The organism is Paenibacillus sp. yr247 (genome assembly GCF_900103825.1).
In the GTDB taxonomy this organism is placed as follows: Bacteria; Bacillota; Bacilli; order Paenibacillales; family NBRC-103111; genus Paenibacillus_E.
This window is the reverse complement of record NZ_FNIF01000019.1, coordinates 1-96937: the sequence shown is the minus strand read 5'-3', so window position 1 is coordinate 96937 and position 96937 is coordinate 1. Positions and strand designations below refer to the sequence as shown.

100 protein-coding genes, 1 rRNA gene, 2 pseudogenes and 1 riboswitch are annotated in these 96937 nt (G+C 46.5%); of the genes and pseudogenes, 68 read left to right on the top strand and 35 right to left on the bottom strand.

The window, feature by feature from the left end:
• The 3 genes from BLT91_RS23005 to BLT91_RS22995 all read right to left on the bottom strand — a co-directional run.
• A partial coding sequence (locus BLT91_RS23005) for an HTH domain-containing protein (RefSeq protein WP_368086795.1) occupies window positions 1–261 on the bottom strand: 261 nt, incomplete at its 3' end.
• A gap of 137 nt (window positions 262–398) precedes the next feature.
• Window positions 399–1679 carry a hypothetical protein gene (locus BLT91_RS23000; RefSeq protein ID WP_090825305.1) on the bottom strand — a complete coding sequence of 427 codons (1281 nt, stop codon included), beginning with the start codon at window positions 1677–1679 and terminating at the stop codon, window positions 399–401.
• Window positions 1666–2232, bottom strand: a complete 567-nt coding sequence (locus BLT91_RS22995; protein WP_090825303.1) for an RNA polymerase sigma factor — start codon at window positions 2230–2232, stop codon at window positions 1666–1668. The genes BLT91_RS23000 and BLT91_RS22995 overlap by 14 nt, the downstream gene beginning before the upstream one ends.
• Before the next feature lie 418 nt (window positions 2233–2650).
• On the opposite strand from BLT91_RS22995, the gene BLT91_RS22990 reads away from it, so the two are divergent.
• The 4 genes from BLT91_RS22990 to BLT91_RS22975 all read left to right on the top strand — a co-directional run bounded on the left by BLT91_RS22990 (window position 2651) and on the right by BLT91_RS22975 (window position 6112).
• Window positions 2651–3100: a hypothetical protein gene (locus BLT91_RS22990; protein ID WP_090825301.1), complete on the top strand. Its 450-nt coding sequence runs from the start codon at window positions 2651–2653 to the stop codon at window positions 3098–3100.
• Between the two features lie 238 nt (window positions 3101–3338).
• Window positions 3339–4568, top strand: coding sequence for an S-layer homology domain-containing protein (locus BLT91_RS22985; RefSeq protein ID WP_175532474.1), 1230 nt, complete (start codon window positions 3339–3341; stop codon window positions 4566–4568).
• A 149-nt stretch (window positions 4569–4717) separates the two neighbouring features.
• Window positions 4718–5407, top strand: a complete 690-nt coding sequence (gene araD, locus BLT91_RS22980) for an L-ribulose-5-phosphate 4-epimerase (protein ID WP_090825297.1) — start codon at window positions 4718–4720, stop codon at window positions 5405–5407.
• A gap of 213 nt (window positions 5408–5620) precedes the next feature.
• Complete coding sequence (locus BLT91_RS22975) at window positions 5621–6112, top strand: GAF domain-containing protein (protein WP_090825294.1); 492 nt, start codon at window positions 5621–5623, stop codon at window positions 6110–6112.
• On the opposite strand, the gene BLT91_RS22970 is transcribed toward BLT91_RS22975, so the two are convergent.
• The 5 genes from BLT91_RS22970 to BLT91_RS22950 form a co-directional block, all read right to left on the bottom strand.
• Window positions 6105–6554 carry a PilZ domain-containing protein gene (locus tag BLT91_RS22970; RefSeq protein ID WP_090825292.1) on the bottom strand — a complete coding sequence of 150 codons (450 nt, stop codon included), beginning with the start codon at window positions 6552–6554 and terminating at the stop codon, window positions 6105–6107. The two genes, BLT91_RS22975 and BLT91_RS22970, sit on opposite strands and share 8 nt — an antisense overlap.
• Window positions 6555–6655: 101 nt before the next feature.
• Entirely contained in the window at window positions 6656–7549 is an 894-nt protein-coding gene (locus tag BLT91_RS22965; protein ID WP_254777083.1) for a polysaccharide deacetylase family protein, read from the bottom strand.
• A 303-nt stretch (window positions 7550–7852) separates the two neighbouring features.
• Complete coding sequence (locus BLT91_RS22960; RefSeq protein ID WP_090825290.1) at window positions 7853–8125, bottom strand: response regulator transcription factor; 273 nt, start codon at window positions 8123–8125, stop codon at window positions 7853–7855.
• 111 nt (window positions 8126–8236) lie between these two features.
• Window positions 8237–8878, bottom strand: coding sequence for a thiamine diphosphokinase (locus tag BLT91_RS22955; RefSeq protein ID WP_090825287.1), 642 nt, complete (start codon window positions 8876–8878; stop codon window positions 8237–8239).
• 89 nt (window positions 8879–8967) lie between these two features.
• A complete protein-coding gene (locus BLT91_RS22950) occupies window positions 8968–9201 on the bottom strand; it encodes a hypothetical protein (protein ID WP_090825285.1) in 234 nt (77 codons plus the stop codon).
• 122 nt (window positions 9202–9323) lie between these two features.
• Between BLT91_RS22950 and BLT91_RS22945 the strand changes: the two genes are divergently transcribed.
• Window positions 9324–10058 (top strand): DUF554 domain-containing protein, encoded by a 735-nt coding sequence (locus tag BLT91_RS22945; protein WP_090825325.1) that lies wholly within the window; start codon window positions 9324–9326, stop codon window positions 10056–10058.
• Here BLT91_RS22945 and BLT91_RS22940 read toward each other — a convergent pair.
• Entirely contained in the window at window positions 10055–10756 is a 702-nt protein-coding gene (locus tag BLT91_RS22940; protein ID WP_090825283.1) for a response regulator transcription factor, read from the bottom strand. The two genes, BLT91_RS22945 and BLT91_RS22940, sit on opposite strands and share 4 nt — an antisense overlap.
• Before the next feature lie 323 nt (window positions 10757–11079).
• On the opposite strand from BLT91_RS22940, the gene BLT91_RS22935 reads away from it, so the two are divergent.
• Together BLT91_RS22935 and BLT91_RS22930 are read left to right on the top strand one after the other, a co-directional pair.
• On the top strand, window positions 11080–12009 hold the full coding sequence (locus BLT91_RS22935) for a sensor domain-containing diguanylate cyclase (RefSeq protein ID WP_175532473.1): 930 nt from the start codon (window positions 11080–11082) through the stop codon (window positions 12007–12009).
• Window positions 12010–12153: 144 nt separating this feature from the next.
• A complete protein-coding gene (locus BLT91_RS22930; RefSeq protein WP_090825280.1) occupies window positions 12154–13785 on the top strand; it encodes an S-layer homology domain-containing protein in 1632 nt (543 codons plus the stop codon).
• A gap of 144 nt (window positions 13786–13929) precedes the next feature.
• Here the strand turns inward: BLT91_RS22930 and BLT91_RS22925 are convergent, their stop codons facing one another.
• The 5 genes from BLT91_RS22925 to BLT91_RS22905 form a co-directional block, all read right to left on the bottom strand.
• The gene (locus BLT91_RS22925; RefSeq protein WP_090825278.1) at window positions 13930–14355 is read right to left on the bottom strand and encodes a spore germination protein GerPE; all 426 of its coding nucleotides are present in this window, start codon (window positions 14353–14355) and stop codon (window positions 13930–13932) included.
• Between the two features lie 3 nt (window positions 14356–14358).
• The gene (locus BLT91_RS22920) at window positions 14359–14538 is read right to left on the bottom strand and encodes a spore gernimation protein GerPD (protein WP_090825323.1); all 180 of its coding nucleotides are present in this window, start codon (window positions 14536–14538) and stop codon (window positions 14359–14361) included.
• A gap of 5 nt (window positions 14539–14543) precedes the next feature.
• Window positions 14544–15233: a spore germination protein GerPC gene (gerPC, locus tag BLT91_RS22915; protein ID WP_090825276.1), complete on the bottom strand. Its 690-nt coding sequence runs from the start codon at window positions 15231–15233 to the stop codon at window positions 14544–14546.
• 91 nt (window positions 15234–15324) lie between these two features.
• The gene (locus BLT91_RS22910; RefSeq protein ID WP_090825274.1) at window positions 15325–15534 is read right to left on the bottom strand and encodes a spore germination protein GerPB; all 210 of its coding nucleotides are present in this window, start codon (window positions 15532–15534) and stop codon (window positions 15325–15327) included.
• A 35-nt stretch (window positions 15535–15569) separates the two neighbouring features.
• The gene (locus BLT91_RS22905) at window positions 15570–15797 is read right to left on the bottom strand and encodes a spore germination protein (protein ID WP_090825272.1); all 228 of its coding nucleotides are present in this window, start codon (window positions 15795–15797) and stop codon (window positions 15570–15572) included.
• A 135-nt stretch (window positions 15798–15932) separates the two neighbouring features.
• On the opposite strand from BLT91_RS22905, the gene BLT91_RS22900 reads away from it, so the two are divergent.
• A complete protein-coding gene (locus tag BLT91_RS22900; protein WP_090825270.1) occupies window positions 15933–16391 on the top strand; it encodes an Hsp20/alpha crystallin family protein in 459 nt (152 codons plus the stop codon).
• A gap of 39 nt (window positions 16392–16430) precedes the next feature.
• Here BLT91_RS22900 and BLT91_RS22895 read toward each other — a convergent pair whose 3' ends face one another.
• The 3 genes from BLT91_RS22895 to BLT91_RS22885 all read right to left on the bottom strand — a co-directional run bounded on the left by BLT91_RS22895 (window position 16431) and on the right by BLT91_RS22885 (window position 18798).
• The gene (locus BLT91_RS22895) at window positions 16431–16574 is read right to left on the bottom strand and encodes an NlpC/P60 family protein (RefSeq protein ID WP_368086845.1); all 144 of its coding nucleotides are present in this window, start codon (window positions 16572–16574) and stop codon (window positions 16431–16433) included.
• A gap of 95 nt (window positions 16575–16669) precedes the next feature.
• On the bottom strand, window positions 16670–18037 hold the full coding sequence (locus tag BLT91_RS22890) for a sensor histidine kinase (RefSeq protein ID WP_090825268.1): 1368 nt from the start codon (window positions 18035–18037) through the stop codon (window positions 16670–16672).
• The gene (locus tag BLT91_RS22885) at window positions 18034–18798 is read right to left on the bottom strand and encodes a response regulator transcription factor (protein WP_090825267.1); all 765 of its coding nucleotides are present in this window, start codon (window positions 18796–18798) and stop codon (window positions 18034–18036) included. Before BLT91_RS22885 ends, BLT91_RS22890 begins: the two co-directional genes overlap by 4 nt.
• 290 nt (window positions 18799–19088) lie before the next feature.
• On the opposite strand from BLT91_RS22885, the gene BLT91_RS22880 reads away from it, so the two are divergent.
• Window positions 19089–19412, top strand: a complete 324-nt coding sequence (locus tag BLT91_RS22880; RefSeq protein WP_090825264.1) for a hypothetical protein — start codon at window positions 19089–19091, stop codon at window positions 19410–19412.
• A gap of 84 nt (window positions 19413–19496) precedes the next feature.
• Here the strand turns inward: BLT91_RS22880 and BLT91_RS22875 are convergent, their stop codons facing one another.
• Window positions 19497–20462, bottom strand: coding sequence for an aldolase catalytic domain-containing protein (locus BLT91_RS22875; RefSeq protein WP_090825262.1), 966 nt, complete (start codon window positions 20460–20462; stop codon window positions 19497–19499).
• A gap of 169 nt (window positions 20463–20631) precedes the next feature.
• Between BLT91_RS22875 and BLT91_RS22870 the strand changes: the two genes are divergently transcribed.
• The 3 genes and pseudogenes from BLT91_RS22870 to BLT91_RS22860 form a co-directional block, all read left to right on the top strand.
• Entirely contained in the window at window positions 20632–21456 is an 825-nt protein-coding gene (locus BLT91_RS22870) for an inositol monophosphatase family protein (RefSeq protein WP_090825260.1), read from the top strand.
• A 66-nt stretch (window positions 21457–21522) separates the two neighbouring features.
• The gene (locus BLT91_RS22865) at window positions 21523–21939 is read left to right on the top strand and encodes a hypothetical protein (protein WP_090825258.1); all 417 of its coding nucleotides are present in this window, start codon (window positions 21523–21525) and stop codon (window positions 21937–21939) included.
• A 140-nt stretch (window positions 21940–22079) separates the two neighbouring features.
• Window positions 22080–22864, top strand: a pseudogene (locus BLT91_RS22860) (dicarboxylate/amino acid:cation symporter); the annotation flags it as partial.
• 60 nt (window positions 22865–22924) lie between these two features.
• Here BLT91_RS22860 and BLT91_RS22855 read toward each other — a convergent pair.
• The gene (locus tag BLT91_RS22855) at window positions 22925–24184 is read right to left on the bottom strand and encodes a BaiN/RdsA family NAD(P)/FAD-dependent oxidoreductase (protein WP_090825256.1); all 1260 of its coding nucleotides are present in this window, start codon (window positions 24182–24184) and stop codon (window positions 22925–22927) included.
• A gap of 363 nt (window positions 24185–24547) precedes the next feature.
• Between BLT91_RS22855 and BLT91_RS22850 the strand changes: the two genes are divergently transcribed.
• The 4 genes from BLT91_RS22850 to BLT91_RS33630 all read left to right on the top strand — a co-directional run bounded on the left by BLT91_RS22850 (window position 24548) and on the right by BLT91_RS33630 (window position 28445).
• Window positions 24548–25231 carry a response regulator transcription factor gene (locus BLT91_RS22850; protein ID WP_090825319.1) on the top strand — a complete coding sequence of 228 codons (684 nt, stop codon included), beginning with the start codon at window positions 24548–24550 and terminating at the stop codon, window positions 25229–25231.
• A complete protein-coding gene (locus tag BLT91_RS22845; protein ID WP_090825254.1) occupies window positions 25228–26736 on the top strand; it encodes a sensor histidine kinase in 1509 nt (502 codons plus the stop codon). Before BLT91_RS22850 ends, BLT91_RS22845 begins: the two co-directional genes overlap by 4 nt.
• A gap of 433 nt (window positions 26737–27169) precedes the next feature.
• On the top strand, window positions 27170–28255 hold the full coding sequence (locus BLT91_RS22840; RefSeq protein ID WP_090825252.1) for a hypothetical protein: 1086 nt from the start codon (window positions 27170–27172) through the stop codon (window positions 28253–28255).
• 55 nt (window positions 28256–28310) lie between these two features.
• Complete coding sequence (locus BLT91_RS33630; RefSeq protein ID WP_302847536.1) at window positions 28311–28445, top strand: hypothetical protein; 135 nt, start codon at window positions 28311–28313, stop codon at window positions 28443–28445.
• On the opposite strand, the gene BLT91_RS22835 is transcribed toward BLT91_RS33630, so the two are convergent.
• Window positions 28430–29467 carry a metallophosphoesterase family protein gene (locus tag BLT91_RS22835; protein WP_090825250.1) on the bottom strand — a complete coding sequence of 346 codons (1038 nt, stop codon included), beginning with the start codon at window positions 29465–29467 and terminating at the stop codon, window positions 28430–28432. The two genes, BLT91_RS33630 and BLT91_RS22835, sit on opposite strands and share 16 nt — an antisense overlap.
• 450 nt (window positions 29468–29917) lie before the next feature.
• Window positions 29918–29989 (bottom strand): annotated as a pseudogene (locus tag BLT91_RS33070) (hypothetical protein); the annotation flags it as partial.
• 432 nt (window positions 29990–30421) lie between these two features.
• On the opposite strand from BLT91_RS33070, the gene BLT91_RS22825 reads away from it, so the two are divergent.
• The 9 genes from BLT91_RS22825 (at window position 30422) to nadE (ending at window position 36530) form a co-directional block, all read left to right on the top strand.
• A complete protein-coding gene (locus tag BLT91_RS22825) occupies window positions 30422–30718 on the top strand; it encodes a LiaF transmembrane domain-containing protein (protein WP_090825248.1) in 297 nt (98 codons plus the stop codon).
• Window positions 30719–30759: 41 nt separating this feature from the next.
• Window positions 30760–31455: a PspA/IM30 family protein gene (locus tag BLT91_RS22820; RefSeq protein WP_090825246.1), complete on the top strand. Its 696-nt coding sequence runs from the start codon at window positions 30760–30762 to the stop codon at window positions 31453–31455.
• Entirely contained in the window at window positions 31424–31879 is a 456-nt protein-coding gene (locus BLT91_RS22815; RefSeq protein WP_090825244.1) for a PspC domain-containing protein, read from the top strand. Before BLT91_RS22820 ends, BLT91_RS22815 begins: the two co-directional genes overlap by 32 nt.
• A gap of 3 nt (window positions 31880–31882) precedes the next feature.
• Window positions 31883–32569: a PspA/IM30 family protein gene (locus BLT91_RS22810; protein ID WP_090825242.1), complete on the top strand. Its 687-nt coding sequence runs from the start codon at window positions 31883–31885 to the stop codon at window positions 32567–32569.
• Window positions 32570–32771: 202 nt separating this feature from the next.
• Complete coding sequence (locus BLT91_RS22805) at window positions 32772–33638, top strand: polysaccharide deacetylase family protein (RefSeq protein ID WP_090825241.1); 867 nt, start codon at window positions 32772–32774, stop codon at window positions 33636–33638.
• A 67-nt stretch (window positions 33639–33705) separates the two neighbouring features.
• Window positions 33706–34593, top strand: a complete 888-nt coding sequence (locus tag BLT91_RS22800; RefSeq protein ID WP_090825239.1) for a prolipoprotein diacylglyceryl transferase family protein — start codon at window positions 33706–33708, stop codon at window positions 34591–34593.
• On the top strand, window positions 34590–34982 hold the full coding sequence (locus BLT91_RS22795; RefSeq protein WP_090825237.1) for a DUF3905 domain-containing protein: 393 nt from the start codon (window positions 34590–34592) through the stop codon (window positions 34980–34982). The genes BLT91_RS22800 and BLT91_RS22795 overlap by 4 nt, the downstream gene beginning before the upstream one ends.
• A gap of 127 nt (window positions 34983–35109) precedes the next feature.
• Entirely contained in the window at window positions 35110–35547 is a 438-nt protein-coding gene (locus tag BLT91_RS22790; RefSeq protein ID WP_090825235.1) for a BrxA/BrxB family bacilliredoxin, read from the top strand.
• A 173-nt stretch (window positions 35548–35720) separates the two neighbouring features.
• Window positions 35721–36530, top strand: a complete 810-nt coding sequence (nadE, locus tag BLT91_RS22785; protein ID WP_090825233.1) for an ammonia-dependent NAD(+) synthetase — start codon at window positions 35721–35723, stop codon at window positions 36528–36530.
• Between the two features lie 110 nt (window positions 36531–36640).
• On the opposite strand, the gene BLT91_RS22780 is transcribed toward nadE, so the two are convergent.
• Window positions 36641–37618: an aldo/keto reductase gene (locus tag BLT91_RS22780; protein ID WP_090825231.1), complete on the bottom strand. Its 978-nt coding sequence runs from the start codon at window positions 37616–37618 to the stop codon at window positions 36641–36643.
• A 207-nt stretch (window positions 37619–37825) separates the two neighbouring features.
• On the opposite strand from BLT91_RS22780, the gene acpS reads away from it, so the two are divergent.
• Window positions 37826–38212, top strand: a complete 387-nt coding sequence (acpS, locus tag BLT91_RS22775) for a holo-ACP synthase (RefSeq protein WP_090825229.1) — start codon at window positions 37826–37828, stop codon at window positions 38210–38212.
• 7 nt (window positions 38213–38219) lie between these two features.
• On the opposite strand, the gene BLT91_RS33065 is transcribed toward acpS, so the two are convergent.
• From BLT91_RS33065 to BLT91_RS22760, 3 genes are all read right to left on the bottom strand, one after another.
• Complete coding sequence (locus BLT91_RS33065; protein WP_254777082.1) at window positions 38220–38756, bottom strand: c-type cytochrome; 537 nt, start codon at window positions 38754–38756, stop codon at window positions 38220–38222.
• Window positions 38757–38911: 155 nt separating this feature from the next.
• The gene (locus BLT91_RS22765; protein WP_090825228.1) at window positions 38912–39184 is read right to left on the bottom strand and encodes a hypothetical protein; all 273 of its coding nucleotides are present in this window, start codon (window positions 39182–39184) and stop codon (window positions 38912–38914) included.
• Between the two features lie 19 nt (window positions 39185–39203).
• A complete protein-coding gene (locus BLT91_RS22760; protein WP_175532472.1) occupies window positions 39204–39752 on the bottom strand; it encodes a hypothetical protein in 549 nt (182 codons plus the stop codon).
• Window positions 39753–39875: 123 nt separating this feature from the next.
• Between BLT91_RS22760 and mutY the strand changes: the two genes are divergently transcribed.
• Complete coding sequence (gene mutY, locus BLT91_RS22755) at window positions 39876–41000, top strand: A/G-specific adenine glycosylase (protein WP_090825223.1); 1125 nt, start codon at window positions 39876–39878, stop codon at window positions 40998–41000.
• 13 nt (window positions 41001–41013) lie between these two features.
• On the opposite strand, the gene BLT91_RS22750 is transcribed toward mutY, so the two are convergent.
• The 3 genes from BLT91_RS22750 to BLT91_RS22740 all read right to left on the bottom strand — a co-directional run bounded on the left by BLT91_RS22750 (window position 41014) and on the right by BLT91_RS22740 (window position 42756).
• Window positions 41014–41697 (bottom strand): Crp/Fnr family transcriptional regulator, encoded by a 684-nt coding sequence (locus tag BLT91_RS22750; protein WP_090825221.1) that lies wholly within the window; start codon window positions 41695–41697, stop codon window positions 41014–41016.
• A gap of 156 nt (window positions 41698–41853) precedes the next feature.
• Entirely contained in the window at window positions 41854–42465 is a 612-nt protein-coding gene (locus tag BLT91_RS22745; RefSeq protein ID WP_090825219.1) for a superoxide dismutase, read from the bottom strand.
• An 84-nt stretch (window positions 42466–42549) separates the two neighbouring features.
• Window positions 42550–42756: a hypothetical protein gene (locus tag BLT91_RS22740; RefSeq protein WP_090825315.1), complete on the bottom strand. Its 207-nt coding sequence runs from the start codon at window positions 42754–42756 to the stop codon at window positions 42550–42552.
• A gap of 533 nt (window positions 42757–43289) precedes the next feature.
• Between BLT91_RS22740 and BLT91_RS22735 the strand changes: the two genes are divergently transcribed.
• The 10 genes from BLT91_RS22735 to dgt all read left to right on the top strand — a co-directional run bounded on the left by BLT91_RS22735 (window position 43290) and on the right by dgt (window position 51052).
• The gene (locus tag BLT91_RS22735; protein WP_090825217.1) at window positions 43290–43721 is read left to right on the top strand and encodes a GNAT family N-acetyltransferase; all 432 of its coding nucleotides are present in this window, start codon (window positions 43290–43292) and stop codon (window positions 43719–43721) included.
• 143 nt (window positions 43722–43864) lie between these two features.
• Entirely contained in the window at window positions 43865–44419 is a 555-nt protein-coding gene (locus BLT91_RS22730) for a DUF402 domain-containing protein (RefSeq protein ID WP_090825214.1), read from the top strand.
• On the top strand, window positions 44420–45019 hold the full coding sequence (lepB, locus tag BLT91_RS22725; RefSeq protein ID WP_090825213.1) for a signal peptidase I: 600 nt from the start codon (window positions 44420–44422) through the stop codon (window positions 45017–45019). It begins immediately after the preceding gene.
• 33 nt (window positions 45020–45052) lie between these two features.
• Window positions 45053–46249: a tRNA epoxyqueuosine(34) reductase QueG gene (queG, locus tag BLT91_RS22720; RefSeq protein ID WP_090825211.1), complete on the top strand. Its 1197-nt coding sequence runs from the start codon at window positions 45053–45055 to the stop codon at window positions 46247–46249.
• The gene (locus tag BLT91_RS22715; protein WP_090825209.1) at window positions 46246–46797 is read left to right on the top strand and encodes a methylated-DNA--[protein]-cysteine S-methyltransferase; all 552 of its coding nucleotides are present in this window, start codon (window positions 46246–46248) and stop codon (window positions 46795–46797) included. Before queG ends, BLT91_RS22715 begins: the two co-directional genes overlap by 4 nt.
• 18 nt (window positions 46798–46815) lie before the next feature.
• Window positions 46816–47847 (top strand): HD-GYP domain-containing protein, encoded by a 1032-nt coding sequence (locus BLT91_RS22710; protein ID WP_090825207.1) that lies wholly within the window; start codon window positions 46816–46818, stop codon window positions 47845–47847.
• A 90-nt stretch (window positions 47848–47937) separates the two neighbouring features.
• Entirely contained in the window at window positions 47938–48147 is a 210-nt protein-coding gene (locus tag BLT91_RS22705) for a YneF family protein (RefSeq protein WP_090825206.1), read from the top strand.
• A 136-nt stretch (window positions 48148–48283) separates the two neighbouring features.
• Window positions 48284–48862 carry a TetR/AcrR family transcriptional regulator gene (locus tag BLT91_RS22700; RefSeq protein ID WP_090825204.1) on the top strand — a complete coding sequence of 193 codons (579 nt, stop codon included), beginning with the start codon at window positions 48284–48286 and terminating at the stop codon, window positions 48860–48862.
• A gap of 28 nt (window positions 48863–48890) precedes the next feature.
• The gene (gene folE, locus BLT91_RS22695; RefSeq protein ID WP_090825202.1) at window positions 48891–49478 is read left to right on the top strand and encodes a GTP cyclohydrolase I FolE; all 588 of its coding nucleotides are present in this window, start codon (window positions 48891–48893) and stop codon (window positions 49476–49478) included.
• A 254-nt stretch (window positions 49479–49732) separates the two neighbouring features.
• Window positions 49733–51052 (top strand): deoxyguanosinetriphosphate triphosphohydrolase family protein, encoded by a 1320-nt coding sequence (gene dgt / locus BLT91_RS22690; protein WP_090825200.1) that lies wholly within the window; start codon window positions 49733–49735, stop codon window positions 51050–51052.
• A 388-nt stretch (window positions 51053–51440) separates the two neighbouring features.
• Here dgt and BLT91_RS22685 read toward each other — a convergent pair whose 3' ends face one another.
• Window positions 51441–52427 (bottom strand): alpha/beta hydrolase, encoded by a 987-nt coding sequence (locus tag BLT91_RS22685; protein WP_090825198.1) that lies wholly within the window; start codon window positions 52425–52427, stop codon window positions 51441–51443.
• Between the two features lie 331 nt (window positions 52428–52758).
• On the opposite strand from BLT91_RS22685, the gene BLT91_RS22680 reads away from it, so the two are divergent.
• Window positions 52759–53502, top strand: a complete 744-nt coding sequence (locus tag BLT91_RS22680; RefSeq protein ID WP_090825196.1) for an IclR family transcriptional regulator — start codon at window positions 52759–52761, stop codon at window positions 53500–53502.
• 127 nt (window positions 53503–53629) lie between these two features.
• The gene (locus tag BLT91_RS22675; protein WP_090825313.1) at window positions 53630–54520 is read left to right on the top strand and encodes a cation diffusion facilitator family transporter; all 891 of its coding nucleotides are present in this window, start codon (window positions 53630–53632) and stop codon (window positions 54518–54520) included.
• A gap of 65 nt (window positions 54521–54585) precedes the next feature.
• Here the strand turns inward: BLT91_RS22675 and sleB are convergent, their stop codons facing one another.
• Window positions 54586–55245, bottom strand: coding sequence for a spore cortex-lytic enzyme (gene sleB, locus BLT91_RS22670; RefSeq protein WP_090825195.1), 660 nt, complete (start codon window positions 55243–55245; stop codon window positions 54586–54588).
• Window positions 55246–55460: 215 nt separating this feature from the next.
• Window positions 55461–58175: an aconitate hydratase AcnA gene (gene acnA / locus BLT91_RS22665; RefSeq protein WP_090825193.1), complete on the bottom strand. Its 2715-nt coding sequence runs from the start codon at window positions 58173–58175 to the stop codon at window positions 55461–55463.
• A gap of 223 nt (window positions 58176–58398) precedes the next feature.
• Between acnA and BLT91_RS22660 the strand changes: the two genes are divergently transcribed.
• From BLT91_RS22660 to BLT91_RS33060, 11 genes are all read left to right on the top strand, one after another.
• Window positions 58399–59418, top strand: coding sequence for an amidase domain-containing protein (locus BLT91_RS22660; RefSeq protein WP_090825191.1), 1020 nt, complete (start codon window positions 58399–58401; stop codon window positions 59416–59418).
• A gap of 35 nt (window positions 59419–59453) precedes the next feature.
• The gene (locus BLT91_RS22655; protein ID WP_090825189.1) at window positions 59454–60599 is read left to right on the top strand and encodes a D-alanine--D-alanine ligase; all 1146 of its coding nucleotides are present in this window, start codon (window positions 59454–59456) and stop codon (window positions 60597–60599) included.
• 6 nt (window positions 60600–60605) lie between these two features.
• Window positions 60606–60923, top strand: a complete 318-nt coding sequence (locus tag BLT91_RS22650) for a hypothetical protein (RefSeq protein ID WP_090825187.1) — start codon at window positions 60606–60608, stop codon at window positions 60921–60923.
• Window positions 60924–61116: 193 nt separating this feature from the next.
• Window positions 61117–61434 carry a hypothetical protein gene (locus BLT91_RS22645; protein ID WP_090825185.1) on the top strand — a complete coding sequence of 106 codons (318 nt, stop codon included), beginning with the start codon at window positions 61117–61119 and terminating at the stop codon, window positions 61432–61434.
• An 88-nt stretch (window positions 61435–61522) separates the two neighbouring features.
• Window positions 61523–62512, top strand: coding sequence for a UV DNA damage repair endonuclease UvsE (gene uvsE / locus BLT91_RS22640; protein ID WP_090825184.1), 990 nt, complete (start codon window positions 61523–61525; stop codon window positions 62510–62512).
• Between the two features lie 99 nt (window positions 62513–62611).
• Window positions 62612–63382, top strand: a complete 771-nt coding sequence (gene fabI / locus BLT91_RS22635) for an enoyl-ACP reductase FabI (RefSeq protein WP_090825183.1) — start codon at window positions 62612–62614, stop codon at window positions 63380–63382.
• Window positions 63383–63595: 213 nt separating this feature from the next.
• Complete coding sequence (locus tag BLT91_RS22630; RefSeq protein WP_090825182.1) at window positions 63596–64456, top strand: inositol monophosphatase family protein; 861 nt, start codon at window positions 63596–63598, stop codon at window positions 64454–64456.
• A gap of 425 nt (window positions 64457–64881) precedes the next feature.
• Window positions 64882–65859, top strand: a complete 978-nt coding sequence (locus tag BLT91_RS22625) for a sugar kinase (RefSeq protein ID WP_090825181.1) — start codon at window positions 64882–64884, stop codon at window positions 65857–65859.
• Window positions 65860–65886: 27 nt separating this feature from the next.
• Window positions 65887–66549, top strand: a complete 663-nt coding sequence (locus tag BLT91_RS22620) for a bifunctional 2-keto-4-hydroxyglutarate aldolase/2-keto-3-deoxy-6-phosphogluconate aldolase (RefSeq protein WP_090825180.1) — start codon at window positions 65887–65889, stop codon at window positions 66547–66549.
• Window positions 66550–66616: 67 nt separating this feature from the next.
• On the top strand, window positions 66617–67516 hold the full coding sequence (locus BLT91_RS22615) for a DinB family protein (RefSeq protein WP_217635268.1): 900 nt from the start codon (window positions 66617–66619) through the stop codon (window positions 67514–67516).
• A 457-nt stretch (window positions 67517–67973) separates the two neighbouring features.
• Window positions 67974–68195 carry an ATP-binding domain-containing protein gene (locus BLT91_RS33060; RefSeq protein ID WP_090825177.1) on the top strand — a complete coding sequence of 74 codons (222 nt, stop codon included), beginning with the start codon at window positions 67974–67976 and terminating at the stop codon, window positions 68193–68195.
• Window positions 68196–68319: 124 nt separating this feature from the next.
• Here BLT91_RS33060 and BLT91_RS33055 read toward each other — a convergent pair whose 3' ends face one another.
• From BLT91_RS33055 to BLT91_RS22590, 4 genes are all read right to left on the bottom strand, one after another.
• Entirely contained in the window at window positions 68320–68445 is a 126-nt protein-coding gene (locus BLT91_RS33055; protein WP_254777080.1) for a DUF6254 family protein, read from the bottom strand.
• Window positions 68446–68595: 150 nt separating this feature from the next.
• Entirely contained in the window at window positions 68596–73146 is a 4551-nt protein-coding gene (locus tag BLT91_RS22600) for a glutamate synthase-related protein (RefSeq protein WP_254777079.1), read from the bottom strand.
• 939 nt (window positions 73147–74085) lie between these two features.
• The gene (locus BLT91_RS22595; protein WP_090825309.1) at window positions 74086–75432 is read right to left on the bottom strand and encodes a glutamate-1-semialdehyde 2,1-aminomutase; all 1347 of its coding nucleotides are present in this window, start codon (window positions 75430–75432) and stop codon (window positions 74086–74088) included.
• 127 nt (window positions 75433–75559) lie between these two features.
• The gene (locus tag BLT91_RS22590) at window positions 75560–76549 is read right to left on the bottom strand and encodes an LCP family protein (RefSeq protein ID WP_090825307.1); all 990 of its coding nucleotides are present in this window, start codon (window positions 76547–76549) and stop codon (window positions 75560–75562) included.
• 242 nt (window positions 76550–76791) lie between these two features.
• Here BLT91_RS22590 and BLT91_RS22585 point away from each other — a divergent pair, with 242 nt between their 5' ends.
• From BLT91_RS22585 to BLT91_RS22500, 18 genes are all read left to right on the top strand, one after another.
• The gene (locus BLT91_RS22585; protein ID WP_090825175.1) at window positions 76792–77847 is read left to right on the top strand and encodes an ABC transporter ATP-binding protein; all 1056 of its coding nucleotides are present in this window, start codon (window positions 76792–76794) and stop codon (window positions 77845–77847) included.
• Window positions 77840–78634, top strand: a complete 795-nt coding sequence (locus BLT91_RS22580) for an ABC transporter permease (RefSeq protein ID WP_090825173.1) — start codon at window positions 77840–77842, stop codon at window positions 78632–78634. Before BLT91_RS22585 ends, BLT91_RS22580 begins: the two co-directional genes overlap by 8 nt.
• Before the next feature lie 6 nt (window positions 78635–78640).
• Window positions 78641–79426 (top strand): ABC transporter permease, encoded by a 786-nt coding sequence (locus tag BLT91_RS22575; protein ID WP_090825170.1) that lies wholly within the window; start codon window positions 78641–78643, stop codon window positions 79424–79426.
• A 605-nt stretch (window positions 79427–80031) separates the two neighbouring features.
• Window positions 80032–80847 carry a hypothetical protein gene (locus BLT91_RS22570; protein WP_090825167.1) on the top strand — a complete coding sequence of 272 codons (816 nt, stop codon included), beginning with the start codon at window positions 80032–80034 and terminating at the stop codon, window positions 80845–80847.
• A 25-nt stretch (window positions 80848–80872) separates the two neighbouring features.
• Window positions 80873–81445, top strand: coding sequence for a signal peptidase I SipW (sipW, locus tag BLT91_RS22565; RefSeq protein WP_090825166.1), 573 nt, complete (start codon window positions 80873–80875; stop codon window positions 81443–81445).
• Between the two features lie 74 nt (window positions 81446–81519).
• Complete coding sequence (locus BLT91_RS22560) at window positions 81520–82044, top strand: TasA family protein (protein ID WP_090825164.1); 525 nt, start codon at window positions 81520–81522, stop codon at window positions 82042–82044.
• Between the two features lie 240 nt (window positions 82045–82284).
• Complete coding sequence (locus BLT91_RS22555; RefSeq protein ID WP_090825162.1) at window positions 82285–82785, top strand: hypothetical protein; 501 nt, start codon at window positions 82285–82287, stop codon at window positions 82783–82785.
• Window positions 82786–82837: 52 nt separating this feature from the next.
• Window positions 82838–83695 carry a TasA family protein gene (locus BLT91_RS22550; RefSeq protein ID WP_090825159.1) on the top strand — a complete coding sequence of 286 codons (858 nt, stop codon included), beginning with the start codon at window positions 82838–82840 and terminating at the stop codon, window positions 83693–83695.
• A 76-nt stretch (window positions 83696–83771) separates the two neighbouring features.
• The gene (locus BLT91_RS22545) at window positions 83772–85217 is read left to right on the top strand and encodes an Ig-like domain-containing protein (protein WP_090825157.1); all 1446 of its coding nucleotides are present in this window, start codon (window positions 83772–83774) and stop codon (window positions 85215–85217) included.
• Window positions 85218–85521: 304 nt separating this feature from the next.
• Window positions 85522–86001 (top strand): thioredoxin-dependent thiol peroxidase, encoded by a 480-nt coding sequence (bcp, locus tag BLT91_RS22540; protein ID WP_090825155.1) that lies wholly within the window; start codon window positions 85522–85524, stop codon window positions 85999–86001.
• 152 nt (window positions 86002–86153) lie between these two features.
• Entirely contained in the window at window positions 86154–86870 is a 717-nt protein-coding gene (locus tag BLT91_RS22535) for an MFS transporter (protein ID WP_090825153.1), read from the top strand.
• 154 nt (window positions 86871–87024) lie between these two features.
• On the top strand, window positions 87025–88464 hold the full coding sequence (locus tag BLT91_RS22530) for a polysaccharide deacetylase family protein (protein WP_090825150.1): 1440 nt from the start codon (window positions 87025–87027) through the stop codon (window positions 88462–88464).
• Window positions 88465–88528: 64 nt separating this feature from the next.
• Window positions 88529–89506 carry an AAA family ATPase gene (locus BLT91_RS22525; RefSeq protein WP_090825148.1) on the top strand — a complete coding sequence of 326 codons (978 nt, stop codon included), beginning with the start codon at window positions 88529–88531 and terminating at the stop codon, window positions 89504–89506.
• 11 nt (window positions 89507–89517) lie between these two features.
• Window positions 89518–90732, top strand: a complete 1215-nt coding sequence (locus tag BLT91_RS22520) for a DUF58 domain-containing protein (RefSeq protein WP_090825146.1) — start codon at window positions 89518–89520, stop codon at window positions 90730–90732.
• Window positions 90719–93079 (top strand): transglutaminase TgpA family protein, encoded by a 2361-nt coding sequence (locus tag BLT91_RS22515; RefSeq protein ID WP_090825144.1) that lies wholly within the window; start codon window positions 90719–90721, stop codon window positions 93077–93079. Before BLT91_RS22520 ends, BLT91_RS22515 begins: the two co-directional genes overlap by 14 nt.
• Window positions 93080–93192: 113 nt before the next feature.
• On the top strand, window positions 93193–94731 hold the full coding sequence (gene guaA / locus BLT91_RS22510) for a glutamine-hydrolyzing GMP synthase (RefSeq protein ID WP_090825142.1): 1539 nt from the start codon (window positions 93193–93195) through the stop codon (window positions 94729–94731).
• A gap of 90 nt (window positions 94732–94821) precedes the next feature.
• Window positions 94822–94922, top strand: a riboswitch (purine riboswitch).
• A gap of 136 nt (window positions 94923–95058) precedes the next feature.
• A complete protein-coding gene (locus BLT91_RS22505; RefSeq protein WP_090825140.1) occupies window positions 95059–96462 on the top strand; it encodes an NCS2 family permease in 1404 nt (467 codons plus the stop codon).
• Between the two features lie 348 nt (window positions 96463–96810).
• Window positions 96811–96937: ribosomal RNA gene (locus BLT91_RS22500) — 16S ribosomal RNA — on the top strand; the annotation flags it as partial.

Sequence of the window (96937 nt, the reverse complement as noted above, 5' to 3'; positions counted from 1 at the left end):
GGCTAGTCCAGTAATTCCATCTTCTCCGTATGCTTTCTTCCAACGCTTGGCGCATGCTTTTACACGTTGCTTTCCAATTATGTTTACATCAAAACCGTTTGATTCAAAGATTTCCCAAGGGGTTTTCCCCTCCATGTATTGATCGATGAACAACTGTTTAAATTCATCAGCATAGGTTATTGCTTTCTCACTTATCTTGACAACATATTTATTGGTTGATAATTTCATTCGGTCTTTTTCGTTAAAGATTTTTTTAGACATGATGTAATCCCCTCCGGTGCTTACTCTAGTATACAAAAAAAGGTACCCACAGTCTGAACACTTTTTCAAAGTGTCCAGACTATGGGTACCAGTGTACTTAGAGGTTTTTTGTATGGGGGTCCAGATCATTCATTCACTCATGGGTGCTCGTTCATCTTATTGACCGATAAATAACGGCCAACCTTATCGATCCACTCCTGAACGTAGTGATCTGTCGCCCACTGCGCCATAACAAGCTGCTCGCCGGGCTGCAGATCCAGAACTAGCTGCGGAGTATTTCCGGGCGCCTGACCGTAAGGATAGAACTTGAGCTTGCCGTCCTCAAAGATAACAATCATATCGTTCATCGGCGATGTTAACGTATCGGTCGCTTGCGGCCATGAGGACTGAATGCCGCTCCAAGAACAGCAGAGATCGTCGTGATTGACGACTTTGTCCGGAAGCTCAAGCGGGAAGTCGTGTAGTACATAGCTATCGGGGGTCTTAGCGCCAACTCGCGGCGTCTCTGCGACCTTGCCGACCCAGCGCCCTGGTTCACGTTGGACGGTCCAGCTTTGGCCCGTAATCTCACCTAGCATAGCTGTGGGACCGTTCGATACACGTGTAAGTACACTGCTGATGTTAGTGCCGTATAGATCGTTGATCGATACATGGTTCTTGTCCAACGGTTTGTTATAGAACTGCACCGTGTGCCCTTCCTTTAATTGCGGGAGGGTACGAACCCAAATGCGATCAGCTTGGTAAGGGGCATTGCCACGCCAAGCTTGCTCTGATTCGGCAATGGATACATATTGATTTCCTGCAAACAACAGTGTTTCCACATGATTTAATTGTACATCTGCCTGATCGGGGAATTTTTCAGGTTTCACGGGCTGATCTGCTAAATGAGCAGATAAATAGTGGAATTCATCTGTTTTCGTTTTATGGACAAGGGAATCGATTTTCCAAAAATTTTGCTTATAAGGCATGAGAATTCCCGTGCCCTCAGATGTCTTTTGCAATTGCCCTCGAACAGGCGCAATAAGCATCGTTCGATATGTGCTGTAGCGCATTGGTTTCAGAGTGCTCCCAACCTCACTGCTGTTGGGGTCATGTTCGGTCCTAAGGCCAATAAGAAGTGCGGTGCTTATCGGTGCTGGGGACAAGCTTATGGACGCTCCTGCAGTCATAACAGAAGCATCCATAGCAGGAGCTGCAGCACTTTGGGTATGGATCGTACTCCATGGGAAGAGCAGTACCGCTGCAGCGATCGCACCAACTCCAGCGAAGCAGAGTACGGGCTTTACCTTCGGCTTCGCTCGTTCCTTTCGCTCTATCGCTTCCTCGATGTCGCGTTGAAGCTTGGAAGTAAAGCCGGGTTGCTCAAGCGGTCCTGATTCCAACTTTTTGTGTAAGTCATCTGGATCAGGATTGTTCAAGCGCTTCACGCTCCTTCAGACTGATCACCTTGAGTCTGGCGTGGTGAAGCCGGGATTTAACGGTTCCCTCCGAGATGTTGAGAATGGCTGCCATTTCTTTCGTTGAGAGCTGGTAGTGGGCATGCAAAATCAAAATTTCCCTATACTTAGGAGGAAGAGAAATCACTTTTTTCCATATATCACTTGCATATAATTTTTCCATTGCTTCCGTTTCTGCCGAGTTTGATGTACCTGCAGATTGAATGAAGCCAACAAGGGTTACTTTACGCCAGAATGCTTTTCGTAGGTAATCATAAGTGGTATTACGTGTAATAGTGAGCAGCCAGGTCTTGACCGAAGCTTCGCCGCGGAATGAGGTAAGATTGCGATATACTTTTAAAAAAGCATCCTGCGTAATGTCATCGGCTAAATCCATATTGCGGCAAATGCTAAACGCATAATTCCATACGTCATTCCCATAAGCCTCCATTAAATTGCGTAGGATTGCTTTTTCATCCGTTGTTTCAGAAACGTACTTTAAGTAATCAAATACATGGACACCGGTCGTCTCCATTCTCTCACCTCTCTGAATTAGACGTTACAAGTTTAAAAAAGTTCGTAGTTCACAAAAAAATAAATGGATAAAATTAAGGATTTAAGGTCATTAATCGAACGAATATATAGGGGATAAGCCCTTGATGTTCTTGGAAATGAGGAAGCCAATTTGAATGGCCAAATGGATATTGAAATCATCCCTTATATAATTCGAGAGTGGACTAGCATATAAGTCGGACGCCTTTGTGAAATTTGGAAATGACTATAGGTCGAAATCTAGATGAGTTTTATTAAGAACATTAATCATTGGTTGTTTTTATGCGGTAATGTGCAGGGAGTTCGTAATAGGGTATGTCTTGACAATAGAAGGCCTTAACACGCAATATGAAGGTTGGACACTGTATGTATATCAGGTCCTTCGGGAGAGGAAGAACACCATGAATTTCGTTGAAAATGTAGCGGATCACCTAAGATCCGGACTAATTAACAATTATCCGCAGCCGATTGCATTGAATTTGGGCTTAGCCTACACAGTTAAACTCGAAGATAAAAAGACTAATTTAATTTGGCTGCCTTTCGAATATACGGGACTTGCTTACATTGATTTGGGTCAACAAGTGAATGTACATCCATACTATCGAGGCGTCATTATTGAGGAAATTGAACTTTCCCGCGGAACGGATCTGTATAAGCCGCAAACGGAGGAAGCTTTCATCAAAGCCATATTTCTGAAAAGCTGGGAGATGCATCAACTGCTGCAGCAAGAAAAATATGCGAGTCTGCATGGGAATGCTCCTGACTTCCTGATAAAAATGTTGTACATAACTGATTGGCTGCGCTATTATAATTCAGCTGTAACCGTCGTGACTAGGAAGAAAATCGGCTAGCTGAGCTGCTTTTATTGGATAGTAAGGACCGTACTTTCTACTTGTGTAGAAGGTGTGGTCCTTTTTTTAGAATTTCGTTTTCAACTCGCCTTGTGGCTATAGACCCAAGTTTGGTAGTTCTTGGATCACCCTTGTTTCTAGACTTTAAGCCTGTTCTCAAAGCACAGTAGAAAGCTTATCCTAGAGAATGGTACATAAGGGTGCCGAAAAAACTCATGGAGAAGCGGAGAATCAAAGGATGCGGCAACTGAATAAATGGATAACAATAGCAACAGTATGTTGTGTAATGACATTAGGAGTCGTACAGGGGAAGAGTGAAGCGGCAAGTATGACGGACGTTCGAGGCCATTGGGCGGAGCAGACGATCGGTCAAATGGTACAGCAGGGGTTACTGGACGGCTTTCCGGATGGGACCTTTCGACCAGATGATTCGGTCACTGCCGACCAATTCGTGAAAATCGTACTGCTAGCTTATACAGATAAGTATCCGAATGGCGAACGAAAATGGAAATCTAGCTTTTTGCAAACGCTAAGCGCGAGTAATCAAAGTATTTTACAGCAGGATTATCGGGATTTCACATTCAAACCGAACACAGTCGGATACTGGGCTAAGCCTTATTTGGATTTGGCCAGTGACCTTCATTTTATAAGCAAGGGTCAGTTTAACGATTATAAAGCAAAGTTGAAACGCGAAGATGTGGCGGAAATCCTGTACTATTTGCTCAAGGAAACCGAGTATTTGGAAGATGAAGTGTACAGTCTTAAAGCCGCTTCACAATTCGGTGATCTTCAAAGTGCGACATCTAGACAGCAGAAATTTATCGGCGAAGCGATGACGAAGGGAATCATGGAAGGATACCCGAACGGCTATTTCGGAGTTGGGCGAGGTGTTACCCGTGCGGAAGCACTGCAAATTATTACTCGTTTGCAGACGAAGTCGAAGCGTATTAGTGTGAAAAGCGGAAATGACGCTTTCATCAAAGTCGTACCAACGAAGGATGGCAGCTATAAGAAGCTGGTATTCCCAGACCAGCGTATGCTGCAAGCCTACGATGTGATGGAGGATGCTGGCAAGCTGCGAGGCACGAATTATGACCTAGAAGAAACCACGCTGCGTTTATTCCGAAATGCGGAGGCCAAGGAGCTAGCGAAGAGCGGTGCAACAATCGAGGCGCGCAATAGCAATGAAGCGTCCTTATGGTTAGATCCGCAGTTTTTGACCTATGGGGTGACTGTGCGCCTTGAGGACGGGACACTTGCACGCAATATGGAGAGCATCCGGAAGTTTACGGATTTCCTTTTCGGCTATGATGCAGACATCTTCTATCGCCAATTCACAGACGCTTGTGAGCGCGCTGCAGCCAAAGGTGTTCTCGAAACGACAACCAAACATATAGGCAGCTACTCGGTTGAAATACGTTTAGAGCCGGATGGTAAAACGATTATTTATTCTATTATACATTCTTAACCACATCATTAATTAATGTCCTTAAGGATAAAGGTGTACATACAAGTTGTCCGCATTTAACTTTTATCTGGCCACTATCTAGATAACATGTACGTACAAATGTATAATGAGAATTATACGTACATTTTCTCGGAAGGTGTTGAGATCAGGTGCTGGAGAACTTGAAGCAGGCTGTATTGGAAGCGAATTTGGATTTGCCGAAATATCGGCTCGTCACATTCACTTGGGGCAATGTTAGCGGGATTGATCGGGAGCAGGGGCTTGTTGTTATTAAGCCAAGTGGCGTACCTTACGAAGACTTGAAGGCTGAACATCTCGTTGTCGTCGATCTGGAGGGTATTATCGTTGAAGGAAAGCTAAAGCCTTCCTCGGATACACCAACGCATTTAGCGTTGTACCGCGCTTTCGAGGCGATTGGCGGTATCGTGCATACGCATTCAGCTTGGGCGACAAGCTGGGCGCAGGCTGGCAGAGGCATTCCGGCGCTTGGTACCACACATGCGGATTATTTCTACGGCGCAGTTCCTTGCACACGTCTAATGACAGAGGCTGAGATTAAGGGCGCCTACGAGCTGGAAACGGGAAATGTCATTATCGAGACGTTCAAGGATTTGGATCCGGTGATGATCCCAAGCGTGCTGGTCAACTGCCATGCACCCTTCAGTTGGGGCAAGGACCCGCACAATGCGGTTCATAACGCGGTAGTGCTGGAAGAAGTCGCGAAGATTGCCTACTGCACATTCAACTTAAACGCATCGGCCCAGCCAATGGACCAGACGCTGTTGGATCGACACTTCCTGAGAAAGCACGGAACGAGCGCTTATTACGGGCAAAAATAACCAAGGATAAACGACTCTGTCGTCCTTCAGAGACGAGCGCGTTTGTCTAGGTTGATGCGAAGTAACAGTATAAAACTTATACTTTCTTTATCAACTAAAAAAGGGCAGTTGGCGCAGGATGCCAATTGCCCATTAACTTGTATTTTGGCTAGAAGGTAATCTTTTGGTATGATAAGTAGGTAGAAACGATTTGGGGAAGAAGGATGATGAGCGATGTTTACAAAATCAAATTATGAAGGAACAAGAGAAAATAACTATACCTTGCTGATTCAGCAAGTTGAAGCTTTGATACATGACGAACCGAATCGCATTGCGAATCTGTCTAATGCTGCTGCGCTGCTCGGACAGTTTCTGACAGATGTGAATTGGGTGGGCTTCTATTTGCTGGACGAGAGACCTGAGAAGAAAGAACTCGTTCTGGGGCCTTTCCAAGGACTGCCGGCTTGTGTACGGATTCCACTGGGAAAAGGTGTTTGCGGTACGTCTGCGGAACGCCGAGAAACGGTGCTTGTTCCGGATGTTCACGCATTTCCCGGTCACATCGCCTGTGACGCTGCCTCACAATCGGAGATCGTAGTACCGATCCTCTTAGGAAATGAGCTCATCGGGGTACTGGATATTGATAGTCCCATTAAGAGTCGATTTGATGAAATCGATCAGCGCTACTTGGAACTGTTTGTACAGAAACTTGCTTCTGCTATGTAATATCATATGTGGTGGCAAAAATATCTGCTATATCTTCATCGGAACAGAAGCTGCAGCTGGCAAGTACGCTCGCATGCTTTAAACGTGCTCCCAGTAGAATCAGATGGCTTGTAAGCTGCTGCTCCATAATTGGATCTACGATGCTGAATTCGATCCCATATTCATAGAGGGATGGCTTCAGCATCGTTTTTCGCTTGATGACACCCAGTACTTTTATTTCTTGATGAAACAGATGAAAAGTGAATTCTAGCAGCAAGCTCATATCGATAGGAAGATTTAATGGTGTATGGATTCGAATACCGCCTGAGCTAATATCCTTTATCATAATCTTGGATTGTTTGGTGTCAGTTGCTTTGTTTTTGATACCAATAATTTTGAACAAAGCTGATAAAGGGATTTGGAGATTTAGTCTGAAGCTGGAGCGCTTATTTGATTGTGACATGCTCAATACCCCTCATAGTTGATGGGTATAGTATACTATATTTGCAGTTTGTCTGAACTATATTCATATGGTGAATGTGGAAAGAAAGCTCCCTAATCGTGTTAATCGTGTTTAGGGAGCTTTTTAATGAATGAATGTAAGTCTTCTTCTCCATTAATAAAAATTCTTTTGAGCTGGTAGGGGGGCTGCTGGTCGGTTGCATACCCTTGTTGAGTCGTAAAAGCATACCGAAAACCGTGATCCATAAGAATCTTCAGCGTTATTTTGTTAAACTCGCCGTAAGGATAGCAGAATACGTCTGCTTTGACTCCGAGCTGCTCCTCGATTTGCTTTCTAGCTTCTAAAATTTCATAGGCTTGTTGATTCGCTGAAAGTTTGGGGAGGTGAGGGTGAGTCATGCCATGAGGTTGAATGTCCCATCCGGCTTCGTGCAGCTTCTTGATCTGCTCCCAATTCAGATAGCCAACCTGATCGACCATTCCTGGTGAAATAAAGAGGGTAGCTGGGAAGGCATATTTGGCCAGAATGGGGAGCGCCTGCTCATAATTATCAATGTATCCGTCATCAAACGTAAGCAGCACCGGTTTCTCTGGGGCTGCTGCGGAACCGTTTCCTTCTATAAGGCTAATAAAGGTTGCGAGTGAGACCGGGGTGTAACCATGATCGTGAAGATACGTCATCTGCTCTTCCAGCTTGGCTGGGGAAATAACGACGATATTCCCCGGATCTATCGTGACACTGTGGTAGTTGAGTACGGGAATGCTGACTTTTGGCGCAGAAGGTGTCGGTTTTATCGTTGGTTGATCTGCCCCCTTGGCTGCCGGCGTCGCCGCTGCAACGGGGGCGGAAACGTAAGTAACCAGGGTAACGGACGATTTCATAGTCAGATCGGTGTTTTCTATGAGGGGATGGTCTGGTGTTATTTCTAAGCTTGGAGTGGGCTTGTCCTTCGTAGAAACAAGGACCTCCGACTGTCCTTCGGACGGTGATCCCATGGGAGTCGCGGACTGAACTTCTATTATAGCCGGAATTGGTGAGAAATCCCCAATCCCATAATTAAAGGAGCTGAGGCAGCTGGCTAAGAGTAGGAAAAGTAGGGTGAACAGCCCTGCTAGTAATGAATAAAATAGGATTCTCTTACTTGGGAAGTTCATTGGCACACCAACCATTTCTAGAGGAATAATCTATTACTCTATTTGTAAGCAAAGGTTGGAAGAAATATACCTAGCCAATCGATGGCATAAAAAAACTGACATCCAAACTGTTGCAGTTCGAATGTCAGTTTTAAGTTAGAGGCTCTAAACAGCGTTGCTGATGATGGTCGCTAGTAGCTTACGCATCGATCGAGTTCCGACTTTATCCATAATTTTATCAATATGTACTTTAACCGTTTTCTCACTGATGTTGCAGTGATCGGCTATTTCTTTGTTGCTATAGCCGTGCAGCGCAATAAGACCAATAATTTCGGCTTCTCGGTTCGTAAGTAAATGAATAGCTGCGAATTGGGTAATGACCGAGTGTACATCCTTATGATGTAGGATTCGGATCGAATTCTCTTGTACATGCGGCATGCTTGAACAACCTCATTATCTTTATGAATGAATGTATGGCGTACAATTCATTGTAGCAGAGTTATTAACAGTTCTATTCACATAAGATTTGTCTAATTTCAAAATTTTTGCTTAATCTTTACTTTGAATCACGAGTAATAAGCCTGATTTGAGCTCGATGAGACCCTCCGTATTCACAAGCACATTACTGATCCCGAGGGACTGCCCGATCTGAAGTGTCGCTTGATGAAGCGGATATTGGAAACCGTGCAGCGTGATGCCTGTTACTTCCAAACTAAGCGGCAGCAGGGAGATATGTGTGTAGCTCCCCCGCTCAATGCGAGTGGAGTGATCAATGACGATGATTTGATTATTGGCATCGACAATGGAACAAGAGATACCTTGCTCCGTACCTTTGCGAAGCAAATGTACATTGGCTAACGAATGATCAAAGCGCGTACCTAATGCACCAAGCAAGACGATATGTTCAGGCTGCTGATCCATCGCCCAGTTGAAAGCCATTTCCGTGTCGGTTAAATCCTTAAAGACAGGGTCACAATCGATGAAAGTAAGGCTTGAAGAACGAATAAGAGTCAACTCTTCGGCTGTTACAGAATCGAAATCACCGAGTGAGATATGCGGCTTATAGCCATGTTGAATCAAATATAAGGCACCCCGATCCGATCCAACCAGCACGTCATTCTCTTGAATGTCCCCAAGGGCCCAGTCTCCCAGTGTGCCTCCAGTTACAATGATAATCCGTTTTCCGTTCATGCTTATCCTCCAGCGCTTGATTTCATCCCCTTAGTATACCATAGACATGCAAAAAACCGAGCTGCATCCATCGCAGCTCGGTTCTAGGATTAGGTTCGCGGGAGCACACGCTTGCGTAAGGGTTGATTCTCAGTTTGATTGTGATCAATCTCGGCTTCATTCGCGAAGCCCTGCAATTCCCAAGTCGTTCGGCCTAAAATGAGATCGGCTGGAAATTCATCGCCACGCTTAAGTGTAACCTCTTGTCCTGTCTCATTGGCATAAATACCATCCGTTTCCACTGTATCTCCAGTCATGGGATTCATCGTTTTGTCATCAGACATGCCGTATTCCTCCTTTCCTATTGCTTATTCATACCATTTCCAATGATGGAGGAAATTATGAGTAGAATCATGTAGAATGATAAGGTCATCACAGACTGAAGGGCAGAAAGGGAATGAGCAGCATGGCTTTATGGGGGACGATTGTGAATGCAATCGCCATTATCGTTGGGGGATTACTAGGCATGATGCTGCCGCGCATCTCGGAAGGCATAAAAAGCACAGTCATGCAGGGCCTTGGGCTCGCAATTACTGTGCTCGGTATTACAATGGCACTAAAGTCGAATCAGATCGTACTCGTCATTATGAGTGTGGTCGTTGGAGGTATCATTGGAGAGCTTCTGCGCATTGAATACAGGCTTGGGCAGCTCGGTGACTGGTTGCAGGCTAATCTACGCAAAGGTTCTTTTGATCAAACAAGCAGCATCTCGGAAGGCTTCGTAACATGTACCTTGGTTTATTGCATTGGTGCTATGGCAATTCTGGGTCCACTGGATGGCGGCCTCAGGCATAATCATGATATTTTGTATACCAAATCCTTATTGGATGGATTCTTATCCATTATATTCGCATCTACCCTAGGGTTAGGCGTTATCTTCTCCGCGGTGTCCGTGTTCGTGATGCAGGGAGTTATCGCACTTGCAGCTACGGTTATCGCCATGGCATTTAGCCAAGCTTCACTAGATGCCATGATCGTGCAAATTACAGCTGTAGGTGGCGTCCTGGTTATTGGAGTAGGCATCAACATTCTCCAAATTAAAAAAATAAATGTCGCCAATATGCTTCCAGCTCTTGTTATTGCGGCCGTTGCGGTTCCACTGCAGCATCACTTCACCGAATGGTGGAGCCGTTTGTTCTAAACCGCGGAACCGTTAAATTTGTACCCAACACCGCGAACAGTAATAATGTAACGGGGCTCCGCTGGGTTCGATTCTATTTTCTTACGCAGATTGCTAATATGTACGATTAAAGTTCGCGGGTCGCCCATACTATCTAGGCTCCATATGAGTTCAAACAGGTGTTCAATTTTGTATACCCGATTAGGGGTCTTGGCCATTAAGGAAAGCAAATCGAATTCTTTGGCCGATAGCGAGATGGTCTGTCCATTCACGCGGACGATGTGGCTGACCAGATCGATTTCGAGGCCTGGGAACTTCACCAATTGAGGATCATCCTGATGCTGTTCTCGAATGGAATTTCGTCGTAAATGGGCTTTGACTCTTGCGACGAGCTGACTAGGACTGAACGGCTTCGTCATATAATCATCGCCTCCCATGCTTAATCCAAGAATAATATCAATATCCTCGCTCTTACAGGAGATGAACAGGATCGGCGTATTGCTCGTTTTGCGGAGCTGCCGGCAAACTTCTATACCATCAAGTCCTGGCAACAGAATGTCCAGAATAATGAGATCAGGTTTATGTTCCTTGACGATTTCAAATACATCTTGTCCGTTATTGGCGCTGATCACTTTGTAGCCTTCCCGCGCTAGGTAGAGTTGGATCAATTGGACAATTTCTTGCTCATCATCAACTACTAAAATAGTTTCTCCTGCCATACTAAAATCCTCCTCAGTAACGGAACGGCTAAATAGAAGGAACGGTGTGGTGTTCCCATTCTCAAATATTACCTTTATTATAGACCGATTCTCCTAGATAATTCTATCCTTTTATTGTCAAATAGCGAGATTTGATGCTGAATTCGCTTAAAAGTAGGTATTTAGAACTATTTATATTGCAATGAATGGCGAATCTTGCGGAAAATAGGTATATACCGACTTCTATTGACGCAATATTTAGCTGATCTTTATAGAATCTTTATGTTCCCATGCTAAGCTACCTTAGTCTCTATGTAAAAGCACGAGAGGGGGCGACGAAAGTAATGAGTCATAAGACTAATTTGGAACTTGCCACACATCCATGGTTTGAGAAGAATACATTCGTACGCCAATTCATCGAGCAGGCTTGGGATCTCTTTTGCATGTTCGATGTTCATGGGAATCTAACCTACGCGTCCAAGAGCTTTAACCAGGTGATAGGGTTCATACCTAAAGATTTTCAGCAAGTGGTGGAATTTATCGATTCCGAATATCGTATGGATTTACACAAAATGTTCATCAAAACCTTGCAAACTTGCAGCAGCAGTAAGCTAGAGTTTCGAATGAGAAGTGCGAGTGAGAGTTTCATCTGGTTAGAGTGCACCGCGATTCCGATTCGTAATGAGGAGGGTGTACTAGCTGAGATTTCTTTCGTACTTAGTGATATTACACTGCGCAAAAATCAAGAGGCCCGTCTCGTTGCAATGGCTTTTCATGATCCGCTGACAGGTTTGCCTAATCGGCGCCTGTTCAAGGAGCAGCTGCAGCAAATGCTTTTACAAGCTAGACGAACGAATAGACCGTTTGCACTTTTATATTTAGATATAGATGATTTTAAAGTGATTAATGACACGATGGGTCACGATGTGGGAGATGCCTTCTTGCAGGATTTTGCCCTCAGGATCCAAGGCTGTCTCCGTGAGGTTGATATGTTTGCCCGCATGGGGGGCGACGAGTTCACGATTTTATTGCCAGCGGTGGATTGTGAGGAACATGTGGACAGCGTCGCGCAGCGGATCATTCAATGTGTTGAACAGCCATGGGAAGTGCAGGGGCAGCATTTTCGGGCCACAGTCAGTATGGGGATTACGATGTACCACTCCGACAAAACCGATGCGGCGAATATGATGAAAGAAGTAGACATTGCGCTGTATAAAGTTAAGGGGAAGGGCCGTAATCACTATCAGTTTTATCAAACAGCTACGGTTCATTAAGAGAATCCCTAGAAACCGTTATTTGGAGCTTATGGCTCTGTAGTGACGGTTTTTTTGCTCCATAATTTACTCATAGCACATTCTTTGTCTTTCTAGCATGATAGAAGAAGCAGCTAGATGATAGAAAAGGAATGATGAGTGTTGATGCATAACAAGAGACGATGGCGTGATTTCGTGGTTTCCCTAGCAGCAGCGGGACTATTGACGATATTAACATGTTCACCGAATGATGTTCAGGCCCAGGGAAATTCTGCTCAGGGTAAATATAATATGTCCTATCTCTACATTGGGAGTCCGGATTCGTATATCTCGCAAGTGGATAAAAGCGGACAGACACTCGATGTTGTTTCGCCTAGCTATTTTCATATAAACACAGATGGCAGTTTGCAAGTAGACACGATACAAACTGCTTTCATTACCGAAATGCATAGAAGAGGAAAAAAGGTTGTCCCTTTCCTTAGCAACGATTTCGATAAGGCCATAGGTGAGAAGGCGGTTGATAATCGCGAAGCTCTTGTAAATCAAATTAACCAGGCTATCCAGGCCAATCAATTGGACGGTATTCAATTGGATATCGAAAATGTGGATGCATCCTATCGTGACAAATTTACAGATTTGGTCAAGATGCTGCGTGAAAAACTCCCAAGCCGGATGGAAGTATCGGTGGCTGTGGCAGCGAATCCAACAGGTATGACGAAGAGCTGGATTGCTGCGTATGATTACAAAGCATTAAGTGCCATCAGTGATTACTTAATGGTCATGGCCTACGATGAAAGCTATCCAGGAGATCCGACTCCGGGGCCAGTGGCTAGTTTACCCTTTGTCGAGAAATCCATTCAGTATGCTTTAACGCAGGCGCCAGCCGATAAAATTGTACTCGGCATTTCGTTTTACGGAAGGTATTGGAATCAAAATGCTGCCGCGAATGGCTCGGCAGTATCCGCTCAGACGGTCATGAAGCTATTGGATACGTATCGGGGGACCGTACGGTACGATGCGGCTAGCCAGTCACCGGTAGCCACCTTCACGATCCGTCCATCCGATGCAGAGTCTAGCATAAATAACAACAAGCTAGACGCAGGCGACTACACGGTGTGGTTCGAGAACGAGCAGTCATTGAAGGAAAAGTTGAAATTGGTAGGTAAGTACAACTTAAAGGGCACTGGCAGCTGGAGTCTGAATCAGGAAACACCTGATACATGGGAGTATTACGGGCTGTGGTCGGATGGGTTTTACTTCGCCGACATGCAAAAACATTGGGCTCAAGCGGACGTACTCGCCGCGGCGAACAGAGGCTGGATGCTTGGCCCAGCCTCAGACCGGTTCGCGCCGGACGCGGCGCTCACGAGAGCAGAAGCCGCGACGATTATCGTGCGCGTGCTGGGCTTGACAGGCGAGGCGGCGGGCAGCACCTCGTTCAGTGATGTACCCGCCACCCACTGGGCGTGGCAGGCTATCCGGCTCGCGAAACAGAGCGGGCTGATCCAAGGGATCAGCAGCGATCGCTTCGCCCCGGATCAGATCATGACGCGGGAGCAGATGAGTGTGCTGCTCTCCCGCGCTTTGCACTTGACTTCGCAGACTGGCGGCTCCGCTGCTGCGAAGGGCTTTTCTGACGTGCCGGCAGGCAGCTGGTCGGCGGAGGCCATTGCTGTGATGAGCAGCAATGGCCTAGTCGACGGCTTCGCGGACGGCACGTTCCGCCCGCGCGCGTCGCTGACGCGCGGAGAGATGGCGGCGCTGCTCAGCCGCGCCCAGCCGCTGCTCACGAAGTAAGCCGGCTCTAGCAAGAGAACCGCATCCTACTCAGCCTTGCCGAGTGGGATGCGGTTCTTTGTTATGCCAGGATAGGTAGGGCTCGTTTGACCGAAAACGAGAATGCTGATCGGGGCGCATGGCGGCTTGATAGCGGGTTGGAAGTCAACCAATGACGTCAGCGGTGCTCATTTTGACGAAGGTCGTTTGTTCTTTGGGGCCAGGTTTGTCCGTGACGAATTGGCGGGTATCTTTGATCCGGGATTCGCCGCTTGTGATGCGATTGCTGCCAATCTGCAGCACAGAGGTTGCGGTTATGGATATAATGCGGATTCCCCGAACTCGTATAAAAGAGCCTAAGTTATCCACACACATTGTGAACGGTTCCGGAGGCTGAGGGATGGGAATGGGTCTTCGAAAAAAGGGATAAGCTTCAAAGCTGCCCTCATTCCCATAATAGATAGGAACTTCGCGCTGCACAGCGAAGACCCTTGTTTGTAGTGCAGTGTTGACGTTATCACCGACTTGCATGATGCTGCTCGAGGTTATGGAATTAACATCCACGCAGCCGACGATGGATAATCGAACCAAATGTCATCCCTCCGATGGAAGAGGTACAAATGGGGAAATAATGACTGATTCTGCGGGCGTGTCAAACATGGAGGACAATGAAATCACTTCCGTATCGCCAATGAGAAAAACAGAAGAACTGGCTACCCCTACGATTCGTACGTCGCCCACGAAAATTTGTTTATTTTCCACATGCAAGTTCAGCATAGTTACCCTTCTTTCCTTGGTAAACTTGATATGTAGCTCTCAATTGCGCTAATTATGTCTTGTTTTGTTCTTTCCATGATGCTGGTCGTTACGGCTTCCATGGGTCCTTTGAACCCAACCCCGCGGTATTGATTGACATAATGCTGGATGCGGGTATCTAGCTGTTTACGGATATCATCGATAATAAGGTCTCTGAAATCCTCGTCCAGATGATGTTGATATTTATTCTCCAGATTCTCCATATCAGCCTGAACACCATATTGCAGGTACTGTTCAATCGCACTGGATACCTCTTGCTGAATGCCAAAACCAGGCGTGCTTTCTTGCCCCTGATTATGCTTGTTCTCTTGTCTTTGCCTTTGTCCCTGCCCTTGACCTTGCTGAAAAAAAACATTCTCGTCCGACCCCGCATCTTTGCCCACCGGGGCACCATTGACGGTGAAATCTTCGATATTGTCCAGCGAGCTTGGGCTGATGCCGATGGTTAATGTCCCATCGAGCTTTTCGACTTTGAGTTGGTCGAAATTATATTCAATTTTATCGATGTGGAATCGTTTTTGGTCCTTCAGGGTACTGAGTTCCGTTTGCAGCTTGGTCACGATTTGTTCGAGCTTATCAATACGTTGTTTTTGCATTTCAATATAGGCGGAGAGCTGCTGAGCCCATTGCTGCCATGTGATAGAGTTATGCATCTAGAATAGGCACCTCCTTCCGGTTTCTATCAGGAAATCCTGAGTGGCAAGTATGCGGTTTAATTCCTTACATCTACAGCAATAGCCGATGTCAGGTTGGCGGCGGCAAACGAACGAGGGAGAGTGGGTTTATCTCACTCGTACCAAGCGCTGGAGTGGGTTCAACGAAGCCGCCAGTATTATATAGATTGGACAACGAACGGATAGATCCAGCGGTACCAATTTGCAGAACCGAGGAGTTGGCAACTGAGTTCACTTTTAAATTCTGAATCATGATGGTCTGATGAATGATCAGGTTCATTTGAAGGAACACCTCGCTATGATTGTAATTTTATCCTAGACGATGAATCCACTGGTGGCGTTCGTTTCGATGAGGTCGGAATCGTTGGTTACAGTGGTACTGTACGCATTATAGACACGAGGGAAATCCCCGGTATTGAATGAGCCTGCCCCTGCAAAAGTTTTGGAGGAACTGGTAGGTGCAATGATGAAGGAATCGCCGAAGTGGACGACAGAACTAGAGCCCACGCTGATTATTTTGACATTCCCTACGATAGATGGCATAGTCGATCTCCCTTGCTCCAGGCTAATCTCAACTTCAGTATATGAGGGTATCCGCCTAGAGGTGCCCTGTTTTTGCGGTGGGTATCACATCAGGGTGTAGGCACATATACTGCTAGAGAAAATGAGGTGATGGGCTTGAGCGGGTTTAATCGCCATCCTTGGCTAAAGTGGGAGCAGGTTGAAAAGTTCCTTGGGCAAAAGCTGCCTTTCGGTGAAAAAGGGCAGACCTTTCTAGATAATATGACGTGGGTTGAGGGATATGTACAGGACATGCTGAAAAAAGCCATGCCGGGTATGAATGCCAACCTTTCTTCTAATGAATCCGCTGGCGCGGAAATCTTTGAGACGCATGAACACGTCATTATCAAGGTGAAGATTGCCAAAGACGAAGATCCAAGAGCGCTGCAGGTGTTTGTCAAATCCAATCAAATTAAGCTGACCGGCTTTGTCAGCGGCAAGAACCGAATCTTAAAGCTACCAACCCTAGTGCTGCCAAGAACGGCTAGAGTGAGCTACAAGCAGCGTCTGCTGCAGATCAAGGTGCGCAAGCGAGGCTTGAAGGAGAATTATCTTGAAGCGTTCATCCGTTATTAGAATCCAAAACGAAAAACCCTCAAGCCTATGGCTGAGGGTCTACTCCTGTTTCCTATAGTACGCGGTTTTCGAGTTCCGCGGCAGGTTAACGCCAATCCGATTGAACACATATTGCGTAAAGGATGAACAGTCAAATGTCCGTGTTTGGCCCTTTTTTGCGCCGAATTGATAAACAGTCGAAATCCCGACTATAATTTACCTTGCACCCTATTATCCCATGGGATCACAGGTGTTTCGCTTAATTCTGAGAAAATGATGAGAATTCAATTATAAAGTTTCTATTGACACGTTTTTGGCAGCTTAACAATAGCGGTAGTCCCTTGTCCTAAGTGGCTTTGGAGCTCAATTGTCCCTTCATGCTTCTGAACGATATGAAGGGCAATAGCCAGTCCAAGTCCAACTCCTCCTTGCTTGCGATTTCTTGCTTTATCGGTCCGATAGAAGCGGTCAAAGAGGTGTGGTAAGTCGCTTTCCGCTACCCCAATACCTTGATCAATGACCTTAATTGTGACCCATTTGTTCTCCGATATGCCGACGTTCAACACGACCCTTTCTTGGCTGTATTTGAGTGCGTTATCCAGCAGAATAATGAGAAGCTGTCTGATCTTATAAGGATCTCCGGGCATATTAAGCTCATTCATATCAGAATTTATCTGCACATCAATCTCTCTGCCAGAAGTGACTCGAAGCGAGGCCGCGGTTTGCTTTACGATAGGAAGAAAATCGAAGGAGATTCCTTGTTCACAGTTTTCCCGTACTGTATCGGTGAGGGACAGCAGGTTTTGCGTAAGCATCTTCAGCTGCGCAGATTCGGAGATGATGGCTTCGAGCGCTTCTTCACGCAATTTATCATCACGGAAAGCCCATCTGCTCAGTAAGCTGGCATAGCTCTCAATGATGGTGAGCGGTGTACGCAGCTCGTGTGAGGCATCCGCAAGAAATTGCTCCTGCTTTTGAAACATCTCCTGCAGTCTATCAATCATCCTATTAAATGTATTTCCAAACATTGTCAATTCATCATTACTCAACTTGGCAGGCATGTCGATATGACGGAATGAGCCGCTTTCCTCAATGTTTTGCATCGTGGTTATGAATTTCTGAATCGGACGGAAGAGTATATTCGTGTAAAAATAACCCCCAACAAGAGTCAAAATCAGCGCACCCGTGGAAGTTAATAAAAGAATAGATATGAGCATATGCGAGTATTCGCCCAACATTCGTAGGCTTCGTCCAATTTCTAGAGTAGCGATCTGATGACCTTCTACGAATACAGGCATTCTCACAAAGACAAATATACCGTCCGATGCGGTTTCTAAAGCAACCGATTCTTTGTTGACATAACTGGGAGGATAGCGAAGCAGCTGCAAGTCGGAATAGATTTGGTAAATGACTTTCGAATCCGGAGCAATATACCTCAGCATTTCTTGCGGGATGAGGAGCTCCTCTAACTGCGAGTTGTTCTGCCAATACTCTGGATGACTAGGCAAATCCTTCAGCAGCAGAACTCGGGCCTTTTCTTTCAACAGCTCCACTTCGCCTTTGGTTGTAACTCGGATGAACATGTAGTAGACAAACGTAAAGCTAATAAAGAGAATCAACATAAGTCCTGCGGTAACCCATAGCGTGATTTTCAGCTTAAGACTCATAAGGGTTTCTGATCATCTTTGGGGACAGCTTCACCCGTTTTATCTTCTATGTCTTTGTCCGTAGAGGAGGACCCACTCCTCAACAAATAGCCGACGCCGCGTATGGTCTGAATGAGCTTGGAGGAGAAGGGCTTGTCTACCTTTTGCCGCAAATAACGAATATAGACATCAACGACGTTCGTATCTCCTACGAAATCATATCCCCAAACCTCTGAGATGATTTGCTCCCGCGACATCACCTCGTCTTGATGCTGAATAAGGAAGCGCAGCAAATCAAACTCCGTTGGCGTTAGCTCGATGGGTACCCCTTCGCGGGCAACCGCTCTACTCTTCAAATCCATGGTCAAATCGTCAACTTTAAACAAATGAGGCTGCTCTGACGTCTGGTCCTGCAAGCTTCTCTGACGGAGTAAGCTGCGAATGCGAGCGAGCAGCTCAATAGTTGCAAAAGGCTTCGTCACATAGTCGTTAGCGCCCTGGTCGAGTCCGCTGACCCGGTCTGAGACAGCATCGCGTGCGGTCAGCAGGATAATGGGAAGGGTGGCATTTACCTGCCGTATGCGGCGAAGCACCTCTAGACCGCTTAACTCCGGCAGCATGACGTCCAGCAGGACTAGCTCCCAGTCGGACTCATTCAAGGCAGCATTCAGTCCTGAACGTCCGTCTGATCTCGTATGTACCTCATAGCCCTCATGCTCCAGCTCTAGCTGAAGCACGCGGGCGATGCGTTCTTCGTCCTCAATTAGCAAAATGCGGCTCATGGCGGATAGATTTCACTCCTAGCGGCCCGCTAATGTAAGCGGTGTTCGATTCGTTCTCTTAGTGTCTCTATTCGACACATTTACATACATGTGTGATCAGGACCTTCGCGTAGGATTCTTCCGGCTTCATAGATGAAGGCAAGTATAAAGCAGAAATATCCTTACTTTCCTGAAATATCCGAAAGCCCAGTCTTTCATGGAAATGTTTTGTTAGCGTTCATTTGCCTAGTCCGCGTTCATCCTTTATGACATAAACTAGCACCAAGAAGACTAACAAAGGAGTAGGACAGATGAGTATATCTCCGAATAAGAAGGTGCGCATCAAAAACATACAGAAAGTGGCGATTATATTACAAGATCAAGATGCTACCGGAAGAGTCTACGTTGAGATTCAAGGGGAGCTGAAGTCGCGGGAGGTTATGGTCGAAGCGCTCAAACGCTTAGAAGATGGATTGATTTACGCGGACGAAGATTGTACAGAGCTTATCGAGAGTGAGTATATTGAAGTGTTCCGTAGAAAGAACTCTTCTCGCCGAGAAGAGGAGGATTTCATCTTCCTCATTGAGCGGGCGTGCGCAGAGGATTACGTTGTATCAGCCAAAATTATTAAATAAAGCATATGAAAAACCCCTTGTCGATAGATCAGAAGGCCAAAGCCTCGAGATCTATCAATAAGGGGTCTTTTTAAGGTGAAAATATTAGCCTTTATTTATTACAGGCGCAGTCTCTACCGATGTCAATCGGTCATAGAAGTCAACAAAATTATTTCTTTCCTGAGAGCTTAGTTGAGCCATAGCTGTACGTGGATGCTCATCCAGTGCACCTACGATCATGTAAGGAATGAGGTAGCCCCAATCCCATTTCTGACGCATGGTAATCATGTGTTTTTCAATGATTTCGAGCACCGGGCGAATGTCGTAGCGTGCTCCTTTTAAATAGCTAAGAAGCAGTTCCGTTGTGCAGTTCCCTGCTGCGCGGCCCATTCCATATACGGAAGAATCCAGGAAAGTCACGCCTTTGGAAGCACCGGCAATCGTGTTAGCGAAAGCGAGCTGCAGGTTGTTATGCATATGTAATCCGAGTTCTTTCTCAGGTAACAGGCGTTGAAACTTCGCTACGAGATAGTCAATATCCTTATGATCCATGCTGCCGTAGGAGTCAACGATGTAGACTACGTCAACCGGGCTTTTGTTAATTTCTTCGAAAGCTTCGACGAGCTCATTTTCCATCACGTGGGAAAGCGCCATAATGTTGAGTGACGTTTCGTAGCCCATGTCATTGAATTTTTGAACAAGCTCGAGGCCTTTATCAACATCTTTGATGTAACAAGCGACGCGAATAAGGTCAAGTAAGCTGTCTTCACGAGGCAAAATGTCCTTCTCATCTACACGGCCGATATCTACGAGTGCAGATAGCTTCGTACCGGTCTTTTGGGTAATAACATCACGAAGGAACGCTTCATTCAAAAATCTCCACGGACCGGAAGCTCCGCCTTTTAACAGCTTTTCTGAGTTTTTGTAACCAATTTCCATATATTCTACACCGGCTTCGCTTAAGCCGTGATACATGTCTTGGACAAACTCCACGCTAAAATCCCAATCGTTCACCAAACCGCCGTCACGAATTGTACAATCCAATATCTTGTGTTGATGATGCTTTACCATGCTCGTATTGCCCCTTTCGACTGCTCATATCGCTTGAGATTTTGCTATATTATCACTTATGAAGAGGTTGCTTGTCAATGCAACAGTCTACGCTTGGGGCAACTTTAGCAGGTAACATATGGTAATATGATAGATGAAAGTACTAGATTACTTGAAGGGGCCTAAGCGAATGAATCGTAACGAGTGGTCATTAGCAAGAGAGGTTGCTGTGAAAGCGGCAATGAAAGCAGGAGAACTAGCCAGAGTGCGTTTCGGCGGTAAGCTGACTATTGAGCACAAGGACGATCGCGGCGATTTGGTTACCGAAGTGGATGTTCAGGCGGATCGTTTAATCGTGGATGACATCATGGAGGTGTTTCCGAGCCATCGTATATATAGTGAAGAAGCGGGTGCAGGAGGGTCAGCCAGCGATTGGGTATGGCATGTCGATCCGCTGGATGGAACGAATAATTTCGCCTTGGGTATACCGCTTTATGGGGTTTCCATCTCTTTGAGCTATCAAGGGCAAATTGTACTGGGGGTAATCCATGATTCGGCTATGGGGCTTGATTATGTTGCTGTTAAGGACGAAGGCGCTTGGCAGGAGGACGTTAAGCTTGAGGCGAAGCCGAGAGGTGCATTAGCCAAATCCACCATATCATGGATCCAAGGTCATGCAGTTGGCAAGGATGATCAGAAAGCGTTAGGGCTGAGACATCATCTCGAGCATTCGGTTAAAAGAGTGCTGCGCATGTGGGCGCCGTCCTTGACCTGGGCGATGCTCGCCAGAGGCGACCTGCATGGTGTTGTGCTGTACAACTCCGAAGGCGAGGATTTGTATGCGGGCTTGCTGCTAGCGCATGAGGCAGGTGTTAAGGTAACGGATTTCGCAGGTAATCCGGTTGCGCTGCTTGGAGGCTCAGGAGCAAAGAGGGCGATTTACTTGGTGGCTGCTGTGCCGGAATATCATGAGGAGCTGCTCAAATTCGTGCAGGAGGCTATCAAAGTAGAATAGTGCAGGGATATTTTGCAGAAGATAATGGCAGACTTTTCATTTGGAGGAAGAAAGGATGCTATGAGAATGAAGAACTTTGTTCCTATCTTTTTTGAATTTGACAAGGAGAGGGATGCGCTCCTTGCGCTTGATACGCTGGAAGAGCTTGGATACAAGCCGGAATTATTGGGTGAAGAGCGGGCGACGCTGCACATCCATCTCGATGACCAGGAGATTACGTCTGCGCTCGAAATCGCGCAATCGCACGGCGGGCGCTTAGTCGAGCGGGAGTATGCACAGCCGGAGCCGGCGACGTTCGCCATGGCGTACGATTTGGAGGGATCCATCCGCATTCCGGCTCACACCGTGAATGAGGATTGGTCCGACAGCTACGCTCAAGCCCAAGCATCGCAGGATACCGACACGGTGCCGAGCGAGGAAGAGGCGGTCTTCGACCCATCCTCTGACGACTACGACCATTTCAGCGCCGGCATCCGGATATGAAATGGGGTTGGTTGGAGCGCGCGGTCGGTGCTGGGCCGTGAAGGTTGAGAGTTGGCGCTGAAAAGAAGCTTACTGCAGCTCTTTGGACTAATACCAGCCCAACGCACGATGTAGGATTTCTTTCGCGATTTCCCCATAAAAGCCCAATTAACGACATGGCGACTGGGAAAGTTGTACCGGTTCTGATCTTCGCGATTTTTGTTGCCGTAGCGATTGTACATGTTGGCTCCAAAAAACCGGAAAGTGTAGCAGAGTTAAAGCGTTTATTACATCAGCTACAGCTGTCATTCACCAAGTAGTTAAGTATGTTATTCGCCTGACACCTTATGGGGTGTACGCGCTAATCGCGGCTATGGCAGCTAAATATGGTTTGGATACACTTGCTCCTCTGGCTAAAATCATCTTAACTTCCTATGTCGCGTTGATCATTCACTTCGTGTTGATCTTTGGTGGTTAGGTTCTTTTCGTGGCCAAAGTAAACCCAATCAAATTCTTCAAAAAGGCTTATCCCACAATTGCTGTCGCATTCACAACACGAAGCAGCTATGCAACGCTGCCTGTGAATTTGGAAGTGATCACGAAGCGTCTTCGTGTATCACCTCGGATTGCCAGTTTTGTGGCACCACTTGGCGCAACGATGAATTTTAATGGCTGCGGCGGGGTTTGGCCGGCGGTTGTGGCGATTTTCGTAGTTCCAGGTCCTGCTGCGATTTCGACGACAGTTGTGCTTACGGCTTTAGGCTTGCCTTTGGAAGGTATGGGTCTTGTTCTAGGCGTTGAGGCTCTGATCGACATGGGCCGTACAGCAGTTAATGCTACAGGAACAACAGTTACGGCATTGCTCGTGGCAGAATCCGAGGGTGAACTCGATCGCGAAGCGTTTAATCGTGACGAGGAAGATGACCTCGAATTGGCTACAGCGTAAGTCTTTGGTAAAAAGGAAGAAGGACCTGCATCTTTGATCTTTGATGCGGGTCCTTCTTTTTTATGCCTGCTGAGCAGCGCTTTTGCCAGCCATATAGCCAGTAGAAAATGCCGCTGTGATGTTATAGCCACCTGTATAGCCATGAATATCGAGGACCTCGCCGCAGAAATAAAGCCCGTTCACAAGCTTCGATTGCATCGTGCTCGGATCGATTTCTTTAAGCTGAACACCGCCGCCTGTGACGAAAGCTTCCTCGATTGAGAGCGTTCCTTTGATGAGCACGGGGAAGGCTTTCATCAGCTTGCACAGCTCGAGCCATTTCTGCTTTGGAATGTTGTCGTACGTAAGCTGCTCGTCTAGGCCTGATTTTTCCAGCATAATCGGGATTAGACGATCGGACAAGAGAGTTTTGAGCACGTTTTTGATCGCTTTCTTGGCGTCAGCTTTAGCGAGAGCCATGCTTTGGTTGTACACGTCGTCCGTGCTTTGATCAGGGAAGAGATCTACAGTCAGGAGTACTTCCTTGCGCTCTGACTTAGCGAGCTCTTTCACGACGAATTGACTGCAGCGCAAGGCAATCGGACCAGACAAGCCGAAATGGGTAAATAACATATCGCCTCTATGGGAAATGATCGCTTTCCCTTTGCCATTCCAGACGGAGAGTGTTACGTCCCGCAAAGAAAGTCCTTGCAGCTCACGGCTGCGGATAAAAGCTTCTTTCGAGGTTAACGGAACCTCGGTCGGAAAGAGCTGTGTGATGGTGTGCCCACCAGCTTCGGCCCAAGCATAACCGTCTCCTGTCGAGCCGGTATGAGGTACAGAGCATCCGCCGGAGGCAATGATGACAGCTTTGCTGTTCACCGTTTCGCCGGACTGCAGTTGAACGCCTTGGACGCCGCCGCCCTGGTACAACACCTTTTTGACCGGACTATTCGTCCGAATCTCAACGCCTTGCCTGCGAACTTGTCCTATCAACGCGTCTACGACGGTTTTGGCCTTGTCGCTGATGGGAAACATCCGACCGTTGTCTTCTTCCTTCAGGCGGATGCCGAGATTTTCAAAGAAATCAATAATGTCCTTGTTGCTGAAATGGGTGAAAGCACTATATAGGAAGCGCCCGTTGCCAGGGATATGCTTGATAAGTTCATCCATGTCCTTGTTATTCGTTACATTGCATCTGCCGCCGCCTGAAATACCAAGCTTTCGACCCAATTTATCCCCTTTATCCAAGAGAAGTACTTTGGCTCCATGCTTGCTAGCAGCAATACTCGCCATTAATCCTGCAGATCCTCCACCTATTACGGTTACATCATAAATCATAAAATACCCCTAGTTCATTTTTGAAAATTGTATCACTAATTGAGTCTAAACCCAAATAGCTGTTAGCAAATGAATGAATAAAATAAAGACATACACAACCTGTTGATAACATGTTGATAAAACACAATAATTTGTGGGTAAATAGTAGAGGTGTTGTGGATAATGTTGGCGTGAATGTGGATAAAGTGTTGAATCTGCAAGGGCGGCAGGGACACAAGAGTCGGGTCCGCTCAGGGTTCGGCATATTCGTTTGGATTACGAACATTCAGCAACCTTTCAGCAACCGCTCAGACTGCTTTTAGGGAGGATATGGGATACTGATTGCAGAAAACGTGTACAATGAACTTCGGGGGGACGAAAAACATGCGCCAATTAAAAGGTATCAAAATTCTGCTCGTTGATGACGAGCCTCATATTCTAGAATTTCTGGAGCTAGGTTTGACGAATGAAGGGTTTGAGGTCATGACGGCTCAAGATGGGATTAGTGCGATCACAGCTTGCAATAAGTTCCAACCGCATATCGCCATTCTTGATGTGATGATGCCGGGTATGGACGGGTTCGAAGTATGTCGGATGATTAAGAAGACAGAAAATGTTGCTGTCATCATGTTGACGGCCAAGGATGAAATCGATGATCGGGTGAAGGGCCTTACCCTAGGGGCTGACGATTATGTGATCAAGCCGTTCAGCTTTGAAGAGCTGCTAGCCCGCATCTACGCTCGGATTCGTAACCATTTCCCGAACTTGTTCGGTGAAGTGATCATCGGACCGCTTCGCATAGATGATAGGCGTAAGGAAATTAGCTTGTATGACAAGGTTCTGGAGCTATCTCCTACGGAATATGAGCTGCTAAAATTTATGTCCATTAACCATGGACTTGTGCTGAGCAAATCGATGATTCTCGATAAAGTATGGGGTTATGATTTCGGTGGTGAAGAGAACATCGTCGAAGTGTACATACGATCTTTGCGCGATAAGCTAGGCGATAAAGAACATAAGCTGATCCGTACGATTCGCGGAGCAGGTTATCGGATGGATGTAACATGAAAAGGCGGGGCCGGTTTGCCGAGCATTTTGTTACCGGTTCGCTGAAATTCCAGTTACTATCGCGGTCTTTGTTGGTGATGTCTGCGTTACTGCTGCTAATTGGTGTATTTCAATATATTTTCATGCAGCAATTTCTCTATAAGAACAAGGCGGAAACCATTCACAACCAGCTTGCGACGTTACCTCCCAATATGTGGCAGCGAACTGGGGGATCTCCGGATCGAGGGCTGAATCCTATTGTCCCAAAACGAGAAACAAGTGGGGATAACCGTTCGGACAATACGGGAGGAGAGTTTCCACGAATTTTCGCTCCCGAATTATCCATTGCTTTGATCGATAGCGAGGGTAATTACAAGCTGTTGTCTTCAGAAAATGGACCGCCACCTTTTCAGCTTACGATGGAGGAATATCAGGAATTATTGAAATCGAAAGTGAAGCCCGACTACCGAATCGTGAAGGATAAAGATGGCAATAACCAGTTGATTGTCTTTCATCAAATTCGAGGGAGATCCCAAGGCGTTCAAGGACTTATTCAAGCGAGTACGAGCACAGGACCGATTGAAGATTTGCTGCTCCGTCAGTTGTTCACCTTTCTACTATTATCCATGACAGCACTGATTATAGGGCTGCTAGGATTTCTGCCTGTGTTGAGGCGGACGTTGGTGCCGCTTTCTAATATGGTGGATACGGTAAAACAAATCGATTCAGGTAATCTGGGCGAGAGGTTTCCTGCGCATCAGGGGCAGGTGGAGATTGACCGACTATCAACATCTTTCAATAGTATGTTGGAGAGACTGGAGTTTTCTTTTGAGGCGGAAAAAGAAGCAAAGGAACAAATGCGCCGCTTCGCTGCGGATGCCTCGCACGAGCTTCGTACACCGCTGACCTCGATTCATGGCTTTCTGGAAGTTCTTCTTCGCGGAGCGTATCAGCAACCGGAGCAATTGCTGAAAGCGCTGAAGAGTATGCACGGCGAATCCGTGCGTATTAATAAGCTAGTTGAAGACCTACTGCTGCTTGCCCGATTGGATCGTACACCTTCTTTTCAAAAGTCGGAAGGGCTGCTGGATGAGATGCTGCATGAGATGGAGCCTCAGCTTCGTCTACTGGCAGGAGACAGAACAGTTACGTTTAAGTTGGAGCCGCAAACCCGCTGTCTGTATGATCCCGATAAAATTAAGCAGGTTGTTCTCAATTTGTTTCACAACGCCGTTCAGCACACGCATCCGGTTACTGGTCAGCTAGGACTTTCGTTAACAAGAACGGATCAGGGTGTTGAAGTCGCGGTTCTAGATAATGGGCCTGGTATTGCACCTGAGCATCTCCCTCATTTGTTTGACAGGTTCTACAGAATCGATTCCTCTCGTGCGAGGCGAAGTGGCGGTGCCGGATTGGGATTATCCATCACTCGTTCCATTGTGGAGCTGCATGGAGGGACGATAGAGGTTCATAGTGCGGTGGGAGAAGGCAGCATTTTTAAGGTGCTGCTGCCATCGAGTAAATAAGATGAGTCTTATCTCGGCGTAAAGTCGGGGTAAGGCTTTTTTTCTGTTGATAAGAAAGTATGGAGTCCGACCCCCCAAAAATTGCGGAGAAGCTACGTCATACAAAACAGCTGGAGTTCGTTTTTGCATAATTAATGAGTGTTTAACGAGAGTGGGCTCGATGTGGGCATTTTAAGTGGGCAAAGTAGGACTGCAGCCGCTAACTTCCTGCACCGCACCAATATAAATGTGTGAAAACGGCCTACAGCAGCAATCTGCACAATAAGTGCGGTTTGCGAGTCGGATCGCCCGAAGGGTCGATTCCCTCTTTCAGCAAACCTTCAGAAACCTCTCAACGAACATTCAGTTTAAATTAAGATGAGATTCAGGTTAGGCGCCTATACTTGGTTTTGTAAGGAACAAACAAATAAAAAGAAAAAGGTGGAAACAAATTATGAAAAACATCGGTAGAAAAATTCTCACAGGTTCATTGGTAGCTTCTTTTGTACTCGGAGTTGGTTTCGTTGGAGCGTTACATAATCAAGCATTTGCTGATACGGTGACGGGCACCTCAACGAGCACTTCGACTCAACAAGCAGGATCGGGATTCAAAGGTCATGGAGATTTCGGAGATCGCGGTGGCTTCAAGGGTGCAAACTTGGTAAAAGAAACAGCGACAATCCTCGGCGTTGACGAAAGCGCAGTGCAAGATGCATTGAAAGCTGACAAAACATTGGCTGCATTTGCAGAGGAAAAAGGAATGACAAAAGCTGACTTTTTGCAAAAACTAGTCGATGCAGAGACGGCTGCTATTACAGCTGATGTAACAGCAGGCAAAATGACACAAGTGCAAGCAGATAAGGTCATTAAAGGTCTATATGATCAATTGACGAAGCGTATTGAAGGTAAAGGGTTCAAAGGCGGCTTCCTGGGTGGCGATCGCGCTGGCAAGGGCAGAGGTCACGGAAGCAATCTTGTAGAGCAAACAGCAACAATCCTTAGCGTGGATCAAAGTGTCGTGAAGGATGCTTTGAAGGCAGGCAAAACATTAGCAGCTCTTGCAGTGGAGAAAGGATTAACGGAAGCGGACTATGTAGCTAAGCTAGTTGCAGCAGAAACCACTTCCATCAACGCTGAAGTTACAGCAGGCAAACTTACGCAAACACAAGCAGACAAAATGGTGACTGGCTTATCCGACCGATTGACGAAACAAGTGGAAAGCACGCGTCCTGAGGGCGGCTCGGAAGGAAGAGAAGACCGTCATGGCGGCCCTGGTGGTCATTTCGGGAACCCTGAGGTGTTGACACAAATTCTGGGCATCACGCAAGACGAGCTTAAAACGGAATTAAAAGCGGGTAAATCGATTGTTGATATTGCAACAGCGAAAGGTATCAGTGAAGATGATCTTGTTAGCAAAATCAAAGACGGAATGACGGATTCCATTAAGAAGCAAGTTGAGCAAAAAGGCTTTGACCATAAACGCCCTGAAGGTAGGTCATCTGCGACTACAGCAGCGCCAGCCCCGGCTGCAGCGAACTAATAGCGGAAGTTAATAGCGGAAGGCTGCTCGCTGATGCGAGCAGCTTTTTTGCGTTGTGCAGGAAACCCTCAGCGTGGCTAAGCGAGAAGAAGAGCGTGAATGTGCTGCCTGGGCAGGACCAGAGTCTTGTCGGGCAGTCTTTTTGGGTAGGGCGGCTGCGGAGAAGGCGGATGCCTATTTGACGTCGTAACCTTTGGCGATAGAGGGCTCAATCCATCGCTTTTTGATGTGTTCGCGGCGCATGATCACCACGCGGTCCTTGTAGACGTCCACGACAAGACTTTGGCTGATGTCCTGCGTCTCGGGCACATTCTGGGCGTTCCATACCTGCCGGATGGAAGCGCTGGAAGCGGCAAGAAACTTCAGCTGCCTCACTTGTCTGGTCGTTTCTAAATTCCAGTGAGTATGGCCGCTGAAGAAGATTACGTTCGGGTGCGCATCGAGCAGCGCCCGCAGCTCCTGGTGCTGAACGACGCCCAGCTCCATATCCGTGCCATCCAGCGTCTGCGGCAGCGGCTGGTGGAGGAACACGAACACGGGCTTGCCGGCATCCGCCGAGCCCGAGGCCGCAAGCCGGTCGCGCAGCCAGGCAAGCTGCTCGGCCGAGAGGAACGCATCCTCGCCTATGGATGCGTTCACGTCCCTATACGCTTCCCCGCTAAGGAACAGGAAGCGATAGCCCTCCACGACAAGCTCGTGGTACGGCTTGTCATACCCCCACATGCGGTCGAATAACGCGACCGCTTGCTTGCTCGACCATGATGGATTCATCTTCGATGTATCCATCCCACCTTCCGGCGTGCGCCACACGCCGTAGTAATCGTGGTTGCCCATGGTCGCATGCACAGGGGCATGGGGCTGGCGGCTGAGCAGCCCCAGCAAGCTGCGATAGTCGCCCTCACTTCCATCCGTGAGGTCGCCGTTCAAGACGAGCAGCTTGCTGTCCGGGCGCAGCGCGTGATGATCGGCCAGCGCATTGCGCAGCCGCAGCTGAGCTTCGTGGTCTGATGAAGTGATGTGAGCATCGCTTAGCACAGAGAACGAAAACAGAGGAGCTGCCGGTGGCGGCTCAACCTCACTATCCTTTGCACTTGCTTCTGCACTGTACTTCGCGCTGTTAGCTGCATTGTCCTCTTCGCTGTACCCCGCATAAGTGGGAGCTAGGAGGAGCAGCAAGCTAACGAAAGCTAGACGCATTTTAAATGAAAACATATTGGTTTTACCTTTCCTTGAATGTGATGTTTTTAGTAGGTCCTGAAGGACAATAAGGCGTTTATCCTAGTGGTATTCCCAGTTGGGAGGAAATTTATCAGTAGCCGGAAAGCCCAAAATGCTCTTTTCCTCTATTTTCATTTACACTTTTGCAGCAGGTACGATCACCATCAAAGATACGTATGTCTGTTTTTAAGCAGCAACAAATGGATGGGGCGTTCGACTGCACCATTTCAAATTAGCATCGCACTTTCGGCTGCGGGGTGGTATCTTGGAGTGGCTTGTCCATCATTATATGAAGCTATTCTGGTGGATGGTACTTTTGGTTGTCGTCTACTTGACAGCAACGTATGGATTGCTGCGCAGGGCGGCTGTTTAGTCTTTCGATATTCTAAAGCCCGGGCGCCAAACCTTCCCGGGCTACTACAGTTCGCAAACAGGAAATAATAATTACACAACATTATTCTCAGTGGTATCAATGAGATCTGGATCGATGGTATTCGTGTTGCCGATTATATTCTGAAGACTTCCGAAGCTATCCCCGGGGGAGAACGAGTTGGCTCCCGCATAGAATTGGCATTGCTTGAAAGTGTAATAATGGCGGTATCTCCGATCTGGACATTCGAACCCGTATTCACACTATTGATTTTATACCTCCGTAAACCACTGAAGGCATTCGTCCGACACCCCTTCCCGATCATTAGCTATTTTATGTATCAGCAGCTAACTGACACTTTATTGATTTTTTGTATAAAAGACTGCCATATGGCAGTCTTTTTGCTATACGCTGCCGTTTGTCGTATTAACACTAGAGCTTCCCACAGGTCTGAGTTGCGCCCCGACTAAGGTCTAGGAACAAATACCGTCGCTAGTCCGTTTTGGAAAGCTTCATTATTACCTAGAATAAAGTCATGAACAAGTGAACAGCAAACAACGAAAGGCGGTGACGAAACGATGAAAAGAAATACGGGCTTAGCCGCTCTGTTAATCGCATTCGGTGCACTGATTCTGTTAAATAAGCTAGGCATTCACATGGGACCCTTTATGGGCTCGGTGATGGGCTACTTGATTCCGATTGGAATGGTTGGTCTAGGTTATGTAGGAATTCAGAACGGCAGCAAATTCGGTTGGATTATTGCAGGGATAGGCGGTATCATCCTGATTGGTAAATTAGCAGGTTGGATCATCATTCTGTTAGCGATCGGACTGATTGGTTACGGTGTTTCGATGTTGACAAGAAGAACCGTTTAGATAGGGAACGAATACAGAGAGTGAAAAAGGTGGTATGAGAGATGAGCCTATTTAGGCGTATGAGAGACATTACCGTGGCAACACTGAATGAACATTTGGAACGATCCGAAGATCCGGTTCGCTTAATTGACCAGTACTTAGCAGCGCAGCGTGAGCAGCTTCAGCAATCGGAGAGGTTATACCAGCAATGCGTAAGCCATGCAGCGTCGCTCCGGCAGCAATATCTAACGGCGCTGGAAACCAAAGAGAAGCGCGAGCACCAAGCGCTCCTGGCTTTGAAAGCTGGCGAAGAACATATGGCAAGGATCGTGCTTCAAGAGAAGCTGCAAGCCGAAGAGAAGAGCGAGCAATATCATGAATTGTATGAGCAAGCTAAGCAATCTATCCTTGATCTGGATGAGGAGCTGCAGCAGCTGAAAGCCGATTACAAAGAAGTGGCAGACAAACGCAGTTACTACTTAGCCCGAATGGAATCCGCCCGCTTGCAGCAAAGATTGCATGCTCGCAGCAGTGTGACACAGGATGCGGCACCACGGATGTTCGGCCGCTTGGAAGAGCGCGTATCCGATATGGAGCTGCATGCAAGAACGCTCCGAGATGTAAGACGTATGGGGCGAGAAAGCTATTATAGCGGAGGCAACCCGGCTGTAGATGCTGAAATGGAAGCTCTAAGACATAGACTGAAGCAGGAGGGAACAATCCATAATGAGCAAACTATACCGCTCACGAAGAGATAAGAAAGTTACCGGTTTATGCGGCGGACTCGCCGAGACCATGAATGTAGATGCAACGCTGTTACGTTTGTTAGTTGTAATCACCACATTTTTTACCGGAGGAACGGTTATTTTCATCTATTTCATAGCTGCGATTGTCATTCCAAAGGAACCTGGTTACGATCAACCTCCATTTGATCCTTATGCCGGCTCATATGGCCGCCAAGGCTATAATGGCGGAGGTTGGAACGCTCACAAGCCGTACCCTAACCATGTGCCTGAGCAACATACGGGCTATAATGCTTCGTATGATGCAGGCAAAACAAACAACATCGATGAGATGATGAAAGACATTGAAAAGAAAGCTCTGCAAAGAGAAGTGGAAGAACTAAGAGCCAAAGTCGCTCGTTTTGAAAAACCAATTGATATTAACAAAGGGGACGTGTAAACCATGGGAGTATTTACAAGAATGAAAGATATGACAAAAGCATCCATTCACGAGGTATTAGATAAAATCGAGGATCCGATCGTGATGTTGAATCAATATCTCCGCGATATGGAGCAAGAAATTGCGCAGGCCGAAGTTACCGTTGCTAGACAAATTGCGAGTGAGCGCAAGCTGAAACAACGTCTTGAAGAATCCGTACGCCTTGTGGCTGACCGTGAAGGCAAAGCTTCCACAGCGATCAAAAACGGCCAAGAAGCTATCGCTCGCCAAGCTGTTGAAGAAAAGTTGTACCACGAAGATAAAATTGTGGAATACACGGATTTACACACTGCTGCCAAAGCACATGCTGATGAATTAACTGGGCAGCTGCACGAAATGAAAGATGAATTCTATAAAATGCGCAACAAACGCAATGAACTTGTGTCCCGCGCTCAGCTGGCAAAAGCCAAAAAGCAGATGGCTCAAGTATCCTACAACGGCGTTATTGAAAGCGGCAGCGCATCCCGCGGCTTCCAACGTATGGAAGAGAAAATCATTCAACTGGAAGTTGAGGCGGAAATCGCTCGCAAACCTTACGTGCCAGCAGGTACAGTGGGCAGCTACACACCGGTTGATGTTGCGAAGCAAGCCAAAGTTGATGAGCAGTTGAATCTGCTTAAAGAGAAGTTAAACGGTAAAGAATCTGAGTAATGTATGAGTTATAACGAAAGCTCCTCCTTGTGAGGGGCTTTTTCGCGTTATTTAGACGCAGCAAGCGCCATTTCTACAAATTTCCCGGGAAATATTGGGTTTAATGTCGAAAGCAAAGGAAGCCATAATAAGAACGGAGCGATGGACAAGTGGGTTCGTAATCCAAGTAAGGTGGTTTTGATCAAGTAAGGGGGAACTTGGTATGGGTAAAATGATTCGAAAAACAGGCGTCCATGTAACTTTGGTATGGATCGGCTTTAGCTTAATGGGATGTGCGACTACAAAGGTAGATACCGAGCAATTGCTTAAACCGTTAACTATTGAAACAGTTCCACTTCCAGCAGCTAACACAACATCCTCAGCGACCAACTCCGAGGATATGATTGTGGAAACCCAACACTTCTACACCGGACCTCCACATATCCGTTCTTCGGGTAAAATTGCGTACCTCACTTTCGATGACGGCCCATCTGAGAGCACGAGGAAGATTCTTCGTATTTTAAAAAACTTCGGAGTTACCGCCACTTTTTTTGTTGTAGGCTCGGACACCAGTGAGGGAAGAACGCTTTATAAGGAAATCCTGGCAGAAGGCCACGCACTTGGGAATCATACATACTCGCATGATTATAATCGTATTTACAAATCACCTGAAGCTTTTATGAAGGATGTGCGAAAGCTGGATCAGCTTTTGGAGGAGACGATTGGTTATCGTCCCGATATTTTGCGATTTCCGGGCGGGTCGAATAATCATTTGAGCTGGAAACCTGGGGGCAGAGGCATTATGAGTAAAGTGGCAAGCGTAGTGAAAGAGGAGGGTTACCAGTATTTTGACTGGAACGTAAGCTCAACAGATGCCGCTGCTCCTGTGCAGGACAAGGCGATGATTATCGACTCCGTTCTAAGCGCAAGCCGCGGCAAGAAGAGTATTATCGTACTCATGCACGATAACACCTACAAGACGACAACCATAGAAGCGCTGCCCATCGTGATCAAAAAGCTGCAAGCAGCCGGCTTCCGCTTTGAGAAATTGAAAAAATCCTCTTTCACGTTTCAATTTTTGGAGCCATAACGGTTGCGAGACCCTCTCAGATTGATTACGATGAAGGTAATTGAAAAGAGAGAGGCTGGCGTAATCTATGCCTGACGTGTTACAGATTGGACCGCTCCAACTGCAAGGGAGATTACTGGCACTGCTGCTGGCTTGTGCTTTGGGTATATGGTTAATGCGGAGATCAACACAGCGATTGCCTTACGATACTCAAATCGAGAAAGCGAAGCTAATTGACGAACTTATTTTTAACGGGGTTATTATCGTTCTGTTAACCTGGAGGCTAGGGATCATTGTAACGCAGCCATCCTTAGTGTGGACAAATCCGCTGAAACTGCTTATGGTATCTGGCTCTGCCACGGAGATTGCGCTAGGTCTGCTGCTTGCTTGCGGTTACATGTATTATCAAATTCGTAAACATCGCATTTCACTGTTCATTGTTCTGGATGTTTTGGCGATTGGACTTAGCGCCTCTGCCTTCTTATTTTGTGCTCTGATTCCGGCATACGGATTGCCTACAAACTTATCTTGGGGCATCAGTGTCGAAGGAACGATATCTCGATTTCATCCTTATCACGCTTATGTTTCACTGCTTCTTGTTCCATTGCTTATCTGGCAGCAAATTACTGAGACTCGTAAGTTAACGATTGGACAAGGTATTTTGTTTAAAAATTCGCTGTTTTACGGCGGCGCTTCAGGGATGCTGGCCAGCTTTTTTGCTGCTTCGAAATCGACACCGCTTTATCTCAGTTTTCCACAGTTATTATTTCTTTTCATGCTTGTGTTTGGAATGCTCCTGGGGGCTTTGACACATAATACTAGCAGAAAGGAGCTGAGTATTATGAGTCAAAACGATTCCAAAATGCAAGTCCAGCAAGAACAGCAGAACAAAGAACGTGAAAAGGCCGCAGCACCAAAAGGAAAAGAGGGCTTTGTTGATAAGAAACTGGATGGCCCCAACAGACCTTCGACATGAGCCAGGACAAGAATAAAAAGACCAAATCAGCTAAGGACCAAAGCGATCTCGATCCATTCGAAATTAACTTTCTGCCGCAATTCGAGCAGGGGCGCGGCCCGCGAGATCCTTTTGTGAACGAACACGGCGTCGTTATAGGCGATCATGATTATGAATCCGACAATTCCCCGCTTGAGCAATGGACGGCAGAGACCGATCCTGAGGTCATGGCTGGAGATGAATGGGTTCATCCTTATAAGGATATTGGGTTCCAAAGCGCAGAGAATCGGGATTATTTTGAAAAAGGCATCGTACCGCAAAGCGGTATCTTCATGCATCCGGATAAAAATGTTTCCTACGACCCGTACAAAGAAAAGATCAATCAAAAAGAAGATGAGGCGGAAGCATAGCTTTCGCTTTATTTCTATTTGAACAAGCAGATACATTGTACTTTGCTTTCGATGCTAACGGATGTATAATAGAACTAATACCAATTACGTTTTATTATTAACTATTAAATCCTAAGGGGTGGCACATATGGCAATGTCTTTTGATTCTTACATGAAAGATATGGTTAAACCGATGAGAGAAGATTTGACTCGTCTGGGTATTACGGAGCTTCTTACACCAGAGCAAGTTGAAGAAGCCATTGAGAAGTCTAAGGATGGCACAATGATGCTTGTCGTTAATTCTGTTTGTGGTTGCGCTGCTGGTCAATGTCGTCCAGGTGTAGCAAAAGCACTTCAAAACGAAACACTCCCAACGTACACATACACGGTGTTTGCTGGACAAGAGAAGGATGCAACAGCGAAAGCGCGTGAATTCTTGGCGCCATACCCGCCTTCATCCCCATCCATTGCGTTGTTTAAGAATGGTGAGCTCGTTCACTTCATTCAACGTCACCAAATCGAAGATCGCTCCGCAGATATGATCGCTGGCGACTTGATCGGTGCTTTTAATGAATACTGTAAATAATTAATTGCACTAATCATTAGGATATAGGCCCTCATTGCAGCATTTGCAAAGTGGGCCTTTTCTTTTTTTTAGGCAAAGGGTGAGCGATTGACCTTTGAAATTTCAAGAACGAAAGTCTATACTTATGCTTAAAGAGTGAATGTTTTCAAACTATAGAAAAGGTGGAGAGATTCATGAGTTTGCAAGCAGAAATTATCGCAAAGCTCGGCGTTAAGCCGGAAATTGATATTGATGAAGAAATCCGCAAACGCGTGGACTTTCTCAAAAACTATGTGCTTGGCGCGAAAGCAAAAGGCCTGCTAATTGCCATTAGCGGCGGAATCGATAGCGCAGTGGCAACGGGTTTATGCAAGCAAGCGACGGACGAGCTGACAGCGGAGAAGGGCACCGAGTACAAAACCGTCGGTGTGTTCCAGCCATACGGTCAGCAAGTTGATATCGAGGACAGCTATGCGGTGGCAAAAGCCTTCGATTTGAAGTATCAAATCGAGAATAATATTGAAGAAGCCGTCGACGAGATCGCCATTGAAGTCGAATATGGCCTCAAGCATATCGGCGTTCACCAGCATGTAAGCCGCGGCGGCAAAGGCAATATCAAAGCGCGGACGCGAATGGTCATGCAGTATGCGCTTGCTTTTGAATTGGGCCTGATCGTTGTCGGCACAGACCATGCATCCGAAGCGATCACTGGCTTTTTCACCAAATATGGTGATGGAGCGGTCGACATCACGCCCCTGAGCACACTAAACAAGCGCCAAGTGCGTTCACTTGCCGCGAAGCTGGGCGTCCCGCAAAGCGTGCTGGATAAGGCCCCAACTGCCGGTCTCTGGGAAGGTCAAACAGACGAGAACGAGCTCGGCATTACATATGGCGACAACAGCGACTACCTGGAAGGCAAACAAATCGATGCCGCTGTTCAGGAGAAGCTGGAGAAGCAGTATCTGAAAACGGAACATAAACGCATCCCGATTCCGGGTATTTAAGTATGACGAATAGGCTGAGAGACTGTTCATAGATGAGGTCTTTCAGCTTTTTTATTAAAATAACCCCCAGCCAGAAGAGATCGGGGGTTATCATCGTAATTAAAAATAAACTATGGCATGCGTGCACCGCGGGAGCTCTCAAGCAGAGTGTACCACTCTTCGCGGGTCATGATTTCGGAAATTCGCACAGCATCTTGGCAAGCTAGAACACGCTCAGCCGAAGATGTGCCGATCACCGGTTGAATGCGAGCAGGGTGCTTCATTAACCAACCGAGAACGATGGATTCAGGTGTTGACTCTTTCTCGTTGGCCATTTTTTGTACGAGAGCAGCTGTCTTTTTAATCGTGTCAGGTGCATCTTCGATAACTCTTCCTGAGAACTTGCCTTGAGCAAGAGGACCCCAAGCTTGAATTTGGACGTCAGCCATTTGGCAATGTTCGAGTATGCCATCGGCGAAATTGATGCCCACGCCAGCCTTTTGGTTGACCAAAATACCTTGTTCGACCCAGTCTAAACTCGCTAAGCTCATTTCCAGTTGATTCACAACGAGCGGTACCGGAAGAGAATTTTGGATGAATCGCATTTGTGCGGATGTCATGTTGGATACACCGAAATGACGCACTTTTCCAGCTGATCTCAATTGGTTGAACGCTTCAGCGATTTCTTCCGGTTCCATGAGCGGATCTGGACGGTGGAGCAGTAGAACGTCCAAATGTTCCACGCCTAGGCGCCCGAGAATGCCATCAACGGAATTTATGATGTGGCCTTTGGAAAAATCAAAGCGCTGTGGATTTACATCGTCTTGAAAACGAATGCCGCATTTGGATTGAAGAATAATTTGGTCGCGCAAATCGGGTCTTTTTTTGAGGATTTCTCCAAAAACAGACTCTGATTTACCTCTTTTATAAATATCGGCATGATCGAACATCGTAATTCCAATGGATAATGCAGCTTCCACAGCTTTCTCAGCTATGAGGTAATCTTCCTTGGTAGCAGGTGCTGAGGTCCATTCCCCGCCAATTCCCATGCATCCAAAAACAACTCGGCTATTCGATATTCCACGTTTCTCAAGTGGCATTATTCTCATTTTATTGGCCTCCCAGCATTTAAATCTAAATCCAGTATAACCTGACATAAAGCTGGACAGAAGAACTGAAAATAGTGTAACTTACTTACCTTGAAGTAAGCTGTCCTAGGTGAAAGCGGCGTAAAGCAGGTGCAAACCCTTGACCGCAAGCTAGGAATCATGTAAATTGTACGCAAAACGCTGCAAGAAAAGTGGGGCTCACCATCTATGATTATTGGAATTGGAACGGATTTAGTTGAAATCGCGCGACTGCGCAAAATACTGGAGGGGTCTACAGGAGAAAGGTTTCTAGAGCGGATTCTGACACCTTCGGAAAGAGAGCTGGCGCATAGACGGCGAGGCCGACTTGCGGAGTTTGCATCTGGCCGCTTTGCGGCAAAGGAAGCCATTGTCAAAGCAATTGGCTGCGGCATAGGCAAGCAAATCGGCTTTCAAGACGTAGAGGTGCTGCCGGATGAACTGGGCAAACCGATATGCCGTGTGAGCGAGGATGCTCTTCAGCGGGCAGGCCTAAGAGGCAGCCACAACATCCATATTAGCATTACACATACGGAATCGATGGCTGCCGCCTATGCAATCGCTGAACAGCTCTAAAGCGGCTCTACTTTTTTGAGCTGAGCCAGTCACTAAGAAGCCCGATTTCCTCTTCGGATAGCGTGGTTTTATAGACAGGCATGCCGCCTCCGCCATTCTTGATTTGGTTCGTGATTTGTTCTTTGCTCATCTTGCTGCCAACCTTTTGCAAATTCGTCTTAGGGCCGACTTTGCCCGCCAGATCAACACCGTGGCAGCTGATGCACTTGTTCGTTGTAAACAGCTCCTGCGCCTTCACAAACGAAGGGTTGCTCTCGGCAGCCGCAGTTGCGGCCGGAGGCTTCGGGGTAGCACCGCCACCCGAAGCACCGCCGCACGCGGCCAGCGCGAGCACCATCGGCGTGATGACAAATGCGCCGATCACCTGCCGCCATGCTGCGCGCAGCGGCGGTCTTGAGGGAATGCCGGATTGCTCGTCCGGCTTCGTATGTATGTTCAGGCTTGCGGAATCGCAAGTCTCTTTGCTTTGTTCCATTGCGAGCTTCCTCCTATACTCGGGTTGTTCTAACTTTGCTAAACGTTGGGAAATGCAGATTTGAACCACATAAGTGAAGCCTGACGTCTGACCGATTGTGTTAAGGCGCTTATGAGGAGTGGATTCGAAGAATCATGCAAAAACTACAGCAAATAATTGCTTATTTCCTAATTTTTGTAGTAATGATGTATTCTGTACATCAAATTTCGGCCATTACGTCTAAATTAGCTGGAGATCGCGGAATTACCTGCACTTTTTGCAAGATCCCTCTCCAGATTGTTGATTTTGAGGAATTTAGCTGCACTTTTTACATGTTTCTCACTGGATGCGTTGAGCATCAATATTGTCTTCTCGCTGAAAGCATTACCTAGTGAATTTGCCTTTACGCTGAATGCGTAATTAGAGGAATACCTGCACATGTTCCAGTTAACGCAGGTGAGCATTGGTGGCGAATGATTGGTCTCTATGGATTGACTATTAACCAAATTAGCCGCCATAGTTTCTCCCGTACAGCTCTTATCGTCCCCAAACACGAAGCATATACCCGCATACAATAAGGCTAATGCCGCCCATTCCTTCGAGCACAACAGCGGAGTAACCCAAATACCACATGCCCATCATGGCAGATAGGGCGAACAGCCATAAGCCAAGATAAATCAGCGGTCTTCCCAGCAGGAGTCCGACCTGCACGAACCCGATAGCGAGAATGAATGCTCGCAGTACAGGCGTAAATAAAGGCCCGATTGCGCCAATGGCCTGGAGCAGAGCAACCGCTGCAATAAGCATCGCGCCTGGCAGCAGCAGAAGTGCGGGATGTCCCCAGCCGCTTCGATCAGGTAAGCCCTGTTTTTCATCCTCCGCATGGAAATCCTTCCGCAAGCTCCATACTTGAATCAAGCTCGCAACGACCGCTGTGATGAATGCGGCTTGCTTCAACCAATCCAAGTCGAGCCAGTAAATCGCGATATCCACAAGCGCGCTGAACACCCACTCCGCGCCCCATATGAATAGCAGCGGGATTAACGCGCGAGCTTCACTAATCCAGGCTTTTCTTTTATTTTCCAAATCCTGTTGCCTATTGCTTTGCATACATTCACCTCTAGTTTTATGTTCCACACTTCTCGTATAATGGAGACATGTCCATTCATTCATTATAACTGGAACATGCCCCATAGAGAAGGAGAGCTCATGTACAGCGAAGAACAGAAGTCCTATTTTTCAAGAAATCTACTGGATTGGTATCAGACACATAAACGGGATTTACCATGGCGAAGAAGCAAAAACCCTTATTATATATGGATTTCCGAAGTCATGCTGCAGCAAACTAAGGTAGATACAGTCATTCCGTACTTCCATCGATTCGTCGCTCAATTTCCAACGGTTGAAGCTTTGGCGACTGCGCCGGAGGAGAACGTGTTGAAAGCGTGGGAAGGACTCGGCTATTACTCGCGTGCAAGAAATCTACAAACCGCAGTCAGAGAAGTTCACGAGCGATATGGCGGCATCGTCCCTCAAAATAAGGAGGAAATTTCCTCGCTCAAAGGTGTCGGACCTTATACTTCAGGAGCGATCCTGAGCATTGCTTATAATAAGCCGGAACCGGCGGTGGATGGCAATGTTATGCGAGTGCTGTCGCGTTTTTTTCTCATTGAAGAAGATATTATGAAGCCAGCCACTCGGACGATCATGGAGAAGCTGGCGCGTGAACTGATCTTAGAAGGAACAGCAAGTGACTTCAATCAAGCGCTCATGGAGCTTGGGGCAATGGTGTGCACGCCTCGATCGCCGCACTGTCTGACGTGCCCTGTCATGGCACATTGCTCCGGACGGGAAGCCGGTATGGAAGAGGCCCTGCCCATCAAAAAGAAAGCCAAACCGCCGCGTCAGGAACTACGAGCAGTGGCTTTCATAGAAGGAACAGGTGAAAACGCAGGGAAATGGTTGATCAGACAACGCCCGCAAGAGGGCTTGCTCGCCCGTATGTGGGAGCTGCCGCATGTGGCATGGAAGTCTGAGGGATGGCATTCGGATGAGGATAATAGGAGTGCGCTCCGCCAAATCCTTGCTGATGAGGAACAAATTGTTATCCAACCTGATGAGTGGTTCATGGATACAGAGCATATTTTTAGTCATATCGTATGGAAAATGAAAGTATACCGCGCGAAGCTAGGTGAAGCGAGCCGCCCAAGCCATGGGGGGGAATGGATCCCATTTCATTATCGCTGGGTAGGTCCGGAAGAGCTTCATCAATACGCTTTTCCGAATGTGTTCATACGGATTATGAAGGAGTGGCAGGAGCAGGCGTCCGAATAAAACAAGTTTCAAATCAGCGGATTTCCCGCTTAATCTCATCCACTTTAATCAAGGTAATCATCTTCTTATCTATTTGAATAATTCCATCATCCAGCAGCTCTTGAAGCACCTTCGTCACAGATTCCCGCACAGTTCCAACCATATTCGCCATCTGCTGATGTGTTAGCTTCAGATTAATAAGCAAACCATCTGCGGTCGGCGTCCCATGCTGTTCAGACAGACGGAGGATCGTCTTCATAATGCGTGATCGGACACCTAAAAACGTTAGATCATAGATCTGTTCATTGGCTTTGCGTAATCGTTCCATTGTAGTTTCCAAAAGCTTTAAGCATAGCTTAGGGCTCTTTTCCATGAATTGGGAGAAGTCTGATCGGCTCAAAGCGTAGAGTGTGCTAGCTTCAAGTGCTTCAGCTGTTGCTGATCTTGTAAGCCCGGCGCTAATCAATGCCATCTCGCCAAAGAAATCCCCTTCACTAAATAAAGCAAGCGTAACTTCCTTGGCTTCATCCAAGCGATAAATCTTAACGACACCGGATTCAATTAGGAATAATTCCTCGCCCTGATCCCCCTCATCAAAAAGAATTTCGCCTTTCTTTACCTTGTTTAGCGAGAATAAGGGGGCTAGCCCCAGTAGATCTTTTTCTGAGAGTTCTTGAAACAGGGGGACATTTTGGAGTAATGGAACGATTGTTTTCAACAGTCTCTCATCTCATTTCGGGATTAAAATTAGTTAACTATATCGTACTACTTTCCCGAAAAAGCGTAAACAATTTCCAACATATTGTCTTAATCCCTAACCTGAACCTCAAATAAGCAAAAAAAAGCGACCCCGGAGGGCCGCTTTCACTAAATCTTACTTCGTTGCATCGTAACGTTTGCCAACTTCAGACCAGTTCACAACGTTCCAGAACGCTGCAATGTAGTCAGGGCGTTTGTTTTGGTAGTTCAGATAGTAAGCGTGCTCCCAAACATCTAGACCAAGAATCGGCGTTTCGCCTTCCATGATCGGGCTGTCTTGGTTAGGCAAGCTGTATACTTTCAGTTTGCCGGCTTTGTCGACAGCTAGGAATGCCCAGCCGGAACCAAAGCGTGTTGTAGCTGCTGCAGCGAAGTCTGCTTTGAACTTATCAAAGCCGCCAAGCTCGCTCTCGATAGCTGCTGCTAGTGCGCCTGTAGGTGCACCGCCAGCTTCTGGTCCGATTGTTTCCCAGAACAGGGAGTGGTTCGCGTGTCCGCCACCGTTGTTGCGAACGGCAGTACGGATATCTTCAGGAAGGCTGTTCAGATCAGCGATCAGGTCGTTTAAGGATTTCTCGTGCAGAGCAGGATGTTTGTCCAGAGCGGCATTCAAGTTAGTTACATAGGCATTATGGTGACGATCGTGGTGAATTTCCATCGTTTTTGCATCGATGTGTGGCTCGAGTGCGTTGTTCGCGTACGGAAGAGCTGGTAGTTGATGTGCCATTGTATAAATACCTCCTAAAATTATGTAGTTTCAACTTCATTATGAAGGAATTTCGATAATAAAGCAACATGTGTGTTTACTAAGTCAGACGCCGCGACGCTCAATTTCCTGGATGATTTGACTGTGGATATGGGTTCCTTGCTCATTGAGCCAAGGGGATAAGTCACTCATTGCCCTATGATTAAAGCGGAGTTCGATCTCCGTCCATTCACTAGGTTTCATAGAACTCAATTCTTGAAAATCACGAATATTCCGTGGGTAGTGTGACGTGGATTCATCTTTGTTTGACATTGTCTCACCTCGCATTCTTATATAAAATCCGAAATTACTCCACTTTTTATACATATGGCTGACATACTTCCTTACCGATTGGCAAATATTAATCAGGAAGCCAAATGAAAGGAGCAGTGAACATGGGAGATGAATTTACCAAACCCAACGGGTCACAACATGCCGCGCCACCTTCGAACGATCCGAAAAAGCAAGGGAGATCTGCGGCAAAGAAAAAGTCCAAATGAAATGAAATCGTTCATAAGGGTCATATTGCCGCCGCAATATGACCCTTTTTTGTGAGATTGAACGATTGGGCAATCGACTCCAATAAAACGATCCGGCTTGTCAATTTGGTACGGGAGACGATAGATCGTTGAGCAATTTGTTGAAAACGCTTGCATTTAAGCGCTTTCAAGAGAGATATAGAAAAAAACAAAGATTTTTGTGAATTTTAACACATTTTCAGCAGGATTCCGCACTTTTTTGTCGTATTTACTACTTTACCAGAAATTTAATCCTAACAAATAAATAAGGGATTGGGAGAGAACCGTATGCATGTTCGTTCATTTCAGCTTGGTGACACATCTTCGGTGACAACACTCTTGCAGGACGTTTTATCGGAAACCTGCTATGAAGAAACGATGGAGGCATTTGCTCGTCAACTTTCTTGGGACACTGAGCTTGTTCTCATCGCTCAAGAAGAATCGCAAATCGTTGGCATGATTATCGGAACCATCGATAACAATAACGGCTACTACTATCGGATCGCAGTTGCCACTGAGTATCAACGTAAGGGTATCGGTAAAGCATTGATCGAAGCAATGAAGCAAAGGTTCCTCCAACGGAACGTGAACAAAATTATGGTAACCGTCGACGTTCATAATGAAATAGTGCTGCCTGTTTATGAGTCTGCGGGTTACAGCCCCTCTGATTTTTCTCGGACTGCACATCGTCTTAGCATTGTGAAGAAAGTCAGCGTTTAACTGATCGTTCAGATGTCAGTGAAAATGAATAGATTTGGGACGAGGGAAGCATATCTGTGCCGCCATTGCAATTGGGGGTCAGATATGCTTTTCTATATAATAGGGGAACTTATCGGCAGCTATCAATAGAGGAGCTTTGAGACATGGATAACTTCGCGCCGTATGTGATAAAAAGCTTCAAACATGACGGACATCTTCACCGGATGTGGCTAACGAATTGGCGAGTGCCACAGCACATTCTTCATGCCGATCATCAGCAGCAAGAGATGATGGTGTTTATTAATAGCCAGACGAAGATTCAGGAAGCCGATGGCAAGGAATGGATCAGCCGTATTCCGGGTGTATCCTTTTTCATCCCCAAAAAATGGTTTAATATTGTTGCTCTAATTGAAGAAACAGGGGTTAGATACTACTGCAATGTAGCATCTCCCATGTATGTAATCCAGAATGTACTGACCTATATCGACTATGACCTTGATGTCATACGAATGCCGGATCGTTCCGTGCACATCGTAGATCAAGATGAATATGAACGTCATAAGCTGAATTATCACTATTCGGAGCTTGTGGAAACGAAGGTAAAGGAAGGTCTTGCAGCCGTATTGGAGCTGGTAAATAGGGACAAACCTCCTTTTCAAGATGATATGGTGATGTATTATTATGAACAGTGGGAAAAGCATAGGAACGGAGGAGCCTAAATGAGCTTCTTTGTAGGCCGCAATGAATCGAATAAAGCAGCTACTCATACCAAAAAAGATACAGAGGCTAGAAGCCTAACCCATGAGCTGTGGGATTGGACAAAATCCATTCTCGTAGCTCTTCTTGTCGTTATCCTTGTGCATCAGTTCGGATTTAATCTTTCAACGGTTCGCGGTCATTCGATGCAGCCCACCCTGCAGGAAGGGGAGTGGTTGTTCGTGAACAAGGCCATTACTTACCTGAAGGCCCCTCAGCGAGGAGAGATTGTCATTATCAAAGAATCAGAGGAGATTGCCCTTGCGCAGTATCTTTTTTTGGTCAAAAGGGTCGTAGCGATTGGGGGCGACGAGGTGCAAGGCCGAGCCGGTTTGCTTTATGTAAACGGCAACAAGGTCGAGGAGCCGTATACAGATACGCCCATCGAGGACGGAGACTTTGGCCCGACACTTGTTGGGCAAGGTCACGTCTTCGTGATGGGCGATAACCGCCATGAGGCGGCAAGTGCAGACAGCCGCAGGTTTGGGGAAGTTCCGGACAGCCTAATTCAAGGCCGGGCTGAATATGTGCTGTGGCCGTTTGCCATTGCCGGGAAGCTTTAACTTAACGGACACGAAAATAGAGAGGTGAGACGAATGGCGGTTTCCATCGGGGCAGGAACAAATGAGGACTTCAGCTGGCTAAAACAAGAGATCGTGGAAGCCGCGTCGTCCCTCGGCATTGATAAGATCGGCTTCACGTCAGCGGAGCCGTTCACGGAACTGAAAGAGATCCTTCTCCGCCATCGGGAGAAGGGGTTTGAATCCGGCTTCGAGGAACCGGATATCGAGAAGCGGGTACATCCGGAGCTGAGCTTCGACTCGCCGCAGTCGATCATCTCCATCGCTGTTGCGTACCCGTCGAAATTGCATAACCCGCCCCGATCCGAGCCTGGGGCTTATCGGGGGATCATCTCGCGCTCCTCGTGGGGGAGCGATTACCATGACGTGCTGCGCGATCGGCTCGCGAAGCTGGAGGCTTTCATCGCAGAGCGCGTGCCTGATGCACGTTTGCAAAGCATGGTCGACACAGGTGCGCTGGTCGATCGCGCCGTAGCTGAGCGGGCCGGCATCGGCTGGACCGGCAAAAACTGTGCGGTCATCACCCCCGAATGGGGATCGTGGGTTTATTTGGGCGAAATCATCACGAATATACCGTTTACACCCGATACATCTATTATGGATCAATGCGGGGACTGTACGATTTGTATCGATGCCTGTCCTACTGGGGCGCTGGTCGGCCCGGGGCAGCTGAACTCAAGCCGTTGCATCTCCTTCATCACGCAGACCAAAGGCTATGTTGATGACGAATTTAAGCTCAAAATCGGCAACCGCCTCTACGGTTGTGACACTTGTCAGATCGTCTGTCCGAAGAACAAGGGGATGAATTGGACCCATCAACCGGAGCTCGAGCCTGACCCCGTGAAAGTTAAACCGTTGCTAATCCCCTTGCTCACCATGACGAACAAGGATTTCAAAGAACAATATGGGCGTATCGCAGCGTCTTGGAGGGGCAAGAAGCCGATCCAGCGCAACGCGATCATTGCACTCGGGAATTTCAAAGACATCACTGCCGTGCCAGTCCTAAGCGAGCTGCTGCTGACGGATCCGCGGCCAGAAATAAGGGCTACGGCAGCGTGGGCACTTGGGCGGATTGGCGGCGAAGAAGCAGCTGCTGCTCTCGATAAAGCCCAAGCAGGCGAGCAGGAGTCTGCGGTTCAGCAAGATATTGAGAAAGCAATCGCAGCTGTCAGCCATTCAGCTCGGGACGAGAGGGAGAAGGAACAGACATGACACAAACACAAGCACCCGCTGGGATCGTACTCCATTATACGGAGATAACCTCACCAATAGGTCCTCTCGTCCTCGTCGCAACTTCACAGGGGCTCTGCCGGGTCGAATTCGGTACCTTTGAGCGGAATCAAGAAAAACTGCAGCAGTGGGCTAGCCGCTGGTTTGGCAGGCATGAGCTGCAAGAAAATGCATCACGGCTCGATCAGGTTGTGCGACAGCTAGAGCAGTATTTTAGAAGAGAACGTTTAAGTTTTGACGGTGAACTGGATTTGCAGGGAACTGATTTTCAGAAACGTGTATGGACGGCACTCCTTTCGATTCCTTATGGAGAGACAGCGTCTTATAAACATATTGCAGAGGCTATTGGTTCACCGAAAGCCGTCAGAGCGGTTGGCGGTGCTAATAATAAAAACCCGATTCCGGTTATCATCCCGTGTCATCGCATCATTGGCGCAAGCGGCGACCTCGTTGGCTACGGCGGAGGGCTTGATATCAAAATGCTTTTGCTGGATTTGGAATGCCCGAATACCGAAACAAACAATATTTAAGAAAATGGAGTGAATCCTATGAAATACGTACACTTGGATTCCGTTGAGTCGGGTCAATATTTGGGACGAACGATATTTGCCAGCAATGGATCTATTTTGCTTTCAGGAGGCGTCCAATTAACGGTGTTCATGATCAATACGCTTAACCGAATCGGCGTCACGATGATTTATATCAAGGATCCGAACATGGAAGATGTGGAAATTCCGGAAGTCCTCTCGGATGAAACGAAACGTATCGTTATGAAGCAAATGGGTCAAACGTTCGCTGCCATCCAGTCAGGTAAACAATTTAACTCTCGTGCCTTGAGTATTTCGATCAATACGCTGTTGGATGAAGTTATGAAAAATCGTGACGTGCTCGTACAGCTGACTGATATTCGTACGAAGGATAACGAGATGTACGTCCATTCAACGAACGTTTGTATGATGGCAGTGCTCATCGGGATTAATATGGGCTTGAATGCGACACAACTGAAAGAGCTTGCCGTCGGTGCGCTCCTGCATGATGTAGGTAAAGTCGAGCTTACCTACGATGATGAATCGCCAGACTTAAAGAGGCATCATACTTGGCGGGGCTTCGAGCTCTTGAAGAGCAAGCGTGAATTCAGTTTGCTCACTGCCCACGTGGCCTTCCAGCATCATGAAGCATTGGATGGTAAAGGGGTTCCGAGAGGACTTACGAGCGATGAGATTCATATTTATGCCAAAATTACAGCAGTCGCGAATATGTATGATAATTTGCTTTTCGACGTCTCCTTAGGACGCCGTATGCTGCCGCATGAGGCTTGCGAGCATATGATGGCGTTATCGGAAACCAAGCTGGATCGGGATGTTTTGATTCATTTTCTGAAAATCGTCTCGATTTACCCGACGGGGGCTTCAGTACGCTTGTCCAATCGGGAGACCGGTGTCGTGGTCGGTCAGCATAGAGGACTGCCAAGCCGTCCGATTGTGAGAATCGTCAAGCAAGATGCATCTGACAAGCGGCTGGACATCAAAGAAATTGATTTGGCTAAGCATACAACCGTTTTTATTGAACAGGTTATGTGATTCGGGCTAGGCAATTTGTAAACAGATGAATAGAAATGATATGATAAAGCAAGCAATCCATACCAATTTGTATATGCAGGGGGCATAACTATGTGGAGTTATCTTATTCCCATTCTCACGTTGATTGTGGGTTTAGTCGGGGGGTTCTTCATCGGCGTATTCTATTTGAAGAAACAGCTGGAATCGATGCAGAACAATCCGGAAATGCTGCAAAAAATGGCCAAACAAATGGGCTACAACATGAATAAGCAGCAGTTAAACAAAGCACAGCAAATGATGAAAAACCAAAAGTGGAAATAAAAAGTAGGGTGTAGGTTAAACTTCAAAAGGGCTTTGCTGTTCAACCGTTCAAACGGCTGGCAGCACGAGCCCTTCCTATTATGGTCAGATATCATTAGATTAGGACATACCAGTACTATTCAGAGGTGGCTAGTCGATGGCAAGCAACAAGGACCGCATCCTGGAAGCAGCGATGGATTTATTTCATGATCATGGCTTTCAAGGAACGGGGCTAGAAGACATTTTGTCGAGCAGCGGGGTATGCAAAAGCAATTTTTATTATCATTTCAAAAGTAAAGAAGAACTAGGCTTGAAGGTTATTGAGCGTAAGGTACAGGAAATGCGGCAATCTGTGATGGAGCCGAGTTTGGGTAATTCGCAATTATCGCCAAAGCAGCGCGTGCTGGCGTTGTTTGAACGTATGCTGACCTTCTGTGAGGAGCATGAGTGCCGGAAGGGTTGTTTCTTCGGCAATCTGGCTTTGGAGCTTAGTGATAGCTCTGAAGAGCTGCGTAAGCCGCTGAGCCGCTTTTTCAGTGAGCTGGAGGCTGAGGTTGAATCTTGCTTAAAGGAAGGCAGGAGAAAGGGAGAGCTTTCACTGCAGGGGTTAGCCCCAGTGGAGCTGGCGACACCTATTGTATCCCTGCTGCAGGGCGGGATACTTCTCACCAAAGCGCATAAAGATAGCAGAGCGCTGCGCGAAAGTATCAAGGTTCTCACAGTTTGCATGGGATAGTGGAAATGGAAGAGGAGTGGTAGAGAAGATGGCATCTATCGATTACAAAAATACAAGGGTCGCTGAGAATCGCGAGCTTATTGAGCAGCATGTCCGAGAGATTTTACGGTTGATTGGCGAAGATGTAGATCGGGAAGGCTTATTAGACACACCTGCTCGTGTGACTCGTATGTATGAAGAAATATTTTCGGGCTACGAGGCGAATCCTCGTGAAGTACTGGGTGTAACCTTTGATGAACAGCACGAAGAGCTGGTTATTATTAAGGACATCATTTATTACAGTCAATGTGAGCATCATATGGCTCCTTTTTTCGGGAAAGTGCATGTAGGTTACTTGCCTAGCGGTAAAGTGGCGGGATTAAGCAAATTTGCCCGGTTGGTAGACGTAATAACCCGTAAGCTGCAGGTGCAGGAGCGGATTACTTCTGAAATCGCCGACATTTTAGATGATGTACTGAAACCGCACGGCGTCATGGTTGTCGTTGAGGGCGAACATATGTGTATGTGCTCAAGGGGCGTGAAAAAGTACGGCAGCCAGACGATTACCTCAGCGGTTCGCGGTTCTTTCCGAACGGACTCGACGCTGCGATCCGAATTCCTGTCTTTGTTAAAATAAATAGCGCGTGCGAGGGGATGTGCATGGAGACAATAGTCTTGTGCAGCATCCCTTATTTGTACAGGAAAAGAAGCAATGACTTGTTGCGGGGTAGACGCATATAGTATTCTTTTACATAAATAAAAGAGATCCTCGGGGTGACTATCGAACATGCTGTAGCATAAACTGATAGGAAGCATAAAGAGGTATAGGGAAAGGCTTTGAGCAGATGAATGACTCTGGGCGTTGGGAATAAAACTAGAGGGGGCAAGCTTATGAACAACATACGAAAATATCGGCCCGGTGAGGCCGCTTCCTCTAAAGTGAGTGAAGAACGGGATGAATTTGAGCGGGATTACGCGAGGTTAATCCAATCTCCGACCTTTCGTCGGCTGCAGGGCAAGTCGCAGGTGTTCGGCGCCGGTTCCGGTGATTATTATCGGACCCGCCTAACCCATTCACTAGAAGTTGCCCAAATCGCGAGAGAAGTGGCGAAGCGTTTAGAACGGACGAATCCGTTTTTGCATAAAAGAGAGCACCCCGGGTTGATCATTGATCCCACCGTTGTAGAGTGTGCGTCCATCGCACACGACTTCGGTCATCCGCCCTTTGGGCATAAAGGGGAAGAAGTATTGAACCAAATTCTGCTGAAGGATCACGGCTTGAAATATGAGGGGAACGCCCAAAATTTCCGTATTCTGATGTTTCTCGAAAAAAGAGCAGGCAGCGAAAGCGGTCTGGATCTAACAGCAGCGGTGCTTCTGGGCATAAATAAGTATCCATTTTTGATCGAGGAAGAAGGCAGACTCAAAGGTGTCTATGCCTCAGAATGGGAAATCATTAATGAGCTGCGGTCCCAATGGAACATGCCGGAGGGCTGCTCCACCTTGGAAGCGCAGTTGATGGATTTATGCGATGATATCGCGTATTCGACGCATGATATTGAAGACGGCATTCGGGCTGGGAAAATCCAAATGAACGCGACTTTTTTCGAGGATCAAAGACTGATTCGTCATTTGGTTATGGAAATATTAAATGATCCCAACAAGCATAAATTCGGCTGGGAGCAAATCGATATCGAGCAGATGGTGAGGCAGGTTCTCTCCGACTATCTGGAGCAGTGGCAGCAAATTTTCGCCGAGTGCAACCGAGAGGAATCACGAACGCGCAGGGAGATGAAAGCCCGTTGGGTAAGTTCCTTCGCAAGTCGTTTGGATATTCTGGATGATCCCGAACGAGGCTGGAAAAAGGTCGCGCTCGTGAAAGACGGAGCAGAGGATATGAACCTGCTGCGGACGATGGAAATCCTAAAGAAGCTCGCGTGGGTCACGCTGATTAAGGACTTCCGGGTCCTGCGCTTGCAAAAACGCAGCGAGATTATCGTCGAACGCTTATGGGAAAGCTTTATCGACCAAGATAGGGGGATGTGGATCATACCTCCCGATTGGATAGATAGCTACGAGCGCCGCATGGGCAGCTGGAGCTGGCCGCGTTTCGTGGCGGACTACATTTCTGGTATGACCGACGCCTACGCGGAGAAAGTCTATGCCGAGCTGTTCGCGAGCAAATCAGGCTCGATCTATGAGATGGATTAGTCGCGCGACGCGGCAGGGAATTGAATGGTGGTACACAGCATTCCAACCTGATGTAATATGTACAGTAAATTTAGTCTATTTGAGCGTTTTCAAGAGAAATCATGCAAAAAGTGCATCTAATTCGACGCATAAGGCTTGTCCTGGGTTAAAACGCCGATATTTGATGTACAAAATACATGATTGTTACTCAAAACGAAAAATAAACTTTGATTTGCTGCACTTTTTGCATGATGTCGGTTGTAGACTTACCATGTTGCCGCAAAACGTCTAGTACTAGCTCGAATTATAACCTACTATCTGAATAGTGTAAGAAGGCTGCGTTGTGCCTAAAATAAAAAATATCGACCCCGTTAGGGGTCGATTTTATAGGGAGGAGGGAATACCAAGGTTAGTATGTGAGAGTCGCCGTAATGCCATTTAGGAAGCTCATCGTTCGCTGTACATACGTTTTCGGTTCTGCTCGGTACAGCAGCTCATGCTGGGCTTTTGGAATAATCCATAGCTTGGATTGGGATTCTTTTTGTTGCTTGAACATGTCTTCAACCATACCATAAGGGGCTTTGTAGTCCTCGGTACCGTGGATGAAGAAGATCGGCATCGAGTAAGCGGTAGAGGTGACCTTATTGTACGGAACTTCATGCAAACTCACGCCATTGAGCAGAGGAAAGAATAAGCGAACGAGCGGTAAAGACGGAAATTTTGGGACATTAACCACTTGCTTCATATTGTGATAGAGTGTATCTGGATTCAGCAAAAAGGTGCTGTCCAGAATCATCCCCGAAATATCGTTGCCACTTTGGAGAGCGGTCTGAAGCGCTGTTCCTGCGCCCATAGAGAAGCCCCAAATATAGATAGGACCGCTTGATGCAAGCTTGATATAGGTAATAGCGCCAAGCAGCTCCTGCGATTCTTGAATGCCTCCGGTCATAATTCGTTTATTACCAGGATGTACGTATCCATAATCAAACATGAGCACATTGTAGTTTTGCAAATGAAGCTCGCGGGCTAGGTTGTAAAGGGGAACCCATAGCTCTTCGCGATTGCCGCCGTAGCCGTGGGAGAAAATCACGGTTTTGTCGGAATGAGCAGGTATGAACCAACCTTCTAAATTAGAGGTGCCGTTATGACTTGGGAAAGTGACACTGTTGTAGGGAAGGCCAACGGCTCTCATCGGATCCGAATGAAGCGGTTCAATATGCGGCCGAGCCAACGTCCAAGCAATATATGCGTGAAAGCCAAGCAGCAGAGAGATACACAGAATTAGGAATGAGATGAGGATGTTGAGAACCAGCCTTTTTTTGCGTAAAAGCGGTCGGGTAACCACTTGCTCCAGAGTAGGTTGTAGTGAATTAGGGGATAGAGATGTTGTTGACATCGCAGCACCCTCCCTCCATAAAAATTAGTGTGATTGAATTTAGATGCTCTAAGAGGTCATAGGGAGAATGAAGTATAATTATCTAAATATTCAGATAAGTAATCTAATATCTTAATAGTATTCTGAATGCGCTTTCAAGTCAATGAGGATACGGCAATTGTAAGGCTTTTGTAACCGTTCTGTAACAAAACAAGAAACAGATGTTTGATCTTTACGAGTAAGGGCAGTTTGGTTATACTAGATATAACTGGGTTTCATATAGTGAAACAATTCGACGTCTTTATGGAGCCGAGATGTAGGGCTTATCCGCACAATGAAAGTGGTGAAAATCATGGAAGATGGCAAGCTGACAGTGCGTGCAGTAGAGCGCGCTTTAGATATTATGCTTTGTTTCACCGGGGCGACAGAATTGACGTTAACCGAGATCTCAAGCCGTGTGGATTTACATAAAAGCACGGTACATCGCCTCCTTGCTTCTCTGGAAGGTAAGGGTTTTATTATGCGCGATGGGGCAACGGATAAATACAGGCTCGGTTACCGGCTCTGGGAGCTATCCGCCAACCTCTCTAAAGAAGGAGACCCCGGCATCATTCTGCTGCCGGAGATGGAACGGCTGCGCGACCAGCTTGGCGAGACGATCTCGCTCTACGTGCAGGACGGCTTGGTTCGCGTACGCATCCAAGCCGTGCAGAGCAACCACGCTATTCGCCGCGTAGCCCCTATCGGGGCGCGAATGCCCTTATACGTCGGCGCCTCGAGCAAGGTGCTCGTCGCCTTCGCTGAGCCTGAACTGCAGGAGCAGCTTCTAGACTCGGCCGATTGGCCGGCCGGGCTAGATAAGCTGGCGTTCCTGCAGCAGCTCAGCGACACCAAGCTCGCTGGCTTCGCCACGAGCGTGGAAGAGCGCGAACCCGGTGCAGCGGCCGTGGCCGCACCGGTTCTGGACCGCGGCGGCCGACTCGTCGCCGCCCTCGCGGTCTCGGGTCCAGCGAACAGGCTCACGCTGGAGCTGATGCAAGAGCAAGCGCCGCTCATAATGGAGGCGGCGCGGAGGATGGGAACGATGCTGCGTTAGCGCATCGTTCTTTTTCGGCTTCGTGCGTGGCGCGAAGCCGCAGCCAAAGACCCATCATCCGTCGTATGGACGACGGATGCTTTGCTTCTAGAAGGTCATACTAGAAGGGGGAAAGGGAGTGGCAAGTATGAATAAGAAAGCCTCGATGCTGGCGATTTGGGTCAGTCTTGCCAGCAATATCGTGCTTACCGCCATCAAAATCGTTGTCGGCTACTTGTTCAAAAGCCAAGTGCTTATCGCCGACGGCATCCATAACGCGGGAGATGTCATCGCGACAGCGACGGCATACAGCGCGATGCGTGTATCCTCCAAGCCGGCGGATGTGGATCATCCCTACGGGCACGGCAAAGCCGAAGTGCTCGGCGCCTTCATTGTCGCTATCATCTTAGGCGGAGCGGCTATTTACATGGGTTACCATTCTATTCATGCGCTTTTTGAGCCGCCGGGACATGCGCATTTGATTGCATTTATCGCGGCGGTTGTCTCGCTAATCTGGAAGCAAATTCTCTATCTCTATACAATACGCATTGGCCGCAGAATTAACAGTAAAGGATTAATCGCTACTGCCTATGACCATCTGGCTGATGTCTATGCATCGATTGCTGCGTCGGTTGGTATTGGTTTAGCCTTGATAGGAGATCATTACAACTATAGTATATTTGCCTACGGAGACCCCGTAGCAGGAATCATCGTCTCGTTTCTGGTGCTGAAGTTGGCTTACCAAATGGGCAGCGAGTCTTTTGATATCCTCATGGAGCGAAGTGTAAATACGGCGAACATTGAACAATACGCGGCATTGATTCGATCTGTACCCGAAGTCAAGCGAATCGATCGCCTCAGAGCGAGGGAGCACGGTCACTACATATTAGTCGATGCAAGGCTTGCAGTTTCTGGCAAATTGACCATCCAAGAAGGCCACGACATCAGCCGCATCATTAAGCAAAAAATCAAAGCAGCACATAACGATGTGGATGAGGTGCTGGTGCATCTGAATCCTTGGTACGAGGAGTCCGATTAACCCAGCTCAGCGTAGAAAAAAAGGGCCATTCCAATAGGTTTCATAACCTAGGAATAACCCTTTTTTTATTTCGCAAAAATATGATGACCGATTCGAACCGTTTGCTGACGTGACCAAATCCAAGCGCTTGTCGCCGTGTCCGGATTAAAATAATACAGGGATCCCTGGGTAGGGTCCCATCCCCGAAGGGCATCCAGTGCGGCCGAGTAGGCAGTTGTATTCGGAGTCAGCCAGAATTGTCCGTCACTAACCGCTGTAAAAGCCCCTTTTTCAAAAACAATATTTTCTATTGTTTTAGGGAACTTACTCGATTCCAGACGATTCATGACAACCGCTCCGACAGCAACTTGTCCTTCATAGGATTCACCGCGAGCCTCGCTGTAGATCACTTTCGCCAAATTATCCAAATCGGCTTGATTCACCGAGTATTTACGTAAAGTCTGCCATGTATTCGCACCAATAAGACCATCAACCGTTAATCCATAATTATATTGAAAATTACGAACAGCTGCGGCAGTTACTGGACCATATTTGCCATCTACAGGCTCCTGGTAATAGCCTAATGTCTTTAGTCGGAACTGAGCGTCCCAGACGTCCCCATTTTGACTGCCTGGCTTCAAAATAGCCTCTGCAGCAGAAGTTGGTTGGCTCCATTCGCTTACGGTAAAACCTAGACCAATCGAAGCGAACAGCATGACAAGGACGAGTTTTTTCAATGACTTCATCTTCATCTCCCCTTTCGCTCTACTAATTATAGGAGGGGGAGGTGGATGGGCTCAACCCGCAGTTATTGGCAATGTAGGCCAATCGCCCGGCGCTGTAGGAGATAATGAATGTAAGATAGAAATAGAAATCCCGTAATTTCTCTTCGATAATGAAAAAAGTCCGAGACCGCCATAAGGCGATCCCGGACTTTTTTTTTGTGTGTGTAATTGCTTTATTAGTTTTTCTCTGCAAGGATTTGGCGAAGAACGGTTTGCAGGATACCACCATTACGGTAGTAGTCTACATCGACCAAGCTATCCAGACGTACAAGTGCGCCAAACTCGAAAGTCGTACCATCTTCACGAGTTGCTGTTACTTTAACGGAGGAACCTGGTTGAACATCGTTACTCAAACCTGTAATATCAAACGTTTCACGGCCTGTGATCCCAAGGGACTTCCAGCTATCGCCGTTGATGAATTGGAGTGGCAGAACGCCCATTCCAACCAAGTTACTGCGGTGAATACGCTCGAAGCTTTCTGCGATAACAGCTTTAACGCCGAGCAAGAATGTACCTTTTGCTGCCCAGTCACGGGAGCTTCCTGTACCATATTCTTTACCCGCGATCACAACAAGGTTTTGACCTTCAGCTTGATACTTCATGGAAGCATCGTAGATGGATTCAACTTCACCTGTTGGCAGGTAAGTGGTTACGCCGCCTTCTGTTCCTGGTGCCACTTGGTTACGAATACGGATGTTCGCGAATGTACCGCGCATCATCACTTCGTGGTTACCGCGACGGGAACCGTAGGAGTTGAAATCTTCTCTTTTTACGCCATGGTTGATCAGGTACTGACCAGCAGGGCTGTCAACTTTGATGTTACCAGCAGGGGAAATATGATCCGTTGTTACGGAATCGCCCATAAGCGCCAGTGTTTTAGCACCGCGAATATCTGCGATATCATCTAGAACCGTACCCAAATCCGTGAAGAACGGAGGCTCCTGAATGTAAGTGGATTTGTTGTCGAACTCGTAAAGATCGCCTTCCGGAATCGCGATTTTGTTGAAACGCTCATTCGCACGGAATACGTTGCTGTATTTATCGCGGAACATGTCAGCATTCAAGGCCGTGTTCAGAGCATCTTGGATCTCTTGGTTTGTAGGCCAGATGTCTTTAAGGTAAACAGGCTTATCGTTTTGGTCATATCCGATAGGATCTTTAGCCAAGTCGATGTTCACTGTTCCAGCCAGAGCGTATGCCACTACAAGCGGAGGAGAAGCCAGGTAGTTCGCTTTTACTTGCGCGTGAACACGACCTTCGAAGTTACGGTTACCGGAAAGAACAGCGGCTACCGTCATATCGTTATCAGCGACAGCTTTGCTTACTTCCTCTGGAAGCGGACCGGAGTTACCGATACAAGTTCCACAACCGTAACCTGTAACGTGGAAGCCAAGTGCTTCAAGGGATTCCATCAGACCAGCTTTAATAAGATACTCTGTAACAACCAAAGAGCCTGGGGTTAGGGAACTTTTCACGTAAGTTGGTTTTTTCAGACCGAGGGCAACAGCCTTCTGAGCCACAAGTCCTGCGCCGAGCATAACGCTTGGGTTGGATGTATTTGTACAAGAAGTGATAGCCGCGATAACAACTGCACCTGTACCCATTTTCGCAGATTCGTTAGGATAATTAACATCAATAACTTCTGCGATTTTCTCTTCGGTCAGGCCGTATCCGCCTTTGTCGATCGGCGTACGGATGATAGAGTTGAAGGACTCTTTCATGTTCGTCAGCTCAATGCGGTCTTGTGGACGTTTAGGACCTGCCAAGCTTGGTACAACTGTGCTCAAATCAAGCTCGATCACGTCAGTAAACACTGGATCCGGCGTTGTGTCTGTACGGAACATGCCTTGTGCCTTGTAGTAAGCTTCTACAAGCGCGATTTGTTCTTCTTCACGACCCGTGTTTCTCAGGTAGTTCAAAGTTTCGTTATCAACTGGGAAGAAACCAATTGTTGCGCCATACTCAGGAGCCATGTTCGCTACAGTTGCACGGTCAGCCAAGGAGATATTGCTAAGGCCAGGACCGAAGAATTCAACGAATTTACCAACAACGCCTTTTTTACGCAACATTTGTGTAACCGTAAGAGCTAAGTCAGTTGCCGTAGCTCCTTCAGCAAGTTGCCCAGTCAATTTAAAACCAACAACATCAGGGGCTACGAAGTATAGCGGCTGTCCAAGCATGCCTGCTTCAGCTTCAATACCGCCGACGCCCCAACCAACAACACCAAGACCATTAATCATGGTTGTATGGGAGTCTGTACCTACAAGGGAATCTGGATAAACAACAGTTTCGCCATCAATCGTTTTTGTAGCTGCAACAGATGCCAGATACTCCAAGTTAACTTGATGAACGATACCTGTTGAAGGTGGAACTGCACGGAAGTTATCAAATGCAGTTTGCGCCCAACGCAGGAAACGGTAACGTTCTTCGTTTCTTTCAAACTCTAGATTAATGTTGTAGTCAAGTGCATCCGGGGATCCGAAAGCATCGACCATAACAGAGTGGTCAATAACAAGGTCTACAGGAACGAGCGGATTGATCCGTTTCGGATCTCCGCCTTCACGAGCCATCGTCGCACGCATTGCCGCAAGGTCAACAACGACGGGTACGCCTGTGAAATCCTGAAGAACGATACGAGCAGGGATGAAAGGAATTTCTTTGTTTTCATCGCGGCCTTGAGCCCATCCAGCGATTTGTTTAACGTGTTCACTTGTAATGGCACGGCCATCGAATTGACGAATAGCCGCTTCGAGCAAAACGCGAATAGAGACTGGTAGATTGCTAACAGTTCCGTGGCCTTGGTTTTCAAAGTCAGGAAGACTGTAATACTGGAACGATTTCGTTCCGACAGTTAACTGCTTACGCACAGAAAAAGAGTCCTTGTTGGACATGGGTAATTCCTCCTTATAATATCTTCATCCATTGGTTTCATCTAGTGAAACTCAATTTCATTAATCCCCTACCTCAAGTATAGCGTTTCGCTGTGTATGAGTAAAGATTTATTTCAATCATTTTTACCGTAAAAATGTCATATATTGAATCAATTCAAAGCAATTCGGGCTCGTCCAAAAGTAATCATACCTGTTCAACAAAGTTCTAAGGAGGGTAACCAAGATGTCCTGGAAAACAGCGCTCTACAATTACGTTCACGCAAAGAATCAGGCAGAGCTTGAAGGCTCTGCGGCACCGATGGAAGCTTTTGTCTCTGACAGCGCTTATGTACGTAAACAGGATATCAGGATTCGCAGGTTCCTGGACAGTTACCGCGATCGTGATGCTAAGCTGCTGCGTGGAGAAACGAAGCTGCGTCTCACCGGTGTCAAAGAATCGGCTCAAGGGATTATTGCGGATATCCAGCTTCATCGTTTTTTACACTATCAGATTGGATCTATTGACCACCTTGAGGAGCGTATTGAACCTGAACGTGTGATGATTGAAAGCGCGGCGAGCCGCTGGCAAGTCAGACGTGCTGAGCCTCTCCATGCCGAAAAGTCGCTTCCGAGCAAGCCGCGAGGCTTCTTTTTGCCTGATCAAGAAGAGTTTCTAGAGGGGGTGCGCAGAGCGCCCTCCCTTCCTTATATAAATCATAGTATACTCAACAGCGGGGCTCAGGAATCCATTCCGCGCAAAATCATTTATAATCGAGCCAAAGCGGCTCAATATGCAGAAACATGGTGGCAAACCCCGAACCCCAAGTACGAGGAATTTGAAGTGGATTGCACGAACTTTGTATCTCAATGCCTCTTTGCAGGGGGGGCTCCAATGAACTATACTGGGAAAAGGGATTTGGGCTGGTGGTATGCCGGTAAAAAAGGCAATCAAGAGCTTTGGAGTTTTAGCTGGGCGGTAGCCAATACTTTACAAACATTCCTTTCGCACAGCCGTAAAGGTCTGCACGGTCATGCCGTAAACGATCCGAGCGAGCTTCAGCCGGGAGATACAATTAGCTACGATTGGGACGGCGATGGCCGTTACCAGCACAATACCATAGTTATAGCCAAAGATGCCAACGGGATGCCGCTGGTCAATGCACACACATATAACAGCCGTAATCGCTACTGGGCTTATAAGGATTCACCTGCTTGGACGGAGCGGACGAAGTACGTTTTCTTTCGAGTTGCTGATGAGATGTGATAGGTAAGTAAAGAAATACTAGACGGAGGTACGTAATGAGCGGCAAAATTCGAGTTGGACTAATTTATGGGGGGAAATCCGGAGAGCATGACGTGTCCTTGCAAACAGCGCTGGCGGTTATGAAAGCCGTTGACTTCAATAAATATGAGGTTACACCGTTTTATATATCTAAAAAGGGGGAGTGGAGAAGCGGTTCGCCTCTACTAGGTCCAGCTGAATCAAAGGAAGTACTGACTTTTAGCAGCGGAGCCGACGCAGCCGCGCATGCTTCTAACGCAATAGCGCCGATATTCGGCGCTATTCAGACGAGGGGCGATGTGTCCATTGCATCAACGAATCCTGCTGGATCTATGGACACGGGCTTAGACGTTATTTTCCCGCTTTTACATGGTACATTCGGTGAAGACGGGACGATTCAAGGATTGCTTGAGATGGCGAATATTCCATATGTGGGTGCGGGCGTGCTTGCATCAGCCGTAGGTATGGATAAAGTCATGATGAAGAAGATTTTCGCACAAGAGGGGCTTCCACAGTGTATATTCCGCCATTTCACTCGAACCGAGTGGGAAAAGAATCGCGCGTATCATCTGGTCGAGCTCGAAACGGCTATCGGTTATCCATGCTTCGTGAAGCCGGCTAATCTAGGCTCCAGTGTCGGTATTTCCAAAGCAAGAAATCAACAAGAGTTAATTAAAGCGGTCAATTTCGCCTTCCAATACGATCGTAAAGTCATTGTTGAAGAAAATATCGATGCCCGTGAGATCGAGGTAGCCGTTCTAGGCAATGATGAACCCATTGCATCTGTTGCCGGTGAAATCGTGCCCTCGAACGAATTTTACGACTACAAAGCTAAATATATGGACGGCAATTCAGCGATGATTATCCCTGCGGATATCCCGGCAGAAACGTCTGAACAGATCAGACAGCTGGCTGTTCAGGCGTTCTTGGCTGTGGATGGCAGCGGCTTATCGCGTGTAGACTTTTTCCTAGGCAAAATCGACCAGAAGATCTATATCAACGAAATTAACACGATGCCGGGCTTCACTCCATTCAGCATGTATCCGCTGCTATGGAAAGAAACCGGTAAACCATACACAGAGCTGCTGGACGATCTCATCCGTCTGGCCATCGAACGGCATAAAGCGAAGCAAAGTATCCAATATTCTTTTGATGTGGAGTAGATGCAAATGGGATTTCAAACGGAGTTCAATTCTGTCTGCAAGTTCAAGTCCGCGCAGGAGCTCTATGAGCTACTAGAGTACGGCCGCGGCAAAATGGTGAAGAGCGGTTTCCGCGTCTTCCCAACCGGCCAGAAGGTCATTGCGTACACACCTGAAAATCAAGCAATTGCGATTGTTAAAATCGTTGCTTCCATTGCGGAAATTAATTTCCAAGGGGAAGAAGTGACGCAGGTGGAGATGGAGCTCATTCGCCGGCTCACGGAAGAAGAGGCTCGGATTCAGACCTCGCTTGCTTACGAGATGTTTTTTGGCGAGCAAGCATAAGCAGTAGTAGGAAGGCATCGTCCGATTCGGATGGTGTCTATTTTATATATATAAGAATATTCATGTTTATCGCCTCTACTGCTCCGGTCCCAGGATAGCACATCACCGGTACTACTAGAAGTTAGTACTTCTTCTATCCAGATAAAAGGGCTACAATTTTCCTAGTAGATTTCGGATTGGAGGCGTGAAGACGATGAGACAAACGGTTTTCAAAGACAGAAAGTTTATGGCCTACTGGCTTTTTAATATCGGTTTAGGGATACCAACGCCTTATGCCATCATTTATATGATTTTTGGTTTCTATGGCTTTATGTCGCGGCCAACGCTGCATGACCGGTATTTGGCTCTAGGAGCACTATGTGTTTACTTGTTGATTTGGTTTATAGGAAACTATATTATTTTGCGAAAAGAAGACCGAGGGACCAAGATTGGTATGCTTATGCTCAGTACGTTACCTCTGGCGATATCAGCTTTTATCAGCTTCAAAATCATTGCAGCCATTTCATCCTAAACCTAAGGTGAGATGTGTATGTGTTGCTGACCCAGAGGGTACCCTATGAAGGGAATTTTTACATACTCATTTTGGAGGTTACACTTACATGATAATTCGCCTTGGGTATGTGGCAATGTCAACGGTGGTCAAGAACGCTTCACCATCCAAAACAATGACAGTCACGAACTTCAGCAAGCTTCTGGATCGCGATGCGGCCATTCGGAAGCTAGAGCGACTCGGTGCCGAAAATCTTCATAATACACTTAGATTGCTAAGGCATAACCGTGCGCATGACATCAAGGTGTTTCGCTTTTCCTCCAAGCTAATACCTTTAATTGGACATGAGATGCTAGGTGACTGGGACCCGATCCCCACGCTATCTGCTGAATTTGAAGAACTTGGCAGTTATGCCAAGCAGTCAGGGATGCGAGTCAGCTTTCATCCGGATCATTTCACAGTTCTGAGTACGCCAAAGGAAAATGTACTGCAGAAATCAGTAGAGGATCTGGAACGGCATTCCGCTATGTTTAATGCGATGGGGTTAGGCTTGGAAGCCATGTGCAATATTCATGTAGGTGGATCCTACGGCGATAAAGTGAAAGCAGCTAAGCGATTTATTGAGAACTTTTCCGCGCTGCGTCCTGAAATTCAGGAGCGGATCACTCTTGAGAATGATGATAAAACCTTCAACGCGCGCGAGACGCTGGATATCGCTGAAGCGGTGGGAGCGCCTATGGTGCTGGATGTTCATCATCATGCGGTGAATAATAACGGAGAGAATGCGACAGATCTCTGGCCGCGGATCCAACAAACGTGGTTGAGATCCGAGAGTGAGCATTCAGATGCCGATGCAGCCTCACTCCCTCCGAAAATTCACGTTTCAAGCCCGAAAAGTGAAAGCGATCCAAGAAGTCATGCAGACTATGTGGAGGTAGGCCCACTTTACGAATTCCTTAAGGCGATTGCTCCAATCACGCCAAGGCTAGATATTATGATTGAAGCCAAGAGGAAGGATGATGCGTTATTTCGTCTTATGGACGACCTCAAGAAGCAAGAGGGAGTTTCCGTTCTTGATCAAGCTTCGATTCGGCTATAACGGTTCAGATTTAATCCTTGAATTGTTGGACAAAATGGGGTACTTTGGAGAATGGGAACAAACGTCGCATAATCCAATGTTGAGAGGGGTTTTACTACCATGAGTCAACTGTTAGCCGGAAAAAATATACTTGTTATGGGTGTTGCCAACGATCGAAGCATCGCCTGGGCCATTGCTCAATCTTTAGCAGCACAAGGGGCCAATCTTGTGTTTACGTTTGAAAATGAGCGTGTTGAGGAACGCGTGCGCAAGCTCGCAGACACGATTCCAGGCTCGACATTAATGCCTTGTAACGTAACCGTGGATGCTGAGATCGAAACGCTAGCATCTACACTTAAAGAGAAGTTCGGTGTGCTTCATGGTCTTGTACATAGTATCGCTTTTGCCAAAACCGAAGAGCTGGACGGGCTATTCGTCGACACATCCCGTGATGGTTTCGCTTTAGCACATGATATCAGCGCGTACTCGCTTGTAGCGGTTTCGAAACGGATCTATCCGCTGATGACAGAGGGCGGCAGTATCATGACAATGACTTACCTCGGCGCTGAGCGCGCGATGAAGAACTATAATGTCATGGGCGTTGCCAAAGCAGCGCTGGAAGCTAGCGTGCGCTACCTGGCGGCTGACCTCGGCCAATTCGGCATCCGCGTGAACGGCATCTCGGCGGGGCCTATTCGTACCTTGGCTGCCAAAGGCATCAAGGACTTCAACTCGATCCTGCGCCAAGTGGAAGAGAAAGCTCCGCTTCGTAAAACGACGGATACAGCCGAAGTGGGCGACACTGCCATGTTCCTCATGAGCAACCTATCCCGCGGTATCACTGGCGAAGTTATCTATGTTGATGGTGGATATCATATCATCGGAATCTAAAGAATCTTCCCATTGATTTACAGGGTCATGATCCGTATTGCCTAGGCGGCAATGCGGATTTTTTATGCTTTAATATATGAAAAAATGCTCATCTTGAGAAAAAAATGTAAAAATATACGAATATTTTGGGATGAAACGCACTAGTATTTAAAACGTATAATTTACTATACTGAAATTACTAATTAAATTAAAGAAAAGAAAGAGTTGATATAAATGGTAAATGGTGAGGCGGAACCGTTCGTCGTAGGCAGTAAAAGCTTTACGGCAGTGGCCATTAACACAGCAGCCAAAGCCGGACAATGGATTAAGAGTAAACTGGGGGATATCAATAGCGTCGATACAAAATTCTCTTCGCAAGATTTGGTCACAGAAGTGGATAAAGGCTCAGAGAAGCTCATTCGTAATCTGATCATGACACATTTCCCCGACCACTCCATTCTAGGTGAGGAAGGTGTGGAGCCCGGCCCGGAGGCTTCAGCCAGAGCTCTTCAAGCCATGAGCGAGGAAGAATATCTCTGGATCGTAGATCCAATCGATGGAACGACCAATTTTGTTCATGGCTTTCCGTTCTTCTCCGTTTCTATTGCACTAGCACATAAGGGAGAGGTTATTGTTGGTGTGGTGTACGACCCATCACATGACGAGCTGTTCGTCGCAGAGAAAGGGAAAGGCGCTTACATGCATGGCATAAAGACGGTAGTATCGCTTGAAAATGAGCTGTCAGGCAGTCTGGTGGCTACCGGGTTTCCGGCCGATCGTAACGGGGCCTTGCCTATTAACCTCAAGGGTATTCAGGCGTTATCGCCGAAGGTGCGCAATATTCGTATGGCCGGTTCAGCTGCGCTTCACCTGGCTTATGTGGCAGCGGGACGTCTCAGCGGCTTCTGGGAGATTGGCCTGAATTCTTGGGACATAGCAGCGGGAGCATTATTGATTCAAGAGTCAGGCGGCCATGTTACGGATACGGAAGGTAAACCGTACAACTTGGCTGTTCGTAATGTACTGGCAACCAATGGACAGATCCATGATGAACTACAGCAAGAGCTGGCAAGAGCGGAAGCGACAGGTTTCTAGCATAGGGATATAGAGGAGGAGTCACTTAGGTGGCTCTTTTTTTTAGAATAAATTTAATGAAACATAATTTTTCTCAGTGGCGTATATGCTTATTTGTTGCAAATAGGAGACTGTGTCCAGTGTTTAAATGGAAATCCTCCTGCTAAAGAAATTATCGGGAAAATCTCCAATTATTAGGTTGATAGGCGATCAGATGAAAATATTAACAGGATTATTTCCATCTAATGAGTTTAGACAGAGGAACCTGAGGCAGAGCCTTGGTTTTTCTAACTAGCGCTGGAGAGAAAAGCTTGTAAGTTGATTCTAATCTCTAAATCTGGTGTAAACGGTTAATATGCACTATAATGTGAGATATATTAGTTATTTAAACGTTTCAATTAATAGGATGCGCGCTCGCGTAATCGGGAAATGGATGGAGAGTTTCTATGACGACGAATACACAATCTCAACCGATAACTGGCCCGGAAATCGTCACTTTTGGAGAAACCATGGCGCTGCTTATGCCATCAGGAGGAAAGGGTTTGGAATACTCTTCTGAGCTTCACAGCTTGTTTGGCGGTGCGGAAAGTAATGTAGCGATTGGCATCTCCCGGCTTGGGGGTAAGGTGGGCTGGTTTGGACGATTAGGCAAGGATCCATTAGGACGTATGATTTTCAAAAAAATTCGTGGCGAAGGTGTCGATGTTTCCCGTGCTGAACTGACAGCGGAAGCACCTACTGGGCTTATGATGCGCGAAGTACTCATGGGTAAAACCTCGGTGTATTACTATCGCAAACATTCAGCAGCTAGTCAAATGAACGCGAAGCATTTGGATGAGGCTTATATCGCTCATGCCAAGATTTTGCATGTTACAGGCATCACTCCAGCCTTGAGCGAGTCTTGTAAAGAGGCTGCGTTCGAAGCTATTCGAATTGCTCGTAAGCATGGCGTCAAGGTTAGTTTTGATCCCAATTTACGTTTGAAGCTCTGGAGTATTGAAGACGCGCGTCCCGTGCTGCTCGAGCTTGCTAAGATATCTGATATTTTCTTACCAGGTCTAGATGAATTGAAGCTGCTTTACCAGACAGAAGACTGGGATGTGATCGTGAACAAGCTGCGCGAATTATCTGCTGTATCCATAGTCAAAGGTGGAGAAAGGGAGACGTACGTCGTAACTCCTGACACGATTACAGCTGTTCCTTATTTCAAAGCGGAGCATGTGGTCGATACGGTTGGAGCGGGTGATGGCTTTTGTGCGGGCTTTTTGGTTGGCTTGTTAAAAGAGTACGATTATGCGGAAGCTGTGCGAATCGGAAATCTCGTAGGCTCCTTGATCGTTCAGACAGAAGGTGACTGGGAAGGTGCTCCAACTTGGGAAGAAGTGGAAGCGATTCTTAACGATGTTAAACATATTGAACGTTAAATGCTTGAAATAGAAGGGAAGATTTCGGTGAAAAAAATTAAACTTGTTCAGCAAATATCAAGTGAAGGCGTTGTTGCCGTTCTGCGCGGCGATACGCCAGAAGAGGTCGTCGAAATGGCCGATCAAGCCATTGCTGGCGGTATTAAGGTCATTGAAGTCACAATGACCGTACCTTTCGCGCTGCGTGCAATCGAGGAGCTAGCGAAGCGCTACTCGAGCACAGCGCAGGACGCGGCTAAATACGCGATCATCGGGGTGGGCACAGCCCTAGACCCCGAGACGGCTCGTGCCGCGATCCTGAGTGGGGCCGAGTTCGTCGTCGGCCCATCGCTTAACCCGAACACGGTTGCCCTCTGCAACCGTTACCGTGTGCCCGTCATGCCGGGCTGCATGACGATTCAGGAAATCCAGACGGCGCTAGAGCTCGGCGTCGATATTGTGAAGCTGTTCCCGGGCAATCTCTACTCGCCCGCGATGATTAAGGCCATTAAAGGTCCGCTTCCGCAAGCGAACATTATGCCAACCGGAGGCGTTTCGCTGAGCAACCTTGGCGAATGGATTCAGGCCGGCGCTGTTGCCGTCGGCATTGGTTCCGATTTGACCAGCGAGGCCGTCAAAACAGGCAATTACAGCCTTGTTGCCAAGAAGGCGGCTCAATATATCGAGGCTTATCAAGCGGCCAAGAAGTAGGAAATACGCACGCTCCGTCGAAAGTATGACGGAGCGTATTTTTTTGAAGTTGGATAGTAGTCTGACGATGAAAGGAAAGAAAACGATGGATCATGGGAAAGCGAAGCTGCTGCTGCAGGTTGATAATCTTCAGGCATCGATGTCCTTTTATACGAAGCAGTTGGGTTGGGAATTAGTGGAGACTGAAGCTTCTGGCCATGCGGCGCTGCTGCGAATTTTGATCAACTATGAAGTTGTTTTAATACAAAGAGATCAGCTTATCAAGCAGGAGCCTGAATGGCAGGCGTCTCACCTATCTCACTGGTTGCAACCTAAGCCTGCCTGCCCACAGATCGGAGATCTCGTATATATAGGTGTTACCTCTGTGAACGAAGTGGAAAAAAGCTTGCAAAAAAACGGATGCAGCGGGCTGCGAAAAGAAGAAGAAACGGGGCATATTCGTAAGATTTTTGTTCCTACCATAGATGGGTACACTTTCGTTTATTGGGAGGAGTTATTAGCATCGAATGATGAGATTGTAGAGATGTACGCAGACGGAGCAGACGAGTTGGAATGCGCCTTAGATGGCTTATCAGATGAGCAGCTCAATTTAACGGAAGCGCCGGGTAAATGGTCGATTCGCGAACAAGTGCTTCATCTGATTGATTTAGAACTCGTCACGATTCACAAAGTGAAATTCGCACTAGCGGAGCCGGGGCGTTCGTACCAGGGCAATAGCTTCTCACAGGATGATTGGAGCGTTGGGCTGCATTATCAGAGCAGGCCGATCAAAAATGAAGTGCAGCTGTTTCGTGCCTTAAGGCAGCATATACTTGGAATGTGTGAACATTTGCCTGATGCGCTTGGACGGACAGTAATAACAAAGGATCGCGAAGAGTCCGTTGCGAAACTGCTTAAAATGATGGCAGGCCATGCAAAACATCATATAAGGACCGTGGAGCGGATTCGGGAGCAAAATGGATGTTGATGCAGAAAAACCCAGGTCAAAAAATGACCTGGGTTTATTGTTGATTTTAGGCAAGGAAATCAAATCGCATTTTACATGTTAGGAAAAGAGGCGTTGTTATGAATCTAACTGAGCAGGACTGGACAGCAGAGGAGCAGAGAGTTCAAGAAGTAGCAGCAAAGATGTATACAAAAATAATTGAGCTGGAAGATCAGGTTGGCCAGGTTCATTCGGACGTTGTTGAAATTCGCAAGCATTATTGGGATGAAGTGACGCGGGTGATCAAGACCGGCGATCGCGGATCGCTGCATAGCCTGCTGGCAGCCGAGGTTACTCGGCTGCTCGGCGAAGGCTATGCCTCCATCGCGATCATTGCGAGAACCGCGAGCGAGAGCAAGCTCGCGCATCAAGCCCTGGAGCCCAGCTGCAAGTGCCACTGGGATTCATCACTAAACACAGCCCGACCTTCTAGCCGGGCGTGCTCATCATCCCTTCGTATCTCGCGAAGGGAGTGGAGTTCGACGCCGTACTTATCTATGACGGTTCCCATCATCAGTACGGGCATGAAAATGACCGCAAGCTGTTCTACACCGCTTGCACAAGGGCTATGCATGAGCTATGTATTTTCACGCTAGGGGACTCATGTCGGTTCATTATGAATCAACCGCCTAGCACTTACATTTACACAGATGGTGTATAGCGAGAGAGATAATGTTACCGCATTCTCAACATCAAAGAACCCGACAACCCGGTTTCAGCAGAAACGGGATCGTCGGGTTGCTTTGTGTTGGTCCCTCTTTCGACGTTGGAGGGGATTTACTTAGTTACTTCTTTTGGTCCGCGTCGTACTCACTGGCGAATTCCTCCAGAGCCTTCACCTTACCATGCGGATGTTGAGCTTGTTTGCGGCTTTTCCATGCAGCTTCATCGCGGCGTTTCGAGTGGCTCATAGCAAAAAACCTCCTATGGTATGCGGATGGGTGTTGCACTTATAAAATGTGAAGAGTACGCGTATTTTATGCAGCGACGGTACAATTTTCTCGCTAAACAAAAAAGCTCCACAAGACCAGCAAAGGTCCTGTAGAGGCTTTTTTTGTTATCTATTCCGTTGCAACCGATTGGTCAGCTTGCATGTTAACTGGAGAGATACGGATGAAGTTAGCTTCAAGATTGCTTAGCAAACCATCGATTTTCGCTGCTGCATCGGATTGACCGGACTTAGCAAGCTCAGCGTGGTAAGCTGTGAGCAACTCAGTAAGATCTTTTTTGCTTTGTACGCCAATTGTCTCGAGTTTAACTTTCGCGCCTTTGGCAATACGTCGTTCGATCGCTGCTTGATCTAGACCCATTTCTGGTACGAGACGTTGGTAAATCACGCCGCCTGTCATACCAGCGCAAATCCATGGACCTGGATCGCCCATAACAACGGCACGGCCGTTTGTCATGTACTCGAACGCGAAGCCTTTGAGGTTCGCACGAGCAGCAAGTCCGCCAAGCTCATCTCGTAGAGGAGTCGTGATTTCGCCACCGAACACAACGTCAGCCCCTGAGAAACGGATACATGCACGTGTATCTGCACTGCCTTGAATCAAGAACAAGCCTTTTTGTGCGCCGTAACCAAACGATTTACCAACGCTGCCGTTAATGAACGTATTGTTTTTGCCAAGGGATTTAATAATTGCCACTTTACCGCCGAAGGCCATTTTACCAAGACCATCCTCAGCACCACCATGAACGGTAATGTCTACGCCACGAGCATTGAATGCGGCAAGACCGTTACCTGGAACGGAACCATCCGTCAAGTTCAGCGAGATTGCTGGTAATTCATCATAACTGCCGTCGAAACGATCTCTTACGCGATGGCTGGAGTAACGAGCTCCGAGAATTCGGGACTCGGCATCCACTTTGGACCAGTTGCGTACGATTGGAGCATCCATCGCCAGGGATTCTGGGAAGAATTCTTGGCCTTCTGCGCCAGCGGCAATGCGGATATCGGACGATACAGCAACTTCTTCCATGGCTCTTTCAGCAGCGGAGATGAACTGCAGTGGAGCTGGACGAAGGATATCGGACAGATCAATACGATCTACGTGGCTAATTTGTTCCAATAGATCGGAACGGCCAACGAGTTCTTGCAGGCTTTTGAAACCAAGGGATGCTACGACTTCACGTACTTCTTCACCCATCGAACCAAACAAACGAACCAAGCTATCCACAGCTAGATCAAGTTGACGAGGCACAAAACGGCGAAGACCTTTCTCTTCTGCTTCTTCCATGGAATCAATTTGTGTAGCGATACCAACGTGACAAGTGTCTAAGTGACAGCCACGGCAAGTTGTACAGCCGATTGATTGCATTGCGATACTACCGAATCCTGCACGGTTCGCACCGAGCATAACCATTTTAACAACGTCAGCTCCGGATTTCAGACCGCCATCAGACCACAGCTCAACGCGGTGACGAAGACCAGCTTCAATCAGAGCAACGTGAGCAAGCTTCGTACCGATCTCCGTCGGAAGACCAACGTGAGTCAAGGAGTGAATACGAGCCGCACCTGTACCGCCGTCAAAACCGGAAAGAGTAATAACGTCAGCGCCTGCTTTAGCAACACCCACTGCAATGGTCCCGATACCTGGAACAACGGGGATTTTAACGATAATTTTCGCCTTACGTCCGCTTCCTTCTTTGAGCTCGGAAATGATTTGCGCCAAATCCTCGATCGAGTAAATATCATGGTTGTTGGAAGGAGAGATCAGGTCTGAACCAATGGTTGCGTTACGAGCAGCAGCGATTTTAGCTGTTACTTTGGATCCTGGTAAATGACCGCCTTCACCCGGTTTGGCTCCTTGACCGATTTTGATTTCAAGGAAAGCAACGGCGTTAGCTAGTTCTACGTTAACACCGAAACGTCCGGATGCCACTTGCGCACCACGCGTTTTTTTGTAACGGCCGAGCATATCTTTAATCTCTCCGCCTTCGCCGTTCATGGTTACCATGTTCAGGCGTTCGCCGGCTTCAGCGTAAGCACGGAAAGCAGTTTCGTTCTGTGAACCGAATGACATGGAGGAAATCAACATCGGCAAGGAATGACCGCCAATAGAAATATCGACTTGTGACGGATCGAGTGGCTTACGGCCTTCGCTCAGTGCTTTCTGGGTGTTGAAACCAGCAATGTGGCGAATGGAAATCGGGTTCTTTATCTCTTCTTCACGCAGCTTGTCGCGGTAGTCGCTATAAGGAGCGGCACCTGAAGCGGCATCGCCTAATGCTTTCCACATACGTTGGAAGAAACGGAAGTTTTTCGCCGCTTTTGCCTTCGGATTGCTGAAATCGTTGTAACGAGCTTCACTATCCGCTTCGAGCTGGGCAAAGCCAGTTCCGGCTTTTTTACTACCGAGGTAGTTCACGATATCCAGCACCTCAGCAACTTCGGGGTGAAAGCCGATAGAGGAGAAGAACCGTGTATAACCGCGTAGCTCATGAGTACCGATCGTGGAGATTACTTTCTCCAGACCTTTGGTTAGTGCTGTATACACTTTGCGTGCTGCAGCTGCGTTGCCTTCTTTATCGGAAGCCGTAGAGAACAAGAGGTAAGGTGAAATAACGTCGGCACCAAGACCACAAGCTACAGCGATATCATGCAAGCTGCGAATCGCAGCGGAACGCAGGATCAAAGTAACATGGCGGCGCAGGTTATCGCCGAAACCGAGTTTCTCCGCACGAAGTGCGATATCTATTTTGGAAACAGCGAGATGCGGCTCAAGCCACAAACGGTCATTTTGATGAGCGTCAGCATCGTCGAGAACGATGAGTGCAGCACCGGCACGAGCAGCAGCGATAGCGTCAGCAGCTAACTTTTCCAAGCCATCACTCAGAGAAGTTCCTCTGGCGAAAGTAGTGGAAAGTTCAGCTACAGCATTATCTCCTTGGGCACGGAACAGGGCTAGCAATTGCTCATAAGAAGGTTGGGACAGATGCTCTTCGCTATCTACGCCATTCGTACCTTCGAGTACAAGTGGAGCCAGAAGCTCAAGTCTCAGGTTTCCATCAACCTGGGCATAAACTGGTGTACGAGAACCGGCAATGACACGTGTGGAAAAATGCTCCATTTCGCGGTCGCGGTCGATCGCTGGATTCGTTACAACAGCTACGCTTTCTTTAATGAAGTCAGGCACGTTCTGGCGTTCCCAAGCAAGTGCTGCGTGAGGTGAATCATGACCTAGTGAGCGGATGGGTTCAGCACCTGTTTCGGACATCGTTTCGATGTGTTGAATACCGTCACGATCCCAACCAAAGGCACTGTACAATTGATCAGTCGCTATCATGTTTTCATTGAGCTCAGCTTGTGTTTCTGTCTTGACAGGATTCAGATATTTCCGAAGACCGCTAATATTCAGACGTTTGCTTGCGCGCTCGTACACTAAACCTTGTACTTCATGGTAAGGAATCACTTGAATGTGTTCGCCTGGTGTGAGTACAACGCCGACTTTTTCACCTGGTGCGATAGGTTTCGGATCAGCCACCATTTCGCCAACCATAATAACACCTTGCTCCGAAGAGAAGTAAAGGGATGTATCACTTTCAACCATCCACACTGGACGAAGACCAAGTGCATCCACGCTAAAAATACATTCGTTGCCGTAACGGGAAACGATACCCGCAGGACCTTGTGCAAAATGACCCCATACTTGACGGTAGTACACATATAAATCTTGAAGTTCCGGACGGAACTGTTTCATTTCATTAATAATAGGAGGGAACACCATTTCCATTGCTTCAAAAAGGGAAAGTCCAAAACGGTGAATGAACGTTTCAATCGTTCTGTTCATGTCTTGGGAGTCAGAACCGCCGCTAACGAGTGGAACACCAACCATGTCTGCTTCAATACGAAGTTTCTTAACCGTGTTAATTTCACCATTGTGCCCGAGCAGGGAGAACGGTTGAACGCGGAAGAAGCTGGACAATGTGTTCGTCGAATAACGGTTATGACCGATTGTAACCTGAGAAGCAAATAAGGGGTCACGTGTATCGTTAAAGTATCTAGGAAGAATGCTTGCTGCTCCTAATACTTTGTAGGCAGATGTAACATTGCTAAGGGTTGCAACGTGAACGTTGTAACGATCTTCAATAGTGATATGGAGTTCAAAAAGGTGATCGGCCACTTGACCTTCAGTCTTGTTGCTAATCGCTGCGATTTGCCAGAATGTAGGCTCGTCGTTCAAACCATTAGCACCTAGAACGCTGCTATCGACTTGATTCTCTTGCTCGAGAATGATGGATACATCATGGGAAGCAAAGAGCTCACGGATGCCATTTTGCATTTCGGTAACGGTCAGGTCAAGATTGCGCGGAACAAAGATATGTCCAACAGAAAAACGGTTATCATAGGCAAGTTTGCCGTCAAGGCCCGCATCTGTTAATTTCTTTTCCCAAAGAGCACGTGGAATGTCCGTTAAAATACCGCAACCGTCGCCTTCACCGTTGATAAAACCCGAACGATGTTCCATTTTTACAAGGGCATCAATCGTCTTTTGGATATTATCACGGGAAGGATGACCATTCTTTTCAATAATACAAATAATACCGCAGCTGTCGTGTTCGGTTCCTAGTAGATCTTGAAAACGGCCTTCATTACGCATCAATTCATTCATTGCTCTGGTCAGTCGCCTGACCGTCACCTCCCATACATATTTAAACTCCTCTTGCACTACGTTTCTTGCATTCAGGCCAATTGAGCCCGCAACCCCAAGCATTTTCAATGAATCACCACAAAGTGGTCAAAAACGAAACATGCAAGAATATGAATAAAAATGCAATTTAACTGAATAGTTCGCCAATTTCAAAGAAATAAATCCCCTGACATAAGGCTCTAATCGCCCCGTATTAAAGTAAGGCATTACGCACAAAAATCAATAAATAATTTGTAAATCGTGCCCTAACTTTCTAGGAAAATACTGTGAAAACTAGCCATTTCGGGAAAAGGGTAAAAGTAATCTTAGAATAGCATGAAAAAGTTGATCCGACAATAGTTGCAGAACGAAAACACGAATGTAAGCGTTACCTTTTCTGCATAATGGTGAATAAAACCAGTTTATTCCTGGCTTGGGGTACCCGTAAAATACGAACGAACTATGATCCTGACAGGATCATAGTTCGTTTCTGGGACATGTTTGGTGATGGGGGCAATGGGGGAATTAGCGTGATTAGCTGTACTTTTTGCACGATTGACTGATTGGCTGCATGAACGATCAATGCAAAGGGCTAGCTACTCCAAGTTATCTTAACGTACACCCATACAAGTAATGGGTAATAATGCAGCATTAAGACGGCATAACCAGACTCATAAAAAATGAGATGCAAAAAGTACAGTAGATTACTGAGTATTTACGATTTTGAGGTGTAATCATGCATTTAGTACATCAAATTATCGCGTTTTAGCCCAAAAGTGAGGGAGTTGAGAGAATTAGCTGCACTTATTGCATGATTTCACTCAAAATCATGCATTTAGTCTAAATTAGCTGCACTTTTTACATTTAAGCGACCCCTACCCCGTACCCCGTACCCCGTACCCCGTAACCACTTACATATTTTTAGCGTGTTTTCATCGTTTTGAAAGCTCGATCAACAGCATCGAGTGTTTGTGCGATGTCGTCATCGGTGTGGGCCAGCGTCATAAACCACGCCTCATATTTGGATGGAGCGAGGTTAATTCCTTGCTCCAGCATAAGTCGGAAGAAATCAGCAAAGCGTTCGCCATCGGTGTCCTGTGCTTCGTCATAATTCGTGACGGGATGGTCACAGAAGTGGGTGGAGAAGGCGCCTCCGATGCGATTAAGCGTCAAGGCGATACCATGACGGGCGGCGGATTCCGCGATGCCGCCCGCAAGTGCTGCGCCAAGCTGCTCGAGCTTGGCATAAACACCGGCCTGCTGGAGGACTTCCAAGCAGGCGATGCCGGCCGAGATGGAGGCGGGGTTCCCCGCCATCGTGCCGGCTTGATAAGCAGGTCCGAGCGGAGCGACCTGCTCCATCACGGCCTTGCGGCCCCCGTAAGCACCGATCGGCAGCCCGCCGCCGATCACTTTGCCGAGGGCCGTAAGGTCCGGTTCCACAGCGGCGAAGCGCGCCGCCGCCTCGGAAGTGCCGCCCTCCACGAGCGGGAGGCCAGGGTAGGTCTGTGCCGCTCCGAAATGGAAGCGGAATGCCGTGATGACCTCGTCGTAGATGACGAGGGCACTGTGTTTACGAGCAGCTGCGCAGAGCTGCTCGAGGTAGCCGGCATGGGGCATGACCATGCCGAAGTTGCCGACGATGGGCTCCACCATTACCGCGGCAATTTCTTCACTGAAGCGTGCAAGCGCGGCCTCAAGTGCCGGAATGTCGTTGAACGGCACCGTAATGACCTCTTGCGCGATGCTCGCTGGTACGCCGGCGCTATCCGGCGTGCCAAGCGTGGACGGCCCGGAACCGGCCGCCACCAGCACAAGATCCGAGTGGCCGTGGTAGCACCCGGCAAACTTAATGATCTTTGTGCGCTTCGTGTAAGCGCGCGCCACGCGAATCGTCGTCATCACGGCCTCTGTGCCGGAGTTGACGAAGCGTACTTTGTCGAGCGATGGGATCGCCGACTTCAGCATCTTGGCGAACTCGATCTCGAGTTCGGTCGGGGTGCCGTACAGTGTGCCGTTCTGTGCGGCGCGGCAAATCGCTTCGGTCACATGCGGATGCGCGTGACCGGTAATGATAGGGCCATAGGCGGCGAGGTAATCGATGAAGCGATTGCCGTCAACATCCCAGAAGTGTGCGCCCTGCGCACGCTGCATGAAGACTGGCGCGCCGCCGCCGACGGCTTTGAATGAGCGGGAGGGAGAGTTGACCCCGCCCACGATGTGTTTCAGTGCTTCTTGATATAACTGCTCGGAGTTTTTGCGTTCCATAAGAAAAATCATTCCTTTATCCTATTATGTACTTAATGATCTTACAAAAAGCCTCTACCTAAAGGGCGTAAGCCCGATCAAGTAGAGGCTGTGATCTTAAATTCAACCTGATTATCACAAGACTCCTTCACTTCATCGTCTTGACTGAAGACTTCGGTGTAGAAGAAGGCGATGGCTTCATAGGACCAGAGTCCGCCTCGGCCTTTCCTGCAAATAAATCCTTCACATAAAGCTGCAGCTTCTCTTTATTCGCTGTAATAACAGCTGCGCCGCGGACGTTTTTCTCAATCAGCAGGTCAGTCGGCGGCAGTTGGGAACTGACGATACCGTCAGCTTTGGCTTCATAGCCTAATGTCCCCAACTTCAGCATATCCGCCACACTAAGATTAGTATCAATGTAGGGATCCATAGCATTCAGTATTTTTGGCAGCTTAATAAGTGATGAGGTGTATTGCATTTTCTGAACGACAGCCGTCAAAAACTTTCGTTGTCTTTCTGTGCGTGAGAAGTCTGACAACGCATCATGACGGAACCGCACATACTGCAAGGCTGTTTTTCCATCGAGATGCTGCATTCCTTTTTTCAAATTAATATCATACACATGATCATCTTCAGAGTCCGAATATTTCATATCTTTTTCGACGTCGATATCAATCCCGCCAATGGCATCAATAAGTGCAATAAATCCTGTAAAGTCAGTATAAACATAATACTGAATAGGGATCCCAAGCAAATCGCTGACCGTTTTCATTGCTAAATTTGGACCGCCGGTTGTAATCGCTGAGTTGATCCGATCTTCGCCCTCGCCTGGAATTTTTACATATGTGTCTCGCAGGATAGAGAAAAGATGAGCTTTCTTCGTTACAGGATCAATGGATGCTAGCATAATACTGTCTGAACGGGGTAACTCATTCTTCTTCATACCACGCGAATCTCCACCCAACAGTAAGATATTGACGCGCTGTTTGCCTTCCCATTTGGGTGGGGTATATTTATCACCTTTTTCTTTAAAGGTTTGGGCAATCAAGGTACCGCTTCCTTGAGGTGTGTCGGATTTATGGGAGATACTATTCGCAAAATGATAAAAGGAATAAGAATAATAACCGGCCACCACCATAAGCAGTAAGCCGATCAGGAGCAAGGTTCGTTTTATGATTCTCAATGGTTCTGCGCTCCTTTCAAAAGTAGAGATAATCTGTACTTTTTTTTCTTACAGAATTCATGTATCATGAGTTTGTTGAGTATGTTTTACAATTCGTCTTTATGATCCATATTATAGATGCTGCGAAACTTCGATAGCAAGTTGCGGCGGATTTTGCCGTTATATGTAGCCGAGTCTACACAAACAGGGGGAAGTTCATGTTAGCCATAGATGTTCAACTACTGCGCAAAGAATTTCAAGTTCAGCAGAACCGCGGGGGTTTAAAGGGTGCCTTTCAAGATTTATTCCATAGAGAATATAAGCATATTACAGCTGTGAAAGACATCAGCTTTCAAATTCCTAAGGGCGAAATTTGTGGATATATCGGTGAAAATGGCGCCGGAAAGTCCACGACGATTAAGATGCTTACGGGTATTCTTGTACCTACTTCAGGACATATCAAGGTTAATGGCTTCGTTCCATTTAAAGAGCGCGAAAAATTCGTAGCTGGGATCGGCGTCGTTTTTGGTCAACGCAGTCAGCTGTGGTGGGACATCGGTGTTGTCGAATCATTTCAATTATTGAAAAAAGTGTATCGCGTTTCAGAAGCCGATTATAAAAAACGCCTCGATGAGCTCGTTGATCGCCTACAATTATCCGATCTGTTATCACGACCTGTCCGTAAGCTAAGTCTGGGGCAGCGGATGCGTTGTGAGTTAGCTGCTTCTCTCATTCATAATCCAGCCATCCTCTTCTTAGATGAGCCAACCATTGGTCTGGATATCGTCGTTAAAACCGAAATTCGCGAATTTCTCAAATCGCTCAATCAGCGTTACGAAACAACTATTTTACTTACAACGCACGATTTGCAGGATATTGAAGCACTCTGTTCGCGTGTTATTATGCTCGATGATGGCCGAATTATTTATGATGGCGGACTCGAAGAACTGAAGATTAAATGGGGTAAAGGCAAAGAAGTCGTGCTTCAGTTTGAGAATCCGGTCACACTGCCTCGTCTCCAAGAGCTTACGCGGGGCCTAGACGTTGCCTGGCAGCTTGAAAATGAGTTGTCCGCCAAAGTATTCATTCCTCACGAGCGTGCCAATGTTTCCGAGGTGCTTAGCCGCGTAGTCGGCGTGCTGCAAATCCAAGATATCAAAATCAATGAAACCAACACCGACGATATCGTACGCGAAATTTATAAAGCCGGCTCAGCCGATGTGAAACGCCCAGAGGAAGCGAAGCAGCCAGAGGGAGTCCCGACACATGCTTAGTGCTTATTTAGAAGTTATTCGCATGCGGTTTCTTATGATGCTCGCTTACCGTGTTAATTACTACAGCGGCATTTTGATCTATGCACTCAATATTGGTTCCTATTATTTTGTATATAAGGCTATTTATGGTGAGCAAGCTATAATTGGCGGTCTGACCCTGGGTCAGATGACGACTTATGTGGCTATTTCTTGGATGGGACGTGCTTTCTACTTCAATAACTTGGACCGTGAAATTGCGAATGAAATTCGTGACGGCAGCGTAGCCATCCAATTCATTCGGCCATACAACTATATCTTTGTGAAAATGATGCAGGGATTAGGAGAAGGCGTATTTCGCCTATTTCTCTTTACAACACCGGGAATGATTTTCATTTGGCTTCTCTTACCGATTCAATTCCCAACTGATCCGGGTCTTTGGGCCATCTACTTCTTGATGCTTTTTTTCAGCTTTCTAATTAATACCCAGCTTAATATTATTACGGGCTTATTCGCATTCTTCTTGGAAAATAACGAAGGTCTCATGCGCATGAAGCGTATTGCGGTTGACCTGTTCTCCGGTTTAATTATTCCGATCTCCTTTTTCCCAGGGTGGTCCAAATCGGTCTTGGAGTGGCTGCCTTTTCAAGCGATTACGTACTTGCCGAGTGCTGTTTTCACAGGAAAAATTACAGGCACTGCGATTTTTCAAAACGTTGGTGTCCAAGTGGTGTGGTTCCTGCTCTTAATTATTCCGATTTATGTCCTGTGGGTTAAATCCAAAACACGTCTATTCGTACAGGGGGGTTAGCATACGATGTTCTATATCTCCCTAGTTGTTGACTATTTGAAAAATTACATGAAAACCCGTCTCACCTACCGATCTGATTTCTGGATTGAAGTTCTCTCCGACTTGATGTTCAATGGTTTGAACTTATTCTTCATTCTTGTCGTATTTTTGCAAACGCAATCGCTCGGCGGCTGGAATCAAGAACAAATTTTGTTCATTTACGGTTATTTTATGATTCCGTACGGTATATTTATTTCCTTTTTTAATTTATGGGGCTTTAGTGAGCGTTATATTGTAAAAGGGGAAATGGACCGCATCCTGACGCGTCCTGCATACAATCTGTGGCAGTTGATGCTTGAAAATCTAGACCCGGCTTCACTGTTCAGTGCGCTGGCAGGTCTGATTGTGATGATCTACTCCTGGATAAAGCTGGGCATACCTTTTCACTGGCACGATCCGCTTATCTTCATCTTAATGGTTATTGGATCAATCCTCATTTACGCAGGGGTCTACATCTCGCTGACGTCGCTCGCCTTTTTCTCCGATGCGCCGACGGGTATCCTGCCGTTGATTTGGAACATCCAGAACTATGGAAGGTACCCGGCAACGATTTACAATAAACTATTGAGAAATATTTTGACGTGGATTCTACCTTTCGCGTTTGTCGGGTTCTACCCGGCCGCTTATTTCATCGACCCGGAGAACTGGAAGTGGTTCGCGCTGCTGACACCGGTTGTTGGTATTGCTTTCAGCATCTTTGGTATTTCGGTTTGGAATATCGGTGTGAAACGTTATCGTGGTGCAGGATCATAATTAAAATAAAATCAACCTCCAATTCCACATGTCAGTTGGGTTGGAGGTTGATTTTATTTCTGTCACAAAACACCTTCTCTTTTCGCCCTATCTATTGAAAAGAGAAAACGGAGGGTGATGGACATGAAAAATACGCTACAGCGTCCAGGCTTTAGTTTCCGACAATTTCGGTAAGTTTTTGCCGAATGGCTTCAGTTATTCTTAACGAAAATGAATCGACAAATGGGCATTGTGGCTTACAGTGGTGGTCAACCATACAATGTAAAACGTTGTTTTTATACAACAAATTCGAAAATTGGCATTAAATAATTTGCTCAACATTTTACTTGAAACACAAAAGCATAAAGATGATTTAATAAAATGGTACAGCAAAGGCAATCAATTAATCAGTATAACTTAAAGAAATAAGTAATTGTCAATAAGAATTTTTCGGGCATAATTTACTTGCGTAATGAGCAAATTGATGCTAATTTGGTAATAACAAGATTGATACAAAATGTATCAAAAAAATTATTTTGGTAGTAAGACCTGATACGATAAGTATCATGATGTTATAAGAAATGAGGAATTATATGAGAATGTCGAGAAAAGGCAGGCGTAGGCACATGTATGCAAAACGTAAAAAAGAAAAAATGATAAGAGTTAGCGTGTACGCAGTTTGCTTACTCATAGCCACCTCAAACATTCCTCTTGCAAAAGTACACTCTCAATTTGTGGATCAAACATCTTTCAAAGCAAATATTGGTGCTGCTTTCGTATTTCCATCTACAGTAACTCAAAGTGTATATTCCATAGATGCAAATCTAGCAAAATTATTAGACATTCAAGGAAAAGTTAAAACCGAAGCAACGGTAATCTACTCAGTATATGACCCTCATGCAACGGTGATTATGTCAGATCAATTGAATGGATCTCGTAGAGAAATCGAATCCATTAGACAACAATCACAAGATTTAGTAAATACACTTAGTGAAATGGTTATTAAAGCCAAGGGCTTAGATCCAAAGAATAAAGATTATGGATTTTTGTATGCAGGTTTTGAGACAGCACAGGCGAGATTAGAAGAAATATTGAAAATATCAAGTAACATTTTGAATGCACCGCCACCTTCAGTTACAGTATCAGTTTATGGACCACCGCCACCTTCAGTTACAGTATCAGTTTATGGACCAACTATTGTAAATCCATCGCAATCAATTAAGGAACCTACATCAACAATATCACCTACACCACCATACATATCACCACCTACATCACAACCTACACCATCGCCAACACCTTCTAATCCTTCAACTCAGAAACCTAAATCAACAGAAAATATGCCTGTAGAACCACTTATTTTGGATCGACCTGTAGATACTTCTACCCATTCTAATTCTTCAACTGTTACAAGTTCTGTATTCGGCAAGTTAAAGAACTAATCTAATTATTAGGGAGGATATTTAAGTGAAAATTCGCAAAGTTTTAAGTATGTTTATCTCTTTTATTATGGCAGCTGTCTTATTGATTACAATATGTGCAGTTGTTTATTCTAAAGTTTCAGGCAAGACTCCAGAATTGATGGGATACAAAGCAATGGTAGTTTTATCAGGTTCTATGGAACCTAGTATAGGCACAGGTTCTGTTCTTTTTGTTAAGCAGGTTAAAGATCCTTCTGCTCTTCAGTCTGGTGATGTTATTACATACCGTTCTGTAGAAAATCCAGATATGCTTATAACCCATCGGATAAAAGAAGTTCAAAAATTCAACGATAATGTGCAATACATTACCAAAGGTGATGCCAATAATGTAGAAGACCCCAAGCCCATACCGGCGGGCTATATTATAGGTCAATATGCAGGGTTCAACATTCCGTACTTTGGATATGTTTCCGATTTTGTGAAATCAAAAGCAGGTATCATCATCCTGTTGATTGTGCCTGGAGTCATTCTCATTTTGTGGCAAGTCATCGGAATGTGGAAGTTGATATCTAGGATGGATGAGAAACCTGACACAGATGAACAAACTGTAAAATCTTAACTTGTTTGAACTCCTTCACTGTATAAACAGGGAAGATTCAAAATAAAAAACTTTTTCTAGGAGGAAATTGGATTATGGCGACAGGATTAAAAAAGCAACTCGTATTGGCAATGGCAATCACAGCTTTGGGTGCAACTTTGGTAGCAGGTGGAACATCAGCCTTGTTTACCGCTTCAGCAAGCAACACGAACAATAGCTTTACAGCGGGCACTGTAAAAATTGCTCTCGATAAAGCGGATACTGTAGCGAAATACTTTAATGTGTCAAATATCGCTCCTGGTGATTCTGGCAGCAGTCCTGTAGTTGTTACTAACACTGGTTCTTTGGAACTTCGCTACGATATCACATCCACTGTAACTGGTGGGTTGGCGGTGGCCCAGCCTGGCGACAATCATCCATTGACCGTAAAAATTTACTCTGACGCCGCTATGACACAGGAAATCGTTGCTGGAGACAACAACCGCGTATTGGCTCCAAATGTAGGCACGGAAACTTTGTATGTTAAATGGCAATTGCCACTGGATGCAGGTAATGCATACCAAGGCCTAACTGCTACATACTCCATCGAGGTTGCAGCTGAACAAACCAAAAACAATTAATAAAAAATATTTGTCGTGATTAATTTAGATATGGGTTGTGTAGATATGCTACCCATATCTAAAGGTGACAGGAGGTAGGTACCCATCATTAAAAAGAAACTAGCAACTTTAACAGCACTAAGTTTACTAACTGTCGCTCTAGCAGCAGGTGCAGGGACATATGCCATATTCACTAGCAGTGCTCAGAATACAGGCAATTCCATCTCAGCAGGCGTAATCAATTTAACTCAAACTCGGGATATGGGTGACTCCATTCCTGGACCCATGTTTTATTCTTCAACATCTGATCCAACAGGTAAATTCCCTTATGACAAAAGCAATCCATTGCAGCCTCCTGGTGGGGAATCGATTGGTGGATGGGCACCTGGTGATGTTGTTGTTCGTGCCATGAATGTGTACAATAACGCATCCAACGCTATTGATGCAAAGGTGACGAAGGTAAAGAGTACTGTGAATGCTGCGGGCCTTCAGCCTGGAGATCCAGCATTTGAGCATTTCATAGACCATATGAAAATCAAAATCCAATATCCAGCACAAAATAAAATCATCTATGATGGGTCTTTGAGAGGTCTATTGAATGGTTATGTGAATATTCCTGCATTCGCGGTATATGCAAATGGTGGTGCAGCTAATATCACATTCACAGCACACCTAGATCTTGACGCCGGTAATATCATTCAAGGCAAAACATTTGTGTTCAATTTTGACCTCTTTGCGGAACAATTAAAAAATAATCCATAGGATTATAGTTTCATCAAATGTATTTTAGTATAAATTTTAGGAGGATAACAAATTGAAAATATTAAAAAGTAAAGTAACTTCCATGCTTCTTATTACTGCACTCGGGACATCCCTTGTAGCAGGAGGTTCAGCCGCTTTATTCACAGCTCAGGCTTCGAACACAAATAACACTTTTGCTGCCGGAACTGTAAGCATTAATGCTGGAATTGCGCCAGTTTTCTCTACAACAGATGTTGTTTTCAATAACATGGCACCTGGCGATGCTGGCATTAAAACCATTAGTGTTACAAATACTGGTTCTTTGGATGCATGGGTCCGCGTTAAACATATCTCAACATCAGGTGTTTTGTTTAGCGGTGCAACTCCACTGACACTGAACAATTTTGAAGTTTTCCAAATTCCTGCAGGCCAAAGCAAAAATTATACAATCAACTATGACTTCAAAAAGGCAGCAGATAATAGTTACCAAGGTGCAAACGGCATAGCTAATATCGAGTTTGAAGCTGTACAAGTAAAAAATAATCCTAATCCTTGGACAATTGCAAAAACCGTTCCTGGTGGATCTAACATTACTGCAGGAACAATTAACGTTACATCTAGTAGCCAAAACCTTGTATTGGATGTAACAGGCTTGTGGACACCAGAAGTTACTGCGAATTATCCTGACTTGGAAATCATAGGCCCGAGTGGGCAAACTTACGGGTATAGTGGTGGGATTCTAAATGGAAGCGGATCCCAAACAATCGCTAGTACCCCTGATTCCGGCCAGGCGTCGTATACCGGATGGGTCACAAACCCAGAACAAATGGTTTTCGAAAACCCAGCCGTCGGTACTTGGACTATCAAACTTCATAACAGCGTAGCCCAAAATACAACTGCAATTGTTAGTTCTAACCAACAAATTCAGTAATATATAAACAACCCAAACACCGCGGCTGCCGCGGTGTTTGGTATATATGCAATTTAAATTATGGAGCGTTTAAATCATGAAATATACAAAACAAATCCTTTTAAGTGTTGTTTTAATGATATCTTTGTTTTCATGGTTGGTTTATTATTTTATGACAGGAACTACAAAGGCTGATACCACAACATATCAGATGAATATCGAAACACTACCAGCTAGTGGATTTTTGAAAGCATACAATATGGCTCCCGGTGATAAATCAACTTCAATTTTGCATGTTAAAAATTCTGGTAATCTAGATTTCACTTATGCGGTTAGTGCTAAACAGACATCTGGAGCAACTGATTTATATAATACGCTGCAACTTCAAGTTTGGAATAATACGGCTAAACTATATGAAGGACCACTCAACAAGCTACAAGACTTACCATTAGGTGAAATATCTAAATTGGGACAGATGGATTTAACTTTCACTGCCATCCTTCCGTTGAGTGCAAATAACAGCTTACAAGGACTATTATCTAAAACGGAGTTTATATTCACTGCTACAAACCCCTTAATTGCTACTACACTAACTTTAAGTGGACCAGCAAGTGAGGATTACAATGATCCTGTTACTTTCTTGGCATATTTAACAGACACCACCAAAATAGTACCTATTTCCAATGCCACCATTGCCTTACATTTAGGAAATCAGAGCTTTACTTCGATTACTAATAGTCAGGGCAATGCCTCCTTTACCTTTAAGCCTAATCAACCTACTGGATTGTATGAGTTATCCGCCAACTTTGCGGGAAACACGATGTACTCACCAAGCAATAGTTCGGTTTCATTCACAATAAATAAAGAGGAAACCACTCTCGACATTATTTCTTCTAAAACACTGGCCGTTGGAAAAGTTGTTGTTAAGGCCAAATTGAAGGAAGATGGAATTACTCCAATTGCTAATCGAACAATAACCTTTAAGAACGGTGACACTCAACAAAGTGGTATAACAGATAAAGATGGTATTGCAACGGTCACTTTACAATTGCCGTCAAATAAGTATACGCTAAATGCATATTTCGATGGAGATGCCTTCTACCAACCAAGTTCAGCTACGCAAATAGTGTACGTCTATACACCTACACAGTTTATTATTTGGTGTGGGAATGAAGAAGATGAACATGAAGTCAAGTTGGGACGGGATTATGTTTTCTGGGGTGCACAGTGGGCTAAGCAAGTTAAATCTGGTCATTACGACGCAAATCCAAGTTTCAAAGGATATGCTGATAAAGTAGGATCTGACGACTGGACAACTAGCCCGGGCAATTCTAGCGATCCCCCACAACAAGTATCAAAATATATTAGTGTCATTGCTGCAACCCATATTGATAAGAATGGAAGCACAATAATGGGTAATATCGTGGACGATGTGATACTAGAAGTAGATAGCCCAGATTCTTATCAACCGAACCCAGGACATAGCAGTTCAGGGGTGATGGTCACGAAGGTTGAACAAGGGGATTTTTCTTCATCCAATTGAAAAAAACGTTAAGAGGGACACCACAGAGGTAGCCCTCTTTTTATGTGTTCTATATTATTTCTCTAACTTAGTATTATATGCTTTAATACCTCTATCGATAGATTCTTCTAAGGATATTAAAAAATGGAGGCTACAAGGCTATAAGGTCACGTTTTTTGCTTGCGACTCGTGGCAGCTCTTTGTTTTATTATTGAGTTGGCATTGGGGAAGGCTCTGCAGTTTTGGTAAGAAGATTGATGTTCCCCACTAAAATATCGCATAATGAATACAGACAACAACTGGATAATTTGAGGAGAGAACATAGATGAAGCAAGACACAGAGTCCGGCAAGCGTTTAGCGCCCACATTTACTCTTCCTGCATCTAATGGAAGAAACGTATCTTTACAGGATTATAAAGGAAAGAAGCTAGTTATTTACTTTTACCCTCAAGACAACACGCCAACTTGTACCCAAGAATCGTGTGATTTCCGAGATTATACGGGTAAGTTTGCCGAGCTTGGAGTGGAAGTCATCGGAATTAGCCCCGATGAGATTAAAGCTCACGGGAAGTTCATTGCGAAGTATGAGCTGCCGTTCCTATTGCTCTCGGACCCGGATCATCAGGTAGCTGAGAAGTTTGGTGTATGGGCGCTCAAGAAGCTATATGGCCGTGAGTATATGGGTATTGTCCGTTCTACTTTCCTTATTGATGAAGAAGGGTATATCGTGAAGGAATGGAGCAAAGTGAGAGTAAAAAATCACGTGCAGTCTGTTTTGGATGCCGTTAAGGAAAGGACTATTTAACATGTGGATGATGCTCAAGGACCGAAGAATGACGTTTCTCATGATCACGAATATTTATACTCAATCGGCTCGGGGATAACGATGATCGGCGTGCCTTGGCGAGTCTATTGATTGACCATATCGATTTTACGTGAATTCTATTAGCGGAGGCTATGACTTACTTTCTAGGCTTTGGTCTATTTTTACTTATTCCTTATATCAAGAACAAGTCTGTCACGGCAACCGGAGCGGCCTCCATGTGGTCGAATATCAGTGAAGGCTTCGCCTATTTGAAAACAAGACCGCTGCTGGTCGTTTTCTTCCTTTGTGCGCTGATGCCGTTCCTTTGCGTCATGGTCGGTATGTACCTGTTCCCGGTGTATATCACGAGTGTCCTCCACGGAGGGGCCAATGTTCTGGGTGCAGCAGATATGATTTTTGCTTTAGGGGCTGTTGTGGAAGGGTTAACGGTCCCGCTGATCATGCAGCGATTGGGCTCCTATAATACGATGATTCTTTCGTTTGTCGTTTTTAGTCTATCCATTGTTTTCTTTTACTCGTTCCCTTTTGTGCCCATTTTCCTCCTTTTTAAAACGTTGAATGGTTGGGGAAATGCGGGAAGTCGAGTAGCCCGTAATACAATTTTGATGGAAATGGTTCCGAACCATTTGATCGGTCGGGTGAATAGCTTTTTCAACACGGTAGGGATGGGTATGCGCGTTCTGTTGATTGCCATCTGTACTCAAATTGTTTCTTTTCAAGGCGCTAGGACGGCTATTCTTTTGCTGGGAGTCTTATTGGTCGTCAGCTTTATAGGTCTAATTAGTAGTAGGCCGTTGTTTAAAGTGACAACGCAAGCAAGCAAGGAAGCCGTACCGCAGGAAATATAACTTCTATAGAAATCGAATAAAAGCGTTCCTTCTAAGATCAAAGGGGAACGTTTTTATTTGTTTATTTCTACCCAACGAAGAGTCATACTCCTGATCTTTCTCCCATATACTCTATCAGCTAGCAAATTGATAGAACAAGCGGAGGGATCAACGGATGCTCTTTCAAGAACATCATGCAACCAACAAACAGAAACGAATTCAGCTTTCTATGGTAGTCCTATTACTAGTTTCTCTTTTTTTCTCCGCGATTCCCGTAAAGGCTGCTGAGGGGGATGGATACTCCGCACAAGAGGGGCAAGATCTTTATCAAAAGCTCAAAACCGGCAAGCGCCTGCAGGGCGAGAAGACCTATGAAGCACCGGAACAGCCAACAGTTTACTTAACCTTTGATGACGGTCCCAGCAAGCTGACCGGTCAGGTGCTGGATATTTTAGAAAAAGAGGACGTGAAAGCTACGTTTTTCGCACTTGGCGAACAATCGCAGGCGCACCCTGAATTGGTAAAAAGAATCGTGCAAGACGGACATACATTAGGCAATCATTCTTATAATCATGTATACAAAGAGCTGTATAGCGATTTTCAAACCTTTTGGGACCAAATCCAGCGTAGTGAGGACGTGTTTGCCGGTATAGCAGACGTTCGACCGCAGTTGGTACGCGCTCCAGGGGGGACATATACGAATTTCGATGCGTATTACTATTATTTAATGGATCAAGCGGGTTATACCGTTGTGGACTGGAATGTAGATAGTGGTGATTCCAAAAGATCGCGTGTACCGGTGAATGAAATTTGGCAAACGATTAAAGAATCACCGCTCGAACACGAGATTAACATCTTATTTCATGACGGAAGCGGGCATGAGTCGACTGTAGAAGTACTGCCTCAAGTCATTGCTTATTACAAAAAATTAGGTTACGCATTTGCTCCGCTGACGACGCAGGTTAAGCCCAAGCAATTCCCGGTAGGTAAGTCTAAGTGGTCAAGAAACATGAGTTTGGTTCATTTTCAAGAGTTATTGAAGGAGACGCAGCTATACGCTTCGGCGCATCCGTTAATGCCAGATAACAATCCTAATGATGCCATAAATCTGCTTGTTCATCAGACCAAAGTAGCCACAGAGGAAACGGCACAAATTCTCTCAAAGCAATCAACGGTCCCGCTGCAAGTTCATGTCGTTGATGGCAGCAGTTTTACACTAGAGCCAACTGAATATCAATTGCGAGCGAATCGGATTGAACTTCCCCTGCGCTTTCTCATAGAGAAATTAGGCGGGAAAGTAGAGTGGCAAGAAAATAGGAAGACGGCAAATGCACATTATGGGGTATATGATGTGGAATATGATTTGTCCGCAAGAAGTATCAGGCTGTATTCCCTAGGTAATAGCGTAGCTACCTACTCATTAGCGGATATGAATTTACAGAACGGTAAGATTATTGTTCCTTTACGAAAAACCATAGATTTAATAGGTGGACGAATCACGAATTCCGTCATAGAACCAGATAAACGAGAGGTGTCTATGGCGTTCCGACAATTTTATATGTTCAGAGAAAATAATAGTCTTCTGAAAAACTCTCTATTTGCATTGGGAGGTTAATGTCTAAAATAGTAGAGGGCTGGAAAAACTAGGAGCATACCCTTATAAAGGAGGCTTCTTGTCTATGCAGTCGAAAACCCGAATATTCGATCAGCCGCAGCCTCTCGTGGAACGGATGATCATGAACGTAGAGAAAGTGATCGTTGGAAAGAGAGAGACGATAGAAAATGCGTTCGTAGCTATGCTAAGCGGCGGTCATCTCTTGTTGGAGGACGTACCTGGTGTCGGAAAAACAATGCTCGTACGTGCCTTAGCCAGGACGATTGGTTGTGAGTTTAAGAGAATTCAATGTACCCCGGATTTATTGCCGTCGGATGTGACCGGTGTGTCTGTATTCAATGCAAAGACGGGTGATTTTGAATTTCGACCTGGACCTTTAATGACGCCGATTGTATTGGCTGACGAATGTAACCGTACCTCGCCGAAGACACAGTCTGCTTTCCTAGAAGCGATGGAAGAAAAGAGGATTACAATTGACGGAGTCGGTTATGAATTGCCCAAACCATTCGTCTTATTAGCAACGCAAAACCCTGTAGATTATGAAGGTACTTATGCGCTTCCGGAAGCACAGATGGATCGTTTTATGATGAAGCTGACACTTGGTTATCCGACGCCGGAGCAAGAGATTCTTATGCTGGATCGTCTTCAGGATCGTCAACCGCTTGATCACTTGAAGCCCGTTATCGTGCAGGATGAGTTTGTGCAATTACAAAGAGAAGCAGCCATGATTCATGTCGATAATACGTTAAAAGATTTCATTGTTCGTCTTGCTTTGGCAACAAGGGAGCATTCCGACTTGTATTTGGGTGCAAGTCCAAGGGCCTCCTACGCCTTGATGCGGGCTGCGCAAACGTCAGCTTATATGAAGGGCAGAAGCTTCGTCGTACCGGATGATATTAAGGATTTGGTGCTTCCGATTTGGACGCATCGGCTTATACTGACTTCCGAAGCGCGGATGACCGGCAAGTCAGCAGATATGATTTTGTCAGGCTTGCTTGCCTCTTTGCAAACTCCAGTTCTTCGATATGTTTCGTCGAAGTAGGAGGCCTATCCATGAAAAGCTGGGGTAAAACGTCGCTGCTGGTTGTGGGATGCGTGCTGTCTATCTTTTTGGCCTATTGGCAAGGTGGATTTGCAGCTTGGTATCTAGGAAGTTGTTTGACACTCATATGGCTCCAAGCCGGGTTATTTTATGTATTTGCATTAAAAGGATTAACCGTCAGCCGACAGTTGTCAGACGAAGTTTTTATATCTGGTGAAGATGTGACGATAACTTTACGGGTTGGGCATCGTATGCTGCTGCCATTGCCTTGGATGGTCGTTAAGGAAACTTGGGTCCATGAAGGAAGCGGAGTGAAGCTTATATACAGTAAGCTGCTTTTCCCATTGTTTCGGTCCAACTTACTGCTCCATTATAAAATTACGGGTCTTATGCGAGGTGTTTATCGTTTCGCTGGCTTCGAGGCTGTGACCGGTGATTTATTTGGATTTGCTATTCGAAAAGCATTCCGAGATGATCTTCAGCGGTGTGTCGTCTATCCGAAGCCTGATTCTTTGGATCGGTCCGGCATGACATTTCACGCAGAAGATGGCGATGTACCCGCTTTCCGCGGCCCTAAAGCCGAGACTCCGCTTATTAGCGGCGTTCGTGACTATGTCAGCGGTGATCCGTACCACCGCATTCATTGGAAATCCTCAGCCAGGCTGAGCCGGCTGATGACGAAAGATCCCGAGCAAGCCTCCTCCGCGAAGCGGATGCTGCTGCTCGACGCGGCGCCTGCGGCGGGTCCAGCTGAAGCGGCACGGCCGCTGCTGGAGAAGGGCGTCGCCCTCGCGGCGGGCTTCTTCGAAGCCGCCGCTGGCGGGCGCGAGAGCTGCGGCTTCGCCAGCAGCTCCAACGGCAGGCGAATCGCGCCAACGATTCGCCCCGACCTCCCGCTCGCGTACGAAGTGCTCGCGAGCGTTGGCGGCAAGCCCGCTCTTTCCTTTCCTGACCTTGTCAGGAAAGAGGCGGCGGCCTTGCCGCTGGATGCGTCGATGCTGTGTATCACATCGACGCTGGATTTGGCGCTGGTGCGCGCTATCGCAGATGCGCGCACCAGGCGCCGATCCGTGCACGTGATCTACGTGCACGCAAGGCCCTCGCTCTCGGTGGCAGAGCGAGAGGGGGCTTCTCAGCTGCAGGCCGTAGGCTGCAGCTTCACGGAAGTGCCGCACCCGGTTCACCAGTGGCCAAAGCAAGGAGGTGTCACGGATGCAACCGCTTGAACCTAGGCGCGCCCCGCGCACAATCTCTCGACTTTCACACTCTAACGCTAATGTATCACGTGCGCTCACTAGATCTTCAATCACTAAAAGTCCAATCTTCCGATCAAGCGCTATCCCAAGCACGCAGTCATCATCGTTGATTACCAAGAATACCTTCTTCCGAGACAGTCTCATCTCATTGCTGCTCTTTCTTCTGCTATCAGAATGGCTTCGCCCCTTAGCTTGGATGGCAGATGCCTCTATTCAAATCGGTCCCATTCTGGTCGTATTTGCGATCTGTATCGCCATAGACTGCTTCAAGGTTCCTTATGCATGGGGCTGGACCGCCAAGTGCATCATCATCCTGCTCTTTATCGGTTTTATGTTTGATCGTGAAGGATTTTTTACCGGAGCATGGAGCATCGATTTAGTGAGGATCTTCTCTCAGGATATCAGTTACCTCGTGCAAGCTCATTTCGACCTCATCAGCGGTCAAATGCGCACTTTGCTATTTCTGCTAGGTTGGTCGCTTCTGATCTCAGTCATACAAGCCCTTATGCTGCAGAGACAGCACAGCCTTTGGTTCGTCGGGGCCACGCTCGTTTATCTAATCTTCTTACAGTTGATGCTTAGTGCGGATACCGTCCAAGGGATCATGCGCACAATAGGGTATGGTTTACTTCTATTATCGCTGCTTAATCTTTCGAGAATTGAACAAACCTATGGCGTTACTTCCGTGCGTCCGGTTAACGTGTTTCAATGGGTTATAGTTAGCTTGGCCATAGTAGGTACGTTGGCTAGTGCAGGGTGGTACTCGGCGAGGCAGGCAGAGCCGGCTCATTTGATGAAACCGGTTAGCTGGGCCTATTTATACGATCGCATATTTGAACTGTACAATGAAGATATGCATGCTGGCGGAACTGTTGCGAAGTCCGGCTATGGTCCAAACGACTCCTCCTTAGGAGGTCCACTCCAAGTGGACACGACCACGGTATTCACAGCAAAAACCTCCGAATTAACCTACTGGCGCGGAGAATCCAAAAACTATTACGACGGTAAAGGCTGGACCCAGACCAACCAAACGCTTGAGCCTTACGTTTCGCCTAATCAGCCAATGACAGGTCAGGCCGTGACGCAGGAAATTCTGTGGAGTGCCAAGTCGCCGAACAAACAATTGTTTATGGGAGGAAAGTTACTTGGAGTAGACGTACTTCTGACCGAACAGGGAAAACCGCTAACACCGAATTTCCTGCTTACGTCTAATTTTAGCGGCAAAGTGACTCTGCCCGAGATAACGGATCCTTTATCATATTACAAAATAACCGTTCAGCCCGCACAAGAAGATCCAACCTTGCTCAACAATGATACAGGCAGCTATCCCGTTGAAATTACAGGGGATTATCTTCAACTTCCGGCTACTTTGCCAAGGTCTATTCGAAACATTGCCGAGCAAGTGACAGCGAATAGCTTTACGCCCTATGCCAAGGCGGTAGCGATTGAACAGTATTTAAGCCATACCTATACCTATAGTCTTGAAAAACCGACGTATCCAAGCCGAAATGAGGATTTTGTCAGTCACTTTCTGTTCGTAGACCGAGCAGGCTATTGTGATCATTTTTCAACCTCGATGGTTGTTATGTTACGTTCGATCGGTGTACCTGCCCGCTGGGTAAAAGGGTTCGCTCCAGGCACACTGCAAGCATCTAGCGGCAGCGACCAGCTCCAAGAAGTCATGGTTCGCAATCAAGATGCGCATTCGTGGGTGGAGGTGTATTTTCCCTCTATGGGTTGGGTGCCGTTTGAGCCTACGCCGGGGTTTTCGGGAATTTCTTCCGACCATCCCAGAGAGACCTTAACGACAGCTGCCATGGAGCAATCCGCGATGACGGCATCTCTCTTGAACATTCCGACGACCAAAAAATTTACAACCAATCCAAGTGAGTGGCTGCATACAACGAAGGATACGCTCATCGATTTTGCAAAGTCTTACCGCAAAGCTCTCATCGTCCTTATAGGAAGCGGCCTTATCCTTGTAGGTCTATTCCTTTTGCTTAGACGAAAAGGGTTCCTGTTAAGTAAGCCGTTTCACGTACCTTTTTACAAGCCCAGTCTCAATAGCTCTCATCCTATGATTCCCTATATGGATCGTTTATGGATGCAGTTATTTCGTAAATATGGCGCAAAATCCATGGATCAAACGGTGCGTGAGTACGTCACAGCTCTTAATTTCAATCATCATGGACAGAAACAAGCGCTGCTTGAATTTGCTTTGATCTATGAAAGTGTCCGCTATGATACGGCCAATTCGTTCACCTATACGAAGCGGGAAATTACCGCGATTTGGAATGCCATTCAAAAGACACATTAAACCCCTTTACATCCTAGGTACCTAATGTTTAAAATTAGTACCTATAAATAGTGGTAAGCGGACAAGGGGAGACCCTTAAAACCTCAATCGCTATGAAACTAGGAGGTCGGATAATGAGTAAACCGAGTGAAATGATCGTCGTTTTAGATTTTGGAGGCCAGTATAACCAATTGATTGCTAGACGAATCCGTGATTTGGGCGTTTACAGCGAATTGCTGCCGTTCAATACAACTGTCGATAAAATTCGTGAGCTTAAGCCTAAGGGGATTGTGTTCTCTGGCGGTCCAGCAAGCGTTTATGGTGAGGGAGCTCCAGCTGTTGATGCAGGTATTTTTGATTTGGGGATTCCGATCTTGGGTATTTGCTACGGTATGCAGCTTATTGCCCACCAATTGAACGGGAAAGTCGAACGCGCGCATACGCGTGAATATGGGAAGGCAGATCTTGCATTTACGAATGAAAGTCCGCTTGTAAAAGGTCTAGATGCGAAACAAACCGTGTGGATGAGCCACGGTGATCACGTTTCCGTCCTACCGGAAGGTTTCGTTATCGAAGCAAGCACCGATTCACTTCCGATTGCGGCTATGAGTAACCGCGACCTTAACATTCATGCGGTACAGTTCCACCCGGAAGTTCGTCACTCTCTTCAAGGGAATGAAATGATTAATAACTTTATATATGGCGTCTGCGGTTGCGAAGGCGATTGGACGATGTCCTCATTTGTTGAAGACATGATCAAGGAGCTTCGTCAAGAAGTCGGCGACAAGAAAGTGCTATGCGCACTTAGCGGCGGCGTTGATTCATCGGTTGTTGCTATCCTGCTGCATAAAGCGATTGGTGCGCAACTGACGTGTATGTTTATTGATCATGGTTTGCTGCGTCAAGGTGAAGCGGAGAGCGTAATGGACACTTTCGTCGGCAAATTTGATATGAAAGTGGTAAAAATTGATGCGCGTGACCGTTTCCTCGGCAAATTGTCCGGCGTCGACGATCCGGAGCAAAAGCGTAAAATTATCGGTACCGAATTCATCCGTGTGTTCGAAGAGGAGTCCGGCCAATTCGATGACTTTACTTTCTTGGCACAAGGTACGCTTTATACAGATATCGTAGAAAGCGGTACGGCTACTGCTCAAACCATTAAATCGCATCATAACGTAGGCGGACTGCCGAAAGATATGAAGTTCAAACTGATTGAGCCATTAAAAACGTTATTCAAAGACGAAGTGCGTAAAGTAGGCGAGGAATGCGGCCTTCCATCAGCGATCGTTTGGAGACAGCCTTTCCCAGGTCCTGGTCTAGCCATTCGTGTTCTTGGTGAAGTAACGGAGGATAAGCTGAAAATTGTTCGTGAATCCGACGCCATCCTGCGCGATGAAATCGCAAAAGCAGGCTTGGATCGTGAGATCTGGCAGTATTTCACAGCACTTCCAGGCATGAAAAGCGTAGGGGTTATGGGCGACGCCAGAACTTACTCTTATACCGTAGGTATTCGTGCTGTTACATCTATTGATGGAATGACAGCAGACTGGGCGCGTATCCCTTGGGATGTGCTTGAGAAGATTTCGGTTCGTATCGTGAACGAAGTTGAGAATGTGAACCGTATCGTGTATGACATTACATCCAAGCCGCCAGCTACAATCGAGTGGGAATAGATTAATTTTCAAAAGACGAACATTTTGGGAAAAATTGTCCTAATAATGTTCGTCTTTTTTATTGACAACGGGTCATATCCCTACTAAAATGTGATATGGATAACAGTTTTTCGTATAATCTTGGGAATTGGCCCGAGAGTTTCTACGAGATCACCGCAAATGATCTGGCTACGAAAAAAAGGAACGGTATCTGTATGAGTTACAACGACCACTTTGCGCAATGCATCGAAGGCAGCTCTCATATGGAAGCTCCTTTTTCGTACCCGGAATCATCACGATTCCGGGTTTTTTGCTGTTTTCCACCATACGTTTAGGAGGAGTAGGAAAATGGATCGCTTTTTTAAATTGAAACAAAACGGTACGACAGTAAGAACAGAAATCATGGCGGGGATCACAACGTTCATGACAATGGCTTACATCCTTGCAGTAAATCCAGACGTGCTTAGTGCTTTCAAATCGGGGGCAACCGGCGGTGACTGGACTTCGATTTTCTTGGCTACAGCGATTGCTGCGGGTGTAATGACGATTGCTATGGGGTTATTCGTTAACTTTCCTGTTGCGCTTGCTCCGGGAATGGGCTTGAATGCTTACTTCGCGACTATCATCTTAACTTCGCAAGGTAAGTTTACGTTTTCTATGGCGCTAACAGCCGTATTCATTTCGGGGATCATTTTTATCATTCTTACACTTACGAAAGTCCGCCAAATGCTCCTTGTGGCCATTCCGGACAGCCTGAAACATGCGATTACCGTGGGTATTGGTTTGTTTATCGCGATGATCGGTTTCAAGAACAGCGGCATTTTGAGCGTTGCGGTTGAAAGCGGCAAAGATATTAAAGCACATCAATTTACAGATGTCCTTTCATTTGAAACTATCTTCCACCTAGGTTCATTAGAAGATAAAAGCGTTATTTTAACGATCATCGGGATTTTGTTGATTTCTATCTTTATGGTGCTTCGTCTTCGTGGCGCTATTCTGTTTGGGATCTTGGCTACGACAATCATTGGGTATTTCATGGGTATGGTTAATCTCGGTACTTTGACTAGTGCAGAGACAACATGGGTTCCTGATTTGTCCAAGCTTCGTTTCGCTGATTTTGATTTTGCAGGCATTATGACAACAGGCATTGTTTCCGTTATTGCTACTTTTACATTCGTTGAGCTTTTTGATACATTCGGTACCATGGTTGGGACTGCTAGTCGCGCAGGTATTATGAAGAATAAAGAAGAAGGCAACAAGCGTGTGGGTAAAGCCATGTTCGTGGATGCGATCGGTGTTAGTGGCGGTGCGTTAGTTGGGACAAGTACTGTTACTGCTTTCGTAGAAAGCGCAGCAGGCGTAGCAGAGGGTGGACGCACAGGTCTAACGGCCGTGACTACAGGCGTATGTTTCTTGCTTGCTCTGTTCTTGGCTCCGATTGCTATGTTGGTTCCTGGTTCCGCTACGGCGGCAGCTTTAATCGTAGTTGGTGTACTTATGGTTCAATCCATTCGAGAGATCGACTTCCAAGACTTCGTTCTGGCGATCCCTGCTTTCCTTACTATTGTATTGATGCCGTTCACGTATAACATTGCGAATGGTATCTCCTTTGGAATCGTTACGTATGTAGTTCTTGCAACAGCATCTAACTTAGGTGGCAAAAGTAAGACGCGCTATCCAATCCACTGGTTAATGTGGGTACTGGCGATTCTAATCCTAGCTCGTTACATCTTTATAGGAAGCCAAGGGTAAAAAAGCTCAAGCTCTAGTGCATAACGTACTGGAGCTTTTTTTTGTTTCCATATTTTTCAATGTATTAAAAGCTTGCAATCGGTATTTGGATTTGTTATATTACTCCTTGTCGCATCGGCGGTCGAACGAAAGAATGAAAGAAATCAAAAAAAGTTCTTGCAATCGAATAGGCAAATGTGGTATATTAATCAAGTCGCCTTTGAGGGACTAAGGATTAAAATGAAAGAAATTGATCTTTGAAAACTGAACAACGAGTGAGTAAGCGCGGTCGAGTAATTGACCAAAAAAGAGATTGCAAAATCTCGCTAGCAACGCAAATGAGCAATTAAGCTTTCAGATAGTTTTACTATTATGGAGAGTTTGATCCTGGCTCAGGACGAACGCTGGCGGCGTGCCTAATACATGCAAGTCGAGCGGATTTATCCTTCGGGATAAGTTAGCGGCGGACGGGTGAGTAACACGTAGGTAACCTGCC

Excerpts from the sequence above, each read along its gene's own strand:
- BLT91_RS22995 (WP_090825303.1), bottom strand. The coding sequence starts at position 2,232 with ATGGAGACGACCGGTGTCCATGTATTTGATTACTTAAAGTACGTTTCT.
- BLT91_RS22990 (WP_090825301.1), top strand. The coding sequence starts at position 2,651 with ATGAATTTCGTTGAAAATGTAGCGGATCACCTAAGATCCGGACTAATT.
- BLT91_RS22985 (WP_175532474.1), top strand. The coding sequence starts at position 3,339 with ATGCGGCAACTGAATAAATGGATAACAATAGCAACAGTATGTTGTGTA.
- BLT91_RS22975 (WP_090825294.1), top strand. The coding sequence starts at position 5,621 with ATGTTTACAAAATCAAATTATGAAGGAACAAGAGAAAATAACTATACC.
- BLT91_RS22970 (WP_090825292.1), bottom strand. The coding sequence starts at position 6,554 with ATGTCACAATCAAATAAGCGCTCCAGCTTCAGACTAAATCTCCAAATC.
- BLT91_RS22965 (WP_254777083.1), bottom strand. The coding sequence starts at position 7,549 with ATGGGATCACCGTCCGAAGGACAGTCGGAGGTCCTTGTTTCTACGAAG.
- BLT91_RS22960 (WP_090825290.1), bottom strand. The coding sequence starts at position 8,125 with ATGCCGCATGTACAAGAGAATTCGATCCGAATCCTACATCATAAGGAT.
- BLT91_RS22955 (WP_090825287.1), bottom strand. The coding sequence starts at position 8,878 with ATGAACGGAAAACGGATTATCATTGTAACTGGAGGCACACTGGGAGAC.
- BLT91_RS22950 (WP_090825285.1), bottom strand. The coding sequence starts at position 9,201 with ATGTCTGATGACAAAACGATGAATCCCATGACTGGAGATACAGTGGAA.
- BLT91_RS22945 (WP_090825325.1), top strand. The coding sequence starts at position 9,324 with ATGGCTTTATGGGGGACGATTGTGAATGCAATCGCCATTATCGTTGGG.
- BLT91_RS22940 (WP_090825283.1), bottom strand. The coding sequence starts at position 10,756 with ATGGCAGGAGAAACTATTTTAGTAGTTGATGATGAGCAAGAAATTGTC.
- BLT91_RS22935 (WP_175532473.1), top strand. The coding sequence starts at position 11,080 with ATGAGTCATAAGACTAATTTGGAACTTGCCACACATCCATGGTTTGAG.
- BLT91_RS22930 (WP_090825280.1), top strand. The coding sequence starts at position 12,154 with ATGCATAACAAGAGACGATGGCGTGATTTCGTGGTTTCCCTAGCAGCA.
- gerPC (WP_090825276.1), bottom strand. The coding sequence starts at position 15,233 with ATGCATAACTCTATCACATGGCAGCAATGGGCTCAGCAGCTCTCCGCC.
- BLT91_RS22910 (WP_090825274.1), bottom strand. The coding sequence starts at position 15,534 with ATGAACCTGATCATTCATCAGACCATCATGATTCAGAATTTAAAAGTG.
- BLT91_RS22905 (WP_090825272.1), bottom strand. The coding sequence starts at position 15,797 with ATGCCATCTATCGTAGGGAATGTCAAAATAATCAGCGTGGGCTCTAGT.
- BLT91_RS22890 (WP_090825268.1), bottom strand. The coding sequence starts at position 18,037 with ATGAGTCTTAAGCTGAAAATCACGCTATGGGTTACCGCAGGACTTATG.
- BLT91_RS22885 (WP_090825267.1), bottom strand. The coding sequence starts at position 18,798 with ATGAGCCGCATTTTGCTAATTGAGGACGAAGAACGCATCGCCCGCGTG.
- BLT91_RS22880 (WP_090825264.1), top strand. The coding sequence starts at position 19,089 with ATGAGTATATCTCCGAATAAGAAGGTGCGCATCAAAAACATACAGAAA.
- BLT91_RS22875 (WP_090825262.1), bottom strand. The coding sequence starts at position 20,462 with ATGGTAAAGCATCATCAACACAAGATATTGGATTGTACAATTCGTGAC.
- BLT91_RS22870 (WP_090825260.1), top strand. The coding sequence starts at position 20,632 with ATGAATCGTAACGAGTGGTCATTAGCAAGAGAGGTTGCTGTGAAAGCG.
- BLT91_RS22865 (WP_090825258.1), top strand. The coding sequence starts at position 21,523 with ATGAAGAACTTTGTTCCTATCTTTTTTGAATTTGACAAGGAGAGGGAT.
- BLT91_RS22855 (WP_090825256.1), bottom strand. The coding sequence starts at position 24,184 with ATGATTTATGATGTAACCGTAATAGGTGGAGGATCTGCAGGATTAATG.
- BLT91_RS22850 (WP_090825319.1), top strand. The coding sequence starts at position 24,548 with ATGCGCCAATTAAAAGGTATCAAAATTCTGCTCGTTGATGACGAGCCT.
- BLT91_RS22845 (WP_090825254.1), top strand. The coding sequence starts at position 25,228 with ATGAAAAGGCGGGGCCGGTTTGCCGAGCATTTTGTTACCGGTTCGCTG.
- BLT91_RS22840 (WP_090825252.1), top strand. The coding sequence starts at position 27,170 with ATGAAAAACATCGGTAGAAAAATTCTCACAGGTTCATTGGTAGCTTCT.
- BLT91_RS22835 (WP_090825250.1), bottom strand. The coding sequence starts at position 29,467 with ATGTTTTCATTTAAAATGCGTCTAGCTTTCGTTAGCTTGCTGCTCCTC.
- BLT91_RS22825 (WP_090825248.1), top strand. The coding sequence starts at position 30,422 with ATGAAAAGAAATACGGGCTTAGCCGCTCTGTTAATCGCATTCGGTGCA.
- BLT91_RS22820 (WP_090825246.1), top strand. The coding sequence starts at position 30,760 with ATGAGCCTATTTAGGCGTATGAGAGACATTACCGTGGCAACACTGAAT.
- BLT91_RS22815 (WP_090825244.1), top strand. The coding sequence starts at position 31,424 with ATGAGCAAACTATACCGCTCACGAAGAGATAAGAAAGTTACCGGTTTA.
- BLT91_RS22810 (WP_090825242.1), top strand. The coding sequence starts at position 31,883 with ATGGGAGTATTTACAAGAATGAAAGATATGACAAAAGCATCCATTCAC.
- BLT91_RS22805 (WP_090825241.1), top strand. The coding sequence starts at position 32,772 with ATGGGTAAAATGATTCGAAAAACAGGCGTCCATGTAACTTTGGTATGG.
- BLT91_RS22800 (WP_090825239.1), top strand. The coding sequence starts at position 33,706 with ATGCCTGACGTGTTACAGATTGGACCGCTCCAACTGCAAGGGAGATTA.
- BLT91_RS22795 (WP_090825237.1), top strand. The coding sequence starts at position 34,590 with ATGAGCCAGGACAAGAATAAAAAGACCAAATCAGCTAAGGACCAAAGC.
- BLT91_RS22790 (WP_090825235.1), top strand. The coding sequence starts at position 35,110 with ATGGCAATGTCTTTTGATTCTTACATGAAAGATATGGTTAAACCGATG.
- nadE (WP_090825233.1), top strand. The coding sequence starts at position 35,721 with ATGAGTTTGCAAGCAGAAATTATCGCAAAGCTCGGCGTTAAGCCGGAA.
- BLT91_RS22780 (WP_090825231.1), bottom strand. The coding sequence starts at position 37,618 with ATGAGAATAATGCCACTTGAGAAACGTGGAATATCGAATAGCCGAGTT.
- acpS (WP_090825229.1), top strand. The coding sequence starts at position 37,826 with ATGATTATTGGAATTGGAACGGATTTAGTTGAAATCGCGCGACTGCGC.
- BLT91_RS22765 (WP_090825228.1), bottom strand. The coding sequence starts at position 39,184 with ATGGCGGCTAATTTGGTTAATAGTCAATCCATAGAGACCAATCATTCG.
- mutY (WP_090825223.1), top strand. The coding sequence starts at position 39,876 with ATGTACAGCGAAGAACAGAAGTCCTATTTTTCAAGAAATCTACTGGAT.
- BLT91_RS22745 (WP_090825219.1), bottom strand. The coding sequence starts at position 42,465 with ATGGCACATCAACTACCAGCTCTTCCGTACGCGAACAACGCACTCGAG.
- BLT91_RS22740 (WP_090825315.1), bottom strand. The coding sequence starts at position 42,756 with ATGTCAAACAAAGATGAATCCACGTCACACTACCCACGGAATATTCGT.
- BLT91_RS22735 (WP_090825217.1), top strand. The coding sequence starts at position 43,290 with ATGCATGTTCGTTCATTTCAGCTTGGTGACACATCTTCGGTGACAACA.
- BLT91_RS22730 (WP_090825214.1), top strand. The coding sequence starts at position 43,865 with ATGGATAACTTCGCGCCGTATGTGATAAAAAGCTTCAAACATGACGGA.
- lepB (WP_090825213.1), top strand. The coding sequence starts at position 44,420 with ATGAGCTTCTTTGTAGGCCGCAATGAATCGAATAAAGCAGCTACTCAT.
- queG (WP_090825211.1), top strand. The coding sequence starts at position 45,053 with ATGGCGGTTTCCATCGGGGCAGGAACAAATGAGGACTTCAGCTGGCTA.
- BLT91_RS22715 (WP_090825209.1), top strand. The coding sequence starts at position 46,246 with ATGACACAAACACAAGCACCCGCTGGGATCGTACTCCATTATACGGAG.
- BLT91_RS22710 (WP_090825207.1), top strand. The coding sequence starts at position 46,816 with ATGAAATACGTACACTTGGATTCCGTTGAGTCGGGTCAATATTTGGGA.
- BLT91_RS22705 (WP_090825206.1), top strand. The coding sequence starts at position 47,938 with ATGTGGAGTTATCTTATTCCCATTCTCACGTTGATTGTGGGTTTAGTC.
- BLT91_RS22700 (WP_090825204.1), top strand. The coding sequence starts at position 48,284 with ATGGCAAGCAACAAGGACCGCATCCTGGAAGCAGCGATGGATTTATTT.
- folE (WP_090825202.1), top strand. The coding sequence starts at position 48,891 with ATGGCATCTATCGATTACAAAAATACAAGGGTCGCTGAGAATCGCGAG.
- dgt (WP_090825200.1), top strand. The coding sequence starts at position 49,733 with ATGAACAACATACGAAAATATCGGCCCGGTGAGGCCGCTTCCTCTAAA.
- BLT91_RS22685 (WP_090825198.1), bottom strand. The coding sequence starts at position 52,427 with ATGTCAACAACATCTCTATCCCCTAATTCACTACAACCTACTCTGGAG.
- BLT91_RS22680 (WP_090825196.1), top strand. The coding sequence starts at position 52,759 with ATGGAAGATGGCAAGCTGACAGTGCGTGCAGTAGAGCGCGCTTTAGAT.
- BLT91_RS22675 (WP_090825313.1), top strand. The coding sequence starts at position 53,630 with ATGAATAAGAAAGCCTCGATGCTGGCGATTTGGGTCAGTCTTGCCAGC.
- sleB (WP_090825195.1), bottom strand. The coding sequence starts at position 55,245 with ATGAAGTCATTGAAAAAACTCGTCCTTGTCATGCTGTTCGCTTCGATT.
- acnA (WP_090825193.1), bottom strand. The coding sequence starts at position 58,175 with ATGTCCAACAAGGACTCTTTTTCTGTGCGTAAGCAGTTAACTGTCGGA.
- BLT91_RS22660 (WP_090825191.1), top strand. The coding sequence starts at position 58,399 with ATGTCCTGGAAAACAGCGCTCTACAATTACGTTCACGCAAAGAATCAG.
- BLT91_RS22655 (WP_090825189.1), top strand. The coding sequence starts at position 59,454 with ATGAGCGGCAAAATTCGAGTTGGACTAATTTATGGGGGGAAATCCGGA.
- BLT91_RS22650 (WP_090825187.1), top strand. The coding sequence starts at position 60,606 with ATGGGATTTCAAACGGAGTTCAATTCTGTCTGCAAGTTCAAGTCCGCG.
- BLT91_RS22645 (WP_090825185.1), top strand. The coding sequence starts at position 61,117 with ATGAGACAAACGGTTTTCAAAGACAGAAAGTTTATGGCCTACTGGCTT.
- uvsE (WP_090825184.1), top strand. The coding sequence starts at position 61,523 with ATGATAATTCGCCTTGGGTATGTGGCAATGTCAACGGTGGTCAAGAAC.
- fabI (WP_090825183.1), top strand. The coding sequence starts at position 62,612 with ATGAGTCAACTGTTAGCCGGAAAAAATATACTTGTTATGGGTGTTGCC.
- BLT91_RS22630 (WP_090825182.1), top strand. The coding sequence starts at position 63,596 with ATGGTAAATGGTGAGGCGGAACCGTTCGTCGTAGGCAGTAAAAGCTTT.
- BLT91_RS22625 (WP_090825181.1), top strand. The coding sequence starts at position 64,882 with ATGACGACGAATACACAATCTCAACCGATAACTGGCCCGGAAATCGTC.
- BLT91_RS22615 (WP_217635268.1), top strand. The coding sequence starts at position 66,617 with ATGAAAGGAAAGAAAACGATGGATCATGGGAAAGCGAAGCTGCTGCTG.
- BLT91_RS33055 (WP_254777080.1), bottom strand. The coding sequence starts at position 68,445 with ATGAGCCACTCGAAACGCCGCGATGAAGCTGCATGGAAAAGCCGCAAA.
- BLT91_RS22600 (WP_254777079.1), bottom strand. The coding sequence starts at position 73,146 with ATGAATGAATTGATGCGTAATGAAGGCCGTTTTCAAGATCTACTAGGA.
- BLT91_RS22595 (WP_090825309.1), bottom strand. The coding sequence starts at position 75,432 with ATGGAACGCAAAAACTCCGAGCAGTTATATCAAGAAGCACTGAAACAC.
- BLT91_RS22590 (WP_090825307.1), bottom strand. The coding sequence starts at position 76,549 with ATGGTGGTGGCCGGTTATTATTCTTATTCCTTTTATCATTTTGCGAAT.
- BLT91_RS22585 (WP_090825175.1), top strand. The coding sequence starts at position 76,792 with ATGTTAGCCATAGATGTTCAACTACTGCGCAAAGAATTTCAAGTTCAG.
- BLT91_RS22580 (WP_090825173.1), top strand. The coding sequence starts at position 77,840 with ATGCTTAGTGCTTATTTAGAAGTTATTCGCATGCGGTTTCTTATGATG.
- BLT91_RS22575 (WP_090825170.1), top strand. The coding sequence starts at position 78,641 with ATGTTCTATATCTCCCTAGTTGTTGACTATTTGAAAAATTACATGAAA.
- BLT91_RS22570 (WP_090825167.1), top strand. The coding sequence starts at position 80,032 with ATGTATGCAAAACGTAAAAAAGAAAAAATGATAAGAGTTAGCGTGTAC.
- BLT91_RS22560 (WP_090825164.1), top strand. The coding sequence starts at position 81,520 with ATGGCGACAGGATTAAAAAAGCAACTCGTATTGGCAATGGCAATCACA.
- BLT91_RS22555 (WP_090825162.1), top strand. The coding sequence starts at position 82,285 with ATGGGTGACTCCATTCCTGGACCCATGTTTTATTCTTCAACATCTGAT.
- BLT91_RS22545 (WP_090825157.1), top strand. The coding sequence starts at position 83,772 with ATGAAATATACAAAACAAATCCTTTTAAGTGTTGTTTTAATGATATCT.
- bcp (WP_090825155.1), top strand. The coding sequence starts at position 85,522 with ATGAAGCAAGACACAGAGTCCGGCAAGCGTTTAGCGCCCACATTTACT.
- BLT91_RS22535 (WP_090825153.1), top strand. The coding sequence starts at position 86,154 with ATGACTTACTTTCTAGGCTTTGGTCTATTTTTACTTATTCCTTATATC.
- BLT91_RS22530 (WP_090825150.1), top strand. The coding sequence starts at position 87,025 with ATGCTCTTTCAAGAACATCATGCAACCAACAAACAGAAACGAATTCAG.
- BLT91_RS22525 (WP_090825148.1), top strand. The coding sequence starts at position 88,529 with ATGCAGTCGAAAACCCGAATATTCGATCAGCCGCAGCCTCTCGTGGAA.
- BLT91_RS22520 (WP_090825146.1), top strand. The coding sequence starts at position 89,518 with ATGAAAAGCTGGGGTAAAACGTCGCTGCTGGTTGTGGGATGCGTGCTG.
- BLT91_RS22515 (WP_090825144.1), top strand. The coding sequence starts at position 90,719 with ATGCAACCGCTTGAACCTAGGCGCGCCCCGCGCACAATCTCTCGACTT.
- guaA (WP_090825142.1), top strand. The coding sequence starts at position 93,193 with ATGAGTAAACCGAGTGAAATGATCGTCGTTTTAGATTTTGGAGGCCAG.
- BLT91_RS22505 (WP_090825140.1), top strand. The coding sequence starts at position 95,059 with ATGGATCGCTTTTTTAAATTGAAACAAAACGGTACGACAGTAAGAACA.